This is a genomic window from Psychrobacillus faecigallinarum (assembly GCF_014836595.1).
In the GTDB taxonomy this organism is placed as follows: Bacteria; Bacillota; Bacilli; order Bacillales_A; family Planococcaceae; genus Psychrobacillus; species Psychrobacillus faecigallinarum.
The window spans coordinates 692,056-807,398 of record NZ_JACSQO010000001.1 but is presented as its reverse complement, the minus strand read 5'-3'; the positions used below and the strand labels follow the sequence as shown (position 1 = coordinate 807,398).

Sequence of the window (115,343 nt, the reverse complement as noted above, 5' to 3'; positions counted from 1 at the left end):
ATTAAAAGTCCAGCGATTTTATCATTAGTAATTGATGAGTTGGATTTAAATACTACACCTGCTGCCTTGACCAATAAAATTACAGTAAATAATGCAGAGGATTCGCAAGTAGTCAATATTACGGTTCAAGATCCTGATCCTCAAAGAGCGGTGGATATTGCTAACAAAACTGCTCAGGTTTTTCAAGCGCAAATAAAGACTCTGATGCAAGTAGATAATGTTAGTGTTCTAACTCCAGCTGTTCTTGGAGATAATCCTTCACCTGTTAAGCCAGATCCAATGTTAAACATGGCAATAGCAGCGGTAATTGGTCTGATGCTTGGAGTAGGACTTGCTTTTCTATTAGAATATTTAGATACGACTGTAAAAACAGAAGAAGATATAGAAGAATTATTAAACCTGCCTGTGTTAGGTTTAATCAGTAATATTTCAGAAAAAGATCTTCAAGACACCAAACTAGAAGTAATCGATAGACGAAAGAGGTTGTGAAATGCCAACTAACAAAAAGAAAAATAAACCATTATTGACTGCAGCTAGAAAGCTGATCACATCATCTAATCCTAAGGCAATTGTTTCAGAACAATTTAGAACGCTAAGAACAAATATCAACTTCTCAATGCCAGACAAGGAAATAAAATCTATGTTATTTACTTCTGCCTCCCCTAGTGAGGGCAAATCCACAGTGGCTGCAAATAGTGCTGTGGTATTTGCACAGGAAGGAAAGAGAGTGCTCCTGATTGACGGTGATATGCGAAAGCCAACAGTGCATTATACTTTTCATCTAACCAACACTTTAGGTCTTTCTAATTTGCTTACGCGCCAAGCTCTTTTAGAGGAAGTTATTAAGCATGATGATGTACAAAATTTAGATATAATTACATGTGGCCCAATTCCTCCGAACCCAGCTGAATTGCTTGGTTCTAAGACGATGGAAAAGGTATTGGAAGACTTGAAAGAAAAATACGATATGATTATTTTTGATGCTCCTCCTGTATTATCAGTGACCGATGCACAAATATTATCTAATTTATGTGATGGTACAGTTATCGTGTTAAGTGCAGGAAATACAGAAAAGGATGCACTATTGAAGGCTAAAGAAGCATTAATTTCTTCTAAGGCAAATATTTTGGGGGCGGTTTTAAATAACTATGTCCTTCAAAAAGATCATTACTACTATCAATATTATGGATCTGAAGAGTGATTGGGAACCATCCTAATCACTCGTTTTTCTATTTAAATTGAATGGAGGTTATATTATGGTAGATATCCACGCACATATTCTTCCGGGAGTTGATGATGGTCCTGAAACGTTGGTAGAATCGCTTGGCCTTGTATATCAAGCGGTAAAAGAAGGTATTACAGATATTATTGTGACCCCGCATGCATATCATCCACAATATAATGTGCTGAAGGAAGCTGTAGTAGAAAAATACAATAATATCAAAGAGGAAATAGCTAAAGAAAATTTGCAAATAAAATTGCACCTAGGGCAAGAAATAAGAATTGGGGATTCTATTGTAGAACAACTGAGAGACGGGAGTGCTTTAACATTAGCTGGTTCAAAATATGTTTTGTTAGAGCTACCATCATCGAATGTGCCCAATTATACGATAGCTATCATTCAAGAAATATTAAGCATGGGAAAAGTACCGGTCATTGCACATCCCGAAAGAAATAAAGCTATCGCAGAAAAACCGAGTAGATTACTTAAGCTTATAAATCATGGTGCTATCTCTCAAATTACAGCAGGTAGCTTAGCAGGACACTTCGGTAAAAGTATACAGAAAACCTCTATACAGCTAATAGATTGTAATTTAGTCCATACGTATGGTTCCGATGTGCATAGCAAAAAAACAAGACCATTCTTATTTGATGCAGGACTATGCTATCTAGAAAAGCAAAAAAAGCTAGATACTGTAGATATTTTTCTAGAAAACAATGCAAGAATTGTAGAAAATAAAGAAGTTATTCTTTTAGAACCAACGGAACCCACTCCTAAGAAATGGTGGAGCTTTATCGGATAACAATAACTATTCTTTTATCATTTTTTTAATAAGAATTAAAGACATACATGAGAGAGAAATAAGCCATCACCCTCGCACAACAAAAGCGAGGGTGATGGCTTATTACTTTGCCTAATGAATTTCTATATTTGTTTGTTCTCTTTAAGGAAATCTATTCTTAAAAACACTTATTAATATACCCTTTTTCAAGGGAAATAAACTATAAGGTAAGCTAAAACCATTAAAATAAATTTAGAATCAAATGAACTATTCTGTAAATATAATTGTAAAATAATTGATTTTTATCATAAATAACGGTAAATAATAACAGTTAAAAAGGAATAAAAAGGAAAGTAATGAGGATATGTAAGATAAAATTAAAAGGACAAAATACCCACATAACAGTTATATTTCAATTGCATTACAATAAAATTACAACAAATTTATATCCAAAGTGCTATAATTATGTGCAGTGAGAATAGAAATTATACATAGGTAAAAGAAATAGCTTACATAGGTAAAAGAATAGGAGAGTGACACGATGTCATTAAAGCGAAGAATGTCGATGCTGATATTAGTCGATTCATGTATAGTGTTATTTTCAATATACATCGGCTATTTTCTACTGCATCCAATCGATAATCCATTTACGGATGTATTATTATTGATTAGTTCGCTTACGATATTTGTAGCGCATCACAGCTTTGCAATGTATTACGGACTGTATCGGAAGGTATGGGAATATGCATCCGTGAAAGAATTATTGTCGATATTTAAGGCAGTAACTTTCTCCATACTAACAGTCGCTCTTATCCAAGTAATCGTAACGGGAGACGTACTTGTTAGAGCATTATTCGTTACATGGATGTTGCATATGCTACTAATTGGTGGGACAAGATTATCTTGGAGAGTGATAAGAGACACCTTCATAAGTGGGCAAAATTTAAAAGGCTCTAAAAAAAGGACGCTTATTATTGGCGCAGGTGCAGCTGGGACAATGATTGCTCGACAATTATTGAAGAATGCGAACTCGCCGCTTAAGCCAATTGCTTTTTTAGATGATGATATAACTAAAAAGGGATTGGATATCTTTAACATGAGAGTGTTAGGTGGAACCGACATAATTGAGGATGTAGTCTTGAATCAGAACATTGAGCACATTATTATTGCTATTCCTTCAATGGAAAAGACGCGTCGTGCAATGCTTTTACAGCTATGCTTAGATACTGGAGTTCGTACGCAAACAATGCCTCTTATAGAAGACTTACTAACAGGGAAAGTATCAATCAATGAAATAAGAGATGTGAGAATTGAGGACTTACTTGGTCGTGACGAAGTAGAACTTGACCTTGAAACAATTTCATCTAAACTAACTAACAAAACTATTCTCATTACTGGAGCGGGCGGCTCCATTGGTTCAGAGATTTGTAGACAAGTAGCCAGATTCAATCCAAAGGCAATTATTCTACTCGGTCACGGAGAAAATTCTATCTATACTATAGACATGGAATTGCGACAAAAGGTTTCCATGATTACAAAAATAATTCCGATAATCGCAGATGTTCAAGACCGTGGACGTATTTTCGACATTGTATCGGAGTATAAACCTGATGTAATTTATCACGCAGCTGCACATAAGCATGTTCCATTGATGGAACACAATCCAATGGAAGCCGTAAAAAACAATATTTTCGGCACAAAAAATATTGCTGAGGCAGCAGATGTGTTCGGAGTGGAATACTTCGTTATGATTTCTACTGATAAAGCAGTTAATCCACCGAATATTATGGGTGCTACCAAACGTTTCGCAGAGATGGTTGTGCAAAATCTTGCTAAAGAGAGTAAGACGAAATTTGCAGCGGTTCGCTTTGGTAATGTTCTTGGATCTCGTGGTAGTGTAGTGCCACTCTTTAAAAAACAAATTGCTGTAGGCGGACCAATAACTGTCACAGACCCAGAAATGACGAGGTATTTCATGACAATACCCGAAGCTTCTAGACTTGTTCTTCAGGCGGGGAGCTTAGCTAGCGGGGGAGAAGTATTTGTTCTAGATATGGGCGAGCCGGTTAAAATTGTTGACCTAGCTAAAAATTTAATTAAGCTCTCTGGCTATAGAGAAGATGAAATAGGTATAGAGTTTTCAGGTATTAGACCGGGAGAAAAATTGTATGAAGAGCTCTTAAGCGAAAATGAGATTCAAAGCAGATTTATCTTTCCAAAAATTCATATTGGAAAGGCAAATCCAATCAGTCAGTCTGAATTGAAATATGTGATGGAGAAGCTTCCTCATATGAACAATGCAACACTTAAAGAAACGTTAATAGGATTAGCGAATCATAAGTTTGTCGACTCCCCTATTAAGGAACACGTTTAAAAGATAAATCTTTATAAATTTGAGAAAACATTATGTTTGGAAATAAGGTTAGATGTATGAATGTTGAAAACCTATCCAGATGCTATTTAAATAGGAAGGAAGTCAAATAATGAATGAAAGAATTTTCCTTTCGTCTCCTCATATGAGTGAGGAAGGATATGAAATGCAATATGTGAAAGAAGCATTTGATACTAACTGGATTGCGCCATTAGGAGAAAATGTAAATAATTTTGAAAAAGAACTTGCTGCAAAGGTGGGCTCGAAATCAGCAGCAGCTCTATCATCTGGAACAGCCGCGATCCATCTGGCGCTAAAGGCTGCGGGAGTAGGGGAAGGGGACATTGTATTTTGTCCGACACTAACATTTTCTGCTACTGCTAATCCTATTATCTATCAAAATGCAATACCTGTTTTTATAGATAGTGATCATGAAACGTGGAATATGTGTCCAAAAGCTTTGGAAGAGGCTTTTGCTAAGTATCCTAATGTTAAAGCTGTTATAGTGGTTCATTTATATGGTTTATCTGCCGATATGGACAAAATAGTAGCGCTTTGCAATAAGCATAATGTTGCTTTAATAGAGGATGCAGCAGAATCGTTAGGGACATATTATAAAGGGCAGCATACAGGGACCTTTGGTGACTATGGTATTTTTTCTTTTAATGGAAATAAAATCATCACTACTTCAGGTGGTGGAATGCTCGTATCTAACAATGAAGAGAGAATTGAAAAAGCAAGATTCTGGGCTACCCAATCTAGAGATCAAGCTAGACATTATCAACATAGTGAGCTCGGTTACAATTATCGAATGAGCAACGTGGTTGCTGGAATTGGTAGAGGGCAGCTTAAGGTCTTGGATAAGAGAGTGGAAAAGAAAAATTACATATTTAATTTTTACAAACAAGAGCTCAGCGGTCTAGATGGTATAGAATTTATGCCTAGTAATGAATGGGACAAGCCTAACTACTGGTTAAGCGCCTTAACTTTAAATGGACATGTTAGACCGATTGATGTTATGCAAGCCCTAGAAAACGAAAATATTGAATCTAGACCAGTATGGAAGCCAATGCATTTGCAACCGTTCTTTGAAAAATATGACTATATCGGTAGTGATGTTTCGGAAAATCTATTTAATAATGGAGTTTGCTTGCCATCTGATTCGAAAATAACAGATTCAGAACTAGAGAGAGTTACTAAGACTATAAAGAGGATTTGGGAGGCATAACTCATGAGGCAAAAAGATGGGATTTACAAAAAGCTCATTAAAAGACCATTAGATTTTATCGTTTCCCTTACGATGCTTATCATCCTTAGTCCTCTACTGCTAGTCGTGGCGATTCTCGTTAGAAACAAATTAGGGAGTCCGATTTTATTTAAACAAAATAGACCTGGTTTACATGAAAAGGTTTTTACAATGTATAAATTTCGAACAATGACAGAGGAGAGAGATGAACATGGAGAGCTGTTACCCGACCATGTAAGGCTTACTCGCTTCGGGAAATTCCTCCGTTCTACTTCCATAGATGAACTACCAGAGCTTTTAAATATATTAAAAGGAGATATGTCCTTTATTGGTCCACGACCTTTATTGGTTGAGTATCTTAATTTATATAATGAAGAGCAAAGAAAAAGACATAATGTTCGTCCAGGTTTGTCTGGTCTTGCCCAAGTAAGTGGTCGAAATTCACTTAGCTGGGAAGACAAATTCAATTTAGATGTTAAATATGTAAAGAATATATCTTTTCTAGAGGATCTTAAGATTATATTTATGACAATTAAAAAAGTGTTTGTAAAAGAAGGCATCAACTTCGACAATACTAAAACAAATAATCGATTTCAAGGAACTGGAAGTAATCAAAAGTGAACCAAATTTGAATTCGAGGGTGACATATGAAAAAGCTTTTTATAATAGGTAGTGGTGGTTTTAGTAAGCAGGTTATAGAAATTGTAGAAAAGCTAAACGTAAACGAAGAAAGATATAAACTCTTAGGCTTAATAGATGATGATGAAAATCTCGTTGGAAGCAATATAATGGGCTATGAGATTCTTGGTACAACCGATTATTTGAAAGAATACTCAGAGCAAAATGAAGTATTTGGTGTGATAGCAATAGCTAATTGTAACGTCCGAAAGCTCCTAGTTAAAAAATTAACATCCGTTAACTGGCTAAACTTAATCCATCCAGACGCTATAGTAAGTAACTATATTCAACTGGGAAAGGGTAATATTGTTTGCGCTGGTGTGGTTATTAATCCTGATTGCTATATTGAAGATCATTGTCATATCAATATAGGAACAACCATGGGACATGATATACAAATGGAGAGTTTTGTCACAGTCATGCCTGGCAGTCGAATCTCCGGTAATGTTACTCTAAAGGATTGCTCAATGATTGGGACTGGTTCTACTATTTTGCAGGGCTTGACTATCGAGGAAAACGTAAGTATTGGTGCTGGTGCAGTAGTCACAAAAAATACAAGTGCTAATGGTCTGTATAAGGGTTTACCAGCTAAGAGATATTAGATAAATAGAAGGCGATTAAATGAAGGGTGATTATAATGGTAAGAAAGACTCTTAGAGGAACTGTGTTTTGGGGAATGGATGCATTAAAAGGTAAGACAATCAAACAGAACTATAATGATATTAAACAAATAATGGAAAGTAATACTTCGAATCTTAAACAGCTTCAGTCAATTTGCAATCATGCTTATGATACTGTCCCTTTTTACAATCCATTAAAGTCATCCAATTTCAGTGATTTACCTGTTGTAACAAAAAACCATTATAAAGAAATGTATACATCTTTTCAATCTCAAAAACATTTGAATAATGTATATCATCAAATGTCTACTAGTGGTTCCACTGGAACTCCTTTTACGGTAAATCAGGACAGAGCAAAGCGTGAGAGAACGATGGCAGAGGTAATCTATTTCAATGAAATAGAAGGACAGACACTTGGTCAAAAATATATGTACTTTAAAGCTTGGCCAGAAAAGAAAACTACAATTGAAAAGCTTAAACAAAATTTAGTTCCTATAGACATATTGCGATTAGATGAAGAGGCATTAGAAAGTATTCGAAGAACATTACAGAACGATAAGCATATTAATAGCTGCTTGGCCTATGCTTCTTCCTATGAAATTCTAAGTAATTATATATATGAAAAAGGCGATACACCGGATATGTATAATTTAAAGGTTATCTTTTCTAGTTCCTCGTTATTAAAAGAAGAAACGAGAGAAAAGCTAGAGAAGATTTTTGGTTGTCCTATTATCGACAGATATTCCAATCAAGAAAATGGGATTTTAGCCCAGACAAAATCTAATGATAGAGTGTTTAGGGTAAATAGAGCAAGCTACTTTATTGAATTATTAAAGTTAGATAGTGATGAACCGGTAAACCCTGGAGAACTAGGGCGGATAGTTGTCACAGATTTATATAACCATGCGATGCCTATTATTCGATATGATACAGGAGATTTAGCTATATCAGATGATTTAGATCGTCATAATATTTCTACCTTGAGAAGTATTCAAGGAAGACGAATCGATATGGTGTATGATGCACAAGGAAATGTTTTAACGCCACATACTATAAGCGTACATATGAAACGATATAAAAAATTAAAACAATGGCAATTTATTCAAGAAGATAAAACGTATTATATTTTAAAGGTCAATGGAGCAGAGGGCATTTATGCGGAAAATGATTTTATAGATTCGTTTAAAGGAATTTTAGGTGAGGATGCCCGTATTGATGTGAAGTTTGTAAATGAGATCCCTGTTTTAGCTTCAGGTAAGTTTAAGAATACTATATGTAATTATAAAGTGCCGGAGAAAGTAAAATAATTACATCAAACAGAAGAGGATATGACAATGCAGAAAAAAACAGTATGGATTTTCAATCATTATGCTCATGGTACATACTTCAATAAGGGTGGGCGACATTATTGGTTTGCCAAAAATCTTATTAAAAAAGGTTATGAGCCCACTATTTTTTGTGCAAGCACTAGGCATAATAGTGATTCTCAGATATCGATAACGAACGGAACTTACGAGTTAAAGTCTGTAGAGAAAATACCTTATGTTTTTGTGAAAACTACCAAATACAAAAATGGTATAGAACGACTACAAAATATGTGGAATTTCTACAAAAACCTTTTTCCCACTACAAAGGAATATAGTAAAAAGTATGGTAAACCGGATATAATCATTGCTTCTAGTGTACATCCACTAACTCTATTAGCAGGTATTAAGATAGCTAAAAAATTTAATGTTCCCTGCATTTGTGAGATTAGAGATTTATGGCCCGAGACAATTGTCCAATACGGAACTCTTAAAAAGAATAGTTTTGTGGCAAAGCTTTTGTACAAGGGTGAAAAATGGTTATATAAGAAGGCGGACAAGCTTATCTTTACTATTCCAGGAGGAAAGGATTATGTGGAAGAAATCGGACTCGACTCATCTAAAGTAAGATACATAAACAATGGTGTGGATTTAGAAGAGTATAATAAAAACAAAAACGAGTTCATTTACTCTGACGACAATCTTGATAATCCTTCTACTTTCAAAGTTCTTTATACGGGTAGCATGGGCGTAGCTAATGAATTAACCTATTTAGTAAAAGCAGCAGAGGAAATCCAAAATAAAGGAATAGACGATATTCAATTTATCTTATTTGGCCATGGCAGCCAAAGAGAAAAGCTTGAAGAATATGTAGCTAGTAAAGGGTTAACTAATATTGTTTTTAAAGGTAAGGTCGATAAAAAGCTAATTCCTAATATTTTAAGTAAATCTAATTTAAATATATTCACTGGTAAGCATATTCCTTTATATAAGTATGGCTTAAGCTTGAATAAGCTCTTTGATTATATGGCGTCTGGAAAGCCTACGTTGTCCAATATGGAAAATGGCTATGATATATTAACAAAGCAAAACTGTGGGAAAACTGTAAAAGGTGGCTCAGTGGACGCTTTAGTACAAGGTATTTTAGAGTTTTACCATATGGATAAGCAAGAATACAATCAATACTGTCAAAACTCTTTATCAACTATACAGAATTATGACTTTAAAACGCTAACGGATAAATTAGAGAGCATTATTATAGAAAGTTAATCGATTTTTACATACTAGTGAAAGTAACCAATGGGGTGGAGTAAATATGAAGGTTTTACATATAAATTCATATTACGGAGGCGGAATGCTATATAAAAATATATACGATCGCCAAGTAAGAAATGGCATCCCTATTGATGTTTATGTCCCAACCCCTTTTACTACGGACTTATCTCATTTACAGTTAGGGGAATATACAACCGTTAGAAAAAATCATTATAAATTTGATCGTTATTTGTTTTATGTGAAGCATAAAAAAATTTATAAGGATTTAGTAAAAAATTTCAATGTGCAGGATTATTCACTAGTGCATGCACATACTCTCTTTTCTAATGGTTATATTGCTTTGCAGACAAAGAAAAAATTTGGCATCCCTTATGTAGTAGCTGTAAGAAATACAGACGTTAATCAATTTTTTAAGCGAAGAGTTTTTTTACGTAGTTTGGGTATTGAAATATTAAAGGAAGCAGAGTCTATTATATTTCTTTCCGATTCTTATAAAAATATTGTTGTAGAAACTTATGTTGCTGAGAAAGACAAAAAAGAAATCCTAGAAAAGTCTATCATTATTCCTAACGGGATTGATGAATTTTGGTTCAATAATTTAGGAAATCCTAAAACACTATCTCAGCCTAAAAGTATTAATATAATTTTTATAGGAGCAGTAAACAATAACAAGAATATACTGACCTCTGCTAGAGCGCTTGAGATGTTACAGGGTAGGGGCTACAAAGTTAAGTTCACTGTTGTGGGGAAGATAAGCAATGAACAAGTTTATGAAGAGCTGATGAAGTTTTCTTTCGTAAATTATTTAAAGCCTCAGCCAAAAGAGAGTCTTTTAGAAATATATCGTTCTCATGATATTTTTGTTATGCCATCTTTAACAGAAACTTTTGGACTCGTATATCCAGAAGCCATGAGTCAAGGTTTGCCACTGATTTACTCAAAGGGACAAGGATTTGATGGTCAATTTGAAGAGGGGAAAGTTGGATATCACGTTGATTCTCTTGATCCTACTATGATAGCGGACCGAATAATAGACATTATGAAAAATTATGAGGATATATCAAAAAATTGCTTGGCGTTAGTAGACAATTTTAATTGGGATAGATTGCTGACTCAATATGATGACGTATACGCTAAAGCATTGCAGAATGAATCCAAAAGATAAGAGGAATGTGAATAATTTATGGTGAAAAATAAATCAGATGATCAAAAAATAAGCATAGCAATAATGGCATCCTTTATAGTTCTTACTATACAATATTTTCTTCTGATTTATTTTAATCTTATTGGTACTGCAGCGGGCTCAGGAGTACAACTGATATCGAAAGTACTAGTAGGTGTATTGTTTTTGTATGCCTTACCTGCAGTGCTAAAAAGAAGCTTAGGGAAATTTATAGGAGTATATTTTGTAGCTATTTTCATCTTTCTTTTAAATTATTTATTTTTCCCTCTAAATCATTTCTATTTAAAGCAGTTAATATTCCCGTTATTTGGAATGTGCTTGCCGGCGTTTATATATACGTTGAGCTTAAGAGATTTTGAGATATTTAAGAAAGTGATGATCAAGTCAAGCTATATAGTATTCTTTTTTGGAGCTTTATTGGGTCTCATAATAGTTTCAGGAAATGCAACTGCCGGTTCCTATAGTATGGCTCTTTCCTATTATATGCTGCTGCCAGCAATTCTTTTTTTAGATAGTCTGATAGATAAATATTCCAACAAGGCTCTTCTTTTTTCTTTAATATCTATTTTTGTTATTCTAGCCCTTGGTTCAAGGGGGGCGTTATTATGTATTGTTGTATTTATTGCGTTAAAAATGATTCGTTTGATCTTTCAGCTTTCCTATTCTAAAGTCTTTTATAACCTTTTAGTAGTGGTCAGTCTAGTTTTCTTAAGCCTCAATTTAGATAAATTATTTAATATGCTATATGAAATATTAAATAAATACGACATTAATAGTAGAAGCATAAAACTATTTTTGAGCGGTGAAGTACATCTAAGCGGAAGAGATTACATATATGAAAATCTGATAAAGGCTGTTATGAACAACCCCTTCCTAGGACTCGGACTAGGGGCGGATCGGCGGATTATTGGTAAAGAGGGAGGATATGCACATAATTTCTTTCTCGAGATGGTTGTTAACTTTGGTGTAATAGCTGGAGGTATAGCAATCCTTATCATCTTGTTTTTATTAGTAAGAAGTCTATTAACAAAAAATCTAAATAACTATTTTTTAATAATCATTTGGATTGGTTTAGGGTTTGTCCATTTAATGATAAGTAGTTCCTATATTACGGATATTAAGTTTTGGATTTTATTAGGTTTACTTATCAAACTAAATTTAGAAAACGGTGAGAGATTAACATGAAAAACAAGAAATTTCTCGTGGATTCCCTATTAAATATTATATCAGCTGCTCTACCATTACTTATCCTACAGCTTGTATCCTATCCTCTAATCGCAAAAGCTTTAGGAGGAGAAGAATACGGGCTAATAATAACACTAATCAGTGTGTTTACGGTTGTGAGTTTTCCATTAGGTAATGTATTGAACAATATACGTTTATTGAAGGATAATGAATACAAGGAAAAAAACGAAGAAGGAGATTTTAATCCTTTACTGGTAGGTTCTTCTTTTGTAAGTATTCTTCTAATTATTGCTATTTCCTTCTACATAGACTCCAGTTTAACCCTTCTGGATTATCTATTATTAAGTCTGATAACTGTTGCATCAATTTGGAAGGAGTATTTAGTAGTAACTTTCCGATTAGTTTTGAATTATAAAGGGATTCTTTTAAATAATATCTATATGAGTGTCGGTTACCTAATAGGTTCCATCATATTTTTATATTTTGAAAGCTGGCAGATTATCTATTTCACCGGACTGCTATTTAGCTTGATCTATATTTTTCGTCACACAAGCTTACATAAGGAAAAGTTTAAATTATCTGCTCTATATAAGGACACTGCTTCAAAAGGTGTATTATTGTATATAGCCAATCTATTGAAAAATGTTCTTTCATATGCTGACAAATTAATCTTACTTCCTTTGCTAGGACCTGTTAGTGTAGCTATTTATTATAGCTCCACTATTCTGGGGAAAATTATTTCGATGATGATTAACCCAGTTAACTCTGTCATTTTAAGCTATTTAGTTAAGGTAGATAATATTAGTTTGAAAAAAGTAATAAGAATGTTTAGCATCTCTTGTGTATTAGGTGCAGTCGGCTATCTTGCAACTGTTTGGATAAGCCCATACTTCTTAGGTTTTTTCTATAACGACTGGGCAAAAGAGTCGCTAGAGTTGGTTTATATTACTACAGCTACTGCTATTATAAGTGTGCTATCTACAGTAGTTCAGCCATTCAATCTTCGTTTTAACAAAATTAGCTGGCAAATTTACATGAGCGGACTTCATTTAGTCGTTTACGTTTCGGCAGCCTATTATTTTTACAAGATAGGTGGATTGAAAGGATTTACATTTGGTGTTCTTGTAGCAGCAGTGTTTAAGCTAATTATGCAGTTAAGTGTTTTTATGCTTAATTATCGAAGAAGCAAAACAGTTAAAAGTTCCAAAGGTGGTTAAGTCCAACCTAAAGGACTTCCAAAATTGGTACTAAATAAATTTACATAAACAAATAAAAAACGTTAGAAGAAAGTAGGACATAGAAGATGAAAAGAAAATTATTAGACAAGATTGAAAACAAACAAATTACAGTAGGTGTAATAGGGCTAGGATATGTTGGACTTCCATTAGCTGTTGAAAAAGCGAAGGCGGGCTTTAAAACAATAGGCTTTGATGTTCAACAAGAAAAAGTGGATATGGTCAATAAAGGACAAAATTATATTGGAGATGTAGTTGAGACAGAATTATCTAGTATAGTTGAATCTGGCTTGCTATCAGCTACCACCGATTTTAGTCATATAAAAGATGTCGATTTCATTGCTATTTGCGTTCCAACTCCTTTAGACGAATATCAACAACCAGACGTAAGCTATCTGGAAAGCTCTTCAAAAGAAATAGCTAAGTATCTTACAAAAGAAACGATGGTTGTCCTTGAGTCAACAACTTACCCTGGAACAACAGAGGAATTAATTAAACCAATTTTAGAAAATGGTTCTGGCTTAGTTTGTGGAACTGATTTTTACTTAGGATTCTCTCCAGAGCGTGTAGACCCAGGTAATTTAGTTTACAAAACAAACAATACACCGAAAGTAGTTGGTGCAATTGGAGAAGAAGCTACAGAGGTTATTGCAGAAATGTATCGTGCAGTTTTAAAAGGAGAAGTAATTACTGTTTCCTCTCCGGCAATTGCAGAAATGGAAAAAATTCTTGAAAATACATATAGAAATGTTAACATTGGGCTTATAAATGAGCTTGCGATGTTAAGTAATAAAATGGGGATTAATCTATGGGAAGTTATTGATGCAGCTAAATCTAAGCCTTATGGTTTCCAAGCGTTTTATCCAGGTCCAGGGTTAGGTGGTCATTGTATCCCTCTTGACCCATACTATTTGTCATGGAAAGCTCGTGAATTTGGTTTCCACACATCAATGATTGAATCTTCGATGATGGTTAATGATCGTATGCCTGAGTATTGTGCAGAAAGAGCAAGTAAAATCTTGAACAGAGATAGAAAGCCTATGAATGGATCTAGAATTTTAGTGCTAGGTGTTGCTTATAAGCAAGATATTGAAGATTTTAGAGAAAGTCCGGCTATTCGAGTAATTGAGGAGTTAGAGAAAGAAGGAGCAGACGTAGTTTACTTTGACCCATTTGTTCCTGAATATCGCGAAAATGGTGAAGTGAAAAAAGGTGAACCTGAGTTAACTGCTGAATTACTAGGTAATGCAGATCTAGTAATCATAACAACAGCTCACACAACTGTAGACTATGACTTTGTTCAAAAACATTCTAAAGTGATTTTTGATACGAAGAATGCTATGAAATCTATCACTAATAGAGAAAATGTAGAATTATTGTAGTTGAGTTAATTTCATAAATAGCAGTTTACCAATTAAACACGAACATCTCTTCTTTGTTGATTGGGCGGCGACTCTGGGGAGATGAGTGAGCCAGATAAGCCATCACAACGCGCGCGGTGATGGCTTATCGATCACTCCGCCGAAAGCGGCCGACAAGAATGTCAATTATATTATAAGAAGAAAAGCATGTATATATCATATTCCTTCTTGATTGTTCGTGTTTTTCATAAAAACAGGAATTATGAAAATGATTCAATTTTAAAAGATAACTGTATTTACGATATGGAGGCCAGAACATGAATTTCTATGTACATCCGAGTAGTTACGTAGACGAAGGTGTTATAATCGGTGAGGACACAAAAATTTGGCATTTTAGTCATATTCAAAAAGGCGCAAAAATTGGTGAAAAATGTTCTTTAGGTCAAAACGTCAATATTTCTAACAATGTCCAAATAGGTAATGGAGTGAAGATCCAAAATAATGTTTCCATTTACGAGGGTGTAGAGTTAGAGGATTACGTATTTTGCGGACCATCGATGGTTTTTACAAATGATTTGACTCCTAGAAGTAAGTATCCTAAGGGAGCAGAAGGATACAAAAGAACGTTAGTTAAATACGGTGCTTCGATTGGGGCAAATGCAACTATCGTGTGTGGTAATACGATTGGTCGTTGGGCAATGATTGCTTCAGGAGCGGTAGTAACCAAAGATGTACCTGATTATGCTTTAATGACAGGAATACCTGCCAAACAAAAAGGTTGGGTTTGTGAATGTGGGCATGTACTGAAAAATGAGTTAAAATGCATCGAATGTGAAAGAGAGTATAATCTTTCTAACGGGGTTCTAACAGAAGCTAAATAAAATATAGTTAAATATTTAGGCGACCAATTTTAAGTGTGTGGAGTGATAAGTTACCCTGCTGAATTTGTCGCCTGTAGTTTTAACTAGCCAGATGACGATGGATATTTTATGATGATAAAATAATCCCTACCAAATTCACTAAAGTAACGACTATTAAGTATAGAAAGCTGGGCTATCATGGAATTTAGAGATTTAAAAACTCAATATCAAACATATAAAGATGAAATTGATACAGCAATTCAGAAAGTGATTAGTAATGCAAACTTTATAGGTGGCAATGAAGTAAAAGAACTAGAACTACAATTATCAAAGTATACAGGAGCCAAACATACTATTACATGTGCTAATGGAACAGAGGCATTATCTCTTGTTTTAATGGCCTGGGGTATTAAAGAGGGAGATGCAGTATTTTTACCTGATTTTACTTTCTTTTCAACAGGTGAAGTAGTTTCATTTGTTGGGGCTACTCCCATTTTTGTTGATGTAGATAGAAACACCTTTAATATTGATACGAAAAAACTAGAACAGGCAATCATTAAAACAATGGAAGAAGGAAAACTATCTCCAAAGGTTATCATTCCTGTAGATCTATTTGGACTTCCAGCTAATTATCCAGAGATCTTAAAAATTGCTCAAAAGTATAATCTTTTAGTTTTGGAAGATGGTGCTCAGGGCTTTGGTGGAAGCATTGATGGAAAAAGAGCTTGCAGCTTTGGTGATGCGGCAACTACTTCCTTCTTTCCAGCTAAACCATTAGGAGGCTATGGAGATGGAGGAGCTATCTTTACTGATGACGACAATTTAGCAGAGTTGTTACAGTCTCTAAAAGTACATGGAAAAGGAAGTAATAAATACGACAATGTAAGAATTGGTGTGAACTCGAGATTAGATACTATCCAAGCTGCCATTCTTCAAGTCAAACTAAAAGCCTTTGATAAGCATGAGGTTACAGATGTCAATCGTGTAGCAAGTCATTACAATGAACGCTTAAAGGATGTCGTTGAAATTCCTTATATTCCTGAAGGCTATGTTTCTAGTTTTGCTCAATACACGATTAAGCTTAAGAATAAGACTGAACGAGATAATCTCCAAAACAAGCTAAAAGAAGAGAATATCCCAAGTATGGTCTATTACGTCAAACCAATGCACAAACAAGAAGCATTTGAAAACTTAGAGTATATAGAAGAAGATTTCATCGTAACAAATGAGCTATGTGATACAGTACTTTCCTTACCGATGCATCCGTATTTGAGTGAAGCGGAAGTCGATCAAGTTTGTAAAGTTATTAAAGAATTTATGAGTTAAAATCATGAGCAGTCGAAGTAATTCGACTGCTTTTCTATACTTGATAAAGATCTAATTCGAAATTATAATTTGCTGATTTAGTTTTATCAATTTAGATAAAGAAACAAAGAAGAATATTACTGGTCAAAGAAGTTAATGTGCATCTGTCACGCAATCAACCAAGTAATAAATATTAGTACTTCACTGAACAAGTGTACTATCTATGAAATTAACACAGCTATTTATTTAATTCAAAAAGGTGGATGTGCTTTTATGATAAAGAATAAAGCGATTAATCTATACCGTCAAACTAATATCTATCGTACTTTTATGAAGAAAAACTTAAAATCCTCTGTGAATAAAGGAATTAGTAAGAAAATCAATTTTTCTAGAAAAGGTTTCTTAAGTGAGTCTGCGATAATTTATAATTTTACTAAAAATGATCCGAAAGAGTACTTATCCGATATCCAACGATTAAATACTAGATACTTAAATAGCCCCTATAGTTTTATTTTAGATGAAAAGTTAGTGTTCGAATCCATGTACAAGCAACATATTACTATTCCTAAAAATATTAGTTTAATTGAAAAAGGAAAGTTTTTGTGCTTAGAAAATGAGGAAAAAATTGATTCGGCATTAAAAATTTTAAACTACTTAGATAAACATAATGCCTGTGTTATTAAGCCTATACGCAATGGCGGTGGATATGGGATTTTTGTTTTAAAGAAAATCAAAGAAGAATATTACTTAAATGAAAAACAAGTAGATGAAAAAGAATTAGAAAAAGTAATTTCTAAGTTGCACAATTATGTAGTGAATGAGTTCGTAGGACAAAGTAATTTCAGTAAGGAGTTTTATCCAAAGACTACTAATACTATTAGAATCTTAACTATGATAGACCCAGTCACTAACAAACCTTTTATACCTATAGCTGTTCAAAGAATGGGGAACTTAACATCCATTCCTGCTGATAATTGGACGCAGGGCGGTTTAAGTGCAGCGATTGATCTGAATAGTGGAGAGTTAGGCGAAGGTGTGACATATCCTAAAAACGGAAAACTAGAATGGTATAGTGAACACCCAGAAACTAAGTCTAAAATTAAGGGAAAGATAGTTCCCCATTGGCATGAAATTAAAGAAAGTATATTAAATGCAGCCTCTCTCTATCCATATATTAAATACGTTGGTTGGGATATTGTAATTACAGATGATGGATTTTCTGTACTTGAGGGAAATAATTTTAGTGACGTAAATTTATTACAGGTCCATCGACCATTACTAAGCGATGAAAGAGTATCAAAATTTTATAAATACTATGGAATCATATAGTAATGATTTCCGCTTTCATTTCTTTCCTCAGGATGAATAGTTTAAATTTATTAGAAAGAAAATAAAGACGAGGTCACAGAAATCATAAATTCTGTGGCTTTTTTATATTTAAATGGAAAGTAAGTTTATAAAAACTATTAATTGTATCTAGTACAAGAAAGATGAAAAAGCTTGGTGGGCCATATTGTATATGGTTGGGAACAGTAGATAGCTTAATGCGGTAAAGAGACATTGACAGTCTGGGGATAAAGTAAGGGCTACACGAAGCCGACCACAAAAATTGTGAAGCATTGTTAGTTGAATTGACGAAGATTCTAAGTGAACAATGACTAAGACAAAATTATATCATAGGAAAATCGTTTATAGAAAAAGAAACAGTTATTTTGGTAGTCTAATTAGCTGCTTCAATTAGATTAGTTTTTAGAGTTAAACTCAAACCGTTTTATATAATTACAACCCTCACAAGCCATGCCAAGTTGTTTATTAGTTTCTGGATCGATAAAATAATACTCATCATAGCCACAAATTTCACATTCTTTTATGTGTAGAATTTTTCGAGGCCCAATCTCCTTGTCTAACTTAGAACGAAAGTCTGATAACAATCTTTACACCCCTTCATATAATCTCTTTTATTTCCCTTATAATTCGACAAAAATCTTGTGCATTTAATAATATTTTGTGCATATATTCGACGAAATCATGTCTTTTAACTTTCAATTTTATCTTACAAGAAAATTAATCAGGAAAAATAGAAGTTTTAAAAATATAGATTTCATATTTTGTGATTCTTTTCATAAATAAATTCATGAAATTAACATTTAAATAGATTTTTGTGTTTATGAAGTGGTGAAAATAGGTATAAAAGAAATGGTTCAAAAATATAATGAACATTAAAATTATAATGGGGAGGTACACAGGTGGTCAACAAGAATTTCCCAGAGATAGAAGAGAGGTTGCTAGGGGCTTATGTTGGAGCTAAAAACAGAGAGTATTATTTTAATAAATGGGCGAAGAGTGCTCAAACTTGGAACTGGGCAGCTTTTTTCCTTTCTTTTTTATGGCTAGGCTATCGTAAGATGTATTCCTATATTTTCATGGTGATTGGTATTTTCCTTTTGTACGACCTAATCATTGTTTTTAGTGGATTTGAATTTGGTATGGATAGCACGATAGGCATAACAGTATCTGTTATTTGTGGGCTATTAGGCAATTATTTATATCTAATGCATGCAAACAAGGAAATAAAAAGAGTTACTGAACAGAATTCAGCGAGTATGGAAAATATTCATGCAGAGCTCGAAAAGCGTGGGGGAACTAGCTGGCTAGGGGTGCTAGTAGCTTTTGGAATGATAATTATGTATATCATACTAGCAGCATTTATATATGGAGTTTAATAAAATAATACTTTCGTAAAAACCGATGCAGTTACGTTACTGTACATCGGTTTTGTCGTTTTTAATACATAATGATTAATATTGAAATTTATAGTATCAACTATTAGTAGTAAGTGCTAATATAAATGTTAAAAGTATTATTAGGAGGAAAGAGTTTAATGATATTAGACATTCAAAAAATTAAAGAAGTAATTAGACATCGCTATCCATTTCTTTTAGTGGATAGAATTATGGAATTAGAAGAAGGAAAACGAGCAGTTGGTATAAAAAATATTACTGCTAACGAGAATTTTTTTAACGGACATTTTCCGGACTATCCAGTGATGCCAGGTGTATTAATAGTAGAGGCATTAGCTCAAGTAAGTGCAGTTGTAATGTTAACAAAAGAAGGGAACCAAGGACGATTAGGGCTTTTAGCAGGTATAGATAAATGCCGTTTCAAAAAGCAAGTTAAACCAGGAGACCAACTTAGGCTAGAGATCGAGATTACAAGATTAAAGGGACCTATAGGGAAGTGCAAAGGTATAGCAACAGTCGATGGAGAACTGGTTTGCGAAGCAGAAATAACATTTGCATTCGGTGATTAAAAAATACTAGGGAGAACTTATTCAACTAACGGATGTTTAAAATTTGACCATCGTTTCGATGGTCTATTTTTATGTACAGAACATTAAGTTGATCCCAGATATGCATTGTGAAATGTTACACTTAAACTAACGGTGCAGTTTAGTTGAAGAATTTAACTGTTTTTTTTTTACTTGTTTCAATAGTTTGGAGAGTAGCCTAAAATTGAGTTCTATAGTGGTAAGAAAGAGGTTTATATATGATTTTCAAGAGAACGTTTATTGTAATATTACAGGCAAGGAATCTTTAAGTAATGAATGAAGCAAGTTTAGTATCAGGAGTTTTATTTTTTGTGTGCTTTATTGGGTTAATACTAGTTATTGGTGTTAAAGAATCCAGTCTTCCAAAAGAACATTCCACCATAAGTAGTGCACCTTTTTGGTTGAATTTAATTATAGTAGCTATGTCATATTTGCCGTACCGAGTCTGGAAATTGATAAATGTGATTTTCTTATTATTACTAACTATTTTGTTTGGTTATCTATTTTTAACTACATTGGGAATAAATTAATAAAACTAAATCTTTTTCAACTAATGCGTGCTTTACTTGAAGAACATAGAGATGCTTAGACAACTCTTATTCTTATTGAACTAAAGGTGCAGTTTAGTTGAAGAAATTGTTATAAAGACGTTCAGCAACAGGAGAAAAAATGGAATATAAAGACTTAGCAATACACTTTACAGATGAATTTGAAGAGTACAAGCGTTACTTACAAGAACATATTGAATTTAATGGTGAAATCCTAAATCATGTCTTCTTTGGTGAATGCAGCAATTATTTTAATGAACTCATTGGAAAAGAGAAGGATATACCAAAGATAAAGGAATTATTTGATTATCTTGAACTGATGGCAACTTCAGGAGATGATGAAGTGAAAGAATTACTAAGCGTTACTATTCTTGCACAACTTGGCGACTCTAAAAAACTATTAAAAAATGCTTATAAGTATATGGGTTCAGAGACGAGGAAAGCCTCAAATGAAATTGAAAAATTTTGGGGTAGAAATTGAACTAACAAGTACTTTAGCAAAATATGGCCATTTTTTAGATGGTCTATTTTTATGTCCAAAACATTAAGTTGATCCCATATATGCAATGTGAAATGTTACACTTAAACTAAAGGTGCAGTTTAGTTGAATAAGGAACAGGAAATATTTTTATATAGCGTATTCGATATAATAATGATTAAAATGGGATGACGTATGTTTTATTACTAAGTTTTATTAAGAGTGGGAGATTGTATGAAAACCTATATGAAAATTTTTATGTATTTCTTTGTAATGATAGCTATAATCGGGATGACGAGTATTTATTCTAGTGAATTCAAAGGTCATTTAATACTTTAGATGTTATGGATATTTCAAGAATGATTTTGATATACATAATTAAATTAGTGAGTGGATTACTTCTTATTGATACTTACATGAGATTTAACGAAATATCCAATGTAAAAAAAACATTATTATTAGTAATTGCTATTCCAAGCTCAATGTTTGTTTGTGCATTTCTCACAACCATTGAGCTTTAAAAAAATTTAATGTTCATCAACTAACGAGGTGCTTAGTTAAACAAGTGGCTGCCTGTAAGGGAGCTTTTTCTTATTGAACTCACGGGGCAGGTTAGTTGAATAATGTTGTTTAACTTGTGAGAAAATCTTTTGTTTAAAAAAACAGTTTTAAGAAGGTGAAAGTTCTGGAAAGAAAAGTTGAATTAAAACACTTTTTATTAGGTGGTTATACAATCGGTTTTGTTGCTGGATGTCTAGGGGGCCTTCTATCCACGATCAGCACCACATTTACTCTTAGTTTTTCTTTTGAAAGTATTTTTTGTATTGTTGTGGTTTTACCAATATTTTATTGGGTGTATCGCTATTCAGGAATGGTTTTCAATGACGAAACAATGAAAATGAAGTTGTTATACTTTTTTATTTCAATGTTAGGTTTATTTTTTGGATTATTCTTTTCTGAATTACTTTTAAGTTAATAAATAATCTCTCAACGTAGAGGGTTATGAAAATTAAGTACGAGCCAGCTTCAATAACCTTTGATTTTTCAATCGGACGATTATTTTAAGAAACGTCTCTGTTCTTCTTCAACTAACGGGTGCTAGACTTGTAGAGCATTGATGCTTAGACAGCTCTTATTCTTATTGAACTAAAGGTGCAGGTTAATTCAATAAATTAAAGGAAGGTGAAGAAATGAAACGAGGAATCAGTTTTGAAATTCCCAATGAATACGGAAGGTTTCTTTGGGAGGTATTAACTCCCTTTGAAATTACTAAATTCATTTGGCTAAGTGGAGGCGAGGAATCATATTTAGTTGAGGATGATGAATTAGGAAAACCACTATTCGCAGACGAGGTAAACTGGATAGAGGGCTTATCCCTTAAAGAACTTTTAGAAGATAATAGATATTATCTCATTTTTGTGGACTTAAAAGCCTACTCAAAAGAGAAAAATCCATCAGTAATTGAGACGTATAGAGATTTTTTAAATAGTGATTGTGAACTCGTATTATTAGTTGTTGATTCTGTTTATGTCACGATTTATTGTAAGGACAATGAAAAACTTGAAAGATTTTATGATAATGCAAAGATAAAAAGGTTTGAAAACCTCCAATACATTACTGATAAAAATGACACAAGAATAAAGCTATCAAATTGGTAACAGTGATTTATAACTATGCCTTCTTATTCCACTAACGAGGTGCTTTAGCAAAATATGGTCATCTTTTCGATGGTCTATTTTTATGTCCAAAACATTAAGTTGATCTCAGATATACATTGTGAGATGGTACACTAAATTAACGTCGCAGGTTAGTTGAAGATCATAATGTTTTCAACTTATCAAAATTGGGGGGCTCTATAATGAGATATAATATTAAAGGAATATGTAAAATTTATCATAAGAAGAGGGGTGGGGCTGGATTTCAATCGAAGGGGAGGATGACGTATGGGTACATTTCAGTAGTATTCAATTGGATGGGTTTAAATCACTTACCAAAGGTGAGGCAGTATTGTTTGACCTTGAAGAAAACTCAAATTTAAAAGAACAATCACGTCGAGCTGTAAATGTTAAGAAACTAGTAAATAAGTTCAACTAATGGGTGCTTACTTCAAGAAAAGAGAAAAATCTTTTTCTCAAACCAAAGCGGAAGGGTAGAAATATTTACAACTTCCGAAACATCTATTTTGACTATATCTGAAATGTTTTTAATTTTAATCAATAATAATCGATTATGATTTTAAATTACTTGGTCCCTTATTAAGCTAACGGGTGCTTTAATTCAAGAAGGAGTAAAGCCTTTTCTCTTATTGAACTAACGCAGCAGTTTAGTTGAACAAAAAATTAGGGAAAAGTAAAACATATATTAGAACGGGTGTGGGTTAATTATGTCTGAATACATTATCCATTTAAATAACGATTTTGATAAAGAAGAAGCTTTTGAAATAACAGGAGACAACATTGGATTAGTAACCGTTATGGATAGTAGCGGAAATGATATAACAACGAATTGTAGAGTACAAATTACTCTAAGTAAGAATGCATTACTCGGATTAGGTACTGAGTTAATTCGTTTAGCACACGATTATGGTGATGGAAAGCACTTCCATATAGAACCGATAAATAAAGAATATGTAGTCCAGTCTAAAGGGATTATGCTTCACCCAGAGAGTTGTGAACTTATATTGGGTTGTGGAGATTTCGATTCATATACTGAATATACAAAAGAAGAGGTTTAGTTGAGATTGTGAAGCAATGTACTTAAACTAACGGGGGCTTTACTTCCAGAGGAGTAAAGCCTTTTTCTTGTTGTATTAAAGCATCAGTCTAGTTTAAGAAGGAGTTCTGAAAACGATTGGTGAAATAACCAATATGTATATTCAGGAGGAGATTATTTTGAATGGGGTGAGTCAAATAATTATCAGAAAACTTGTTTCAGCAGTAATGGCTTGTGTATTGGTTATGTTCATCTATTTCATAGAAGAACAGACTGGTTTTGTATTCATAATAGGTATTTATCTATTTCCTATTCTTTTGATTTATGGAGTACCAGTATCTATTCTCTCCGATTTTGTTACAAAAAAACTAAGAGGATTCTTTAGAGATAGTATTGCGTTATTCATCCACTTATTTCTAGCCGCATTGTTTGTTATGATTCCAATCTTATTTTCAGAATGGGAAAGGGAATTGTTGATTTCTGACACTAGTAATTTATTTGATAACTTTTTCTTCATTACTTCTCTGCTATCTTCATTTCTTTTCTACTGTTTAGATGAGTTTCTTAGGTCTCAATTAGCTAAATATTTGCATCAGAAGATACTATTGTCTAAAAGAGCTAAAGCTCTGTGTGAAAAAATTGGTGATATGAGAATTTAGGGAAATGTATTAGCTTATTTAACTAACGGGTGCTTTAGCAAACTATGGCCAACATTTCGATGGCCTATTTTATGTCCAAAACATTAAGTTGTTCTCAGATATGTATTGTGAAATGTTACACTTCAACTAAGCAGCAGATTAGTTGAAGTAGAATTTGGAAAGTAAAAGGGTTTTAAATGTGTTTATTGAACTAATATTGATGATTTATTAAAAAGGGGGAGAGTATTTTGGGTTCAAGAATAATGCACTCGATTATTGGGGAAAAAATTGCGGAGGGTTTATCGATGGAAGACAAAACATCATTTTTGCTTGGAAGCATTGCTCCAGATGCAGTTTTTTCACACGAAGAAAAGAACTTTTCACATTTCTTTATAGGTGAAGTGCAAGATTATTCAAGAAGCGTTGATTATAAAGGTTTTATCCATAAATACAATTCGCAATTAGAAAATCCTTATATATTGGGGTACTTTGCACATTTAATTGCTGATGATATTTGGTTAAGAGGTTTTAATCTTTCTTGGTTAAGAAACAGAATGAATGCTGATGAAGGATTATATAAGTTATACCATAATGATTTCCGATTGCTAAATGGAAAGTTACTAGAGCACTATGGTTTTACAAATAAATTGAGAAAAATATTTAGTCAGTATCCTGCAATTATAGATTTGGATGAGGTTTCTTCCAAAGATGTTGAGAAATTTGCTTCTTATGTGTTAGAGGATATGAATTACGACAAGGAAGTTCTAAATGAAAAACTTAATGTTTTTACTTTTAATCAAATAATTGGCTATATAGAGACATCAATTGAACTGGGTATAATGAATATAAAACCAATTATTACAAAATAAATCTTCAACAAATGGGTGCTTTAGCAAAATATGATCATCATTTTGGTGGTCTATTTTTATGTCCAATACATTAAGGTAATCTCAGATATGCATTGTGAAATGTTACACTTAAATTAACGCAGCAGGTTAGTTGAACAAGGAAATCTGATAAAATAAGGATTCATTTATAAAAAAATCTAAGCTATATGACTGATTAGCAACCAGTCGTGATTATTATGATTATTGAAATCGACAGTTTTTTTCAACAAGTTCTACTTACGGGTAAAAAGTGTTCAAAACAGCAACTAAAGCTAAAGTACCTCAAAGCTAAAGAATTAGCATTAGAGACAAGTAATAGTAATCTTACAAATGTCTTTTGCAGTCTTCACAATTTTGAACAAATACCTTATTCCAACCATATTAAAGTTGATTTTGTAATTGATACTGATACAGATAGGATATATTCACCCTCTTATTAAGCTAACGGGTAGCTTTACTTCAAGAAGGAGTAAAGCCTTGTTCTTATTCAACTAAAGTAGCAGTTTAGTTGAATAAGAACAAATAAAGGATTTTATTATTTAACGTTGAATTATCTAAATTAATCAAGTGCATTTTCATCGTTATAATGTTACTTTTTGAAATTAAATTAGGGGGTTATTAAATGCAGTTTCATATCAGAGTACGAGCAGGTGCAATTATCATAGAAAATAATAATATATTATTAACAGTATATAATGACCCGATAAGAGGTATCGTCTATGATTTACCTGCAGGTGGAACAGAACCAAATGAATCTATTACTGATGCAGTTAAAAGAGAAGCCAAAGAAGAAGCATGTATAGATGTAGAAGTAGGCCCTTTAGCATTTGTTTATGAATATACACCACATCTTAATCTTGAAAAGTTTGGAAAAACACATACATTAGTTATGATGTTTGAATGCAAAATAATAAACCACACGACTCCAAAATTCCCCAAAAATCCGGACTCGAATCAAATAGATGTTAAATGGCTACCTATAGCAGAGTTACAAAATGTTGAAATGTATGCTAATATCGGTTCTTATTTACAGAGTTACACCACTAACGGTAGAAACATTGAACTAATCGAAGAACATAAACTAAATCAAGCTGTTAGGTGAAATTTTGAGGAATTAAATATGACCATCTTTCGATGGTCTATTTTTATACCCAAAACATTAAGTTGATCCCAGATATGCGTTGTGGAATGTTTGATTTTGGGGATGCAATTACAGGACTTGTTGAACTACCAATACAAATCGAACTCGTTGGATGGACATCACTAGAAGGAACTTACCATTTGATGCAAATAGAATGTAAGAATGCCTAAGTGATTACAATGAAGAGGGTTATATTGTAAAATGTGATTTCTTATTCATCTAGCGGTGCAGTTTATTGTACCAAGGATTATAGTCAGATTTACAAAGCTAAGTAAAGAAATCTTATCAAACAATGCTTTGGGAAACTTTTAAAACAACTAAACTATTCTTCCATTTTTCGAAACTTTCAGTTCATTGTATTCGTAAAGATAAACGAATGGATTATTTTTGAATGCTGAGATTGGAGGATACATATGTCAAAATTAGACTTAAATAAATTTGGGGCACATTTTATCAATGAAGAGTTTGAATTACTTTATAAAACTACATCAAAAGATTTTCAAAATCTTCTTGGGTTAAATGAATTTCAAAATATATGCCATTCTTATAAACAAGGTATACAAAAATTAGAGAAGTTTTCCGAAAAGGAATGGTTTGGTACAACTCAAGTTATTTGGATAGACCAAAATAAAGAAAAAGCGATTCAGTTAGCATATGATCCTAGGCAAGTAATTACAGGATTTTATTTGAAACCTTTTATCACTTACGACTCTGACAAAAGACGGACAAAAAACCAATATCGAATGCCAATCCGTGATGAGTGGTTCGTATTTTGGGGCGGTACAAATGAGTTTGATAATTATCATTATGCGTATGAAAACCAACGCTATGCTTACGATTTAGTACGTGTAATAAACGGGGTAACATATGAGGGTACAAATTTAATCAATGAAAATTATTTTGCTTTCGGCAAAGATATTGTTGCACCGTTGAATGGGAAAGTTGTAGAAGTAGTAGATGGTATTAAAGATAATGTACCTGGTAAAATGAACGAGCAATATCCAACCGGCAACTATATAGTAATTGAACATTCAAATAAGGAAAATAGTATGATTGCACATTTTAAAAACGGCTCGATTTTAGTAAAGGAAGGCGAACATGTTAAAGAAGGCCAACTATTAGGGCTATGTGGGAATTCAGGCAATTCGTCAGAGGCACATATCCATTTTCAAGTAATGGATCGCCCACAATTTGAAAAAGCTAAATCAATTCGCATCCAGTTCCAAAATCATCTTGAACCAGTACAGGGAGATACAGTGACGTCATGGCCTTTGGATGACAATAAGATGGATACTTTTGATAAAATAGAAAATTCATTAACCTTTACAGATATAGTACTAACGATTCCAAAAATCATTGGACAGTATTTTAAGGGATAAAGAAAAAATTTATAAAGCATGCAAAACAAATTCAAAAAATGTTCCCAAATAAAGTTTGGAATTAAATATAACCTCTTAGAATTTTGACTTAACAGCGTTGTAGGAGATTTCTCTTTGTTTAACTTTAAACAGCTTTTTATTAAGTCGTTTAATGATGGATACCACAAGACTTTTTTATTGTTCACCCTCAGAGTTGTGAACTTATATTGGATTGTGAAGATTTCGACTCATATACAGAATGTACAAAAGAAGAGGTTTAGGTTAGATTGTGAAATATTGTACTTAAACTAACGGGTGCTTTAGCAAAATATGGCCATCATTCGATGGTCTATCTTTATGTCCAAAATATTAAGTTGATCTCAGATATACATTGTGAAATGTTACACTTAAACTAAAGCAGCAGTTTAGTTGAAGAAGAAATTCTGTTTTTAAGGAGGGTTCTCGTCGCTTATGAGTATCACTATTGAGCAAGTAGATTATGAGAGAAAATTTGTTTTAAGACATCTGATAGAATTGTACAATTATGATTTTAGTGAATTTACGAATGATGATGTAAATGAGATTGGTTTATATGACTATAAGTATTTAGATAATTATTGGAATGAGCCAAACAGATATCCATTCTTTATTAAAGTTAATAGTAAATATGCTGGATTTGCTTTAATAAGAAAGATTAAGAATGATAGCAGCAATGATGTTTATAATTCGATGGCTGAATTTTTTGTTATGAAAAAGTACAGAAAAATGGGTGTAGGGAGAATAGCTGCTATAAATTTATTTGAAAAATATAAAGAAAAGTGGGAAGTATCTGTTATTAAAGAAAACAAAGATGCTCAAATATTTTGGAAAAAAGTAATCTGTAAATATTCAAATGGTAATTATATAGAAAACAAAAATGAAGATGGAGACACTATATTTTCATTCAAAATTACTGATTAGTATCTTCACCTAACGGGTGCTTCGTATTATAAGGTTAACCAGTTTTTACTGGTTGACCTTATTTTTATAGGATTTAATATATCAGTAGCCAGGGTAGGACGTACGGGTGCGTGGGACAATGATCCCGTCGGCTAAACTGTCCACCCCCTACTTGTAGAAACATGTTTGAGGCTGGTTGGGACATAGATCTCGTATAACAAGCGAAGCTATGACACTATAAGGAGGAACAGGGGTACTGGTGAGTTAGTCAGAGGAGGAAGTTGAATGAACCCAGTAGTTGGTCTGGATGTGGCAAAAGGAGAGAGCCAAGTTCAGGCATTTTTAGATAAATCGAAGCCGTTTGGAAAGAGTTATTCTATGAAGCATACACGAGAGGATTTAGACCGTTTTATAGGCTTCTTACATGAGATCGAAGTGATGACCGGGCAAATGCCTAAAGTCATTCTAGAATCTACAGGCCATTACCACTCTCCTGTTATTCAATGCTTGGAGGAGAACGAGGTTTTATATATCTTGCTTAACCCTATTATTTCTTATCAAGCGAAGAGATCTAGTTTAAGAAAGGTAAAAACAGACGCAATTGATGCGTATCAGTTGTGTATGCTTTATTACAAAGAAGATTTTGAACCTCATAAAAAAAGAGGGATTCAACTCTTAAATCTTAGAAATCTATCGAGACAACAGGAGATTGTGACGAATATGTATGTGGAGGCTAAGCTACAGTTTCACACTATTCTAGATCAAGTGTTTCCTGAATACCGCAAGGTTTTTGGTGATCTTTATTCAAAGGTTTCTTTATTGATGTTAAAGAAATATCCCACTTCAGAAGATGTAATAACGGCTGGAGAAAGTAAGGTAGCAGAGTGTGTGATGGAGTTTTGTCCAAGACGTTCTAGTCAATGGGCATTGGAAAAGGCAAAAAAACTAATGGATTCTGCCTATCGAAATCCATTTCAAAAAGTGGTGTATCATAGTCACTTGATCAATCTTCAAATGTATATTGAAATGCTTTTTCAGTACCAAGGGCACCTTTCGGAGTTGGAAATTCGTATAGTGACCTTGGCAAATGAATTAGAAGATTACAAGATTGTCCAATCGATTCCAGGAATCGGAGAAAAGATCGCTGCCACGATAATCTCTGAGATCGGAGAAATCGAACGGTTTAATCATCCGAAAAAACTAGTTGCCTTTGCAGGAGTAGATCCCAGTGTTCACTCATCAGGAAAGTTTACTGCCACAACCAATCGTATTACAAAACGAGGTTCAAGTAGATTACGCCATGCTTTGTATCTTGCCGTATTGTGTGGTATCAGAAGTTCAAGAAACAACAAGCGGAAAGAATTCTATGATAAGAAGAAATCAGAGGGAAAGCCTGCAAAAGTGGCGATAGTAGCCTGTATTAACAAACTGCTTCATTGGATTTATGCTTTATTAAATAGCAAAGAAACTTTCCAAGATATAGCGTAATTACTGGTTACAAGTAATTAAGAGAAAACCTTCCAAAAGGTTTTTGGAGGGCTATTTGTCATGCATAAAATAGTATATCATAAGATTAATAATAATTTTAGAGAAAAATATTGACATCCTATTAGCTGGTTTAGTAAAATGTGGCCATCATTTCGATGGTCTATTTTTATGTGCAATATATTAAGTTGATCTCAGAATATGCATTGTGAAATGTTACACTTAAACTAACGCAGCAGGTTAGTTTAATAAGGTGAAAAACAGGTACAATAACACCATTGATGGAATTGAGGTAATAATTTTGTGGGAAGCAGTTATAGTTGGATTATTTGGGATTGGCTTCTTTGTTTTAGGTTTTAGACACAACAAGAAAATCCATAAAGAAGAGGGCACAGGCACTGGGATAAATGAATCATTAATACTTTCATTCATTGTTGAAGGGTTATTTTGGATATTTGATAAACTTCCATACTGGGTCGCTAAAACTTTATATTTTATATTATCTATTGTTTTATTTGTTTGGAGTTATATTTTATTTAGAGATTCATATTAAATTAACGGGTGCTTTACTTCAAGAAGGAGTAAAGCCTTTTTTCTTATTGAGAAGAGAATCCTTTAAAATGATTGTAGGTTTCAAAAGTTAGAATATACTGTAAATAAAGGAGAGATAAATATGATTTGGTTAATAGTTTTTATTATTCTTTTTATTATTATCACCTTTGCTGTATTAGTTGACAGGAGAAATAAGAAAATTAATAACAATAATCAAAATCCAATTAATTCAAATGCAAAACCAGGAGAAAGATCTAACTATATGATGGGAGATAATAAATATACAAATGGGGAATAATTCGCTTAATTTATAGAGTTTGTGAAGTGGTGTACTTAAACTAACAGGTGTTTTACTTCAAGAAGGAGTAAAGCCTTTTCTCCTATTAAACTAAAGGACAGTTAGTTTAAAAATCTATAAAGTAATTGTAGTTTCAAGTCATTAGAATATACAGTCAATAAAGAGGTGGTTAATAATTCTTATTATACTTTTTATTATTATCGCATTTGCTTTCCTAGTCGACAGGAGAAATAAGAAAATTAATAACAATAATCAGAATCCAATTAATTCAAATGCAAAACCAGGAGAAAGTTCTAACCATATGATGGGAGATAATAGATATACAAATGGTGAATGACTCCCTTAATTTACTGAGTATGTGAAGTGGTGTACTTAAACTAACGGGTGCTTTAGAAGAGTTATAAAGCATATCAAATGAGGAGGTTGGAAATGAAAAAAAATACTAGGTTTTTCGAAGAATATAACATTAGTAGCGTAATTATTTTTTATGGAATTGTTTTGCTTTACACCTTGTGGATTGGTATAGAGATAGATGTAAAAAAAATATTTACAATTCTAGTTTTCACAATTATTTTTTGGTTAGCAAATAGTTTGCAATCATCCAAATCACCCCAAAAGTAATTTATTTTTGCAATATTATATATATTTTTGAAATAAACAAGCGGCTGCCTGTAATGGTAGCTTTTTCTTATTGAACTAACGAAGCAGTTTAGTTGAATAAGGATTTATGTCGATTGTCATTAGAAAAGGAGAAAAATCATATGTTTGACATAATCTATGCATTAATTGGGCTAATCATTTGCACCTCTATAGTAATCTTTTTTGTGAAAAAAAAACGGGGGCATAAAGATTTTTATTTTAGTGTTATTACAGTAACCTTTTTTGGAATCCTATGTTTGTTTCTTATAATTTGGAATACAGTGGATTATATTGCCATTAAAAATAAGGACTTTCAAACAGTGAGTGGTCAATGTGTCGTAACAGAATTTGAATCAACGGGTAGAACAACTAACCATCAACTTCACGTAGAAATTAATGGTCTTGTTGTTTTTGGAGAGTTTGATGATTTTAGTGATGTTAGACGAGGGACCTATCCTTGCACTGTAAAATATATCGAGAAAACTCGTACACTGTTTAGTATCAAGCCAAATTCCACTAACAAGTAAATTTGGATAAAAATTGATGTGAATTGAATAATATAAAAAAAGTCTTAGTGAACATTTCGCCCATTACTTGAATTAGATGAAAAGGTGCTTGTTCAACTAACGGGTGCTTTAGAAAACAGGGCTATCAGGTAAGACAGCCTTTATCCACAAATGAAGGAAAAAAGTGTTGCAAGCAGCACTTTTTATCTTTAAAATTTTCTTCCTTTGTCGCCAAACCAGTAGATAGAACCCATGATAAAACAGAAAACAAAGAATATCAAGGCGAAAAATGCCATAACGACAAGACCCAAACTCATACCTCCTTTTCTCAGCAATCGTTATTAGTATTATATTTCATCTTTCGGAATTATATTTAAATTATGTTAACCGTGATTAAGAAGGGGAAAAGGAAGTTTGTGAAATAATGTACTTAAACTAACGAGTGCTTTACTTCAAGAAGGAGTAAAGCCCTTTTTTAGGAGTATAATGGTTTCTTGAATTACATATCAGAAAATAACTATGGCAAACGAGAAGATGTACTATCGACTTTAAAATATACACCCATAAAAAATGAGTTACCATCATATCTTGTAACATTTGATTGCGGAAAAACTGTTTGTGCTAGTGCGTATCTTACTTTAGATCAAAAGAGTACAATGGCTCCTTTAGGAGAAGGTATTCTTACAAGTGAACTAATCTATTCTCCAAATCAAGAAAATGTCATGTTTTTACTTTCAAATAGCGAAAAGACAAAACAACGAATTGTTGTCATTAATTTTGAATTTCGAGGCGAATCTAGAATTCCATCTTTACATCATGAATATTTTAGTAATTATAATTGGCCCATTACGAATGTTCATTGGCTTACTGACAATAAAATTAAAGTGACAGTTGCAGATTTAGAGGAATCGACAGACGTAATCATAAAAGAATGGGAACAAGACATAAATAGACCTACTAAGACTATTGAAGTGCCATTACCATAAATAAATTAATTATTAAAAAATCGTCTATATTTCGGTGTGTTGGACTAAACAATTGATTAATGGTGGCTTTGGAGATATTGTGAAGGTTTGTACTTAAAGTAACGGTGTGCTTTAGTAAAAAGGAAATCAAATTAAAATGAGCTTGGAGAAAATATCCCAGCTCATTTTTTGTGTCTTAAATCAACCTTTGCCTTTAACGTAGCTATATTAATTTAACTGAAGATGTCCTCTTTTATTTCTGAGATTATATACAGTTTTCACCTGAATAAAGAATTTTAGTTGTTTTGAGCGAAGGCGGCGAATCCTAGGGGACAAGCGCGTAGGAGATACTACAGGCTCGCTCCGTGTCCCCAGAAAAGCGTTCACTGTAGCGGAGAACACAGCCTCTTGAATTTCTAAGAAAGGTTTTGTCCTAGCCTTTCAACTTCATAAAATGTTCATACAAGGATTCTAAGCGTCTCTTAAAATAGCTAATCAGTGAGGTGCAAAGAACCCCGGGCACCTATATTCGTCCTTCTAACACCAAACAATAATTTTATACGGCGTGGTTTGGGCAGGAATGCTTCGGGTGGTGGGGCCATAGATTACAATTAGATTTCGGTTTGCTGGACTTTTTGTAAAAGCTTGCCCGTTTGTCAAAATTATGGGGGTATACGGTGAAATATTTAAGCTCAATTGACCATCGCTACTAACAAACTGGCTGTTAAAGAAGTCAACTTTTACAAATTGATTTGGATTATTTTTTACTATAACAAGTGCCTGATATTGTGGTGGAAAGATTAAAGGAACAGGTGCATTTCCATCATAGTATCCAGTAACCCAATCTCCAACCCCTACCATTTCTTGGTCTACAAAATAAGTAGAGGGTGATACTACAAAATTTACTAAAGCCCCGTTACCGTTGTCTACTGACATTAACGTATAACAACCATCTTCTCCATTTAACCCTGTTGCAAAATCACTTATCATAGTAACAATCCCATGAAAAGATTGGAAACTCACCATACTTTATCCCTCCAACGCTATTTAAGCATTTCCTTATACATGTTATGCATTTCTAAGACTTTGTGTTATCCGTCCTCAGTTATGGAAAGCGTTTTCTAAAAGTATTAAGAAAATTCTTGATTTTATATCAATCTAGTTTTATAATTCAAATTGAAAGCGGTTTCACCTTCTAATAATCGCTCTTTTTCATCAAGTTTAGAAACCGGTTTCCGAAGTATGGTAAATAAGTTTAGTTTTTATGAGGAAAACAATATGGGAGGTGAATGATACAAAAATAATAACTTTCATTATTTTTGTTGAAGAATTACAACCTGTAAGAAAACATTAGTCAAAAAAATAGGGGGAATCAAATTGAGAGGTTTGAAAAAATTAAGTGCAATAGGCTTGTCAACAGTTCTTGCATTTTCATTGGCAGCTTGTAGTGGAACCGAAAAGGAATCGTCTAATAGCGAAAAAGGCGGAGACAAACAAGAACAAATTACATTAAATTTTTGGACTTTTGGTGCTACTGGCTATGAAGACTTGGCGAAAGCATATGAAGAAGAAAACCCTAATGTGAAAATAAAAGTAAGAGCTGCTGAAACAGCAGAGCATCATGATGCATTATTTACGGCATTATCGGCTGGAAGCGGAGCTCCAGATATTACGATGTTAGAGATTGATCAATTAGATCGTTTTAAAGTAGCACAAGACCAATTTGAAAACCTCTATGATCTTGGTGCAAAAGATATTAAAGATCAATACCTGGATTGGAAATGGAACACAGGGGAGAATAATGCTGGGGATTTCTTAATCGGCTTACCAACAGATATTGGTCCTAAAGCTTTATACTATCGTACAGATGTATTTGAAGCAGCTGGTTTACCAACTGAACCTGAAGAAGTAACTAATTTAATCAGTACTCCAAAAGCATTTGAAGAAGCGGGTATAAAGGTGAAGGAAAAGACAGGAAAACCATTCGTAGATAGTATAGAAATGGCATTCAGAGCTTACTTAGATGCAGCTCAAGAAACCTTCCTTAATCCTGAGGGTGAATTACTACTAGAGCAAGATGAAAATGCTGTTAAAGCAGCATATGATTACGCTGTCCATTTAAATGAGCTTGGAATTGTTGGGAAATTTGAAATGTGGTCACCGGAGTGGGCAAATGCTGTGAATAAAGGTGAATTTGCAGCTGAATTAGGAGCTGGTTGGTTAAAAGGTTGGATGGAAGGTAATGCACCGGAAGCTGTTGGCAAATGGAGAGTAGCTACTTTACCAACTGAATTTGCTGCAAACTGGGGCGGTTCTTTTATCTCCATTCCAAAGGAAACTAAAAATGCTGATGAAGCTTATAAATTCGCAGAATGGTTAATCTCTCCAGACAATCAATTGAAATCATTCCAAACAAAAGGATTATTCCCATCTGCACCAGCTGTTTATGATATGGATGCCTTCAAAAACAATGAAGATGAATTCTTTGGAGGACAATCGACAGCACCAGTATTTGCAAAAGCTGCCCAAGACATTAATGGAGCAGTTTATAAAGGAGAGAAATACTTCCCACTTTATCAGGAAGTGTTGAATGCCTTGAAGAATGTTCAATCTAAAGGAGCAGATCCAGAAAAAGAATGGACATCGGCAGTTAAACGTGCAAAAGATTTATTAAATCGCTAGATAAAAAGATTACTAGATATGAAGGTGGATGAGGGGTTAATGAGCTCCAATTCCACCTTTGATAGGGATGAGGTGAGTACATGAATACTGTAAGTAATAAGGAAAAGGTAAGAAAAAAAAGGTACATGTCTGAACAGAAAAAAGATATGGCTTCAGGCTATTTATATATAGCCCCTTTCTTTATTATTTTTGCTATTATTGGGTTATATCCAGCATTATTTAGTATTTATTTAGGGTTTCAAAAATGGAACGGATTAAGTCCTATGACATTTGTTGGCTTAGCTAATTTTAAAATAGTCTTAACCGATCCTCTTTTTTGGAAATCAGTTTACAATACAATCGTCATGGGAATCATGGGTACCGCCCCACAATTACTGTTCGGAATCATTTTTGCCTATTTATTGAATCTTGCATTTCTTAAGTTTAAGAACTTCTTTAGAGTAACGATTTTTATGCCGTATATTACTTCCATGGTAGCTGTAGCTCTTATTTTCAGTGTGTTGTTTAGTGATCATGAATCTTCTTTAGCCAACTATGTGTTAAGTTTGGCGGGTCTAGATCCTGTGAACTGGAGCAGCTCTGAATGGGGAACGAAAATTGCCATATCGATTATGGTGTTTTGGAGATGGGTAGGGTATAACACCATTATTTATCTTGCTGGTATTCAAAGTATTCCAAATGATTTGTATGAAGCTGCAACGATTGACGGAGCAAATAAATTTCAGCAGCTTATGTACATTACCATACCGATGCTTAAGCCATTTATCATCTTAACTGTATTCACATCGACTGTAGGGGCTTTGCAGTTATTTTCTGAACCAACTATCTTTTTAGGAACTAGTGCTTTCACAAGAGACGAAGGCATGACTATTGTGATGTATTTATATCGGGATGCCTTTAAATTACAATCTTTTGGAACAGCGTCAGCTACAGCTATTATATTATTAGTATTGATAACTGTTTTTGCTGCCATAAATACTTTCTTAACCTCAGGTATTGGCAGGAAGAAAAGAGGTGGAAACTAGTGAATAAATCGGAGAAGGGAAAAAAACCGTCCATTAGCAGAATCCTTGCTTATGTACTATTATCCATTGCATCGCTACTTTCGTTGTTTCCGTTTTATTGGATGTTTGTAATGGCAACAAGCCCTAGTTCTGCTTACAATTCCATTCCACCAACGGTTACACCAGGGAGCTTGTTAATAGAAAATTTTAAAAAGGTCTTGGATAAAATCGATTTCTTTCAAGCAATGTGGAACTCATTCATTGTTTGTTCCATTGTCACCATTGTGGTTTTATTTATTAGTTCATTAGCTGGGTTTGCCTTTTCGAAGTTTAAGTTTCGAGGTAAAAATGTACTTTTTACAGCTATTCTCTTAACGATGATTATACCGCCGCAATTAGGGTTAATCCCACAGTATTTCTTGATTTCTAAGGCAGGATTACTTGATACATTACCAGGTGTGATGGTATTGTTCTTCCTTAATCCTCTGGGGATTTTCCTGATGAGACAATATATTAGTCAATCTGTACCGGATGAGTTAATTGAAGCAGCAAAATTAGATGGGTGCTCCAACTTTAAAATTTATCGTAGTATTGTGCTTCCAATTATACTTCCGGCATTTGCAACTTTAGGGATAATTGTCTTCTCAGCTGCATGGGGCGAGTTTTTATGGCAATTTACTGTTTTAAGAGATCCAGAGATGTATACGATTCAAGTTGCTTTAGCCCAGTTAAGTAATACACAATATGCAGATTTTGGCATGATCTTATCAGGTGTTTTTTGGGCAACTGTACCACTTTTGATTATTTTCCTATTGTTTAACCGTTTATTTATATCAAGTATTACTGAAGGCTCTGTGAAATAAAGTAACGTGAAATAGAAGGGATTAGAGATGAATTTAACAATTAAAGATATAGCGCAAATGGCAGGTGTTTCCCCAGGTACTGTTTCAAAAGTCATCAACAACTATGAAGGCATTAGTGAGAAAACAAAGAAACAAGTAATGGATGTCATTAACCAAAAGGGTTATGAACCCAACTTTTCTGCAAGATCACTGGCAACAAAAAAGTCAAACCTAATCGGACTGATCTATGCTGGGAAGATTAATGTTGAAATGACACATCCTTATTTTAATGAGGTTATATCAGCTTTCAAAAAGAATATTGGTCTACTAGGTTATGATATTATCATGTTTTCAAATGAACGCTTTCAAACGGGGCATGGCAGCTATTTAGCAAGATGTCGACATTTTCATGTCGATGGCTGTATAGTGATTGCGGGTGAGGAAGTGGAAGAGGCTATCTATGATGTGGCAAAGGAAGGAATTCCGTGTATTGGGATTGATATTGAGTTAAAAGGTCCAAAATCTAGTTACATCATGACAGATAACGTGGATTTATCGAGAAAAGTGATCGAATTTTTTTATTTACATTCTGTAAGAAAGATTGGTTATATAGGCGGCAAATGGGATTCAGCTATTTCTCGTTATCGGAAACAAGGTTTCTATGAAGCCATGCAACAATTTGGTCTTGAAATACGCGGAGAATGGATTCAGTATGGTGACTTTCATGAAGAAAGCGGATATGAAGCGATGAAGAAAATACTTCGATGCAAAGAGTATCCTGAAGCTGTTTTTGCCACATCTGACTTGATGGCGTTGGGTGCTCTAAGAGCGATAAAGGAAGAGGGACTTAGTGTTCCACAAGATATTCAAATTGTCGGGTGTGATGACATTGTAGCTTGCCGCTATAGCGAGCCGAAACTTACGACAGTAAAGCAGGATAAAGAAAAATTCGGGAAATTATCAGCTTATATGTTGAATGATTTGATAAATGGAGAAACACAATTAAAGCCAGTATTGATTGACTCAGAATTAATCATTAGGGAGTCGTGTGGAACGAAAAGGGTTGATAGGAGGTAATTGTGTGAATTACTACGCTGTTTTTGATGTTGGAGGTTCTTCTATTAAATATGCCCTTATGGATGAGGTAGGATTATTTATTGAAAAGTCCTCTGCTCCTACACCTGAGACTAGTCTTGAACTGTTTGTAGATACGGTAGAATCCATCGTGAAGAATTTTCAAAAAAGGTATGCATTAAAAGGTATCGCTATAAGTTTGCCTGGTGCAGTGAATGTAGAAACAGGACATATTGGTGGAGTCACAGCACTTCCGTATATCCATGGACCGAGTATAAAGGAACTTGTTCAGGAACGGACACATATACGTGTTGAAATTGAAAATGATGCTAATTGCGCTGGATTAGCAGAAGGATGGATTGGTGCTGCAAAGGATGTACAGGATTATATTTGTATTGTGATTGGCACCGGTATCGGAGGCGCGTTAGTTCTTGATAAAAAAATCCGGCATGGTAAGAATCGATTTGCTGGAGAATTTGGTTATATGATCATGGAGGATTATTTCGAAGAGCCAATAGGGAAAACATGGAGTACTTTAGCTGCAATCGGTGGATTGATCAACCAAGTGGCAAAACGAGAAGGAATGGATCCGAATTCCCTTACCGGCAAAACTGTGTTTGAATTGGCCGAAGATGGTAATAAAGAAATACGAGATGAAATAGAAAAATTTGTGAAGCGATTAGCAGTAGGGATTTATAATTTACAGTATGTAATTGATCCGGAGAAAATCTTGATAGGTGGAGCCATCAGTACTCGAGAAGGTTTCATTGATCAGATTAATGAAACCTTAAATCAAATGAAACACAATAAGGATAGCTTAACCATCCAAGTAGAAAGATGTCAGTTTGGTAACGATTCTAATTTAATCGGTGCTTTGTATCACTTCTTACAGAGACAATCGATGAATGTGAAAAGATAGGAGGATGAAAACAGTGATACATCAAACGCTTAAACCGTTTCCAAAGGATTTCTTATGGGGAGCAGCCTCTGCAGCCTATCAAGTGGAGGGTGCTTGGGATGAGGATGGAAAAGGTGCTTCAAACTGGGATAAGTTTGTTCGTATACCCGGTAAGACCTTTAAAGGGACAACCGGTGATGTTGCAGTAGACCACTACCATCGTTATAAGGAAGATGTTCGTTTGATGGCGGAAATGGGTATGAAAACCTATCGTTTCTCTGTTGCTTGGACACGTATTTTCCCCAATGGTAGAGGAGAAATCAATCAAAAAGGCTTGGAATTTTATGATCACTTAATCAATGAATTAAAGGTAAATAAGATTGAGCCGATTTTGACATTGTATCACTGGGATTTACCACAGGCACTTCAGGATGAATATGGAGGCTGGGAGTCTAGGAGAATTATAGAGGACTTCACGAATTATAGTGTTGAACTATTTAAACACTTTGGTGACCGTGTGAAATATTGGGTTAGCTTAAATGAACAAAATATTTTCACGAACCATGGCTACCATTTGGCGACACATCCACCAGGTATTAAAGATGAGAAGTTATTTTATCAAGTCAATCACCATGCGAATCTTGCGAATGCTAGTGTGATTAAGGAATTCCATAAATATATTCCCGATGGAAAAATTGGCCCAAGCTTTGCCTACTCACCTTCCTATGCCGCATCTTCTAGTCCAAAAGATATTATGGCAGCTGAAAATGCCGAAGAGCTCAATAGTCATTGGTGGATGGATACGTATGTATGGGGCAAGTATCCAGAAGTAGCATGGAATTACTTAGAGGAAAAAGGACTAGCTCCTTTAATTGAAAAAGGCGATTTTGATTTATTAAAAGAAGGTAAGCCAGACTTTATTGGTTTAAATTATTATCAGACAACAACTTTTGAAGAGAATCCCTTAGAAGGCGGTATTGGTTCATCGGAAATGAATACAACCGGTAAAAAAGGAACATCCAAGGATTCTGGAATACCAGGACTGTATAAAACAATTGCCAATCCAAACTTGGAAAGAACGAATTGGGATTGGAATATCGATCCTCAAGGGTTAAGAATTGCTCTACGTAGAATGACTAATCGTTACGGACTCCCTATTTTGATAAGTGAAAATGGGTTGGGGGAATATGACAAGTTAGATGCGGATGGAGTAGTTCAAGATGATTATCGGATTGAATATCTGCGTTCCCATATAATCGCCATTCAGGAGGCAATTTCCGACGGAGTAGATGTAATGGGTTATTGTGTCTGGTCCTTCACTGATTTGTTAAGTTGGCTAAACGGCTTCCAAAAACGCTATGGGTTAGTTTATGTAAATCAGCATGAAGAGGGTGTACATGATCTCCGTCGCATAAAGAAGAACAGCTATTATTGGTACAAAAAAGTCATCGAATCGAATGGCACCTCCTTGTAGTTGATGAAAATAGTAAGTAAAGTTACACAAATAATTTAACGACTTCTAAGATCTGAGTTCGGTATTCTACTGGATTTAGGTCTTTTAATTTTGCCTTCATTCGTTTGTGGTTTTAATACTCGATATATTCATCTAGTTTTCCTTGGGATTAATAAGATTACTTTCAAGAGAATCGCTTTAAAAAAAACAAAAAATGATGTCGAAAAATTGGGAAATTAGTCTTGACTAAAGAAATATTCTAAACTAGTATTAATACAATAATCAGAAAATACTTTTATTTCCGAATATTATATTAAATAAATTAAATAGGAGGATTAAATGAAACACAAAGTAGTAGAAGAAAACGTTTTGCTTAAAGAGGCACTTGACCTTAAGGATAATTTAATACAATGGCGTAGACATCTTCATGTGAATCCGGAACTATCATTTGAAGAATATGAAACTTCAAAGTTTGTTTTGGAAAATTTAAAAGAACTTGGTTTAGAAATTCAAGCACCAGTGGCGAAAACTGGAATAGTTGCTCTTCTACAAGGTACTCATCCAGGTCCGACTGTTGCTTTAAGAGCAGATATGGATGCACTTCCTATACAAGATGAAAAAAATGTTTTATACGCCTCGTCTGTTCCTGGGGTTGCACATTTATGTGGACATGACGCTCATACAGCCATTTTGTTGGGAGCAGCCAAATTACTAAGTAAACATAGACCCCAAAAAGGGAATATCAAATTTATATTTCAGCCAGCAGAGGAAGGTTTAGCAGGGGCCCTACATATGGTTCAGGAAGGGGTGCTTAACAATCCTGATGTAGATGTTATTGCCGGTTTGCATGTACATCCTACAGCAAACACAGGGTATATAACTGTTGCGAAAGATGTCGCAATGGCATGTGCGGATTCCTTTGACATAGAAGTGATTGGAGAGGGGGGGCATGCGGCTCATCCACATATGTCGATCGACTCGATAACGGTAGCAGCCGAAGTTATCTCTTCGTTACAGCAAATTGTGAGCCGATCAATCGACCCTCTAAAACCAGCTGTTTTGACAATAGGTAAAATAGAAGGTGGCTTTAAAAGAAATGTTATTGCACCGTCCGTCCGATTGGAAGGCACAGTTAGAGTCTTAGATCCTTCGTTAAGAGAGGTCATTTCTCAAAGAATGGAAAGATATATTAAAGGTGTCTGTGAAGGGATGGGGGCTAGTTATAAATTTGATTATCAATTTGGCTATCCTTCCGTTAAAAATGACAATACATTGATCCCATTATTAGATTCAGTTGCTGAGAAAATATTGGGCGCCAGTACGCTTTCAATTGTGAATCCGAGCATGGGGGGAGAGGATTTTGCTTACTATGCTGAGAAAGTGCCAGGTATTTTCTTTAGATTGGGTACTTACAATGAAACAAAAGATTGTATCTATCCAAATCACCATCCAAAATTTGATATTGATGAAGATGCACTGCCGTATGGCTCTGCTTTATTGGCCCAATTCGCTCTTGATTACATAGAGAATAATTCAACCGAACAATAAGTATTTGATTCATGAAAAATATATAGATAAAGGGGTATGAGTATGAGGAAATGGGTAGGGTTAGCTAGTTCTATACTTTTGACAGTGGGCTTGTTGGCAGCCTGTAATGGAGAGGAATCTTCCACTTCGACGCCAAAAAAAGAGGATGATAGAACATTAACGATTGCAATGGGAACGGACATGGTAACATTTGACGTTCATAATCATGTAAATACTTCCACAGAAGCAATTCACGTGAATATGTTTAACTATTTGTTTAAACGAGATAACGAAACTGGAGAGATTTTACCAGACTTAGCAGAAGGTTATGAAAAAATAGATGATAAGACTTGGGAAGTGAAACTAAAAGAAGGCGTTACTTTCCATAACGGCGAAACTTTAGATTCTGAGGATGTTAAATTCTCACTTGAACGTGTTGCACATGATTCAACACTTCTTGATCACATTAACTATAACTCTATTAAAGAGGTACAAGTTATTGATGAACTTACAATCCGTATTATTACAAATGAACCAGATCCAGCTTTGCTAAATAGAATTTCAAGAATTGCATCTAGTATCCTTCCTTCCGAATATATTGAAGAAAATGGAATGGATTATTTCTTGGAAAATCCAGTTGGGACAGGACCATTTAAGTTTTCCAAATGGGTACGCGACGATAGAATTGTCCTAGAAGTATATGATGATTATTTTGAAGGAAAAAATGAAGAATGGGACGAAGTGGTGTTCCGTGTAATCCCGGAAAACTCTACACGTGTCTCTGAGCTACTAACAGGTGGAGTTGATATTGCAACAAACATGCCTCCAAGTGAGTGGAAACGTATTGAGGATAACGATGGCACCCATTTATCACAAGGAACTTCTAACCGGACAATGATGATATTTTTGCGTTCAACTGAAGGATATCCAACTTCTGATCCTCGAGTTAGAGAAGCTTTGGACTTGGCAATTGATAACAAGGCAATAACGGATAATTTATTAAATGGCGCAGGAATACCTACCATTACACGAGTAGCGCCAGGAAACTTTGGTTTTGCTGAAGATCTTTATGACACCTATAACTATGATGTAGAAAAAGCAAAAAAATTATTGGCAGAAGCAGGCTATCCTGATGGCTTTGAAATGACCTTCCATTCTCCAAAAGGACGTTATTTACAGGATGCTGAAATAGCTGAGATGGTTGCCGGAATGTGGACTGCGATTGGGGTAAAAGCAAATGTAGAATTCATGGAGTGGAGTAGTTTCGTTGAACTTCGTAATTCAGGCAAAAATAAGGATGCTTATTTACTAGCTTTGGGTAACTCTATGTTTGATGCTGCGAATGCATTAGATTGGTATAACTACGAAAGATTTAAAGGACAAATTGATTATTACAATGAAGAAGTAGAGGGATTATTGGCAGCTGCTGCTCAAAATATGGACCCAGAAGAAAGAGCACAGCAATATATTAAAGCACAACATTTATTAGCTGAAGACACAGCTCACATTGTTTTACATCAAGAATCTATTAACGTAGGTGTGAGTGATGCAATTGATTATACTCCTACAATGGATGAAATAATTTACGTGGATTCCATTAATAAAAAGTAGGTACGGTTATCGGTAGGGAGAGCTTGCTCTTCCTTCCTTTACTATTTGGTTGTGTAAAAAAATAGTAGGTTACAATAAATCATTTCAAAATATGTGTGAGGTGACAATTGATGAACAATTACTTTGTAAGGCGAATACTACAAATAATACCTGTTTTATTAATCATTTCATTTATTGTCTTTTCACTAGTCTTTATCGCGGGAGACCCAGTTGCATTAATGCTCCCTGATGACGCATCCCAGGAAGATGTGGAGCTATTAAGAGAATCCTTAGGTTTAAACGAAGCCTTTATCGTTCAATACACTACATACCTTATGAACCTTGTACAAGGTGACTTTGGAGAATCCTACCGTTATGGTCAGGACGCTATGGAAATCGTCCTTGAGCGTCTCCCCGCAACACTTGAACTAGGTATCGCAGCGCTTATAATCGCAATTGTTGTATCGATTCCACTTGGTATTTGGTCTGCTACAAAACAAAACTCTAGTCTAGACTTAGTGGCGACGGGTGCGGCTGTCATAGGAAAAGCAATGCCGAACTTTTGGTTGGGTATCATGTTGATTTTATTGTTTTCTGTCACTTTAAGTTTCTTCCCGGTTTCAGGAAGAGGGACGCTGTTACATTTGGTTCTCCCTTCCATAACTCTTGCTACTGGGATAGCTGCGGAAATGACACGACTCATCCGGTCTAGCATGATTGAAACCTTGAATCAGGATTACGTACGGACAGCGAAGAGTAAAGGTTTAAAGGATAGAATCGTAGTTTATAAGCATGCTTTCCGAAATTCACTTATTCCTGTCATAACCATTACTGCATTACAAACCTCCACTTTGGTTGGGGGGACATTGATTACTGAAACTGTCTTTTCATGGCCGGGTTTAGGTCAATTATTAATACAGGCTGTAAATACGCGTGATATGGCAATTGTTCAAGCCAGTGTATTTGTCATTGCAACACTCGTAATTCTTATGAATCTAGTAGCAGATATTCTTTACCGACTATTAGATCCACGGATTAAATATAGCTAGGGGGAAGTTAAGTTGACCCAATCACAGACAATAAGCATGACACAAAACAAACCCTCTTCTTTTAAAAGGTGGAGTAGATTATTACTTAGAAGTAAGACAGGCACAGTAGGATTCTTTATCGTTTTCTTTGTTTTCTTAGTGGCCATTTTTGCACCACTACTAGCACCACATGATCCCGCTGCTATTAATGCGGCTAATATGCTAAAGCCTCCTTTCTGGATGGAAGGTGGTAGTACTGCAAATCTATTGGGAACGGATAACCTTGGTAGGGATATTCTTAGTCGGATTATCTATGGTTCTCAAATTTCCTTATTAGTAGGTATTACCTCTGTCGTTGTTGCGGGAATTATCGGTGTTACTATTGGTTTGATAGCAGGGTATTATGGTGGTTTTATCGACAATGTGTTAATGCGCCTTGTAGATTCCTTCCTAGCAATACCAACTATTCTTTTTGCGCTAGTAATACTTAGTGTTTTTGGACCAAGTGTTATTACTCTTATTTTCGTTCTGGGTGCTACGAATTGGGTAAACTATGCACGGCTTGTACGTGGCGAAGTGCTAACTATAAAGGAACGTGATTTTGTAAGAGCTGCCCGTTCAATTGGAGTAAAAAACAATAAGATAATTATTCGTCATTTACTACCGAATGTTATTTCCTCTTTTATCGTAATTTCTACGTTAAGTGTGGCAACAACGATCATTCTTGAAGCATCACTTAGCTTTTTGGGGCTTGGTGTTCAACCACCGACTGTTTCATGGGGGTCTATTTTGAGTGATGGAAGAGATTATTTAGCCACAAGTTGGTGGCTTGCGACTTTTCCGGGTCTAGCCATTACAGTAACAGTTCTAGGAATAATATTCTTGGGTGATTGGTTAAGAGATGTTCTAGATCCTCGCTCTATCAAAAAATAATCTTAAGGAGGAATCCCTAATGGCGGAAGAAGTACTGAATGTAAAAAACCTCAAAACTTATTTCCATACTGAAAATGGGATTGTTCCCTCAGTCGATGACGTTTCAATTAGGATAAAAAAAGGAGAGACATTAGCTATAGTAGGTGAATCGGGATCAGGGAAAAGCGTGACGTCCCTATCCATTATGCGTTTAATTGACTCTCCTGGAAAAATTCAGGATGGACAGATTTTGTTTAAAGGAAGAGACATTGTTCCTATCTCGATGAAAGAGATGCGTAACCTTCGTGGTAATGAGATTGCGATGATTTTCCAAGAGCCTCTTACTTCTTTGAATCCAGTTTTCACCATAGGAAATCAAATGGCAGAATCCATTATGTTACACCAAAAGAAGGGTAAGAAAGAAGCACGAAAGCTCAGTATTGAAATGCTGAAAAAAGTAGGAATACCAAGAGCGGAAAAAGTAATTGATTCATTTCCACATTCATTAAGTGGAGGTATGAGACAACGTGTAATGATTGCAATGGCACTCTCCTGTAATCCTGAATTATTGATTGCAGATGAGCCAACTACTGCTCTTGATGTAACAATCCAGGCTCAAATTCTTAAATTAATGAAGGGGTTAATTACGGAGTTTGATACTTCTATTTTGTTAATCACCCATGACCTAGGTGTAGTGGCTGAAATGGCAGACCGTGTAGTTGTTATGTATGCAGGTCAAGTAGTGGAGGAAACGGATGTATTTACATTATTTAGAGAACCTAAACACCCGTATACGAAAGGGCTGATGGACAGTACGCCTAAGATCCATGAATTAAAAGATGAATTAACCTCAATACCTGGAACTGTTCCAAATCCGTTAAATTATCCAAAAGGTTGTCGTTTTATGGATCGCTGTCCATATGCTATGCAAAAGTGTGCGGAAGCTCAACCAAAACTTGAAGAAATTTTGACAGATCACAAGGTCAGATGCTGGCTTCATGAAGAAAAGGTGGTTGATTTGTATGAAACAAAATCATTTGCTGGAAGTTAGAGGATTGAAAAAAGCATTTGATATATCTGAAGGTTTCTTAAAAAGAAAAAAACAGTTTCTTTATGCAGTCGATGGCTTGGACTTTTATGTGGACGAAGGAGAAACGCTTGGTATAGTAGGTGAATCAGGATGTGGAAAGTCAACTACAGGAAACTTGATTGGTCATTTACTTGATGCAACGGAAGGAGAAATTCTTTTTGAAGGAGAAGATTTGACTAAGCTAAAAGGAGAGGCTTTAAGAAAGAAACGAGCAGATATCCAAATGGTTTTTCAGGATCCTTTCTCTTCTTTAAATCCACGTATGCGAGTTTTTGATTTGATAGCCGAACCGTTGAGAACTCATAAATCTTTCAATAAAAAAGAACTCTCTGAACGAGTAATGGAACTGATGGACCTAGTTGGCTTGAACCGTTCTTATGTCAATCGATATCCACATGAATTTAGCGGGGGACAGAGACAAAGGATCGGAATTGCCCGTGCTATTTCCTTAAATCCAAAGTTGATCGTATGTGATGAACCAGTTTCTGCGCTGGATGTATCAATTCAATCCCAAATATTAAACTTACTATCTAAATTACAAAAGGAACTAAATCTAACTTTCATTTTTATCGGACATGGATTACCAGCTGTAAAGCATATCAGCGACAGAATTGCTGTGATGTATCTTGGTAAAATAGTGGAGCTGACGACAAAAGAAAAGTTGTTTCTACATCCGATGCATCCTTATACAGAAGGTCTATTGTCCGCTGTGCCAGTTCCGGATCCTCTTCAACGAAACATTGAGGGAAGACAACTTCTGGAAGGTGATATCCCGAGTCCAGTCAATCCACCACCTGGGTGCAATTTCCATACGAGATGCCCTTATGCTCAGCAAATATGCAGTAAAAACGAACCTGTATTTGAGGAGAAATCACCAGGTCAATTTGTAGCATGTCATTTTCCTCTTAAGGATGGAAAAGGAATTATCAATGAAGAGAAAGTGATGGTAGATACTCATGGACTATCTTAAAAAAAAACTTGAACCAATGCTTAACCTCATTGAAAAATTGGTGAACATCGATAGTGGTTCAACAAATAAAGTTGGAGTCGATAAGATTGGAAAAATACTTATAGAAGAATATAAACAAATGGATTTTACTATAGAAGTTAAAGAAAATAAAGAATTTGGGAATAATATCCTAATTAAGCATAAAGAAGCTATGAAGCCTGAAATTCTGCTTATTGCTCATATGGATACTGTATTTCCGATTGGAACAGCAGCAGAAAGGCCGTTTACTATTAAAAATGGCCTTGCCTTTGGTCCAGGAGTGGCTGATATGAAAGCAAGTCAGGTTACATTATTGTATGCTATGAAATATTTGTACGAGAAAAAAGATGCGGCAATGAAAAACGTCATCATTATATTAAATAGTGATGAGGAAATAGGTTCACCTACTTCAAGGGAGCTCATTGAGGAAATTTCAAAAAATGTTAAATATGCATTGGTTATGGAACCTGCCCGTAAAGATGGATCGATTGTGTCCTCGAGAAGAGGGGGAGGCAGGTATACGTTGCATGTACACGGAAGATCTGCACATTCAGGAGTAGCTCCAGAAGAAGGCAGAAGCGCTATTGAGGAACTTGCGTATAAAACGATAAAACTTAATCATTTAACTGACCACGAACAAGGAATATCAGTAAGTGTAGGCATAGTTGAAGGTGGAGACGCGGTAAATATGATACCAGATAGCGCCACTGGATATGTGGATGTACGCGTCGAGAGTGATGAGCAAAGTTTAGAAATCGCAAAGAAAATCGAAAGTATTTGTTCAGTACCAGATGTACCAGGGACAACTATTGACTTAGAAGGCGGAATTACTCGCCCACCAATGGAACCTGATGAAAAGAACCAGAAATTACTAGAGATAGTTAAGGAAGTCGGGAATTCCTTTGGCTTGATAGTAACGGATTCTCATACGGGTGGAGGATCAGATGCATCATTTCCCTCTCACCTTGGCGTAGCAACTATAGATGGTGTAGGACCGATTGGCGGAAAACTGCACAATGAAGGTGAATACCTTGAAATAGACTCACTGACTGAAAGGTGTTTTCTGTTAGCCGAAACAGTATCTAAACTATCAGAAAGCAATTAGCAAATAATCATGTTTAAATTTATGTACACAATGCAAAATCTCTATTAGTATACGATCTACAAAGATTAATCGGATTAGAACTATTTACTAAATTACATAGTGGTGCGTAAACCTAAAGAAAAATAAACCTTGCAACCTTAGAGCGAGTGTTACTTGTAGAACCTAACTTGCTTTATAATTACTACACAACATGTGATAGTAGAGAAAGATGATACTTAGCGAGATGAGCAAGACACTACAAGCACCGCGTGGAGGCAACATATTATCATCCCACGGAAATCAACCATCTATAGTTCGTTTTTATGTATATAATTCATTAAAAGCCGAGGAGGATTTATTCGCTCGGCTTTTTAGATTTTTAAGGCTATGTTTAAGGCTAGGGTTGTTTTTTCGTGAATCGATTTAGTTTGTGAAATGTTACACTTAAACTAACGGGGCAGGTTTAGTTGAAGAAGGAAAGATCTAAAGAACAATATAGAATCAAGAATAGTAGGAGGTAAAACATGGCTAATGAATTAAAGGGACCAATAGATTTTGTTAATATCAAAGGACAAAAACTGCATGTCAATATTATTGGTGACGGAGAAGCTATCGTCTTCCTTCATGGTGGTCCTGGAAGTGAGCATCGTTTTTTTCTTCCTCACGTTTTACCATTAGCCCAAAAGTTCAAACTTGTTTTATATGATCAAAGGGGTTGCGGTAAATCAGAACACGCTAAAAGTAATACATACTCCATGATGGATGAAGTAAAGACATTAGAATTATTGCGCAAAGAATTGAAGTTGGAAAAAATGAACCTTTTCGGAGAGTCTTGGGGTTCTATGCTTGCCTTGCTTTATGCAACTACCTACCCGGAAAGAGTTAATAAAATACTTCTAACAGCTGCTATAGGAGTTTCGGCAAAAGGATATAAAAGCTTTGAAAAAGAACTTTTGAAAAAAATCTCCTTGAAGGATAAAATAAATCTTTTTAAGGCAGATAGAAAAATGAAAAAAGGTTCTGGATCCTATGAAGATATTTTAAATATTTTAGACCCATACTACGTATTTTCAGTCGATACATTAAAAAGGAAAGAGAAGTCCAGTATGAATAGTTATGTCAATCAATTAATAGGAGAAGATATTGAAAAGAACTATGACTTAAAAAGCGAAATCTATAAATTATCTGAAATACCAATTCTAGTCGCACAGGGAAGTCATGATATTATTACACCTGCAAAAATTAAACAGTTATTAATAAAGTACGTACCACATGCAAAATTAATTGAAATTGAAAATTGCGGTCATTGGACTGTTGTAGAAAAGCCAGACAAAATGAATACGATAGCAGAAAATTTTTTCAGCCCCAGCTTGTTCAACTAACGGTTGCTTTAGCAGAACAATGATAAACAACTACAAAGGAGTGAGCATATGATTTATGCCTTTATATACATAGGATGGCTTTTAATGCCTATCTTGTGCATTATATTTTGTTTGAATTTGGTTTCTATATTGAAAAAGGTAAAACACGAAGAAAAAACTACGGTCAATACAGTTTGGCTTACAATATCGTTTACTCTTATTATGTGGAGCATTGCAATGACAGCAGCAGCAGGCATTAATTAAGCTAACGGGTGCTTTACTTCAAGATGGAGTAGAGCCTTTTTTCTTATCGAAACAATGACGGAGTTTAGTTGAAGAAGGAATTCGAATATAAAATAAAGAATAAGTAATAATTAAAAAATGGAGATTGTTAAGAGGGAGATGTAATGAAAAAATCATTATTCATTTTTATATTGATGTTACTTACTTTTACGACTGGGTGCAGTTCTACCACTCCGACTAATCCTTACACTGGGCGTGTTTTGAACATTGGTATCATTGGAAATTCACCTACTATAATAGAAAATAAGACAGTAAATTTTGTTCCGATTACTTTTGAAGATTTATCTAACGACAATTATAAAAACTATGATGCTGTCTTTATCATGAAAGAACAATTAGCAGAAGCCTCTAACGATAATTATTCAAAAATTTATGCTGAATTACAGAAACCAATAATATTCATTGGAACCGATTCATTGACCCCCTTCATCTCGGATGCTATTGACTATCGTCCAAAGGATTTTCAAGAAGGATTGTTGTATTCAGTTGGGTTAATTGAAGGAACTGAATATGGCTTTGGATTATATAACGATAAAGAAAATGAAGCAATGATAAAACTTTTTTATTCTGACCTTTTTAGATTGATAGAGTAAAACAGGTAAAGTTAAAGGGAATTTCCTTCTTCCACTAACGGGTGCTTAGTAAAATGAAGAGCTGGTAGTACAGCTCTCATTTCTTGTTCAACTAAAGACGCAGTTTAGTTGAACAAAGAAATCTATTGGGGATAGTAGAATGAATACTAAAGACAACAATATACGCTCCATAAAAATTAGAAATTTAAGAATAGATGACTATGAAGTTGTTTTAAATTGGAGTAAGGATGACATTTTTGTTCAGCGAATGGCTGGGAGAAAAATAGAAGTGAAGAAGAATTGTATAGATAGTGGCTTCATCGTATAAGTAATGAATCTGAAGACTTTGTTCGAATGGGAATAGAATTGAAAGAAAGGTTAGTTGGGTATGCAGATTTAGCCTGTATTAAAGATAATGCAGCTGAATTAGGTATTGCAATTGGTGAGAGTACATTATGGGGAAAAGGAATTGGGACTAATTCTATTCTATGTATGATGGATTACGCTTCTATAAACTTAGGAATTACAATTTTTAATGCAGAAACCCACGAAGAGAATATTCGCTCCAGAAAAATGCTTGAGAAAATAGGATTTATAGAGATAAGCAGGATTGGCAATGAAGAATACTTAGGAACGGAAAACCAACTAATACAATATAGATATAAATAAATATACTTCTATTTCTTATTGAACTAACGGGTGTTTTGCAAAATATGACCATCTTTTCGATGGTCCATTTTTATGTCCAAAATATTAGGTTGATCCTAAATATGCATTGTGAAATGTTACACTTAAACTACGGAGCAGGTTAGTTGAACAAGGAAAGAAGAAAATAAAAGGAGGAAGTGATGGAAACTAAAATGTTGTATTATAAAATATTCGAAAAGAAAGTAGAACCTGTCGATTATGTTAATTGGGTTACCCAAATGTCAGAAAATAGTGATACATCTACATCACTAAATATACTTTCTTCCCTAAGTGAAACTCTAAATATTTTTGAGGTAGAAGATTATTTTCATAGGGCAGTAAGAGAATTAAGTATGGAAGAACCCACACAGGATGAGTGTTCTAAGTATTACTTCTGGTATTTGCTAAAACAAATAATAGATAATGAATCTATTGCAATTAACTATGCATATGAAATTTACCAAGTAGTTCGTGAAGAATTTGTTAGCGAAGAATTAAATGTATGGTATGAGATCAGTGAAATGATAGACGACTATCGATATGGTGATAATGTAGAGGGAATTACAAGAGAATCTCTAATTACAACCATTGTAAAAGAAGCGGAAAAACAATTAAATTGTAACTTCTTATTGAACTAACGCGTGCTTTAGCAAAATATGATCATTATATAAAATTTTATTATGGTAAATGACAAGGAGTTTGGATAAGTATTATGGACAATAGTTCATTAAGATTTGCAATAGAAAATGAAAAGTTTGATGAAGCAGAAATCATTTTAGAAGAAATTAGCAGAAGTAAGGACATTCAAGCAATTCCTTTACTTATTGAATATTTACAAAGAACTGAAAATCCTTTATTAAGAAACTCTATTGCTTTAACGTTAAGTGATATTGGGAACGAAGAAGTGGTACAACCGTTAATAGATGTTATTAATGACCCAAAAACTTTAGGTTATAGAGGAACACTATTATACGCACTAGAACCATTCGATTGTTCAGCACATTTAGAAACACTAATTTACCATTTGATAAATGGAAACTTTGAAGTACAAGCACAAGCATATCAATTGATAGAATCAATTAAAGGTGAAATATCAGATGAAGTTTTATTGAACTGTATTATAGAGGTAAAAGAAGAGTTAAATGATAAAGAAAGACAAATTGAGATATTATCAGATACGATAGAAACTTTGTGTACTTTTAAGAAAAAATAATTAAGCCTTGTTTCACTATTGGTGCTTACATAAAGAAAGTAGAAATGCTTTGGTGTCTTCTATTTCTTATTCAACTAACGCGTGCTTTAATAAAAAGGAAATAAAATAAAATGAGCTTGGAGAAAATATCCCAGCTCATTTTTTGTGTCTTACATCTACCTTTAACATAGCCATTTTTAATAAAGCTTCCCTTGTCTATACAGCACAGTAGATAAGCGAATAACCGCATGGATATAGCAATTTTGGCGAAGTGGTAAAGGATCTCCAAAATATAATGGCAGTAATGTATCCATCGTATTTTTCATTTTCGCTAGAAGCTGGTTGTACACTTCTTCCTCTGAGTAAAACTGTGTTTCTCGTCCCTGAAGCCATTCTAAATAAGAAACAATTACCCCACCGGCATTTGCTAAAATGTCTGGGATGATGATGACGCCTTTTTTGCTCAAGTAGTCGTCTGCCTCCTTAGTAGTTGGGGCATTCGCTCCTTCTACGATAATTCGAGCCTTAATATCAGCTTTATTGGAGTCATTCAATTGATTTTCTAGCGCTGCAAGGAATAAAACGTCTACATCCATTGTAAGAATTTCTTCTCTGCTTAATATAGACGCGGTGACCCCTATTTCTTTTAGCTGCTCCTCTGAAGTGGGAAGGTCGCCTTTGTTCTCGGATGAAAATTGTGCAAGTGTCTGAATATCCAGCCCATCTGAGTTATATAGAGTGACATTACGATCACTTATTGCAACGACCTTGTTTTGAAGATGTGTACAGCGAGCAGCCTCAAGCGCTGTAACTGATCCAACATTACCGAATCCTTGCACCGCAATTGTTAAAGGGCGGTTGGAATATTCCAGTGCCGTTTTGGCAAAAGGGTTTTCAGAGCTTTCTAATGTTTGCGCATGTTCCTTTACATAATTACTTAACATGTAGCGGAAGGTGAAGTAAACTCCCTTGCCAGTAGCCTCTCTACGGCCTAAAGATCCACCATTTGCAATACTTTTTCCTGTAAAACTGCCCAAGTATGGTTGCCCTTGGTTAATCTTTTTGTACTCTGCCATCATCCAATCCATCTCTCGTTCACCGGATCCAACGTCTGGTGCTGGAATGTCACGATCAGGACCAAGGACATCGTTAAAATAGCGCACATATTTTATGCAAATACGATGTAATTCCTTGTCGGTAAAGTTTTTAGGATTGATGACGATTCCGCCTTTTCCTCCACCGAAGGGTACATTATGAAGTGCATTTTTTAGCGTCATTAGAAATGCCAAATTAATAACCTCTAACTCATTAACCGACTCATGAAAACGAATACCACCCTTATACGGACCAAGGGCATCATTATGATGCACACGATAAGAGGGAATCCGAACAATTTCTCCGCTTTCCAGCGGAACACGCAGGAAAGACTTATGTATCTGATTAGGTGTAGATAGAATTGCATTCAATGAATTAAATGCCTTTGTCCGCATCTCTCCTTGTAAATCAGGCAAAAAGGTCTCGTTCTCCAATAATGCATTTAGCGACTGCTTTACAATTGATATTGTTTGTTCTTCCACTTATTTCAGCACCTCCGTAAATATAGTTCATCGGAGTTAGTTATACCCTAAACTGCTGGGAAAAAACGTAGGGAAGTTCATTAAATTTTGATAAATTCATATCCGAATGGACAAGACAAAAGGGACTTAAACAACGCTTAGATGCAGTACAACAAATTATTGAATATTCAAGGACAATCAGACCTATTAGCGAAAGCAACGCAAGCAGTGTTAAAAGCGAAAGGAAGGTGAATACTACTTCATTATATCCACCAAGTTTATTAGAAAGGGTGATTCATTTGACTAAATCTTATATGTTAAATGAGTTTGAATACACGTTATCAAACTATCGAATGAAATATAATTCAAGTTTCCACGAAAACCGTAGTAAACCTTTTACAGAAGAATGGCTCGGTTACATATGTTCGATATGTGATGTCACTAAAAAGGATAGCATATCGAGAGTTCTGGGTAGAGCGCATGTAACAAGTTTGAAGAAAGTAAGTGATTTAAGAAGGAATGGCCAATTTGAAAATTATTAACGAAAGGGTTTAGACCTTTATCATATGCAATTATATGGGCAGACTGCAGACAAAGTCAAAAAATTTGAAATTGTCTATAGTATTTTTAATTTTAAAATCATTTATCCAGTAAAACACCTTTATTTCAATACTGGCGGTCCATGTATTAAATATGTTGATTTCTGATTAGAAAATTTGGAAACCCAAAAAGAGATTGGCTACCTTGCAGCAGCCAATCTCTTTTATTCGCTAATTCCCAAACGGTATTTCATTTTCATACTCTATTTTATATTCTTGGATTAGATTATTTTTTTCATCATTATTATTAATTAAAATGTCCCCATACACGGGTACTAAGGTATACCAATTTTCTTCTTGCAGATACTTTGTAACAAATAAATATAATTGTCCCTCTTTAAGTAGTGGATCATTTTCTACTAATATTAATTCTTCTTTTGTGTATCCACCTTGTTGATTCACTATTATGGTTTCTTCAAGATCACCTTTAATGTTATCTGTAACTTCTACTTCAAATTGAGTTTCGGGGATACCACCCAATGATTTAGTACCAGATTGTTTTATAACTTTTCCAATGAATACATTGTCTGCCCAACCAATAAGGCGAGGAGTGTCCGACAAATCAAAGCTACTGCTGTATTCCATTGTTTTTATTATAGGATTTTCCGGTACTGAGTCATTTGTAAAGTAACTTGAAGTAAAAATACCTATTGCTAATGAAGCTACTATCGCTGGTGCAATTATAAAAGAGCGCTTAAATTTAGGTTTACCTCTTTCTGATTTCACTTTTGAAATTCCTAATTTACTTCTTTCACTAATTTCTTTTGGTATTTCTATTTTACTCATTTCTTGTTTAATTTTATTGCTCATATATATGATCTCCTTCCAAATTTTTTCGAAGTTTATTTAAGGCTCTATACAAAATAGTCTTTGTTGTACCTAAAGGAATTTCCAAAGTTTTAGATACTTCTTTTATAGTTAAATCATTATAGAACCTTAAAATAATTACACTTTTTTCGTCTTCATTTAAACATTCGATTAACTCATTTAACGTTATTTCTTCAAATATATCTTCGTTAAAATCTCCTGCTATAAAGTTTTCAAATTCGGAATTTAGAGGAAGAATATTTTTCTGTTTTCTAAGTAAATCAAGTGCACAGTTTATCGCAATTCTTATCAACCAAGTTTTAAAATATTTAGGTTCTTTTAGATTTTTTATTGATTTAAAGGACTGATATGCTGTTTCTTGAACAACATCAAGGGCATCATTTTGATTTTTCACATATACAAAAGCTACTCTGTAAATGTCATTTTCATACTTTTGAAATAATGTCAAAAATGCGTTGTCATTACCTTTTTGAGCTTTATTCACTAAATTTAAAATTTAAAACACCTCCTTATTTTCTATCAACTATTAGACGGTCTAGAACTCCATTTGGCTTTAATTTCAAGCGGAAATATGGTTTCAAACGTTATTCAGCAGCTATACATATGAACACTTATTGAAGGGCAAACTAAGAGAAACTATATCAGTGTGCATTATATTTTATAATTCACTTGTTTAGAGTAGAAATTAATGAAAATGAGTTTACTTTAATTTTCAATAAATTCACAATATATTTAATTCATTTTTAGAAAGTTTACAATACCTTTACATTCAGTTAATAAAGGGTTAAAAAATTAACATTATGATGGAAAGTAGATAGAAGTCTATAACTCTTGGAGGTTTCCCATGTTATTTAAGAAAACGATCGTTTCTCTTGTTATTCCCTTGGCGATTCTTACTGGCTGTGGAAGTGATGATACAGAACACTCAAGTGGCGATAAGCAAACTATCTCTATATCAGGATCTACTTCGGTCGGACCTTTGGCAGAGAAGTTAGCGGTGAAATATGAAGAAACAGAATCGGTCAATATAGAGGTCAATCAGATCGGATCATCTGCGGGTATTACGAATGCAACAAACGGTGTTTCTGAAATAGGAATGAGTTCTCGTGATTTAAAGGAAGAGGAAGCTGCACAATTAGAGGAAATTATCATTGCCTATGATGGGATTGTAATTGTTACACATCCATCGAATAAGGTTCAGGATTTAACGATGGAGCAGGTGAAGCAAATCTTCACTGGTGAAGTGACGAACTGGAAGCAGCTTGGCGGAGAGGATTTAGAAATTGTGGTAGTATCGCGTGAGGATGGCTCAGGCTCCCGTGATGCCTTTCAGGAAATTGTCGGCTATTCCTCCGGTGAATTGATTCGAAATGCGATTGTCGCAAGTGGGAATGGAAATATAAAGACTACTGTGGCGACTAACAAGCACGCAGTTGGATTTATATCCTTCGAGTATATTGATGAAACGATTTACCCGATGAAGATAAACGGAGTAGAGCCGACTGCTCAAAACGTGTTAGACAACAAATACAGTCTTTCAAGACCATTTTTGTTCGTATACAAAGATGGTGATTTAACGCAAGGAGGACAGAAATTTATCGATTATATTTTAGGCTCTAATGGACAGGAAATAGTTTCCGAAGCGGGTGCTATCCCTATTCTGCAATAAACAACATATGTTGAATTTACAAAATGGGAGGAAACTTGCGTGACTACACCACCATTCGAAAAGCAAACTGAAATAGAAAAAGCAAATAAACGTAAGTATTTTTTAGAAGGTTTATCTGCAAAGGTTTTCCTTGCTTGTGCATTATTATCTGTAGTGAGTTTAGCCTTAATTGTAGGCTTTGTGTTTTATAAGGGCTCTTATCCGTTTATAGCAGAGGGCTACAGCTTTATAGATTTTATATTCGGCACAGACTGGGTTCCGAGCGAGGATAAATTCGGTATTTTTCCAATGATCGTAGCATCTCTATTCGCTACACTTGGTGCACTAATTATTGGAGTTCCGATTGGTTTATTTACAGCCATCTTCCTAGCGGAAATTGCACCTAAGAGATTAGCCAAGCTCATTTCTCCGGCTATTCAGCTTCTTGCTGGTATTCCATCTGTTTTATACGGTGTATTCGGACTCGCGATTATCGTTCCTTTATTACAGGACAATTTTGGTCTTGCGAGAGGGCAAAGCTTACTAGCTGTTATTCTAGTGCTCGCTATTATGATGCTTCCTACTATTGTTACTGTGGCAGAGACATCGATAAGAGCGGTTCCCAAATCTTACACAGAAGGCTCTTTAGCTCTAGGGGTTTCACATATTGGGACCATTTTTAAAGTAATCGTTCCTGCTGCAAAGTCCGGGATTATGGCGGCAATCGTCCTTGGTTTAGGACGAGCTATCGGGGAGACAATGGCAGTTATATTGGTTGCTGGAAACAGTCTGATTATCCCTACAAGTCTTACAGACAGTGTTCGTCCGCTAACTACGAATATTGCATTGGAGATGGGATATGCGTTTGGTACTCATCAGGAAATGCTATTCGCAACTGGGATAGTGTTATTCTCCTTTATTCTCATCTTAAATTTCGTACTAGCTAGAATCACAGCAAGGGGAGGCAACTAATATGAACAAGGTAAAGGACAATATTCTCCGAGGTCTCTTATGGTTTTCGGCCTTTATATCTGTTGCCATTCTAGTTGTAATTGTCGGCTACATATTCTACAAAGGCTTTCGATTGATCAATTTAGAGTTTATCTTCGGTGATTACTCGCCAACTGGTGGAGGAGGCATTTGGCCTATGATCGTCACCACTGTTTATTCAATTTTAATATCGTTGGCTATCGCTACACCAATAGGGATTTTGGCTGCAGTGTACTTACATGAGTATGCGAAACAAGGTCGACTAGTGAAAATAATTCGTTATGCGACTGAGAGCTTAACAGGGATTCCTTCTATTATATATGGACTGTTCGGAGCGGTGTTTTTTGTTGCAACCTTGAAGCTGGGTATGTCTATCATCGCGGCATCATTAACCTTAACCATTATCGTATTACCGGTTATTATTCGAACAACTGAAGAAGCGTTAAAGACAGTGCCTAATACTTATAGAGAGGGATCTTTGGCACTTGGGACAACCAAGCTACAGACTCTTTATAAAATTATTTTACCGAGTGCAATGCCGGGAATTCTTTCGGGAATTATACTATCCATTGGGCGGATAGTGGGCGAATCGGCAGCTATTTTCTTAACAGCTGGTACAGTGGCTGCCATGCCAGAAAGTATTTTTTCTTCTGCTCGTACACTAACGGTGCATTCTTATTTAGTTACTCAGGAGACAGGAAATATTGAACTGGCGGCGGCCATTGGTATTGTGTTAATCGTGATCATCTTAATACTTAACTTATCTGCTACGTATATATCCAAGAAATTCAATAAGGCAAATCATTAAACGAAGGAGACCAACATGAAGAAATTACTTTTTAAATCTACCTCTGAGAGCTTTGGGTCAACGACTACTACTGAGCATTCGAAAATCAATGTGTATGATCTCAATTTATTTTACGGGGAGAAGCAAGCATTGTACGGTGTTTCCCTAGGTATTCAGGAAAAAGAAGTAACAGCATTGATTGGCCCTTCTGGTTGTGGGAAATCAACCTTTCTACGTACGTTAAACCGTATGAATGATTTAATCGATGGAGTTAAAATCACTGGAAAAATTGTAATTGATGAAGAGGATATATATGCAAGTCAGGATGTTATAAAGCTTCGTACGAAAGTGGGAATGGTTTTTCAAAAGCCTAACCTGTTCCCAATGAGTATATATGACAATGTTGCTTACGGTCCACGTATGCAGGGCATTAAAAACAAGAAGGCTTTAAACGAAATTGTAGAAGAAAGTCTTCGTGGCGCTGCCATCTGGGATGAGGTGAAGGACCGCCTAAAAACCTCTGCCCTTGGTCTTTCTGGTGGTCAGCAACAGCGTGTTTGTATCGCTCGTGCTATTGCAATGAAGCCAGATGTTATATTAATGGACGAACCGACTTCTGCCCTTGACCCAATCTCAACATTGAAGGTAGAAGAGCTTATCACCCAAATGAAAAAAGACTACACGATTGTCATCGTAACACACAATATGCAGCAGGCTGCCAGAATCTCCGATAAAACAGCATTCTTCTTAAATGGAGAAGTAATTGAGTACGATAAAACAGACGTTATCTTTTCAACACCGAATGATTCAAGAACAGAAGATTATATAACTGGACGTTTCGGATAACAAGATGGGAGACGGAAAATGATACGCGAAAACTTCGAAAACAATATGCAGGAGCTGGAAAATAAGCTTGCGGAAATGGTTCGAATAACTGAAGAGCAATTGGAGCAATCATACAAAGCTCTAAAAACGCAGGACATTGAGCTTGCTTTGAGAACAATAGAAAAAGACAATACGATAGATGAAATGGAAAAGGAGATAAATCAAATGGCTATTTGGTTTATCTCCAAGGAACAGCCACTTGCACGTGACTTACGCAGAATCATTGGTGTTTTGAAAATTTCGAGCGATATCGAGCGTATTGCTGATTTCGCGGTTAACATTTCAAAGGCAACTATTAAAATAGGAGAGCGACCGTCCCTATTGTATTTGACAGAACTCGAGCCGATGAAGACAGTCTCCATAGTCATGCTACAAAAATCACTAGAATCCTTTGTGAAAGAAAATATTACGTTAGCAAAGGAAGTAGCAGACCTCGATGATCAGGTCGATGCTAACAGCAAGACTAATTACCAAAATATCACACATTATTTAAGTGAACACCCAGAAGACACGAGTCAGCTCGTGCAGCTCCTGTTCATCAATCGTTTCTTAGAACGTACAGCTGATCATATTACAAATATAGCAGAAAGCACTGCCTATCTGATCAAAGGGCAGATGTATGATTTTAACTGATAAATTGATCTATTGAGTAAACTCCATGTAACTTTACCTTTAAATATAAAGGAGCCTTCGAAATTAAATTTTCCGAGGCTCCTTAAAATTGAACTCATTTACATACATGATTTGAAATTCACAAATAGTACTTTGTCATTAAAATACAAATATATATCATTATGTTGAGGAAAGATGATATGTTTAACTCAGACCGGATGAGTATGGCGCATAAGCTATTAAAAACAACGTGTGAACTACGATGGTAGCCTATCACTTATCCCGTGGGAGGTGCCCAGTTGTAGCCAAAATAAACTATATTCCATGTAAAGGACATAATTCTTTAGTTTCCTTTATATTATTCGTATGAATCAATTATATAATTGATTCATATGTAGTTGATAAAACTATAGATTGAATTATGATATAATAGTGGAGGCTTTATGTGAAGATAATCACTTAGAGTATAACTTTGAGTGTTTGGGTAGCATAAGAGCATATAGACATTGGGTATTCCAAAGGAGGAACACGAAAGTGAGTTTAAAATATGCAATTATCGGGTGTGGACGAATCTCTCCTAATCATGTTGCTGCAGCTATAGAAAATAATTTAGATATCGTGGCATTATGTGATGTAGATGAGAGCAAAATGGATGCAACAATATCCATGTTCGAGCTTCCGGAAACAGTAAAAAAATATACTGATTACAAGGAAATGCTTCAGCAGGAATCTCCTGAGCTAATCGGGATTTGTACAGAAAGTGGAAAGCATGCTCAAATCGCTTTAGATTGTATTGAACATGGAAGCAACCTAATCATTGAGAAGCCAATCGCTTTATCTTTAGAAGAAGCAGATCAAATCATTGCTTTAGCTAAAGAGAAAAACGTTAAAGTAAGTGCTTGTCACCAAAACCGTTTCAATAAATCTGTTCAAAAAATGAGAGAAGCTGTAGAAGAAGGTCGCTTCGGAAGATTACTTCACGGAACTGCTCATATTCGTTGGAACCGCGGAGAAGATTATTATACACAAGCTCCATGGCGCGGAACTTGGGAGCAAGATGGCGGCGCGTTGATGAACCAATGTATACATAATATTGACTTGTTACGTTGGATGATGGGTGACGAAATCGTAGAAGTTGTTGGTATGACAGACAACCTAATGCACGGCTTCATCGAGGCAGAAGACCTTGGTATGGCTTTAGTTCGCTTTAAAAACGGAAGCTATGGAATCATTGAAGGTACTACTAATATCTTCCCTAAAAATCTTGAAGAAACGCTTTATGTTTTTGGTGAAGAAGGTACTGTTAAAATCGGTGGTAAATCCGTTAATATTATTGAAGAGTGGATGTTTGCAGATAACAAGGATAACTCCGAAGAAGTAAAAGCAAAATACTTCGAAAATCCACCATCCGTTTATGGCTTTGGTCATAACCCACTATATACTGATGTGATCGATGCGATTAAAAATGACAGAGATCCTTATGTAACAGCAGTGGACGGTAGAAACGCACTTGAGCTAGTGTTAGCAATTTATAAATCAGCTGCAGAAGGCAAAAGTGTTAAGCTTCCAATGGAAAAATGCAGCACAATGGACTTTAAAGGAAGATTTTCAAAATAATATAGAGTACTCTAGCAGCCGAATTTACATTCGGCTGCTTTTTTCATATTTCTTGCGGTGATAATATTATTCAAATAATGTAGAAAATATAGAATAAAATACCTTTTTCCTTCTGAAGGATTTATAATAGAGTTACTTACTATTAATTAGATAGAAAGAAGGGAAGCATTTGTCTTCTATTAACCAGCAACTTTATAGTTATTTAATTGAAAACTCTCAAAATATTACCAAACAGTGGTTTGAGGAAAAAAGAAAGTTTACAGATCCTTTTTACTCGAATAATCCGAACCCTCAGATAGATGTGATACTTCAAGAACAGCATGCGCTAACTATTAGAACGGTAGCTAGTGCTTTATGGGAGGGTGAAAATTCCTTTCCTGAACTTTTAGACATTTGGGCAGAAAATGTTGCGAAAAATAGAGTTGAAAATAGTATAGCCATTCATAATGTAATTGAAGCACTCAATAAAACTAGGGAGACCATTTGGAGTTTTGTAGAATCTTTTGTGAATGAAAAAACAGATAGCATTACTCATGGTGATATATTGAAATGGAGCTCTGTCTATAATATATCTTTCGATCGGTTAATTTTTGAGTTTTCTAAACGCTATTATCTTCTTTCTAATACTCGTTTTAATGCACAGCAAACGCTAATCCGAGAATTGAGCAGTCCAATTATCCCTATTTTAGAAAAGGTTGGTGTATTGCCGATCGTTGGGGATATTGATACATATCGTGCGAAGTCTCTAACTGATGAAATACCACAAAAGTGTATAGAGCTTGGTATAGATAAGCTATTTATCGATATTTCCGCAGTACCGATTATAGATACGATGGTCGCAAATGAGTTGTTCAAATTTATGGAGATTTTAAGCTTACTAGGCATTCAGCCATTTGTATCAGGTATTAGCCCAGAGGTTGCTCAAACTTCTGTCCAATTAGGATTGGACTTCGGGAATATTTCTACTTATAGTTCATTAAGACAAGCTTTGCTACGTACGGGTGTTTACAAAAATATGTAATATTTATAGTGGGGCAGCTGAAGTTCACTCTTTAGCTGCTTTTATTAGGTTTCTCGTGTTTAAGATAAGAAGTAGCTAGAAAGTGCAAGGTGAGTATAAATGTCTAAAGTTCTTTCTTTTGTTGCTGTGATTTTATGGATGGGTTTGATTTTCTTTTTCTCCAGTCAACCAGCTGTGGATTCAAAAGAGTTAAGCTTAGGAGTCACGGAAATGTTTTTATCGATAGTGGAGATGGCAGCTCCTGATTCGGATTTGTTTATGGAGAACTCTCATCATTTTGTACGAAAGAATGCACATTTTTTTATTTATTTCGTTTTAGGAATATTGGTAGTACGTGCATTAAGGTTGAGCAAATTTTGGAACAAGAAAGATATTGGGTTAGCGTTCTTGATTTGTGTCATTTATACGATTAGTGATGAGCTGCATCAACTGTTTGTACCTGGAAGAGGGGCACAAGTGAAGGATGTATTGATTGATAGCGCCGGTGCTTTAGTTGGTATCTTGCTATACAGATGGCTGATAGGATTAAGGAATAAACGTAAAGCATAGTATTGTGGAAGATGGGAGTGAAGGGTCATATTAAAGGGAAATAGTTCTACAGAAATTAAGAAATACATAGATTCTCCAGAAGAAATACAGCGACTTTATAAAAGAACTCTATGGATTGTCGTTTTGTCACAGATATTCGGAGGAGCAGGGCTTGCGGCTGGAATCACAGTGGGTGCTTTGATTGCTCAGGATATGCTAGGGACGGATAGTTATGCAGGAGTGCCTACAGCGTTATTTACATTAGGGTCAGCTGGAGCAGCGTTAATCGTTGGGAGAATGTCTCAGCGTTTTGGTAGGAGGTATGGCTTGTCTTCTGGGTTTATCGTTGGTGGTATAGGAGCTGTAGGGGTAGTTATTGCTTCTCTGAGTGAAAGTATTGTATTGCTGTTTGTATCACTTTTAATATATGGCGCTGGGTCTGCAACGAATTTACAGGCAAGGTATGCTGGTACGGATTTAGCTAGTGCAAAGCAACGAGGAACGGCAATTAGTGTGGCGATGGTATCTACCACTTTAGGGGCATTTGCAGGTCCCAATTTAGTTGGGGTGATGGGTGAATTTGCTACTTCTATAGGAGTTCCATCGCTTGCAGGTCCTTTTATATTGGCAGCGGCTGCTTATATTTTAGCTGGGGCTGTTCTTTTAATTTTATTGAGACCTGATCCTTTAGTTATTTCGACTGCTATTAACAAGCATAAGGCAGATGTGAGTGCTAGTAACGATTTTGAGGAGCAAGTAGAGGATAAAATGGGTATTTATACTGGAGCCGCGATTATGGTCATCACTCAAGTCGTGATGGTTTCCATAATGACGATGACACCTGTTCATATGAGGCATCATGGGCATGATTTAAATGCTGTCGGCTTAGTGATTGGATTTCATGTGGCGGCAATGTATTTGCCTTCACTGGTTACAGGAATGCTTGTAGACCGCTTTGGACGAATGGCAGTGGGTGTTGCTTCCGGTTTTACTTTGCTTGCAGCAGGGCTTGTGGCTGCGTTTGCTCCCGGAGACTCCTTAGGGATGCTCATTTTGGCATTAGCGTTGTTAGGTTTAGGATGGAACTTTGGTTTAATTAGTAGCACCGCTTTGATAGTAGATTCTACTGTGCCTGCGACGAGAGCTAAAAGACAGGGCTCGGTGGATGTATGGGTTGCACTGGCAGGTGTCTCTGGTGGGGGATTGTCCGGTGTAATCGCTGCGCAAACTAGCTACATGATGTTGTCTTTAGTTGCTGGAATTTTGTCGTTCGTGTTAATAGTTGGTTTGTGTAAAGTTCCTAATCGGGTTTGGAGATTTTCTTGGAAAAGTTAAAGATTTTAGTTGAATGGGCTGTCTTTTTTGTCTAATACTCAGTGATTTTAGGTGTTTTACTACAATTTTGGCTTGTTTTACGACAATCGAGACCTATTTTACTACAATCAACACGAATTTTACGACAATCTACAATTATTTTACGACAATCGAATATCAAGAATAAAAAGCTCCCGAATCTGGGAGCTTTTTCTATAGTCCTTCTATAAAAGGAATCATTTTAAAGGCTAGTTTCTTGTGACCAGCATCATTTAGATGAATACCATCGATCATATAACGCTCACGGTACCAAGTTAGCCATGGATATTGATTGGCTTGGTGATAAAGATTAAAGCAAGGGATTCCGTATTTTGCAGTTACTTCTAACTCAGCTCTCACCATTGCTTCCAGCTGAGGGTTAGTGGGCTGTCCCACATCGCGTCTAAACTGGGTGAATGTAGCGATGGTTGCGTTTGGGAACATATTGATAGCTGTGCTGATAGTGTGATCTAATGCACCATAAAAGGAAGAGACGGGATCAGTATCACCTAAAGTACCTAAAACAAAGGACTTCTCCGTTTCAGCATAATCATTACCTCCTCCTAAGAAGGTGATTAAATCTGCCTCTTTATCTACCTCATCTAATCTTAGGTAGAATGCCTCGTAACCAGCCTTCCAAGTATTGAACCACCCAGATCCACTTTTTCCTAAGTTTTGTACTTTTAACCCAAGATTTTCAGAGATGTAGCCGGAATATTTTATTTCACCGGCCCAATTGAGCTCCGTGTTACTGTCACCAACGACTGTCCAATTTTTATTGTTCCATCTGCTTGTGTACGAGTTTAGCTGCAACTACGTATACCTCCCATCACTATTTATTAAAAGCTGTTACACCTTATTATTTACCTTTAATTATACAATTGTTCTCGGTAATTTCTTTATTAAATTGAAAGTAGAAGTAGGGTTCTAAAATTCACATATAGGAGATATTCTTCACCTCGGTTATTAGTTAAATGCAGTGTAGAAATATAACAAGAGTATTGCAGGTGCCAGGCACCTGCAATACTCTTGTTATAAAATGGATTATATATTGTATGTGTGGTAATTCTGTTATAATAAAGTGAGTTTTTGTGTATTTAAAAGGCCTGCAAGGTTGCAGGCCATAAAAAGAGTTTCTTCCTATTAAATATAGAAGTATTATAGAGCTTCGGAGGTAGTTTTTGCTTGCACATGAAGCTGTAAGTAGTCGGGACCACCGGCTTTAGAGTCTGTTCCAGACATATTAAAGCCTCCGAAAGGTTGGTAGCCTACGATAGCACCTGTACAACCGCGATTGAAGTATAGGTTTCCTACATGGAAGCGTTGGCGTGCATATTCAATGTTCGTTCGATTAGTAGAGATAACTGCACCGGTTAGACCGTAGTCTGTAGCGTTAGCAATCTTTATTGCTTCTTCGAAGTTAGCTGCTTTCGTAATGGCAACAACTGGTCCGAAGATTTCTTCCTTCATGATTCGTGCATCAACCGAAACGTCTGCAAATACTGTTGGATGTACGAAGTACCCTTCTGATTGGTCAGCGGTACCACCAGCAATTAGGCGTCCTTCTTGCTTTCCGATTTCAATATAGTCTGTAATTTTGTTAAAGGCAGCCTGGTCAATAACTGGGCCTGTATAGTTTGTTGGATCCAGTGGACTTCCAACATGTAACGCCTTTGTTTTTTCTTCGACTCGTTTCACGATTTCGTCGTATACATCTTCGACTATAACTGCTCGAGAACAAGCGGAGCATTTTTGACCACTAAAACCAAAAGCTGATTTGACAATAGAGTCTGCTGCTAATTCTAGATCTGCTTCCTTGTCTACTACAATGGTATCTTTTCCGCCCATTTCAGCAATGACGCGCTTAATCCAAATTTGACCTTCATTTACAACAGATGCTCGTTGGTTGATACGAAGACCCACGTCACGTGATCCAGTGAAGCTAATAAAGCGAGTAAGTGGGTGATCGACTAGATAATCCCCGACCTCTGCACCAGATCCTGGAATGAAGTTCACTACACCTGCAGGAAGTCCTGCCTCTTCTAACACTTCTACAAATTTGTACGCAATAACAGGGGTAGTAGAGGCAGGTTTTAATAGAACTGTGTTACCAGTTACAACAGCTGCCACTGTAGTGCCAGCCATAATGGCAAATGGGAAATTCCAAGGGGAGATAATAACGCCCACACCTAACGGAATATAATCATAGCGATTTCTTTCACCGGGACGGCTTTCTACTGGTTGTCCGTCCTTGATAGTTAACATCTGACGTCCATAATATTCTAAAAAGTCGATTGCTTCAGCAGTATCAGCATCTGCTTCATTCCATGGTTTTCCGGCTTCATAGGTTAACCAAGCAGAAAATTCATGCTTGCGACGACGAATGATTGCTGCAGCTTTGAATAAAATATTTGCACGAACCTCTGCAGATATGTATTGCCACTCCTGAAAAGTTGAGTAAGCAGACGTCATTGCTTTTTCAGCTAATTCTTGAGTTGCCTTTGAAACAGATCCGATTAGCTCAGATTTCTTGGCTGGATTATATGAATTTATCTTTTGTTCGGTAGTTATTCTTTCACCATTTATAACTAAAGGATAATGATTTCCTAATTGATTTTTCACAAGCTCTAGAGCTGCTTTATATGCTTCAGTGTTTGTATTAACTGTAAAATCTGTGAATGGTTCATGTTTATAAGAAATCAATTTTTATCCTCCTAAGTGAAAAGGTGCAAACTCATTTTGCACTTTTGCGAAAAGTATATATATAATAATGCAATAACATTTGGCATAATTCAACTATTAAATTTAGAAAACTTTAATAAATTTCGAACAGTTGTAGTTTTTGGTCACTTAACTACTATACTTTGTTTATATACTGTCTAATTTTCATCCATATTTGCTTTATCCATATCTATGAGTAAAGGAGCTGTGAATCCAGTGGAGCATAAACACCTACTCCAAATATATGAATTTATCACAGAAATGAGTGATAACGGAATTCGTGCAATCGATATACAAGGCAGACCTGTTGTCTACAATCAAAAAATGAAAGAGCTGGAGGGACTAACTAACGAAGAAGCGGAGAAGCGTATCGCCAAAGAGATTATTCAGTTTGGAATGGAAGAGAGCATTCTACAACAAGTTCTTCAAAGTGGACAGTCCATCAAAAATCAGAAGAAGACCTTTTGGAATGAAAAGGGACAAGAAATCACTACCATTCGTAATATCTTACCGATAGAGAATGATGGTCATATTTTAGGAGTAGTAGAGTTTGCGAGGGATATTTCAGCACAAGAATTTATGATGTATCAGCCGCTTCGTAGATATGGACAGCCACTCATGTTTGAAACGATTACTGCAGTTTCGGATGTAATGAGAAATGTTATTTCAACAGCAAAGGTGGCGGCAGCTAATCGAATCCCTGTTATGCTAATCGGTGAATCGGGTACAGGGAAAGATATGATTGCTGAAGGAATCCATCATGCATTATCTGAACCAAACTCCCAGTTCATTACGCTGATTTGTAGAAGAGATGAGGCAACTGTCATAGCTCAGCTTGAAAAGTATGTAACTGAGCTATCTAATATTACTTTTTTTGCCGAGCGAATTGAATATTTATCAATGGATGCTCAAGAAAAAATCGTGAAGATGCTTAAACAACATGAGAAAAAGAATCATGTTTTTATTGCGAGTATTGGTGACGATCCAATTGAACTTATCAGTACTGGTAAGCTTTCTAAGAGGTTATATTATTTCTTTTCTACCATCACGATACAGATTCCATCACTTCGTGAACGAAAGGAGGATATTATGCCCTTTGTGGTCGATTACCTTTCTAGACTTCGGCAAAATGTTGGTTGTATTGTGAAGGGACTTGAAGCAGACGTTGAACAAATCTTTTTATCTTACGACTGGCCTGGAAATCTAAAGGAGCTGGAGGTGCTACTCGACGAGATTGCCTCCCTCATATCTACAGAAGAATATATAACGAAGGATATGTTACCGATTTATTTTCGTTGGAAGACACAGGAGATTAATCCGAAAGACCAGCATACAGATACCGATTTATTTATCGTTCAATCGGAAAAGGATCTCCGACCACTCGACCAATATATTCGAGAAGTTGAAGATTATTATATTTTAAATGCGTTGAGTTTCTTCAAGGGCAATGTCTCTCAGACTGCTAAAGCGCTAGGGATAAAGCGTCAAAGTTTGCAATATCGCATGAAGAGGATGAAAGCAGTGGAAGAAAAAGAATATAGTGAATAAAAAACTGGACCACCTGTAAAGAGGAGGTCCAGTTTTTTTAGGATAAGAGAATATAGCTATACCCATCTGATTGCAGATGCAGAAATAGATGCTTGTACTTCTCTTATTTGCGTTTTGTTAAACGTCCAGCTAGGAATGCAGCAGCAGCTAATCCAATAACTGTGTTTGTTTTTTTAGTGAAGACCTGCTTGGTCACAAGGGTTAAATTTTGTGGGCGTTCAGCTAGACGGCGCATGAAGTATCCATACCAATCACGACCAAAAGGAACATAAGTACAGAAATTATATCCTTCTTTTGCTAGCTGTAGCTGCATGTCCTTACGGAAGCCGTATAGCATCTGGAACTCAAATTTATCATTAGGAATGTTATTAACTTTTACAAATTGCTTTACATGATCAATAACGTTATGGTCATGTGTTGCGATAGATGTAAATTTGCCATTTAGTAAATGATACTCAATCAATTCAATAAACTTCTGGTCAATTTCCGCTTTGTCCTGATATGCGATGTTAGCAGGCTCTTTATAAGCGCCTTTAACAATTCTTAAACGATAGTTTTTATATTTTTCAATATTTTCATCGGACTCATGGAAGTATGCTTGAATTACAGTTCCCACGTTTTTATGCTCTTCGTTCAACTCCTCCATCAATTCAAAAGAAGGATGTAAACGGTCATAGTTTTCCATATCGAAGTTAACAAAAATATTGTATTCGTCAGCAAGAGCGACAATTTCTTTTAAATTTTGATAGCAGAAATCACGCTCAATATCTAAGCCCAGTTGAGAAGGCTTTAGAGAGATATGCGCATCCACTCCGTTTTCGTGAATTGCTTTAATCACTTCGAGAATTTGCTCCTTAGCCGCAGTAGCCTCAGACTTTTCATATACGAACTCGCCTAGGTTATCAACCGTGCAAGAGATTCCTTGTTTGTTTAACTCTTTAATACTTGCGATTGTTTCTTGAATGTTAGTTCCCGCAACAACGCTTTGGGCTCCCATTTTTAAACCATATTTTTGAGCTGCACTATTTAGTGTGCGGTTTTCTGATAAAGCGATAAAAAAGTCACGTAATGCCATCTAAAACCTCTCCCTTATTTTGGTGAAATAATTTCCAAAGCATTATATCACAGAAATTAAAAAAACAATAAATTTCTCTTATTTATTTTTAGAATATTTGTTGATTAAACCGCTAACCCACAGGCTTTGTTATATATAAATAATTATTTTATAAGAAATATATGAATTCATTATACTTTTCAAAAGATATAAAATAATATATGTTTTTAATTATGTAAAAAATTTTTGTGAAGGAGGAATAGTATGGAACAGTATGTTTTAAGCATTGAAACAATCGATACACATACTATGGGAGAAGCTACACGTATAGTTATCAACGGTTTTCCAAAGATTATTGGGAAAACGATGATGGAAAAAAAGGAATATGTTAAGAAAAACTATGACCATATTCGCAAGTTGTTGATGAATGAGCCAAGGGGACATAAGGATATGTTTGGTTCCATTTTGACAGATCCTACAAACAAGAAATGTGATATTGGAATAATTTTTATGGATAGTGGATCATACTTAAATATGTGCGGTCATGGGACTATTGGCACTGTAACGATGTGCTTGACTAAAGGTATTATTCCCAAAAAAGAACTTGTTTATGTGGATACTCCATCAGGAATAATAGAATGCAGAGTGAGCTTCAATGGAGAACGAGTGGAAAGCGTAGAATTTACGAATGTGCCTGCATTTATCCTACATAAAGGCTTGTCCATAGACTTAAAAGAAATTGGAAATGTTTCAGTGGACATAGCATTCGGAGGAAGTTTTTTTGGAATAATAAATTCCTCTGATTTAGGGGTCAAAATTGATTTGTCTGATAAACATAGAATAATAGAGCTGGCTACAGAGGCTAGAGATTATATTAATAAAAATATAAACATTGAGCACCCGACTATTCCCAATATCCGAACAGTGGATCTAATCGAAATTACTGACAAGATTAGTGACAACCACTATAAAAACGTAGTTGTTTTTGGAGATGGACAAATCGACCGTTCTCCTTGTGGAACGGGAACCTGTGCAAAAATGGCAGCATTGAATTTAGAGACTGGTGCATCTATTATTCAAGAAAGTATTATAGGTTCTACATTTGAAGGAAAAGTTTTAGGGAAAACAAAGGTTGCAGAAATGGAAGCTATTATTCCAGCAATTAAGGGGTCTGCTTGGATCACTGGCGAGCACAAATTTATCCTACAAGACGCAGATATTTATGCGGAAGGTTTCGCTATATAATTATATTAAAATATCTTTTGTTTAAAAGTTTTTAAAAAAAGGGAGAAAATAAATGGAAAAAAAATTATCGTTTTTTCAAATTGTAGCCATTGGGTTTATGTTATTCGCCATGTTCTTGGGAGCTGGTAATGTAATTTTTGCTCCAGTTCTAGGGCAACAAGCAGGTACAAATACGCCGATTGCTATGGCAGGTTTCTTGGTAACAGGGGTAGGGTTAGTTTTGTTGGCAATTATTGCACTTACAAAGGGTGGAGGCACTGTAGAAAAACTTGCAAGTCGTGTCTCTCCTAAATTTGCTATTGTTTTCTCGGTGTTATTATTCCTAACTTTAGGGCCAATATACGTTATTCCAAGAACTACGTCAGTTGTCTATGAGATTGCTATAAAACAGCTGATCGCCGACAGTAGTCAAATTGGTTTGTTTTTACTTATCTTTTCTATTATTTTTATCGCTTTAACGGTTTACCTATCATGGGAAACTACTAAATTTGTTGATAGATTAGGGAAGTTGATCACACCTGTTTTTGCAACTCTTTTAGTGATCATTGTTGCAAAATCTATTTTTACTCCAATGGGTTCTGTATACGGACCGATAGAAGGAAAGGGCTACGAAACTGCTAGCGATGCATTTCTGAAGGGTTTTACTCAAGGTTACTTTACTATGGATGTGCTAGCTGCATTTGTGTTTGGTGGAATTTTCATTAAATCGATTGATGCTTTGGGAATTCGTTCAAAAAAAGAAGTATCCAAAGTATTCATTAAGGCAGGCCTCATCACTGTGGTGGGACTAGTTCTTCTGCAGGTGTCTATGTCATGGATAGGTGCAACTAGTGTGGATGCTGTTGGTTATACAACAAATGGTGGAGAACTGATTGCGCTTGCTTCTAAGGCGTTATTTGGACAAATCGGTATTTATTTAATTGGAATAGTTATTTTCTTAACAGGTATTACAACAAATGTAGCATGTTTAGCTGCTGTTGCAGAATACTTCGAACGCATTATTCCGAAAGTTTCCTATAAAAAATGGTTAATAATCTTCTCACTTGGAAGCTTGATCATCACAAACTTTGGATTAACAAAAATATTAACAATGGCTTCTCCAATATTAATGTTACTCTATCCAATTGCCATTGCGTTAATAATACTTATTTTTACAGATAGCTGGTTCAAGGGATCACGTTCGGTTTATGTAGGTACTATTATCGGAGTTGGTATGGTAGCAATTACAGATGCGCTTAAAGAAGCAAACATTGCTGTGGAAGCGCTTAATAACGTATTTGGTTTTATTCCTTTATTTACAAGTGGAGCTGGCTGGATCGTGACAGGACTTATCGGTGCGGTGATCGGTTACTTCTTTAAAAAGGAAAAGCAAGAAGAGACAGGGGAATTGCAGGAAGTATAGAAATTTTGACATAACGTTTGATCTTGGTGGCTATGAGATTGGATTGCAAATCGACATAGAGCGAATAACGGAAAAAAGACTTTAACGATATATTAAATGATTTTAAAAATGTCCCTGTAAGATTTAATCTTCGCAGGGACATTTTTTTGTTAAAAACGATGCTAGTTAGTTATATTAAACTTTTTAAGCATTGCTTCGCGTGTACTTTTCCCATAAACGCGATAAATCATTGTATTAGTTTTTTGTGTTTGCTTTTGAAATGCTACATATGCTTGTTTTGTTTTCTCACCGTTTGAATCAAGTTTATTGAGTGATTGATAATCTTGAAATTGATTTAACAGTTTTTCTCCCGAGTTAATAGCATCGATATATGCCTGAGTTCTTAGGTAAATCTCTGTTACTTTCTTCAGTCTCTCTTCTAAATCATTATATAAAGTAACGTTTGAATTAGCTCTTGCAGCCGTGATAGCTTTTTTAGTATTGTTGTAAAGCTTCATATCAATTTGACTAATTGGGTTATTAGAATATTTTGTTGCTCTATAATCGTAAGAAGTTTCCCATTTAAGTGACCCAGCGTAGCTTTCTGCTTGTTTTATTAGTGCCTCAGCTTCTGTGTAAGGATCGATGGATACTATATTCTTTTGGCTATTCACAGTATTACTTGTGTTGCTTTTAGTAGTCTTGTTAGTCGCTGGCTTCTTGGACGTGCCGCCATTATGATAATGATACTCACCATAATTTAACCCCCATTTTCCACAATTTGTCCGACAAGTGTGTCCACCGTTTGAATCTGTACGCCCTGGGTGTGCCATAGCAGGTGTGGTCAGCCCTACTAATAATAAAGTGAAGGTTAATAATGATACAACTAGTTTTTTCATAGTTTCTCTCTCCTTTTTATGTAAAACAAGTGTTAATTTTACCATAAAAAATACAAAAAGAAATATAAAAAAGTAAATTAAAGGTAAAAATAGAGACAAAAGAGGTGAGTGATATTTGCTATAGAAAAATTTGCATTGCGTGACAAATATAAATAGTTACTTCAGTAATATCGCCTTTGCTCTTGAAGTGACACCAAGCTTACTGTAAATAGTTGTCAAGTATACACGAACGGTTCCTTCTGTTAGAAAAAGCTTTTTTGCAATTTCGCGATTGGTTGCACCATCTACAAGCAGATTAAAAACTTCCATTTCTCGTGGTGTGAGTGTATCTAATACATTGTCCGCTACCCTTGAATTTTCTATTAGAAGTTCTACGTAGCTCAACGGCACTGAATTCCAAGATATTTTTTTATTCTTTTGGCGTATTTTTAAATAAGCTTTTAACAGATTTAAACAGGCTTCTTCATCCACGAAAGTTCGGACATATCCATAATTTGAGCCATGGCTTAATGCTTCATGCAATGCTTTTACAGCACTGTCTTTATGCCCCATCTCCATTTCACATATTGCCTCTAACATAGTAGCTTCTATAATAGTAGATACTTGCTCTTCCTGTAATGCTTTCGTTTTTACCTGGATTATTGTCTTATATTGAATAAACTCTGGCCATTTATTAAAGGCAACTACGTTAATAAGTAACCGAAGCGTGTTAATGCAGGTAAGTAGAAAAAATGGTACGTATCAGGAGGGATTTTTTTAAAAAACAATGTATTTAAAACGACAACTGGGGTAGTGGCAAGTTCCATAATGGCATTTTCCCCGACTGCCTATGGAAAAACTATTTCTGTGGGTCAATCTATAACTAATGTGAAAAATGATATGAACAAGGCAGCGAGCCAATATGTTTTTCCGGCACTTGAAGGTAAATTATCTCCAAGCGATACATATCTTTCTGAACGAAAAAATAGTTTACATCCTAAGCTGTGACTATAACTAAAAAGAGGTTATGCAAATTTATATGTTTGCATAACCTCTTTATTTTTTTACCTACAGAGCGAAAAAAATTTTATTTATTTTAATAGCTGAGTAAAACTAAACAAATTATTATTCTGGATTGTTTATATCCATATAAATTAGACTGAGGGTTTAGGGAGAGATAAAACCTAAAGAAAGCTGCTCTTGAACAGTCAAAATCTCATATACACTTTTTTTATTATGGGAGTATAGAGTCATTTTCTCCATTAAATAAAGGATTTCAACTAGGTTTGTCGAATCTTGGGAGGGGGATTGAGGATGCTTATGGGTGTAAGAAATGAGGGATGCAAGATGATTGAACTACGTGATGTGCAAAAGAAATATCGATCAGGAACTAAGCAGTTGGAAATATTGCGTGGGATGAATCTCCGAGTAGAGCAAGGAGAATATGTAGCTATTATGGGGAAGTCGGGCTCAGGCAAGAGTACAATGCTCAATCTATTAGGGACATTGGATTTATTAGATAAAGGAATATATGAACTAGCTGGAAAATCTGTACATAAAATGGGAAAGGCTCGTCGTGCAAGACTTAGAAACGAGGAGATTGGATTTGTGTTTCAGCATTTTCAGCTCATCCCAAACTTGTCAGTTTATCAAAATGTGTTACTTCCCTTAACATATGGGAAGAAAAGATTTAAAAGGAAGAAAGCAAGAGTTCTTGCAATGCTAGAAGAAATGGGCATCCTGGATAAGAAAAACCAAAAGCCTGACCAATTATCTGGTGGTGAAAAGCAACGGGTTGCTATTGCAAGGGCTTTGGTCAATGAACCATCGCTTATACTTGCAGATGAGCCGACAGGGAGCTTAGATGAAGAAACCACCGAAAGCATTTTAAAGCTGTTTGACCGTGTGCATGAAAAAGGAGCGACTCTTATTGTTATTACACATGACATGGAAGTGGCTTCTCGTGCTCAACGTGTTTTACAGCTGCAGAACGGGGTGCTCGTATGAAACTACTTACTTCGTTTAAACTAGCCTGCTTTGGTTTATGGTCTAATCGCTTTCGAGTATTGTCGGCCATGATGGGCGTGGTCATTGGTATGTTTGCTGTTATTGTTTTAACTGCGATTGCCATCGGGGTCAAAGATACATTGATGAAGCAGATGGGTAGTCTTGGGGCAGAGCAGATTCTCGTAATGCCAGGACGGCTTCTAGACACCACAACTGGTGAGAAGGATTTACTTAGCGGATTGACTAGCGTGCCTAGCACACTTACATATGAGGATGCCGAAGCGGTGGCAGAGGCCGAAGAAGTTAAAACTGTTACTCCTATTTTAGAAACTATTAATGTGGTGAAGTATGGAGAAAAAAGTGCTCAGTCTTCAATGGTCGGGACAACTGATCAATTCTTGCGCGTTCAGCATGCAGAGCTGTCGGAAGGTCGTTTCTTTACACAAGAGGAGCAGGATGCAAAGGCAAGGGTAATCGTGCTGGGTAACAACATACATAAGACTCTTCTTGATAAGGAAGTGTCTACCACGGAAGGAGAGTCTCCGGAGGATACCAAAGTGGAGCCAGAGCCCTGGTGGAAGCGAATAATGAACAAGATTCTAGGAGAGAGCGCCTCTGCAGAGGAACTTTCTACGTTGGTTGGTCAAACCATCACGATAAATGAAGAAACGTATGAGGTCATAGGTGTATTGGCGCCAAACGCCACTCTTGGCTCTAGTACTGACAATAATGTCGTTATTCCTATTCAAACTGCTCTTGAAACTACCGATATGAAAAATTTAACCAAAATCATTGTAGAAGCATCTAGTGTGGGAGCGGTTGATCGAGTGGATAGTGCGGTGTTTGGTGCAATTAAGACCAATCATTCAGAAATAGACTTCAGCGTCGTAAAGCAGGAGCAAATGCTTGGAGCATTAGGGAAGGTAACTACTATTTTACAGGTTATGCTGTTTGGTATCACTGCAACTGCATTGGTAATTAGTGGGACTGGTATTATGAATGTAATGGTCATGTCTGTTAGAGAAAGAACAAAGGAAATCGGTATTAGAAAGGCGCTCGGTGCAACTACCTTTGAAATTTTGATGCAGTTCTTCTTTGAGACCTTGTTGCTTTGTATCTTAGGAGGAGCGGTAGGGATCGGCCTCGGCTATGTGTTCATAGAATTTTGGAACAATAACGTGGAGATTTTCGCATTGGTGTTACCGCTTTGGGCAGTAAAACTTGCACTGTATACTTCTTTTGGAATTGGAAGCTTGTTCGGAATTTATCCTGCCTTAAAAGCTGCACGTATGAATCCTAGTGAAGCTTTGAGATATGAATAATTTTAAGTAATATTTAAGCAGTCGAGTTTTTTCTCGGCTGCTTTTTATCATTTTTTAATTTTAAAGGATTTAAAAGCAAATATAGGGAAATAAATAAGGTATAGAGCTTTTAATATATATGTAGGGAAGATTGCTTTAGAGAGTTCTAATGAAGGGAGTTTTGGGAATGAAGCAAAAAATGATGGTTGTGATGGCTTTATTATTGTTGGTGTTTAGTATCAACGTGCCTGCTGCCTATGCGAACAATGCAAAGATAGATTACGTAGCTCTGGGAGATTCGATTGCAAGTGGTCATACTCCTTACGGGGAAAAGGTCGGTCGAGGCTTTACAGATATGATTGCAGAGAGGCTTGAGAAGGAAGGGAAGTTAGGTTCATTTACTAAAGAGTTTGCTACATCTGGCGAAACAACTAATGGACTTTTAGATAAATTGAAGCGAAAAGACGTTCAGCAGTCTCTAAAGGATGCTGAGCTTGTTACCATTGTCAGTGGAGCGAATGATTTTATAAAAGCCTTTTATGATCCAAAAGACGAGAGTGTGGATGTAGATTTAGCGGCTGCAACATTGTTATTGAACCAGGTTTCAGAAAATTTAACTTCTGCGGTAAAACAGGTAAAGGCAATAAACCCAAATGCGGAGATTTGCTTGTTTGGCTATTATTTTCCATTCCCGTATTTAAAGGATCTAGCAACGAAGCAGCAGATGCAAATGGCCTTCACTATTGTGAACAATCGAATAGCTGCTATTGCAGAACGTGAAGATGTCCATTTTGTCAATGTAGCCCCCGCCTTTGATATAAAGGGTACCGACTATTTGGAGAATCCAAAGGATATTCATCCAAATGAGGCAGGCTATCAAGTGATTGCAGATCAATTTTTCTTAAATACTTTACCAGAGCTACCAATTGGCTGGGGCAAAGTAATGGAAAAAAATATTCCGGTAGCTTCTGACAAGAAGTGGACAATTACGTTGAGCCAAGAAATCGACCCAACAAGCTTGGACCAATCGATTTTCGTCACGAAAGACGGAGCAAAGGTAATTTCAGTTGAAAAATCTGTTTCTAAAGTAAATGGAAAGCAAATAGAGGTATACGCCCCTAAAGAAGGATATTCCCCAGGTGCATACGAGCTAATGATCACCAATGACCTGAAGGGGAAAAACGGCACTACTTTAACTGAAAGTGTTTTAGTTAAGTTTGTAGTGAAATAAGCATATATATCAAAAAGCGTTTTCCATCCTTATTAATAGGTGGGAAACGCTTTTTCATTGCCCATTTGTACAACTTTTTATGTAACAAGTGGATTACAGGTGCCAGGCACCCGTAATCTATCTGTAATTATATTTTCTTAACTTTCTGCTAATATAGTATTTAAGTATATTAATAGTCGTGTGAATGGGGTGAGTGATTTGATGTCTATTGAGCGATTGGCTCTGAGGTTAGAAAAGTATGGCATTCGTTTAGTTAGTGGTTGGCAGGGGGAACAAAGAGAAATAGATTATATAAATATACAGGAGCTGCCGCTTAGAAGTGAGCGGGTTCATCCAGGTGGGTTCATTTTGACAACGTTTGCTGCTTTTAAAGATGAGTATGAAATTTTATCTCATGTAGAATGGTTAATCACTCGAAAGATTTCCGCACTAGGGATCCATGAAGCTGGCTGGGCGGTTATTCCAGATAGCTTGTTGCAGCTTTCTAATACGAACGGTCTGCCTATATTCACAATCCCAGTGGATTTATCCTATAAAGAGGTTTTTAAGGAGTTTAATGAATTGCTGTTAGGTGAAAATGATGCTCTTCGTGTACGAATTGAGGAGATGAACCTTCAATTACTAGAAGCAGTTGCCAGGGATAAGGGAGTCAGTTATATTATTGCTACATTAGGTAAATATCTTTCCTCTCCCATTGTATTTCTAGATCAAAGCTTAAGTATTGTTTCCATTTGGACTAACAATAATTTTAATCGTCAGGAATTTAGTCTACTTGTAAAATCTGTTTTAGAGAGAGAAAGAGACGCTCTATACAGAGAAAAATACTTGGAGGTCGGGAGCGCCTTGACGGAGTCCTTTTCTTTGCAGCATGATTTAGTGTTTTTCGTCCTTCCTATTATGGAAAAAATCGAAAAGCATGGATATTTGATCATAGGTAATAACGGGGTAGAAGAGTTAATAATCAATTCAGCTATTCAATATGGAAAGACGGCCTTGTTGCTTGATGCAGTAAAGAAAAAGTCTTTAGAGCGTTTTTTAAAGAATCAAGAGATACAGTTGTTAGAAGCGGTTTTTGAGAGCAGGAACAGTTTACCTAATCGTACCTCCAATCTATCCTCTTCTCTAAAAAAAATGTCCCAGATTTATGTGTTTCATTTTGAAAATGAAGACCTAATCAATTATGGATTTACTGTGATTTACGATAAATTGGATGGAAGAAATTCAGACAAGATTATTTGGATTTATCAACAAGAGGTAATTTGTATTGCCTCCACCCCTATAGAAATACATAACCTACAGGAAATATTGTCTTCTCTACAAGGCACCTATTGTGGTGTCAGTGAGTATATGACTAGTAAAGTAGAAAAAGATCTCCTTCTAAAATATAAGCAAGCGAAGCATTGTATAAAGCTAAGTGAACAAATGAACGTAAAGCTTATACTCTTTCAGGATATAGGAGTAGACAGGTTTTTGTTTATGATAAAAGAAGAAGATTCTATGCAGGAGGCAGCGAAAGAGTTGCTCCAGCCCTTGTTAGATTTTGATAAACGTAACCAGGCAGACTTAACCAAAACTTTGGAGGTTTATTTGAAGCATTTCTTTAGCCTTAAAAAAAGCGCAGAGGAATTATTTATTCATCGTAATACCGTAAGCTATCGAATGGAAAAAATCCAAGAGCTTTATCCGGGAATTATTTTTGAAAATCAAAATGAATATTTGCTTTTTTCTATTGCATTGCGCTTAATCAAATAGCTTATTGTCCAGAGACTATAAAACAGTCTCTTTTTTTTGTGCTCTAGATACAATGAAAAAGATTTTAGAAAAATCTAAAATTTCTATTAACAAACAGAAAGAGGGGATGAAGATGCAGACCATCTTATATAACTGTTCATTAATTAATGGACTGGATGAAGAAATTATAGAAAATGCTTATTTAATTATAGAAGATAAGAAAATTAAAGAAATTGGGACTGGAGAGATAGAAAAAGTCGAGTCAGCAAATTTAGTGGATATAAAAGGTCAATATGTTATGCCAGGACTGATTGATTGTCATGTACATCTAGTATGGGATGGAAGTGAGGACCCTCAAAAGAACATACAGCATTTAGATGAGTCCACTATTGCATTGGAGGCTTACTCCCATGCACTCCTAACTTTAAAGGAGGGTATTACTACCGTTCGCGATGTTGCCTCTCCAAAGAAAAGTGTATTAAATCTTCGAGATGTTATTAATAGTGGGGATTTGATTGGACCAACCATTATTGCTTCAGGACCAGCTATTTGTATGACTGGGGGCCATGTTCATTATTTAGGAAAAGAAGCAGATGGACCAGACGATGTTCGGAGGGCAACTCGTCAGGTGATGAAGGAAGGAGCAGATCTTATCAAGCTGATGGCGACGGGTGGAATTTATACATTTGGTGAAGAGCCAGGATCTCCTCAGCTAAATGTGGACGAGCTGAAAGCAGCTGTTGAGGAAGCACATAAGAAAAATAAGAAAGTGGCTGCCCATGCAGAGGGGCTAGAAGGTATCCATAACTGTATTGAAGCAGGCGTAGATACAATAGAGCATGCTATTTATGCAGATGAAAGTGCACTTCAGAAAATGAAGGAAAATGGAACTTATTTAGTGCCTACGATGATAGTGATGAAAAGATTGGCAACAGATGAAAACATACCAGAATGGGCTTTAGAAAAGGCAAGGCATGTAGTGCAGCCTCATGCGGAAATGCTCGAAAAAGCAGTAAAGCTTGGTGTGAAAATTGCTACGGGAACTGATTGTGGTTCACCGGTAACCCCGCCTAATTATTATTTTGATGAATTACAGATTATGGAGGACGCAGGTATGAGCCGAATGGAGGTTATACATGCATCTACTCAAATAGCTGCTGAGTGCTTAGGATTGGAGGACAGGGGAGTCTTAAAAGAGGGCATGTTTGCAGATTTATTAATTGTAGAGAGTAATCCATTAGATAGTATATTAGCTTTAAAAGATTCTAAAAGAGTTATGAAAAACGGTCTTTTTATTAATAGTTAGGTAGAAAAAAGAAAGGGGTTTATGAATGTGAATTTTGAAAAGAGGATATATCAATTGCGAGAGGTGATGGCTAAGAAAGAGGTAACTCTTTCGGTCATTATGAATTTTGAAAATCAATATTATTTTAGTGGGTTTAAAGCCATTACTTATTCTCGACCAATTGTTTTATTTGTAGGTGAACAGAACACAAAGCTAGTCGTGCCATCATTGGAAGAAAATCACGCAAAAGATAAATCAATAGCGGATCAACTACTAGTCTATTATGAAACGCCTTTGCACCAAACTCAGGCAAATTCTTATGTAGAGCTTTTTGAAGAAGTAATATCAACTTATCCTGAAAGTTCTAGAGTCGGGGTAGAGTTTAGTGCCTTACCTTTTGAATTAGCAAGAAGATTACGTGATAAGGGATATGAGTTAGTTAGCTTAGATGAAGAAATAATACAGATGCGGGCTATAAAAGAGGAGGAAGAAATAGAACAAATTATTGAATCCGGTAAATTGGTAAGCCTTTCATTGACTGCATCACTAGCGCATGCTGCTCCAAATATAACGGAAATGGAGTTAGATCAATTTGGAAATACAGCACTATTTTTAGAGGTCGCTAAGAATCATCCAAACTCTACATTAGATTATTTTGTTATGTCTCCATCCGGTATTGAGAGAACTAATATGCCACATGTGTTTTCTAATACTAGAGCTCTAGGTACTAACGATATTATTATTCACAGTCGACAGGTTGGAGTCAATGGCTACAGAGCCGAATGTGAACGTACTTTTTTTGTTGGGAAACCAACAATTGAGCAGGAGGAAGCGTTCAAGCTGGCACAAGAGGCGCAGCAGGCTGCGCTGGATTTTATACGAGTAGGGGTGACTGCAGCGGAGGTAAATGAAGTTGCATTGAATGTATTTAAAGATGCGAATGTGGAGCAGTATGTCAGACATCGCACAGGACATGGAATCGGGATAGGACTTCATGAAGAGCCATCGTTAAAATATTCAAATGATCTTGTCCTACAAGAGAACATGGTATTTTGCGTAGAGCCGGGGCTTTATATTCCAGGAATTGGAGGTTTCCGTCACTCCGATACTGTCATTTTGACCAAGCAGGGAACTCAGTTAGTCACTCATTATCCAAGTAAGCTGGAAGATTTAATTCTTTAACTAATTTAGGGGAGGGAATAAAATGAGTATTTATTTAATCGCAGTTGTAATTTATTTAGCTGTAATGGCCTTGATGGGGGTATATTTTAGTAGAAATTCGATTGATACAAGTCAGGACTTTATGGCAGCTGGACGATCACTCCCCTTATGGGTTATGACTGGAACTCTGCTAGCTACCTTTGTTGGCTCTGGGACAGTGGTCGGTGGGGCAAGCTTCATATATCAGTACGGTCCGTGGGCTGCAATTTTCAATTTATCAGGTGGAATATTCGGCATTATTGTACTTTATTTTATCGCAGGAAGGGTTCGCAAAGGGGAAGCATATACGGTTCCAGAAATTATTGAGAAACGGTTTGGAAGTCAAGCCCGACTTGTTGCGAGTATATTAATACTTCTTGCATATGTGGGAATTACCGCTTATCAGTTCACTGGTGGTGCGTATGTACTGCAAATTACGACTGGGTTACCGATTGAGACTGGTGCGATTATTATCGCGGTGCTTGTTATCTTCTTGACGGTGAGCGGTGGGTTATTCTCTGTTGCCTATACAGATGCTTTAAGTGCTCTGTTAATAGTTTTTGGATTTTTAATAGGTTTACCTTTCGTGTTGAACGGAGTAGGGGGACTGGAGGGATTATCTTTAAATCTTCCGGAACAGGCCAAGCAATGGAATGGAGGGCTTAGTCCACTACAATTGTTAGGGTATTTCCTGCCCCTGTTCCTGCTTATTTTAGGGGATCAAAATATGTATCAGCGTTTTGCTGCGGCAAAGGATGAGAAAACGGCGAAAAATTCAACAATTGGTTTTTTCTTAGGTAGTGTACTTGTCATTGGGTTAACTATTACATTTGCCACTGCGGCTATTGTAATGTTTCCGAATATCACACCAGATACAGCTGTGTTGAATATGGCTATTAATGGATTACCTTTAGCAATAGGATTAGTTGTGCTCTGTGCGTGCGTTGCCTTTATCATAACCACAGGAACATCTTACCTACTCTCTGCTTCAGGGAATATTGTGTATGACTTGTATAAGCGCTATAGCAAAAAAGAGATTTCCGATAAAAAACTATTAAAAATGAATCGTTATGTAGTTGTAGGATTAGGTGTTGTTGCGTATGTGCTTGCTATGTACTTCCCTTCTGTGTTAGCTATTCAAATGTACTCTTATACAATGTACGGCGCATCCGTTACACCTGCACTGCTTGCCACCATCCTATGGAAGCGAGCAACTACAACTGGAGTGTTAAGCTCGATGGTGGTTGGTGGTGTAAGTACAATCGTCTGGGAGGTTGTCTTAAACAAACCATTTGAGCTAAACAGCGTCTTATTTGCCTTACCAATGGCTGTAATCACATTAGTAGTCGTGAGTCTATTAACTCAACCAAAAGAAAACATGTCAGGAATCTTAGCTAAAAACTAACCTATATTGTTTCAAAAGTATTACGGGTGCCTGGCACCTGAAATATATTAGAATACTAATATATTTGGAAATTCTGTCCCTGTTTGGAGGGATGGAGGGTTTATCGAACAATATCAACTTTAAATATTATAGAAAAATTATTACAGGTGCCAGGCACCTGTAATATTTTATACATACTTTGGAAATAGATATTTTTTATGTATTTTTACCCATAATATAAATCTTTTGAGTGTAAATAGTTTGATTTTACGATATTTTTACATTTATTGCATTGTTTTGATTAGAGTATTTGATTATCTTTAGATAGTAGCCCAATTGTTCGTTATTTATGAATAGAATGATAGGCTGGGGGATTTTAAAAATCAGAAATAGGGGTGGAAATGTGAATAGGAAATCTTTAAAAAAATCGGTAGTCTCGGTTGTGCTTGCAACGTCTTTATTTGCTTCTGCAAATGTAACTTTTGCTAGCAGTTCGACTCAACAGATCGTCGATCAAGCTCGTATGGACATGAAAAATGCAGCGTATGCTTATGTGGTGCCTGCCCAAAAGGGGAAAATTGTTACTAGTAAAGAATTATACCCTGCTTTAAACAAGGCGAAGGCAAGTTATGCAAAAGCGAAGGCTGCAATTTCAAAATCCAATGCTAAAAACAAAGCTACTATGTTAAAAGATTTGGATGCTTTGTATTATGAAAAAGTAACAAAAGGAATTGTTCCTTATATTGATGCTTACAACTATGCGGACAAGTACTTAAATCCAATTATGAAAGACATTGAAAAGGCTGAAGCAGCTCGTGATTGGTCAAAGGCAGAGAAATCTTATCATCAATTATCTGCTCAACTGAAATCACGTACAGCTATTCTTTACCGTTTTACTGGTAAGTCAGCTCGTGATCTTTTGTTAGAACAATATAAAGATCCGGCAAATGCTAAGCGTGATGAGTTAAAAATACCTGTCACTATATATATGAAGGTTCTAGAAGCTGAGAAAGCTTTAGCAGCTGGTAAAACAGAAGAAGCTAAAAAAGCTATACTTTCTATTTATCCTTTAATTGATATGCTGCCTCAATCTAACTCTTTACCAATGATTAAAGATTTGATTGACCGAGCTTATGACAATAAATTTGGTGTTGATAAAGAAGCTGCGACAGGGACATTTTCCCTACGTATCCTAGGTACTTCTGATATTCATACAAATATTGTAAACTATGACTACTATAAAGACACAGCTTCAAATAGTTTAGGTCTTGCTAAAACTGCCACATTAATTAAAAAAGCACGCACAGAAAATAGTAATTCATTGTTATTCGACAATGGTGATTCTATTCAAGGAACTCCGCTAGGATCTTATAAATCTTCAGTTGACAAGCTAAAGGATGGAGAAGAGCATCCATCTATTACAGCTATGGAGCTTTTAGACTATGATGGAGCTACTTTCGGTAACCACGAATTTAACTACGGCCTTGATTTCTTAGATGAAGTTTTAGATGATGCAGACTTCCCTTATGTAAATGCAAATGTTCGTGACGCAGCTACTGGTAAATTAGCATACACACCTTACGTATTAATCGATAAAGAAGTGGTTGATGCGAAGGGGAATAAAGCAACAGTAAAGGTCGGGGTAACTGGTATTGTACCTCCACAAATCCTGAAATGGGATAAATCACATTTAACAGGAAAAGTAACAGTAGATGATTCTGTGCAAGCTGTGGAAAAAGTAGTTCCAGATATGAAAAAAGCTGGAGCAGATGTAGTAGTAGTTCTTTCTCACTCAGGTATGGGAGACGCTACTCATGAGGTTGGTGAGGAAGATGTAACCTACTTATTGACTAAAGTAGATGGCGTTGATGCGATTATCACTGGTCACGCTCATCAAGTATTCCCTGGAAAAGTAGATGCTTCTTTAACTAATGTGGATATTGCAAAAGGAACTATGAACGGTGTTCCAGTAGTAATGCCAGGTAAATTCGGAAGCCATTTAGGTGTAATTGATTTGACATTGGAAAAAGACGGACAAGGCTGGAAGGTTGCTTCATCTAAAGCTGAGGTTCGTACGATTGCAAAGGATGCATCTGATGTAGACCAAACAATCGTGAATGCAGTAAAGGAGGCTCATGAAGGGACTATTTCTTATGTGCGCCAAGCTGTTGGAACTACAACGGCAGATATTCATAGCTACTTCTCACAGGTGCAAGATGACCCATCCATACAAATCGTAACCAATGCACAAACCGAATATGTAAAAGCAAAGCTTAAAGGTACGGCAAATGAAAAACTTCCGGTTCTTTCTGCTGGAGCTCCGTTTAAAGCTGGAACAAGAAGCGACCCTGAATATTACACTTATGTACCTACAGGTGAGTTAGCAATTAAAAACGTTGCAGACCTATATTTGTATGACAATACAATCTCTACTGTAAAGGTTACAGGAGCTGATGTGAAAGAATGGTTAGAAATGTCTGCAGGACAATTCAATCAAATCGATGCAACTAAAAAAGATGAGCAACAGCTTATTAACACAGATTTCCGCTCATATAATTATGACGTGATTGATGGAGTAACATATGAAATTGATGTAACACAACCAGCTAAATATGATCCAGACGGTAACTTGGTGAATAAGGATGCTTCACGTATCGTTAACCTTCAATTCGATGGCAAGCCTATTGATTTGAAGCAGCAATTTATCGTAGCAACAAATAACTACCGTGCGAACGGAACATTCCCGGGTGTGCGTAATGCGACAGAAACAGAAGTATACCCAGATGAAAACCGTCAAGCAATTATAGACTTCATCCTAGAGAAGAAAACAATTGACCCTTCTGCAGATGGAAACTGGAAATTTGCAACACTTCCATCAACTGCAAAAATCATATTCGAATCTTCTAAAAACGCAGCGAAGGTACTTCCTGCTGACGGAAGCATTCAATATATTGGTGAAGGTACTGACGGATTTGGTAAGTACTCTATCAAATAAATAAAAATATAAAAGATCCTTTCTAGCGCTCTGGCTAGGAAGGATCTTTTATACTTTGAGCTATTCTACTTTAAATTCAAACTTCTTTACATAGTTACATTGTTCACATGCCATCCCATTTTGTTTGCTAGTATCGGGATCTTGATAGTAGATTAAATCAAATCCGCAAACATCGCATTCCATTTGATGAAAAATAATACGTGGACCTATAACTGAGTCAAGTAAATTAGTAAATTCTATATGTTGCATTCTCCATGCTCCTTATTGTTGGTATGTATAAATATAGCAAAAACGTTTTTCAAAATTCGTCGAAATTTGGAGGAAACTAAATTATTTCCGTAGACAATTTATTTTGTACTTGGATTACATGAAGCCATAATAGTTGAAAAATAGCCGACATTTTTTCTAGCAGGCTCTAAATTCCACTCGCCCTTAGTTTTTGCAAAATCGAAATGACAATCAAATTGATTTTGTAATCCACTTATATTGCTCCATTTTTCATCATACTTATGAAGATCGACAAGTTTGTTCCACGCATCCAATCTCTTTAATGTCGAAATTTCATAGTTAGCAGAAGTTAATAGATAAGGACTAGGTATCATGCTGACAGAATCTAGTTTGCCTCTTGTAATCCACTGATTTTTAGAAAAGTAGGTAGTAATATCTGGACTGGAAATTTCTATATCAATAGTTACTGGGTCTAAAAGTTTATTTGTTTCAATTTTTAATTCGAGTATGTTTTTATTTTTTACATTTGTAGTCACTTTTAATTTGTTTTGAGCTTTTTCTGTTGAAATGAAAAATAAACCGATAGATTCATTTTTCTTATTGAATATATGTCCTGCATTGTATTGCTTCCCTGAATCCTCTTTGTAGAGAACTAGATATTCATCATTATAGAAACTAAAAGGAATTTCTACTACGGTAGATGATGTTGAAGGAAGAACTGTAATAGATTGTCTTATACGAGCATCTTTTTTTTCTTTTATAGTTTCTTTAGACAAAATTATAAAAGGAGAAACCTTTTGAGTAGTCGGTGACCCAACGCCTATTTTGTTTCCTGAGGATGTAGTTATAAAGGCATTGTTGTTTGATGGATGTGCAGAAGCAGTACTACCAAATAACGTTAGTGAAGCGAAGAATACGATGAATATGTACCTATTAAATTTCATGATATAAATTACCCTTCTATGTTTTATAAATTACATTATAGCAGGACTTATTTCATAAAAAAAGACATTTTTAATTAAAAAAAGGAAAAAAATTGATTTAGATTTATTAAATAGTATTAATGGCTTATTCTTTGTGACTAAAAAAAGTCTAAACAAATAGTTCTAGTTTTTTAGGCCTATTATTTCAAATGTATTACAGGTGCCAGGCACCTGTAATACATTTGAAATAAGTTGGAGGGTATTTTGTTATTTTTTTCTTAAATATATGTTATTCTAGTAAGTAGAATTAATATTCAGATATTAAGGTGGAGGGCTTATGACGATGAAAATAAAAAGGTATCTCTCTTTGTTTGTAATTACCGTTTCTTTTATTCTTCTTACTAGTGTGTATGCTGAAGCCGCGGTAAAAGTCATGTGGGGAAAAACAGAATTAAAAGTAGGGCAAATTGGGAAAGTAACTGTACAATCTAATACAACTCTTTGGAAAATAGGTCCAGATCAGTCTTTAATAAAGGTGAGAGATTTGAAGAAGGGAGAGGAGTATCGAGTGTATCGTTATACAAATGATCACAATGGTCTTTATGGAGTAGGCGGAGGGAACTTTGTGAAAAAGGATATTTCTATTAAATATGAAACACCAAGCAAAGCTAAATTAAAGCAGTTAAACGGTGACAAGCCGGATGTAGTAGAAACTCCTGCTAAGCCAAAACCTGGTGATACTCTCCCAGTTGAGCCACCTATAACCGATAAGGTGGAGGTTATTTCTGTGGATTAATGAGGTGACTGTCCTATTTTAAGGGGCAGTTTTTTATAAAAATTATATACTGCTAGAAAATACCGTGAACTTAATGTTCGCGGTATTTTTATTATTTAGAGCGAAACCGCTCTAGTATATTTCCGGATTATTAGTTATAACAAGGCAAGTAATTATTCAATAATCTTAAAGTCCAATTAATTGTACATTTGAGCAGGAGGATAAATATACTTTTATCGTTCGTACTCAATGTAAAAAAGGTCTTAATCGGAACAATTGATAAAGTCAGCTTCCGGATTTTTTTGTAGGTACACTGTTTCGGTAGTTTAAGGATAATAAAGGAAATTATATAAAATTAATTGGTAAAAAATTCTTCCTTAATTTAGTAAAAATTTTACCTTAATTTACATGTTATGATTAAACAAAAAGAAGGAGCATAATACTATCTATGATTAAAGCTACTAAAATTGCAGTTATTGCCACGGTCTTTATTGCTACGGCCCCCGTCCCTTCAGTTAATGCTGCTGGGAATGTAAATCAGTTAGTCACCAATGCGATAAACGCAGGCACTATATTAAAATGGGCAATATCTGTTGAAGGCTTTGCGAACTTTAAAACAAGGCCGTATGCGGAATATAATACAACGAAAAATTACATAGAAGCTGCCGAAAAAGCTTCGTCACAACTTTCCCAATCGGAAAAGTTAAATGTGCACGCTAGATTGGTCGATGCTAAAATACAAGTAAAACGAGCACAGGCATACATAGACGCAATCACCTCCAGTGAAAAAATTAAAGAACTCACCAACAATATGAATTCATCTATAGCATCGGGGGAACTTGATAGGATTGAGGCAACTTACCATTTGGCAACTGCCGAATATCGAAAACAAACTAAGCTGCTAGATCGAGTCTATGGGCAGTCCACACGTGATGGAATTCGGAACTCAGTGAAGCCTACTTTTGAAGCACTAATGAATTCTGTTCAATATGATGTAACTATACATATGCATTTAGAAAAGGCGAAGAAATTACTAAAGGAAGAAAAATACATAGAAACCGATCTTGAATTAATGAAGGCTTATGAATACTTAAATGGCTATAAGGATAGCTTAAGTTTTTACTCAAAGTTACAAAATAACTATGAATCCACACTAAATTCAGTTCCGTTGCTTCCACTTTTTGCAACTACAGATGGAAAAAATACTGTGACTGTGAAACTATCTAAAGCTCTGTTAACCAACTCTTCTAATTTAGAGGCTGGCCAGTTTAAAATTTCCGGGGAAATTGTTCAGCATGCCAGATTATCGGAGGATAAGAAGTCCATTACATTAACAACCACCGATTTAAACGGAGACACTGATTATTTACTTACCTGGAAAGGAAGTGAAATAATCTTTACTACACCAGAGGTTCCGGATAATTCTGGTATATTGTTAAATGATTTAGAGGAGCGATATCTCGAAACTACAGATACGCATGTATACATCGCTAAACTTACGAACAGTGATAATTCTCCTTATAATGGCCGGGTAAGAATAAGTCTAGCAAATAATAATGGAGAACCAACGACTGGAGTAATAACTTCAGTAAATGGCCACGTAGAAGAAGCGAGTCAGGAGTGGAGATCCTATGCGGATCAGAATGGACATGTTGTTTTCACTGTTACGGCAGGTGCTGGTACATATACTAATGTGCAGCCAACCATTCAAAAGCTAGATGGCAATGAAACGAGTAAACAAGCAGCGGTCACTCATTTTTATCAGCTGCAAACTAACTCAGGTGTATATGATTTTCAGATAGAAAATGAAACCATACATAAGGAAGCTGGTTATATAGTAGTTAATGGGATGAAATATAAATGGGATGCGAATGATTTATTCTTTATTCATGGTCAGCTTATCTCTAAGGAAGAATTTGAAAGAGCTTTGACTAAGGGAGATATGCTAACCTTGGGCTATGATGTGAGATTAGAGAATGCATCCACTTGGAATATAGTATCTGATATCACTCAACACGCAGCTGTAAAAATTACAAACCCGGCTCAAAGCCCACTTACCTTTGATGGTTCTTTCTATGAAATAAGTGGCACAGCACACCCAGGTAACAAGGTGAAGGTTTATCGGAACAGTGTTTATGTAGGAATGGTAACAGTAGATGAAGATGGATATTGGAGCCTAGGAACAGTAAGCCTTCTTCAAAATATGGAAAATACATTTGTTGCCTATCAGTATACACCTGGACAGGACGGAATTGATGGTGAAGGGGCAATCAATACTGCAACTAATACTATTTTTGAAGGAGCTTTTGCCTCTACAGCAATTACTTACCATGATGAAGGATCTAATGGTATCTCTATAACAGACACGTTTGATTTTTCCTTTTTGAATCCTTCCTACGGTCATTCTTTTAAACGGTCATTATCTGGAACGTTAACTATTAATGACGGGTTAGGGAAATCTGTTGTGGTTAAAGTAGATTACATAGACGGGAACACATTAAAGGTAATCGACTTTATCTCCAGAGAAGAAGGCTTTAACTTTAAATCCTCTTTGTTTGTTATTACGTCCACTACAGGAATAATTAATCAAGACCAGTTAAAGTATAGTGTGGAGGCTTCAAAATTAGAGGGAACACTTCTAAAAAAGACATCCTATTAAGCTATTCCTCGACATATTTCCCGGGGAATTTTATTAAAGCAGAGGATAGTTTTGTCTAGGAAAAATTATTAAAAAATATTTATTGGGTTTCTGACCGGTTTCGACATTTTTTTTAGTATCCTTTCTATAGAATATAAAGTAGCAATATCTAATATTGAAAAAGGGTGATAAAGTGCTAAAGGTAAATGTTATTCTAGGTAAAACATCCTTTACGGAGTACATGATTAAAAAATTACAGGAGGATTACGAGAATATCCTAATTGTCATGGACTATAATCATTTGGATGAAACGGAGCCCATTATTGAAAACGGAGCTCTCTATTGTTCGCCGAATCAAGCAAAAACTTACATAGAAATTGCAGGAGAAGTTTCATTTCATCGATATGGTTACGTTAAACCACGGCTTAATAACTAAGAACAAGCAAATAGTCGTTCATGGACAAACCATGAACGACTATTTTAGCGAAGGACAGCCTCATCTTAATTGGATTTTATTGCTTTTTCCGGAAGTCTATAGATTAGTAACATAAAGTGTTGGAAAAAGGGTAAACTATTAGAAAATATTCCGTAAGTAGCAACAAAATGTGAGGAGGAGCTAGAGATGAAAATTCGTATAGAATGGACCTATACTACGCCTAGAGGAGCAGAAACATTTTTTCGCTCAGATGAAATGCCTGTTGCTCAGGCGCTTCTCATGGCGGAGGATATACAGAAAACTGGCAGGGTAAAACATCTAGATTTCATCGATCAGTATGATAGTTCATGGATGATGAAGGAGTTAAAAAGCTATCTTAAAAGTATCGAAACCGAGCCACACAATGTACGTGTATTTTTTGATGGGGGTTTTGACATACAAACAAAGATGTCAGGCATGGGATGTGTTATCTATTATGAACAAAACGGAAAATTCTATAGACTTCGAAGCAATGCGCCATCCGAGCATTTAATATCAAATAATGAAGCAGAGTATGCAGCACTCAATATGTGCTTACAAGAGCTAGATATACTAGGTGTTCACCATATACCTGTGACATTTATTGGGGATTCCCAAGTGGTCATTAACCAATTGAGTGGAGAGTGGTCCGTGATTGAGCCAAGTCTTTCAGGATGGGCAGATCGTATCGAGGCGAAAATGAAGAAACTAGGAATTGATCCCACATACGAGCTAATTCCCCGTAAAGAAAATACCGAGGCAGATCGATTAGCAACTCAGGCGTTAAATGGGATAGAGATCCTGGCAAATAGTGAATTATTATAAAGCTACTTAGAGCAAATTCAAGGCTTAAATTACATTAGAAAAACCCACATCCAATAAGTCAAGGATGTGGGGTTTTTTATGGCATGTATTAACGAAGATTCATCTCGTTTGGATGAGAGCCTTTTCGTCGGTCCTTATTTAAGTTGTTAATAAGTTCTATTTCATTATTGGTCAGCTCAAAATCAAAAACCTGGAAATTCTCTTCTATTCTAGAAGGAGTCACCGATTTAGGAATAACGATTGTATTGTTTTGTAAATGCCAACGCAGCACAATTTGTGCAGGTGATTTGCCATGTGATTTTGCAATTTGTTGAATAGTCTCATCCTGCAAAACTTCTCCACCTTGGTCAAGTGGGCTCCAAGCTTCCACAAAAATATCATGTTGGGCGCAGAAATTCTTAATTTCATTTTGCGCTAAGTATGGATGGCATTCAATTTGGTTCAATACAGGCTTAATTTCACACTCTTTTAATAGACGCTCTAAATGTTCGACTTCAAAATTACATACACCAATTGCTTTTACGCGCCCTTCTTTATAAAGCTTTTCCATAGCTTTATAAGTCTCAACATATTCATCAAACTGGGGAGTCGGCCAGTGAATTAAATACAAGTCCACATAGTCAAGCCCTAAACGTTCAAGACTCTCATCAAATGCACGTAATGTATTATCATAGCCTTGGTCGCTGTTCCAGACCTTTGTAGTGATAAATAACTTCTCGCGAGGAACATCTGAATCCTTTAAAGCTTTTCCTACACCATGTTCATTTTTGTAAATCATTGCAGTATCAATTGAACGATAGCCCACTTCAAGGGCTGTGGAGACAGCTGCAGTTGCTTCATCATTAGGTACTTGCCAAACTCCGAACCCTAGCTGAGGCATTGTTAATCCATTGTTCAAAGTAATAAAGTTCATTCTACATTTCTCCCATCCTGCTTAGATTAGTTTACTTTTGTTATTACCCTTTAAGTTTAATAGATAATCTTACAAGACGCATCTATTTGGTATTAAGATGAAAAGCCTGTACTTTGCAAATAACAAAGTACAGGCTTTTCATCATTATTTAGGTGGCATTCTTTTAGTGTTTTCTTGTTTAGCGGGGGAATCATTGTTATCTTCCTGCAGAGATTCCTCCGTAATTGGTGCTTGTTTCTTTTTCTGTGATTTAGGGAAATCTTTTTTGCCATTCCCGTCTTGTACTTTTTCATTGTAATATTGCACGCTTGTCATTGCACCTTCTTCAATCATACGGTTATCATCTGGATCTCCAGGATCCGAGAAACCTGCTTTTGTCATTTGAGTAGGTGCGTGTCTTCGTGAGTCTCTATAAGATTCCACTTTAGCTTTAGTGTTTTTCATTGCAACCTTTGCTTTTTCACGATTTTCTAATTTATATAAATACATAATGGCGAAGGCAGCGATGCCTCCAATGAGTACTGCTTGCTTGTCGATTTTTGACATTCCTATCACTCCCTCTTGGTCTTGTTCTAATAATACCCATTTAAAAAGTTAACCAAACACAGAAAAATTTATATGTGCTGGAGCTATTTACTAATGTAACGTTCTTAAAGCAGTAAATTCTTAGGTTATTCTAAATTTATAAAAATAAAAACAAACGGTGGCACAAGCGCTAAGAGGATTTCATTTACCAGTAATGATGCAGTTAATTACTCATCTCCTTCCTCAATTTTTTTAGCAACCGTTCTTTGCGTTTTTTTATACCGGAAAGAGATATTCCGGCTTTTATTGCAGCTTGCTGTAGGGAAAATTCTTCAACAAATATCCATAGTAATAATTCTATTTCATGGGAAGGAAGTCTTTTTAACACGGTTGCCAATTGCTCATTTTCTATATGCAAAAGCTGGTCATGATCTATCAGATTGCTCAACCGGTCATGTTCTAGTAATTGAAATCGTTCTTCTATGAGGTTTTCTTTTTTTAATTCATCTAGCATTGCTCCATATATGGTTCTATAAGCAAATGGAGTAAAATCTCCTTTCGAAGAGTCATATTTTATCCAAGCCCTCCATAGAGCGATAAATGCTGCTTGTTTGAATGCATCATGATTTTTATAAATGTTTAATCTTCTTAAGCAGGCAGAAATCATTGGTTTATATTTCTCTAGAACCTGTTCAAAATTATTCACTATATATCCCTGTTCCATCATGCATGATTGTTTTTTCCTAGGTAGCAACAATATAACCTGTCAAAATAAAAGGAGCGAACACCCAAATTTAAAGTATGCCTGGGAAAACGTGAAGAACATACTAAGAAAACTTAATATTAGATAATAAAATATATAAAATTACATAATATATTAATAATTACAATTATTCAGTATAATTTAACTATACAAGAGATAAATGTTTTAGTATTATTTAACTAAGGAGAAACTTGGGGAGGGAGTTTGCTGATTTATTGTGATTCTTTGTTCATAACGATGAATACTCTTATGCTTGAGTCAGGTTTTACTAATGGATATAATTCCAAAATAACTACTAAGCATGGAATCTTTCAATCCAATTTATCAGTGGTTCAATTGCTAGAAAATGCTTGTCTTCGTCATGCTTCTACATTAGAAGGTCGAATACAGGCAACTAAAAGGTTAATGAGTTATTTTCAAAAAACTCCAATTATAATAGAACCGGGGAAGATTGCTGCTTTTCCAACGATGTCCTATAATAATTTGGAGTGTATATGGATATTTAATCACTTGTTTCATATAGAGGAGCTAGGACAAGGAGAATGCCTTCTTACGTTTTATAACAGAATGACTGTTAAGGTTGCCGCTTCCAAATACGTCCTTATTAAACAACAGGAAAGAATGCACGCGATGATTAATACTTTTGGCTTATTAGGCAGATACTCTGACTTACAAGGGTGACTTATTGATTGCTGACTGCTTGACGAAAAAATATATAGGGTTTCTCCTTGAGGAAACGACTGTTGGCTCCATACGCAGTCGCTTTTTTTATGAGACAATAAAATTTGAAGTTCATATTATTGTCAAAAATAACTATACTTTTAAGTCTAAATATCTATTATGATAAATAAAGATAGAAAATAAGAACTATTCACAATACTAAGGGGAGAAAATGATGGATATAGCTAATGTGTACATAGATTATCAGCTTAATATGGAGGAAGGTACTTCTCTCATTAATGTTCTTGCGCAGGGAATTGTATATGAGGATGGAACAGAAGAACCAATTCAAGTCGGAGAGGCTTGCTTACATTTATTTAATACGCAAAAGAGTTCTTATATAGAAGTTTGTGGTGAAGCAGATTGTTTATCTAAAAGTTTATCCTATTCTCTCCGAAACTTAGACAGGTTATGCGATATTAATAAACTCTCTGGACTTATTGCGATTTTTCATTCTTTAAAAATTGATGCTAGCTGGAGTGGCAAGGGGGTTGGTCAAGTTTTTTATAAGAAGATTGAGGAGCAGCTTGTTTTATTAAATGTTGAAATGATCTTACTTACCACCTGTGAAGATGAAATAGGTAAGGATAATACTAGCGATTTACCTGTTTATTTTAAAAATCTTGGCTTTTATCCATTTCAACAAAGCGGAGAACCTATTATGTACAAAAAGCTTTTAAATCCATATATTAAAATATAGAAAACAGCTGAGTTTTTCAGCTGTTTTTCTTAAGTATAGAGGATAGTTTTAAAGTCTTGCTGCGATGCCTTGTCCCTTTAGGTAAAATAGGAAAGTTGTATTAGCATGTTGAAGCATTCTCAGCTAATATTAATAACTTATTTTCTTTATTAAGCGATAAAATAAGCACTTAGAAAGCTGTATGAGCTTCAAATTAAAAAGCAGAAATAATTAATCACGCTTTAAAAATTGCATAGACGGAACACGCATCTTAAGATCAAACAGTCTTTAAATATCTTCCAACTGGATCTGATAAACTTTTTTAGGTCTCCCTCTCAGCTTCTTTTGCTGTTGAGTTGTAACAATTGCAGCCCCACTCTCCTCTAATTTTTTTAAAACTCTGTTGGCAGCTCTTTCGGTAATACCTAAATGAATGCTTAAATCCTCTGCCGCAAGGATGTTAGTTTGCAATTTGTCCATCACGGCTATTATTTTTTTTATTTGTAGCGACGAGGTGTGTAATTTTGCGCTTAATAGTTCTATTTTGGAATCGTATTTTGTGTCTACAAGAATCTGCTCCTCGTTACCTAAAGGTCCTATCAAATGAGCTTCCTTTGTTAATATGTAAGATTGTGTTTCGGTTGCTGTACAAAGATGAGATGCCTTTTCTGCGTTTAACTGAGCAACCTGTATGGAATGACCAATTCCCCAACCAATTTTAACTGCAAAGGGTAGTTCGGTTGTTAGAAAAGTAACTAGCTGACATTGTTTCATTTCCCCGGTAATAATTTTGAAATCGCTAAAGTTTGTAATAATTTCATAATATAGAGCGCTTTGATGAATGATAAACTTCATATTATTCTTTCTGCTGAAATCTAATATCGCCTTATAAAGTGACATTTGGCGGTATTCTAAATCTCGGATATTATCGCGGCTGATGGTAAACTCCAAATGGGCAATGACTACTTGATTTTCGATTAGTTGTAGAAGTTGAATTTCTTTTAGTAATGCCTCAATCTGGATAATCATACTTCTTTCTGATGGAACAACTAGTATAAGGTTAACTCCGTAAGGCTTTAACATGTCAGGTAGTCGGCTTAGTCTAGTCATACATACATCTACTTTATTTTCCTGCCATAGCTTTATGTGATATTCTGACATTTTTTCGTACACTTGCTGATCAGCATAAGATTGCATAGTAGCTCCAAAGATATATGGAAAGTCCTCCTCGGTTGTCCATTCCTTTACCCCTAAATAATCGTTCTCATCATATAAAAAATCAATCAAACATCTTTTCATTTGAAAGTCTTTGTTAGTATACATATACTCCGTCAATGTGCGATAGAAATCATTTGGAGTGACATCAAAATGCAACATAGGGATGTCAACTTGAGGGAAGTGCTCTTTCACAAAAAAATGTGGGATTTGACCACTAAATAAAATACCGTCGACTAAGGTAATTTGCTTTAAAAATATCTCTTTTAAATGTTCAAGAGATTCATATACCCTAAAAATATATTCACAAGGATCAGTCGGAAGAAATTCTACTTTCTTGACCCATCCCAGTGAGTTTTCAGTCGTAAAAATTAATATACGAGCCATTGTTTTAATGTTCTCCTTTTTCTAAAAATTTGTTGAATTTTGTTTTATTATAGTTTACCCTATTGTTTAAAGACAGGTGCAAAAAGTGTCTTTTAATAACAGAAGGGGTGATTATTATTACAACTAACAGTGTAGAGGTGAATGAGAACGGCAAGTTTTCCAAGTTTCTATCTTTGATTGAAAGGATAGGTAACAAGTTACCAGACCCATTTATTCTTTTTTTCTATCTAACTCTTGCATTAACGATAGTTTCTTGGATTTTAAATTTCTTCCAAGCAGAGGTCATCCATCCGAATACTCAGGAAACGGTTGTAGTTAAGAGTATTTTGTCAGGGGAAGGTCTGCAGTTTATTCTAGCTAATACTCTTACAAATTTTACTAGTTTTGCTCCACTTGGTCTAGTACTGACGATCATGTTGGGAATTGGATTAGCTGAAAAAGTAGGCTTGTTAGAAATGCTTATGAAGCGTGCAATTGTTAACACACCTAAAAAAATTATTACCTTTGCTGTATTCTTCATTGGTATTTTAGGAAATATTGCTTCAGATGCTGCTTTCGTAGTAATTCCGCCATTGGCTGCCTTAGTTTTCTTATCGGTCGGAAGACATCCTCTTGCTGGTTTAGCTGTAGGGGTAGCGAGTACCGGCATTGGTTTTACAGCAAATGTACTTATTGCTGGTACGGATGCATTACTTTCCGGCATTTCCACAGAAATTGCTAAGGGAATAAATCCCGACGTAATAGTAACACCTTTAGATAATTGGTTTTTTATGAGTGCCTCTACGTTTTTACTCGCAGCTGTAGGTACTATTATTACTGAAAAATATGTTGAACCGCGCCTTGGTACTTATACAGGGGAGCAACAAGCGTTTACAAAAGAAATTAGTCCTCTGGAAAAGAAGGGCTTACGTAATACGTTAATTGCTGCCATTATTTTTATTTCCATTGTAGTTATTGGTATGCTGATTCCAAATTCACCACTTTTAAATGAGGACGGCACTCTTTTGCGCTCTCCATTTTTGTCAGGAATTGTTCCTATATTGTTCTTGTTCTTTGTAACTGTTGGTATTGTATACGGCGTTTCTATTAAAAAAATACAATCCACAGCTGATGTACCTAAAATTATGACAGAGGCTATTGGTAGTTTGTCTGGTTACATAGTGTTAATCTTTATGATTGCTCAATTTGTTGCCTATTTTAACTGGTCTAATATAGCCATTTGGTTAGCCGTCAATTGTGCGGATATTTTGAGTGCACTCAATATGACGAATATTTTTGTCATTGTATTATTTGTTATTTTGGTTGCATTTCTAAGTTTATTTATCATCAGTGGTTCGGCATTATGGGCACTAGTTGGTCCAGTGTTTATCCCAATTTTTATGCTATTAGGGTATCATCCAGCGTTTATCCAGCTTGCTTACCGTATCGGGGAATCCTCGACGAATATGGTGACTCCCCTAAATCCTTATTTTGCGATTATCTTATCGTTTATGCATATTTATGATAAGAAAGCAGGTATTGGTACGCTTATGTCGTTAATGATTCCATATACGATCATCTTCTTAATCGTATGGATAGCTCTAATGTTAGTTTTTGCATTTTTCGGAATTCCGATTGGACCAGGAGTGTCCTTATATTTATAAATAAATGAATGAGGAGTGAACGTATTGAATTTATTTACAATCCCTTCTAATTCATTGAAGCAAATTATTGCATGGAGAAGAGATTTTCATAAGTATCCGGAGGTAGGCTGGACGGAGTTTCGTACAGCCTCAATTATCGCCAATGAACTGCAGAGTTTAGGCTTTCAAGTGCAGGTTGGAAAAGAAGTGGTTTCGGAGGAGCGCATGGGTGTCCCTTCAGAGGAAATTTTGACGAAGGTTTATGAAAGTGCTAGAACGAATGGCGGACATATTGGATTTATAGACAAAATGGTCGGTGGCTATACTGGAGTAGTAGGTACGATAGAAGGAACTAAAACAGGGCCAACGATTGCCTTCCGTTTTGATATGGATGCTTTAGACATTTTGGAATCAAAAGAAGCAGGTCATGCTCCTGAGTTAAACGGGTTTAGCTCTACTCATGCAGGAAGGATGCATGCTTGTGGTCATGATGCCCACAGCTCGCTAGGCTTAGGACTGGCAACCGTACTATCGCAAAATAAAGAAAAGATAGAAGGTACCATTAAAATTATATTCCAGCCAGCAGAAGAAGGGGTTCGTGGAGCAAAATCGATGGTAGACGCAGGTGTTGTGGATGATGTCGATTATCTCCTAAGTATGCATGTTGGCACCGGTGCCCCTTTAGGAACAGTTATTGGGGGATCAAATGGTTTTTTAGCTACTTCCAAAATAGATGCAAAATTTACTGGGAAGGCTGCACACGCTGGAGCAGAACCTGAAAAGGGAACAAATGCATTATTGGCAGCAGCGTCTGCGATTCTTGGTCTTCATTCTATTTCACGACATAGCGGAGGAGCCTCTCGGATTAATGTAGGAACTTGTGTGGCAGGGGATGGCCGAAATATTATTCCCTCTCATGCCACATTGAAGCTAGAAACTCGTGGTGAGAATAGCGAGGTGCATACATATGTTCATGACCAGGCTATTTCTGTATTAGAAGGAGCAGCCCAAATGCACGGTGCAAACCTTTCCTATGAAATTGTTGGAGCCGCAAGAACCTGTTCGTCTTCAAGAGAATTGGCAGAACTTGTGATAAATGCAGCCAAAGATGTGTCAGATGTAAATCAAACAATTCCAATTGCTGATTTTGCAGCTGGCTCCGAGGATGCGACATTCATGATGGAGCGTGTCCAACAAAATGGCGGTCTGTCCACTTATTCCATTTTTGGTACTACACTAGCAGCTGGCCATCATCATGAGAGATTTGATATCGATGAAGCGGTGCTACCTATTGCATTGCATACTTGGTTAGCTACAATCGAACAAATTTATCAACATGAAAGAAGGGGCGCTAATGATTAACATAGAAGATCAAATAGCTAGTTTAATAGAGACATATCAAGAAGAAGTTATTCAATTGAGTGATCGCATTTGGGATATTCCTGAAACACGCTTTCAAGAATATGAATCGTTTAAGATATTGAGTAATTTTCTAGAGAGAAAGGGCTTTAAGGTAGAGCGTGGAGTAGGTGACATTGAGACAGCATTTACTGCTACCTATGGTGACGGTGGACCGGTCATCGGCATATTAGGTGAATTTGATGCGTTGTCTGGTCTTAGCCAAAGAGCAGGTTCGCCAGTAAGAGAGCCACTCATTGAAAACGGCAATGGCCATGGCTGTGGGCATAATTTATTGGGAACTGCAGGCATTGCAGCAGCCCTTGCTTTAAAGGATTTAATAAAAGAAGGCATAGTGAAGGGAACGATTAAATACTTCGGCTGCCCTGGAGAAGAAGGCGGATCAGGTAAGACATATATGGTTCGTGATGGAGTGTTTGAAGGAATTGATGCCGCTCTTACATGGCATCCAAATTCATATTCAGGAATATTTTCTTTTTCATCTCTTGCAAACTATCAGGTATATTTCTCGTTTGAAGGGAAGGCAGCCCACGCAGCAAACTCACCTCACCTTGGCAGAAGTGCTTTAGATGCGGTGGAGCTTATGAATGTCGGGGTTAACTATTTAAGAGAGCATATTATCTCAGAGGCAAAGGTTCATTATGCGATAACCAATTCAGGGGGAGCATCACCAAATGTTGTGCAATCAGATGCGGAGGTATTGTATTTAATCCGTGCCCCCCATTTAAAAGATGTGGAATCCATCTACCAGCGTGTTGTTAAAATTGCCGAGGGAGCTGCATTAATGACAGGCACCAAGATGACCGTGAAATTTGATAAAGCTTGCTCTAACTATATCCCTAACCATGCGTTGAATGTTGTAGTGAATGAAAAGCTACAGTACTTTGGCTTGCCTACTTATAATGAAGAAGAGATGGCATATGCTAAGGCGATGGCTGCAACGATTACTGCCGAGGAAGTGGAGGCTGCAGTGATTGATGCAGAAAAGCTTTCGGCATACACAGTATCGGAAGGATTTTATTCTGAGGAATCACCATTTTTCACTGAAATCATTCCTTATGTGAAAAATCGTGAGGTTATGCAAGGTTCAACGGATGTTGGCGACGTCAGTTGGATCGTTCCAACCGCTCAATTTTTCACGACTTGCTTTGTAGCAGGAACACCGTTGCATACATGGCAGCTTGTTTCACAAGGGAAAACTACTTTGGCACATAAAGGTCTCCTCAATGCAGGTAAAGTAATAGCAGCAAGTGCAGTGGAACTATTTGATAATCCACACCTCATTGATGAAGCGAAGAAAGAATTGTTGAAGCAGGTAGGAGATGGGTACAAAAATCCTTTACCGGCAGATTTACGCCCAAGCGCCATATAAAATAGAAAAGCCCTATGACAATTAAGTTTGTCATAGGGCTTTACATGTGATGATTTGTTGTTCGTTTTTATTTTATTCAAAAGTTCCGGGCTGCTTTACGACAATGCCTTCTAATTGGGACAACTCCTGGCTGCTTTACTACAATCAGAGCCTAGTTTACGACAATTGGTGGCTGATTTACTACAATCCCACGGTTCTTTACTACAATGCCTTCTAATTAGGATAACTTAAAGGCGATTTACTACAATTAGAGCCTATTTTACGACAATCGGTGGCTGATTTACTACAATCCCACGGTACTTTACGACAATGCCTTCTAATTAGAATAACTTAAAGGCGATTTACTACAATCAGAGCCTAGTTTACGACAATCCGTTCCAATTGGGACAAATCAGGGGGATTTACGAGAATCATAGCTTAGTTTACGGTGGAAAAGCGATACAAGTAAATGACTATGAGAATAGCTTTTATATTAGCCCCACAATCATTGTCATGATAATAATTACGTACAGGAAGAAATCTGTTTTAAGCGTTGTCCGCTTTCATTCAATAGAAGAAGCGATTGGGCTTGCCAATGATACGGAATATGGTCTCGTTGCGGGCGTATGGTCAAAGGATATTGACGTTGCTCATTATGTGGCTGCCCGTGTGGAGGCAGGTCAGGTGTTTGTAAATACATATGGAGCAGCTGGTGGTGTGCAGATGCCTTTTGGTGGCTATAAAAAGAGTGGGATTGGAAGAGAAAAAAGTCATTTAGCCGTTCAAAACTATGTGCAAATTAAAAATCTAGCAATTCATATAAAATTATAAAATGAAATAACCAATCTTCTGAGCAGAGATTGGTTGTTTTTTATAGGGGAGAAAGATTATTTTAAAAAAATCGGAACGATATGCCTAAACAGATTGCTAGGATGCGAGATTTCACCTATTTAGAAATAAAAACAAATAGTGTAGAATGATTCATGCTTTGTCATACATAAGAAAAAGGAGAATAATTTAGCATGACAGGAAACACTCACATCATTGGCGGTCTTGCAGCAAGTCTTGCTATTTCACAGGTAACAGATTATGACCCAGTGCTTTTAGTAGTAGGGGGTGTAATAGGAGCTATTTTACCGGACATTTGTCACGGTGGAAGTAAGATAGGAAGAACTTTCCCTTTCTTGTCCAAAATTATTAACAAGATTTTCGGACACCGCTCCTTCACACACAGTCTGTTATTTATATTACTATTAGCTGCTATGATGAATTATTTTAGTTGGAATAAGGCAATTATGATGGGGATATCCGTTGGAGTAGCTAGCCATCTTATATTGGACATGGCGACAAAGAACGGAGTAAAACTATTTTTTCCATTAAAGGTAACAGTACGATTACCAATTACGACTAGAACAGGTAGTATAGTTGAAAGTATTGTATTTGCCGTATTATCGTTATTGACAGTTTACTTTGGATATGGAGCTTTTACTAATTACTTTTAATGGATTGTTATCTTTTAATAAACGAGTAAAAATCTAATAGTAATTAAGCTTAATATACTGGAAAAAAGATAGGCAACAAAAGTTAATAATATATCTTTCTCGTGAAGCCTAACAAATTTCTTTAAATATCTTACACAGGTTTGATTAAGTCAGAAACTATTACCTAAAAAAGCAGAAGAATTATATTTACCTAAAACTCAATGTAAAAGACTCCACTTATAGCTTATGAGCTTTGGTGGAGTTTTTTGATAGTGAAAAATAATTCTTTTATTTTAAATCTATTTGTCTAGGTGACTTCCTTTCATAGTAAGGCTTTATCGTTCGGTTAACTTTATGGGCTAATAGTATGGAATATCTATTATTTTCATAAGTTTATTTGGGAGTAACATATATTAACTTGAGCGACAAACGAAAGGAAGGGAGAAATATTCAATGAGGGAAAAAATGAAAAGGATGACCGCTTCAGCAATGGTTGCTGCTTCTGCCATTGTCGTTGTGTCACCCACTTTGCAAGTGGAGGCTGCTATTAATATTAAACAGCTAGTGGTTGATGCCCAAAACGCAGGAAATGTGTTGAAATGGGCTATTTCTGTAGAAGGCTCTGCAGATGGAATAACTCAGCCATGGGAACAATTTAATAATGTTAAGCAAGCAATAGGAAATGCGGAGGCAGCAATTGCAAAGGAAAGCTTTTCAGAGAGATTGAAGTATGAATCTATGTTAATAGAGCCAAAAATTCAACTTCAGCGAGCTCAAGGTTATTTGGATGCTATTACGGCAAGCACTAAAATTCATGCCAAAACAAATGCACTTTCCTTAGCTGTACAGGCAAATAATTTAGAACAGGTGGAAAAAGCCTATCATGAAATGACTGCAGAATTCCGAAAGCAGACGATACTGTTAGATCGGGTTTATGGTCAGTCGACTCGTGATCGTATAAGAGGTGCAGTTAAAGGACCGGCTGAAAAGCTAATTGCAGAGTTAAAAAATGATGTGACGGTTCACATGCTAGCTAAGGGTGCAGAAGAGGATATGAGGAAGAACAGACATACAGAGGCCGCGAAAAAAATAAATGAGGCACAGGCCATTTTAAATGCTGAAACATTAAGATGGGAAAACAGCCTCCAGGCTAGAATAAATAATATCCAAACTATTTTACCGATTCAAGTTGTTTCTGTCTCTAGAGTGGATAACACAACTGTTCTTATTAAATTGAACCGGTCTATATCTTCGGTAAAGGCAGCTGAATTTACAGCTAATAATGGTATGACCGTTAGCAGTGCTACGTTAAGTGGCGATGGTTTTAGCGTTACATTAAAAACTTCCGTTCAACTTCCAGGCACGGTTTACACGATTAAATACAAAACTAGTTCAGTCAGTTTTACTGTTCCTGGTAATATTTCACCGATTTTTATTGGAGACCAAACTGTCCAACACAAAGAGACAACTGATGTTTTAGCGCTTACTGCTGCTTTTAATAACGCAAGTAACCAATCTATTCGGATTGATGTGCCAGCCGGTCTCAAATTGATTTCTGTTAATGGAGTGGCAAATAACACCGCAGGATCTAAGTCAGTAAATGCAACTACTGATAATAATGGGGTAGTCAGCATTGTATTCACCGCTAAGGATACTAGCACTCCAGCTTTGGATAAGACCGTTTCCTTTCATAAAATCAGTAAAAATAAAGTAGTAGAATCTCAAACTTCAGGAGTATTTAATCTTTATTCTCCTGCAAAGGAAGCTGCAATTACCAAGAAAAAAATAAGGTATATTGACATTAAAAATAATTATTTTGTGTCTACGGAAGGGGTCAAATATAGCTGGAAGCTTTATAATGATATATTCCAAAATGAAGGAGTGAATATTTCCTTAGATTCATTTAAAGCAGAGCTTGATATTGGTGATGTGATTAACGGGACCTATCATTTGACTTCCAGTTCATTATTTAATATTTCCGCTAATGTCTCTGTAGCCCCAGTCAAGCTGGATACTAAGTTTAACGTTAAAGCAGGAACATCTGGTTATCGTATTAACGCCAGCAAAATAGAGTTAAAAGGCACAGCACAGCCAAACTACGAATTATTCTTTTTCCAAAATAATGGGCTTTCTATTGGGAAAGTAAAGGCTGATAGTAAGGGGAATTGGACATTTACTGCAAATGTAGAAACAAATTCGATAACTGATTTCTCCATTCTTCAGCAGCCAGCCGGAAAAGCAATTCCAGCATTTGTTGGATGGGGGGAAGTAGCTTTAAGAGTGATAGAAGGACCATTCTCAATTGGAGAAGTAAGTGAAGGGAAAACTAAGGATAACGACCTGGATAACGAAAAGATTACGTTTACGTTAGCACCAATAAAGTATTTAAATGGGGCAGTTCTAGCCCAAGATCAAGCTACTATTTCCAAGCAGGCATCCATTATAGTGGTTGATACAGATGGTACAAAGGTGAAATATACAAACAGCCAAAACAAAACTGTCTTTGCCACAGAAAAAAATGCTTTCTCTATTGACTTTGGTCCGATCAATCCAAAAAGAAACGGAGAGCAACTAATAGACAAAGGCAAGGATGGCAAACTATCTGGTCCATTATCTATTGTATCAATTGAAGGTGTTACAAACGAATACGGTCTAATGCTCAAAACCAAAAACGGAGACCAAATCATCAACTACTAAACAACAATATTACAGGCTTGTATCAGGTGCCTGGCACCTGATACAAGCCTGTAATAGTTCTATTTAGTTATTATTGTACGCGAGCAAAACCAAAGCCAGAAGCGTAGTCGTCTCCAGTTGCTGCTCCGTATCCGCCTTTAATGTCTACTGCTTTTGCTCTATTTTGTAAGTTTGAGCGTAGTTGAGTATGAGACCATGAAGGATTTTGTGCCCAAATTTTTGCAGCTAATCCTGCGACATGTGGTGTTGCCATTGAGGTTCCGCTAATTGTGTTGTACCCACCGTTATACCAAGTAGAGTATACAGCGGAGCCTGGAGCTGAGATTTCGATGTCACCTTGTTGGATGACATAGTCACCGTCTGTGGAAGTATATCCGCGAGAAGAATAGTTAGCTACGCGATAAGTTCCATTTTCTTGTGTATTTTCAAGAGCTGCTACCGCTACTGCATTGACTAAAGCACCTGGGTAACCGATTGTTCCTTGTGCGTACCCAGAGTTACCAGCTGCAGCGATGATTAAAACACCTTTACCATAAGCGTAGTTAACGGCATTTGATATTAAACTATTATTTCCAGAAGATCCTAAAGACATATTAATAACTGTTTTTGTTCCTGTAGAAGAAGCTTGATCTGCAGCGTGTCTGATTGCTGCAGCAATATCGTCCGAATAACCAGAACCGCTATCGCTCAGTACTTTGTATGCCCATAGGTCAGCAGCAGGTGCTACCCCATATACTCCACCTTTGTCACTTCCTCCATCTGCAAGAGCTGTTCCCGCAACGTGGGTACCATGTCCATTACCATCTGCACAGCTATTATTGATGACTGTAGTTGCCCCAGTAAAGTTTTTACATTGTTCTACTCTATTAGCTAAATCAGGGTGGGCTATATTTGCTCCAGTGTCCAGTACGGCAATATTGATACCACTTCCTCCAGAAGTAGTAGTTAAACTACTATTATTATAAATAGCTTTAATACCCCAAGGAACTTGCTGGGATGCTCTAGCAGCAATCTCGTTATCTGCTATTTCATTAATAGATTGTTCTGCTGGTAAATCTAGCGTTACAACAGGTACCTTTGTAACAGTAATATTTTTATTGTTTTGTAGAGCCTGGAACTGCTTTTCGTTCATTTCGGTAGAAAATCCATTATCCGAAAGCTCCCATCTAACTTCATATTGGCTTGCTAGAGATGCTTTGGATGACTTGTCGTTCGTTTCTACATAAACTCGAAACTTTTCTTGGCCGATTCCAGAATTTCTGTCCTCGCTAGAAGATGGTGTTTCTGCCACAGAGCTAGCTTGTACTGGTGCTGCTAGTGACCCTGCGATTAAGAGACTTGCGATTGCCATTTTTACTTTGCTCATCTGTGAAAACTCCTTTTCGTTTTAGTTTTGTAGTACAATAATAAAACTACCATGTTTTGAATATTTTGTTTATTGGGAAATAATATTTTGCAATAATTAGGAGGGATACCATGAGGATTGGCTCTTTGATCAAATTTTATCGTACAAAAAGAGGGTTAACACAAAATAGTCTTGCCATGGGAATATGTTCCGTGCCTCATCTCAGTAAAATAGAAAACAATAGCAAGGAAGCAAATGTGGAGACAATCCGCTTGTTGCTTGAACGGTTAAGCATCGACTTACAGGACGTTCAAGCTAACGAATGGAATATTCTAGAATTATTAAAAGAGTTTTTGAGTCATATCCACTATTTAGAAGAGGAAAAGGCAAAGAATGCTTATAAGCAACTAGAAGGGTATAGAGAATTAATCGTTTTTACGGACTTTATCTATTTATATGAGCTTTACAAATTACGCTATTATTTATTAATAAATAACAGAGAAGCAGCAGATTATCAGTTAAAATGGCTCCATGCACAAAGGCAAAATTTTTCCCAATATGAGAAGTATTTACTTTTATACTTTGGTGCTTTAATTTTAATGTTAAGGGGGAGATATGAAGAGGCAGACAGGCAGCTAACGCGAATCATTCAAGATAAAGCAGAAATGGGAACATTTGAAGGCGAAATTTATTACCATCTTGCAGTAGTGAAGGGGCATGTGGATGAAGCTAGCCTAGCCATTATTTATGGCAAAAAAGCTTTGCAATTTTATAGCAATCAATACAATTTTAAGAGAATCCTTCATACACTAATGTCACTGGCTTTAAACTATTCACGTGCCAAAATTTTTAATGAGGCTTTGGAAACATATAATCATTTATTAAGAAGCATAGAGATGCTAAATCAAAAGCATTTGCTTCCAAAAATTTATCATAATATAGGTGATCTCCATCAACGTATGGGAGATTACAAGCAAGCTGTGGAATACTTTCAAAAAAGTGCCGCGAATATCCCCAAAGATACGGAAAATTATCTCCTCTGTTTATATAATTTGGCACAAACCCAGTTTCGTTTGGAACAATGGGATGAGTGCCGGGAGAGTTTTACATTATTGAAAATGGAGACGAAAAAACAGAAAGTCTTACATTATCGTTTGTTCACAAACTTTTACTTGTTATTGTTAGATAACGAAAAGGAAAAGGCTATGCTTTTTTTAGAGGAAAAATTAGTACCTTATACAGCAAGGGTAGAGGATTTTAAAGAGGCCCACCATCAATTTTTAGTTATTTTGACAGATTACTATAGACAAGAAGGAAAGTTTGAAAAGGTAGTTCAGCTTACTAATCGATAGAGGAGAGTGTAAACCATGAAAAAATCAGTAAAGGCTTTGTTTTTGGCTACACTAGCAGGTGTAGTGATTACACTGATACCGATTCATCCACCAATTGGATCTAGCGCAGCAAGTGATGTATCATCCATTCCAATTCATCCGCCAATTGGTCACAGTTTTAGTCCAGATGATTCTAATTCCATTCCCATTCATCCACCTATTGGGTGAATTAAAAAAAGAGAAATCCGTTTGGGTTTCTCTTTTTTATATTAGTCTAGCTCCAGTTACGCAAAACCTTTCGCTAGTTTGATATTGCATACTTAAAATTTAACAACCGTTTAAAAGAATAAACAATGCAGCTACTTCAACAAATAAGTTAAATTTTGTACATAGCTATTAATGGTCAGATTGCCAATCATCATAGTAATCATTAGCATAAGCATAAAGAAAAGAACAATATATAAAAGGAATCCATACAATGGTTCAAAGCTTTCTTGTTTGCTCGTCAATATAGCGCTAATGATATAAAGGGGTATAAATAATATAGCCAAAATTAAACAAATAGTAAGAATCCCATTTCCAAAGGAAAATGATTTTAAAAACATAAGGATAAGGGATAGCGTTGCACCTATTAATAAAATTGGTAACTGCCCACCATAAAAGCTGATAATACTCTTAAAAGAATGCTGCGGTCCAAAAATAGTATTAATAAAAAATATCGAAAGGACCGCTATCACTACTAAAATAATGGTGACGAAATACATTTCTGTAAATGACGATAGGAAGCTCGGTGGATTACTCCAATGTTGATTGATTGTAAATAAATAAATAGATATACAAAAAAGAGCTACAAATAATAGAATACTGACAACTGCATTTGAGTAGTCACCTTCCCCTTTGCTGAATGCATGCGAAGGGCTTTTTAACTGGCGAATAAAGTAGCTACTATATTGCCTTGCATAATTCTTTAAAGAGGCTAAGTGGTCTTTTGCTGCGACTGAGGGAATGCTTGTAGCGATTACCGATTCCTTGACAGCCTCTCTTTGATGTCTTAACAAATAATTACCACAACCTGAGCAATAATTCCCTACCACTTGATCATGACTACAATTTGGACATATCATCTTTTTCCTCCTATTTGATTTTAGTCTATAAACTTTGCAATTTCTTCGTTAAATTTCTCTTTTTCCTCGTAAAACAATCCATGACCGCTATATTCAAATGACACTAATGTAGAGTCTTTAATATAGACATGCATGAGTTCACCTAGCACATAGGGACAAATTTTATCCCATTTACCATGAAGGATGAGTGTTGGTACTTGAATCCCAGGGAGATCTCTCCTTAAGTCTTCGTCTCGTAACGTTTCAAGACACTTCGCTGTTGCGTGTCCGGAAGCGGTTAGGCATAGACTTTGAAACCAATGTTGGAAACTTTCGCTTAAGTAACTTTGAAAGAAGATGTCACTAAAATCCTGTACCATCCTAGGTCTATCACTATTAGTCTTGTTTAATAATTCATTTACTACTTCCACTGAGGTGCCATAAGGGAAGTCGGGCTGCATTGTGAAAACCGGGGCTGCTGCACCAGCAAGAGTAAGTTTATTTACTTGGTGTCCTTTATAACGGGACATATAACGGATAGCTACCGCTCCCCCCATCGAATGACCGATTAGAGTAATACTTTCTAGCTGAAGGGTGTCTATAATAACTCGAATGTCGTCTGCCATCCGATCGTACGAGTAGCTACTCCATGGATTGGAGGATTTTCCAAAGCCGCGCAAGTCAACGCCGATGCAACGATATCCTAGTACAGGGAGTTGGTTGAATTGATATTCAAACATTTGATGATTAGCTGGCCATCCATGAATGAATAAGATGGTTTTATTAGCGGAAGGATTGACATCCTCTATGTAAATATTCACACCTTTTTCAACCTTTATATAATATCCCATATAAGCCTCCCTTTTTAACCGATATATAAATATATGAAAGAATAGATATGGTTATTCTTTTGTGTGAGGTTCATGAAATACATAAAAGATAGATGGGGAGGGCTGCAATCATGTTCCACATAAATAAATTTCTTGAGAAGACGATGGCGTATTTTATTCCAATAAGTGTTGTTATCGGCGTACTGATCTCTGACTATATTGTAGATTTTGCTTGGTTAATACCTTGGATTTTCGCGTTCATGACCTTTGCCGGAAGTTTAAATTCAAACTTTGCTTCGTTTAAAGATGCTGTTTTACACCCGTTACCAATATTTGTTACATTAACTATTTTGCATATTATCATGCCACTAGTCTCACTTGGAATCGGTCATCTTATGTTCCCGGGAGAAACCCTAACTATAACAGGGATGGTCTTAGCCATGGCGATTCCTACTGGAATTACGAGCTTTGTATGGGTTGCAATTTCAAAGGGAAACAATGTGCTAGCACTGACTATAATTTTAATAGGTGCACTTCTTTCTCCAGTTATTGTTCCTCTAACGCTAGACCTCCTTGTAGGAGGAACTGTGGAAATTAATGCAGTGGGTATGATGCTTGGTTTACTTTGGACTATAGTTATCCCATCTATTGCAGGGATGATTTTAAACCAGGTGACCAAGGGGAAGGTAGTAGACATTTTAAGTGCCAGGCTATCACCATTTTCGAAATTAGGGATGAGTATTGTAGTCATGCTAAATGGTGCAGTTGTTGCTCCGTATTTATTGGAGGAGAACTATAGGTTAATAGGACTTGGAATAGTAGTAATTATTATTTCCATATTAGGCTATGTCTTTTCCTTTCTAGCTGGAAAGCTATTAAAACAAGAAAAAGTTACCGTTATCGCGATGACCTTTACGGGAGGAATGCGCAATATTAGTGCCGGTGTAGTGCTAGCAACTACGTATTTCCAACCAGCCGTAGCCATACCAGTAGTTCTTGGGATGTTGTTTCAACAAGTGCTGGCTTCTATTTTTAAAGGGTTTCTACAACGGTATTACGATAAGCTAGATCAACAAGAGGATTGAGTTCTAGCTTATCCTTGTACTTCATATATATTTTTGGACGATTGCCTTATTTGAGATGAAGAGTCCTATGTTTTCAAACGGATATAGCAAAATATTATTTTTATTTTCTAAAAATTTAGTCTTTTGAAGATAGTATTATGCTAAAATATTTCCAAGAGAATGGACAAGCTTAAATGTGCTAGCTAATAAAGGGGGACTTCAGAATGGTAAACAAAATTGAAAAGATGGATCTTTTCGAGCAATATGCGAATGATTTAATAGAAGAGCATTTGATCCCTGGAGTGGGAATTGCTTTTAACCAAACCAACAAACGAATATATGAAAAAGCATTTGGATACAGAAATGTCGAGAATCTTCTCCCAATCAATGCTGATACTGTATTTGGGATAGCCTCTATGACAAAATCCTTTACCTGTGTTGCGATTATGCAGCTTCAGGAGGCTGGAAAACTATCTGTTCATGATGAAATTGTAAAGTATCTCCCTGAATTTAAGACCAAGGATGAAAAGAAAACAAAGAAAATCACGATTCACCATCTAATGACCCATACCTCAGGGCTACCCCCTATTGCAACTCATGTTTATGCTAGGAAGCGAAGCATTGACCAAGATCCGTCGGCCAAGGATTATGGGCTGGATTTAGTAAATAATCCGGAGGCGGCTATTGATACGTACGAAGAGCTAATCTCTTACATCTCTAATCAAGATTTTCAATTGCTTGGAGAACCAGGCATGGAGTTTAGCTACTCTAATGATTGCTATGGGCTGCTTGGGATTATCATTAATCGTGTCAGTGGACAAACCTATGAGGACTATATTATAGAACATATTTTACAGCCGATTCAAATGGATAATAGCTTTTTTGACCTATCAAAAATAAAAGAAAAAGATAATGTAACGAGCTTATATATGTCTAGGCATACCTCTAAGGGACTAGAAGTTTATGAGGCTCCCCTATGGTGGGATGCGCCTTCTATGAGAGCAGCAGGTTATTTGAAATCCACTCAAAATGACATACTTAAGTATTTGAATATTTTTCTAAACAAAGGCATGGCTGGGGATAAGAGAATCCTTCAAGAGCAAAGTGTAGAGCAGATGATCTACCCTCATGTGGAGTTTGAAAAAGGACGCTTTTATGGTTATGGACTACGTGTGGTTCCTGACTATTTTGGAACAGCCTTTATTAATCATGGTGGTGGATTGAAGGGAGTATCTTCTTTTATGGGTATCTTACCCGACAAAGGAATTTCTGGTGTGCTATTAAGTAGTTTAGCGGATGTCCCATCTGACAAGCTTTTCCTAGGAGCATTAAATGTGCTGGAGAGTAGGGCGCCAACTGCAAAGCATATTCAGTTTACAACCAAAGATTTGCCTTTAGAAAAGCTTCAAAAATACAGAGGAAAGTTCGTATCTGGTGAAGGTATGAAGGTTAATGTAGACATTGTGGATGGCAGTTTGGCTATTATATCTAATGCAGGCAATAATCCTCTCCGATTTATAGAGGGTAATTTATTTATCGGTACGTTGGAGGACCAAGAAAATCTAATCGAGTTTTTAAAAGACGATAACGGGGAAATAAATCGTATTTTTTATAGCTCTCGTCAAATATTTAAAAGTTACGCTTAAAATTTGTCCTATTAAGATTGTAGTGTCTGCTTATGATAGCGAGCGGTCCGATTATAGAGGCAACTCTCTCCATTATGAGAATAAATAAGAAGCAACTCGCTCGGGAAAGGAAATGAAAAAATGAAGATAATTGATACGCATTGTGATGCACTGTTGAAGCTACAGTTAGCCAAACGAGGAAGAGTTTATCAAGTAAATCCCCTTACCTTTACGGATGCTCCTGAAATAGAAACAAACGTTGAGCGATTGTCAGAGGGAAATGTCCTTGCGCAATTTTTTGCCGTTTTTATTTACCCGAATATACCAGATGATCAGAAATGGGCACATGCTTTAGAGCAAATCGATTTGTTCTATACGGAAGTGTTGGGAAAAAATCCAAGGATGAAGCATATAAAAAAGTGGGAGGACTTAGGAAAGTTAAAGGATGGAGAGATTGGTGCCATTTTAGCATTAGAGGGAGCAGATGCGTTTGGGAACGATCTGATGAAGCTGCGTCATTTATATAGGCTCGGTGTGCTTTCCATTGGATTAACGTGGAATAATGCCAATTTATGCGCAGATGGAGCAGGAGAGCCAAGAGGAGGAGGACTAACGCTACTTGGTAAGGAGGTTGTGCTCTTAAACAATGAGCATAAAG

Annotated in this window: 111 protein-coding genes and 1 pseudogene (2 of these 112 only partly in view); 93 read left to right on the top strand and 19 right to left on the bottom strand. The window is 35.9% G+C overall.

Going from position 1 to position 115,343, the window contains the following annotated elements; translation table 11 throughout:
- The 35 genes from H9650_RS03935 to H9650_RS03770 all read left to right on the top strand — a co-directional run.
- Positions 1–489, top strand: partial view of a YveK family protein gene (locus tag H9650_RS03935; protein WP_144540371.1) — the 3' portion only. The gene continues 240 nt to the left of window position 1, outside the view; 489 of the gene's 729 nt are visible here — the last part of the coding sequence; its start codon lies beyond the left edge, outside the window; the stop codon is at positions 487–489.
- A 1-nt stretch (position 490) separates the two neighbouring features.
- Positions 491–1,201: a CpsD/CapB family tyrosine-protein kinase gene (locus H9650_RS03930; RefSeq protein WP_144540369.1), complete on the top strand. Its 711-nt coding sequence runs from the start codon at positions 491–493 to the stop codon at positions 1,199–1,201.
- Positions 1,202–1,256: 55 nt separating this feature from the next.
- Positions 1,257–2,024: a tyrosine-protein phosphatase gene (locus H9650_RS03925; RefSeq protein ID WP_191696613.1), complete on the top strand. Its 768-nt coding sequence runs from the start codon at positions 1,257–1,259 to the stop codon at positions 2,022–2,024.
- 520 nt (positions 2,025–2,544) lie between these two features.
- The gene (locus H9650_RS03920) at positions 2,545–4,377 is read left to right on the top strand and encodes a polysaccharide biosynthesis protein (protein ID WP_144540365.1); all 1,833 of its coding nucleotides are present in this window, start codon (positions 2,545–2,547) and stop codon (positions 4,375–4,377) included.
- Between the two features lie 109 nt (positions 4,378–4,486).
- Positions 4,487–5,602: a DegT/DnrJ/EryC1/StrS family aminotransferase gene (locus H9650_RS03915; protein WP_186318241.1), complete on the top strand. Its 1,116-nt coding sequence runs from the start codon at positions 4,487–4,489 to the stop codon at positions 5,600–5,602.
- A gap of 3 nt (positions 5,603–5,605) precedes the next feature.
- Positions 5,606–6,241, top strand: coding sequence for a sugar transferase (locus tag H9650_RS03910; protein WP_225215886.1), 636 nt, complete (start codon positions 5,606–5,608; stop codon positions 6,239–6,241).
- Between the two features lie 26 nt (positions 6,242–6,267).
- The gene (locus H9650_RS03905; RefSeq protein WP_144540363.1) at positions 6,268–6,900 is read left to right on the top strand and encodes an acetyltransferase; all 633 of its coding nucleotides are present in this window, start codon (positions 6,268–6,270) and stop codon (positions 6,898–6,900) included.
- Between the two features lie 35 nt (positions 6,901–6,935).
- A complete protein-coding gene (locus H9650_RS03900) occupies positions 6,936–8,225 on the top strand; it encodes a phenylacetate--CoA ligase family protein (protein ID WP_151111186.1) in 1,290 nt (429 codons plus the stop codon).
- Positions 8,226–8,252: 27 nt separating this feature from the next.
- On the top strand, positions 8,253–9,491 hold the full coding sequence (locus H9650_RS03895) for a glycosyltransferase family 4 protein (RefSeq protein ID WP_144540359.1): 1,239 nt from the start codon (positions 8,253–8,255) through the stop codon (positions 9,489–9,491).
- 46 nt (positions 9,492–9,537) lie between these two features.
- The gene (locus H9650_RS03890; protein WP_144540357.1) at positions 9,538–10,662 is read left to right on the top strand and encodes a glycosyltransferase family 4 protein; all 1,125 of its coding nucleotides are present in this window, start codon (positions 9,538–9,540) and stop codon (positions 10,660–10,662) included.
- A gap of 18 nt (positions 10,663–10,680) precedes the next feature.
- Positions 10,681–11,865: an O-antigen ligase family protein gene (locus tag H9650_RS03885; RefSeq protein ID WP_191696612.1), complete on the top strand. Its 1,185-nt coding sequence runs from the start codon at positions 10,681–10,683 to the stop codon at positions 11,863–11,865.
- Positions 11,862–13,082: a lipopolysaccharide biosynthesis protein gene (locus H9650_RS03880; RefSeq protein WP_191696611.1), complete on the top strand. Its 1,221-nt coding sequence runs from the start codon at positions 11,862–11,864 to the stop codon at positions 13,080–13,082. The genes H9650_RS03885 and H9650_RS03880 overlap by 4 nt, the downstream gene beginning before the upstream one ends.
- An 86-nt stretch (positions 13,083–13,168) precedes the next feature.
- Complete coding sequence (locus tag H9650_RS03875) at positions 13,169–14,482, top strand: nucleotide sugar dehydrogenase (protein WP_144540351.1); 1,314 nt, start codon at positions 13,169–13,171, stop codon at positions 14,480–14,482.
- 296 nt (positions 14,483–14,778) lie between these two features.
- Positions 14,779–15,342, top strand: a complete 564-nt coding sequence (locus tag H9650_RS03870; RefSeq protein WP_144540349.1) for an acyltransferase — start codon at positions 14,779–14,781, stop codon at positions 15,340–15,342.
- 177 nt (positions 15,343–15,519) lie between these two features.
- Complete coding sequence (locus H9650_RS03865; RefSeq protein WP_144540347.1) at positions 15,520–16,647, top strand: DegT/DnrJ/EryC1/StrS family aminotransferase; 1,128 nt, start codon at positions 15,520–15,522, stop codon at positions 16,645–16,647.
- 252 nt (positions 16,648–16,899) lie between these two features.
- Positions 16,900–17,955 (top strand): sugar-transfer associated ATP-grasp domain-containing protein, encoded by a 1,056-nt coding sequence (locus H9650_RS03860; protein ID WP_191696610.1) that lies wholly within the window; start codon positions 16,900–16,902, stop codon positions 17,953–17,955.
- A 917-nt stretch (positions 17,956–18,872) separates the two neighbouring features.
- Positions 18,873–19,349 (top strand): DUF2628 domain-containing protein, encoded by a 477-nt coding sequence (locus H9650_RS03855; protein WP_191696609.1) that lies wholly within the window; start codon positions 18,873–18,875, stop codon positions 19,347–19,349.
- A 161-nt stretch (positions 19,350–19,510) separates the two neighbouring features.
- Positions 19,511–19,936 carry a 3-hydroxyacyl-ACP dehydratase FabZ gene (fabZ, locus tag H9650_RS03850; RefSeq protein WP_144540566.1) on the top strand — a complete coding sequence of 142 codons (426 nt, stop codon included), beginning with the start codon at positions 19,511–19,513 and terminating at the stop codon, positions 19,934–19,936.
- A 290-nt stretch (positions 19,937–20,226) separates the two neighbouring features.
- On the top strand, positions 20,227–20,484 hold the full coding sequence (locus H9650_RS03845; protein WP_191696608.1) for a hypothetical protein: 258 nt from the start codon (positions 20,227–20,229) through the stop codon (positions 20,482–20,484).
- Between the two features lie 139 nt (positions 20,485–20,623).
- On the top strand, positions 20,624–20,983 hold the full coding sequence (locus H9650_RS03840; protein ID WP_144540339.1) for a DUF7674 family protein: 360 nt from the start codon (positions 20,624–20,626) through the stop codon (positions 20,981–20,983).
- A gap of 1,187 nt (positions 20,984–22,170) precedes the next feature.
- Positions 22,171–22,638, top strand: coding sequence for a DUF2691 family protein (locus tag H9650_RS03835; protein WP_144542059.1), 468 nt, complete (start codon positions 22,171–22,173; stop codon positions 22,636–22,638).
- A 259-nt stretch (positions 22,639–22,897) separates the two neighbouring features.
- The gene (locus H9650_RS03830; RefSeq protein ID WP_191696705.1) at positions 22,898–23,074 is read left to right on the top strand and encodes a cold shock domain-containing protein; all 177 of its coding nucleotides are present in this window, start codon (positions 22,898–22,900) and stop codon (positions 23,072–23,074) included.
- A 289-nt stretch (positions 23,075–23,363) separates the two neighbouring features.
- On the top strand, positions 23,364–23,714 hold the full coding sequence (locus H9650_RS03825) for an Imm32 family immunity protein (RefSeq protein WP_191696607.1): 351 nt from the start codon (positions 23,364–23,366) through the stop codon (positions 23,712–23,714).
- A gap of 157 nt (positions 23,715–23,871) precedes the next feature.
- Positions 23,872–24,351, top strand: a complete 480-nt coding sequence (locus H9650_RS03820) for a hypothetical protein (RefSeq protein WP_191696606.1) — start codon at positions 23,872–23,874, stop codon at positions 24,349–24,351.
- Positions 24,352–24,578: 227 nt separating this feature from the next.
- Positions 24,579–25,199 carry a zinc dependent phospholipase C family protein gene (locus H9650_RS03815; RefSeq protein WP_191696605.1) on the top strand — a complete coding sequence of 207 codons (621 nt, stop codon included), beginning with the start codon at positions 24,579–24,581 and terminating at the stop codon, positions 25,197–25,199.
- A 640-nt stretch (positions 25,200–25,839) separates the two neighbouring features.
- Positions 25,840–26,319: an NUDIX domain-containing protein gene (locus H9650_RS03810; protein ID WP_144542056.1), complete on the top strand. Its 480-nt coding sequence runs from the start codon at positions 25,840–25,842 to the stop codon at positions 26,317–26,319.
- Positions 26,320–26,393: 74 nt separating this feature from the next.
- Entirely contained in the window at positions 26,394–26,528 is a 135-nt protein-coding gene (locus H9650_RS20620) for a hypothetical protein (protein ID WP_263619324.1), read from the top strand.
- Between the two features lie 243 nt (positions 26,529–26,771).
- Entirely contained in the window at positions 26,772–27,737 is a 966-nt protein-coding gene (locus tag H9650_RS03805; RefSeq protein WP_191696604.1) for a M23 family metallopeptidase, read from the top strand.
- Between the two features lie 450 nt (positions 27,738–28,187).
- Positions 28,188–28,676: a GNAT family N-acetyltransferase gene (locus tag H9650_RS03800; protein WP_191696603.1), complete on the top strand. Its 489-nt coding sequence runs from the start codon at positions 28,188–28,190 to the stop codon at positions 28,674–28,676.
- Positions 28,677–28,940: 264 nt separating this feature from the next.
- Positions 28,941–30,143 carry an IS110 family RNA-guided transposase gene (locus H9650_RS03795; protein ID WP_191696602.1) on the top strand — a complete coding sequence of 401 codons (1,203 nt, stop codon included), beginning with the start codon at positions 28,941–28,943 and terminating at the stop codon, positions 30,141–30,143.
- Positions 30,144–30,393: 250 nt separating this feature from the next.
- On the top strand, positions 30,394–30,693 hold the full coding sequence (locus H9650_RS03790; RefSeq protein ID WP_191696601.1) for a hypothetical protein: 300 nt from the start codon (positions 30,394–30,396) through the stop codon (positions 30,691–30,693).
- A 120-nt stretch (positions 30,694–30,813) separates the two neighbouring features.
- On the top strand, positions 30,814–30,990 hold the full coding sequence (locus H9650_RS03785) for a hypothetical protein (RefSeq protein WP_191696600.1): 177 nt from the start codon (positions 30,814–30,816) through the stop codon (positions 30,988–30,990).
- Between the two features lie 429 nt (positions 30,991–31,419).
- Complete coding sequence (locus H9650_RS03780) at positions 31,420–31,611, top strand: hypothetical protein (RefSeq protein ID WP_144541839.1); 192 nt, start codon at positions 31,420–31,422, stop codon at positions 31,609–31,611.
- Between the two features lie 140 nt (positions 31,612–31,751).
- Positions 31,752–32,156 (top strand): hypothetical protein, encoded by a 405-nt coding sequence (locus tag H9650_RS03775; RefSeq protein WP_191696599.1) that lies wholly within the window; start codon positions 31,752–31,754, stop codon positions 32,154–32,156.
- Between the two features lie 473 nt (positions 32,157–32,629).
- On the top strand, positions 32,630–33,121 hold the full coding sequence (locus H9650_RS03770) for a hypothetical protein (protein WP_191696598.1): 492 nt from the start codon (positions 32,630–32,632) through the stop codon (positions 33,119–33,121).
- A 516-nt stretch (positions 33,122–33,637) separates the two neighbouring features.
- On the opposite strand, the gene H9650_RS03765 is transcribed toward H9650_RS03770, so the two are convergent.
- Positions 33,638–34,126: a hypothetical protein gene (locus H9650_RS03765; protein WP_144537252.1), complete on the bottom strand. Its 489-nt coding sequence runs from the start codon at positions 34,124–34,126 to the stop codon at positions 33,638–33,640.
- A gap of 351 nt (positions 34,127–34,477) precedes the next feature.
- Here H9650_RS03765 and H9650_RS03760 point away from each other — a divergent pair, with 351 nt between their 5' ends.
- From H9650_RS03760 to H9650_RS03735, 6 genes are all read left to right on the top strand, one after another.
- Entirely contained in the window at positions 34,478–35,782 is a 1,305-nt protein-coding gene (locus H9650_RS03760; protein ID WP_191696597.1) for an ABC transporter substrate-binding protein, read from the top strand.
- Positions 35,783–35,862: 80 nt separating this feature from the next.
- Positions 35,863–36,807 carry a carbohydrate ABC transporter permease gene (locus tag H9650_RS03755; protein ID WP_154311389.1) on the top strand — a complete coding sequence of 315 codons (945 nt, stop codon included), beginning with the start codon at positions 35,863–35,865 and terminating at the stop codon, positions 36,805–36,807.
- Positions 36,807–37,649: a carbohydrate ABC transporter permease gene (locus tag H9650_RS03750; protein WP_191696596.1), complete on the top strand. Its 843-nt coding sequence runs from the start codon at positions 36,807–36,809 to the stop codon at positions 37,647–37,649. The genes H9650_RS03755 and H9650_RS03750 overlap by 1 nt, the downstream gene beginning before the upstream one ends.
- A 27-nt stretch (positions 37,650–37,676) precedes the next feature.
- Positions 37,677–38,705: a LacI family DNA-binding transcriptional regulator gene (locus tag H9650_RS03745; RefSeq protein ID WP_144537260.1), complete on the top strand. Its 1,029-nt coding sequence runs from the start codon at positions 37,677–37,679 to the stop codon at positions 38,703–38,705.
- Positions 38,706–38,709: 4 nt separating this feature from the next.
- Complete coding sequence (locus H9650_RS03740) at positions 38,710–39,621, top strand: ROK family protein (RefSeq protein WP_151111153.1); 912 nt, start codon at positions 38,710–38,712, stop codon at positions 39,619–39,621.
- Between the two features lie 13 nt (positions 39,622–39,634).
- Entirely contained in the window at positions 39,635–41,074 is a 1,440-nt protein-coding gene (locus H9650_RS03735) for a glycoside hydrolase family 1 protein (protein ID WP_144537264.1), read from the top strand.
- Positions 41,075–41,096: 22 nt separating this feature from the next.
- Here the strand turns inward: H9650_RS03735 and H9650_RS20750 are convergent.
- Positions 41,097–41,180 (bottom strand): annotated as a pseudogene (locus H9650_RS20750) (hypothetical protein); the annotation flags it as partial.
- Positions 41,181–41,392: 212 nt separating this feature from the next.
- Here H9650_RS20750 and H9650_RS03730 point away from each other — a divergent pair.
- The 14 genes from H9650_RS03730 (at position 41,393) to H9650_RS03670 (ending at position 53,408) form a co-directional block, all read left to right on the top strand.
- Complete coding sequence (locus H9650_RS03730) at positions 41,393–42,601, top strand: M20 metallopeptidase family protein (protein ID WP_191696595.1); 1,209 nt, start codon at positions 41,393–41,395, stop codon at positions 42,599–42,601.
- A gap of 42 nt (positions 42,602–42,643) precedes the next feature.
- Complete coding sequence (locus H9650_RS03725; protein ID WP_144537268.1) at positions 42,644–44,191, top strand: ABC transporter substrate-binding protein; 1,548 nt, start codon at positions 42,644–42,646, stop codon at positions 44,189–44,191.
- 110 nt (positions 44,192–44,301) lie between these two features.
- Positions 44,302–45,219 (top strand): ABC transporter permease, encoded by a 918-nt coding sequence (locus H9650_RS03720; RefSeq protein ID WP_191696594.1) that lies wholly within the window; start codon positions 44,302–44,304, stop codon positions 45,217–45,219.
- A 36-nt stretch (positions 45,220–45,255) separates the two neighbouring features.
- Positions 45,256–46,131: an ABC transporter permease gene (locus H9650_RS03715; protein WP_144538221.1), complete on the top strand. Its 876-nt coding sequence runs from the start codon at positions 45,256–45,258 to the stop codon at positions 46,129–46,131.
- Between the two features lie 19 nt (positions 46,132–46,150).
- Positions 46,151–47,161 carry an ABC transporter ATP-binding protein gene (locus H9650_RS03710; RefSeq protein ID WP_154311385.1) on the top strand — a complete coding sequence of 337 codons (1,011 nt, stop codon included), beginning with the start codon at positions 46,151–46,153 and terminating at the stop codon, positions 47,159–47,161.
- The gene (locus tag H9650_RS03705) at positions 47,133–48,170 is read left to right on the top strand and encodes an ABC transporter ATP-binding protein (RefSeq protein ID WP_191696593.1); all 1,038 of its coding nucleotides are present in this window, start codon (positions 47,133–47,135) and stop codon (positions 48,168–48,170) included. Before H9650_RS03710 ends, H9650_RS03705 begins: the two co-directional genes overlap by 29 nt.
- Positions 48,157–49,293 carry a M20 family metallopeptidase gene (locus H9650_RS03700; protein ID WP_191696592.1) on the top strand — a complete coding sequence of 379 codons (1,137 nt, stop codon included), beginning with the start codon at positions 48,157–48,159 and terminating at the stop codon, positions 49,291–49,293. The genes H9650_RS03705 and H9650_RS03700 overlap by 14 nt, the downstream gene beginning before the upstream one ends.
- A gap of 503 nt (positions 49,294–49,796) precedes the next feature.
- On the top strand, positions 49,797–50,654 hold the full coding sequence (locus tag H9650_RS03695; RefSeq protein WP_191696591.1) for an alpha/beta fold hydrolase: 858 nt from the start codon (positions 49,797–49,799) through the stop codon (positions 50,652–50,654).
- A gap of 48 nt (positions 50,655–50,702) precedes the next feature.
- A complete protein-coding gene (locus H9650_RS03690) occupies positions 50,703–50,897 on the top strand; it encodes a hypothetical protein (RefSeq protein ID WP_191696590.1) in 195 nt (64 codons plus the stop codon).
- 143 nt (positions 50,898–51,040) lie between these two features.
- Positions 51,041–51,529 (top strand): hypothetical protein, encoded by a 489-nt coding sequence (locus H9650_RS03685; protein ID WP_191696589.1) that lies wholly within the window; start codon positions 51,041–51,043, stop codon positions 51,527–51,529.
- A gap of 139 nt (positions 51,530–51,668) precedes the next feature.
- Entirely contained in the window at positions 51,669–51,836 is a 168-nt protein-coding gene (locus H9650_RS20385; RefSeq protein ID WP_225215883.1) for a hypothetical protein, read from the top strand.
- Positions 51,837–51,862: 26 nt separating this feature from the next.
- Entirely contained in the window at positions 51,863–52,177 is a 315-nt protein-coding gene (locus H9650_RS20380; protein ID WP_225215882.1) for a GNAT family N-acetyltransferase, read from the top strand.
- A 179-nt stretch (positions 52,178–52,356) separates the two neighbouring features.
- The gene (locus H9650_RS03675; RefSeq protein WP_191696588.1) at positions 52,357–52,833 is read left to right on the top strand and encodes a hypothetical protein; all 477 of its coding nucleotides are present in this window, start codon (positions 52,357–52,359) and stop codon (positions 52,831–52,833) included.
- A gap of 74 nt (positions 52,834–52,907) precedes the next feature.
- Entirely contained in the window at positions 52,908–53,408 is a 501-nt protein-coding gene (locus tag H9650_RS03670) for a HEAT repeat domain-containing protein (RefSeq protein WP_191696587.1), read from the top strand.
- A 176-nt stretch (positions 53,409–53,584) separates the two neighbouring features.
- On the opposite strand, the gene H9650_RS03665 is transcribed toward H9650_RS03670, so the two are convergent.
- The 3 genes from H9650_RS03665 to H9650_RS03655 form a co-directional block, all read right to left on the bottom strand.
- Complete coding sequence (locus tag H9650_RS03665) at positions 53,585–54,964, bottom strand: Glu/Leu/Phe/Val family dehydrogenase (RefSeq protein ID WP_191696586.1); 1,380 nt, start codon at positions 54,962–54,964, stop codon at positions 53,585–53,587.
- A gap of 749 nt (positions 54,965–55,713) precedes the next feature.
- Positions 55,714–56,352 carry a hypothetical protein gene (locus tag H9650_RS03660; RefSeq protein WP_144537285.1) on the bottom strand — a complete coding sequence of 213 codons (639 nt, stop codon included), beginning with the start codon at positions 56,350–56,352 and terminating at the stop codon, positions 55,714–55,716.
- Positions 56,342–56,866, bottom strand: coding sequence for a sigma-70 family RNA polymerase sigma factor (locus H9650_RS03655; RefSeq protein WP_191696704.1), 525 nt, complete (start codon positions 56,864–56,866; stop codon positions 56,342–56,344). Before H9650_RS03655 ends, H9650_RS03660 begins: the two co-directional genes overlap by 11 nt.
- A 348-nt stretch (positions 56,867–57,214) precedes the next feature.
- Here H9650_RS03655 and H9650_RS03650 point away from each other — a divergent pair, with 348 nt between their 5' ends.
- From H9650_RS03650 to H9650_RS03610, 9 genes are all read left to right on the top strand, one after another.
- The gene (locus H9650_RS03650) at positions 57,215–58,039 is read left to right on the top strand and encodes a phosphate ABC transporter substrate-binding protein (RefSeq protein ID WP_144537289.1); all 825 of its coding nucleotides are present in this window, start codon (positions 57,215–57,217) and stop codon (positions 58,037–58,039) included.
- Between the two features lie 39 nt (positions 58,040–58,078).
- The gene (gene pstC / locus H9650_RS03645) at positions 58,079–58,990 is read left to right on the top strand and encodes a phosphate ABC transporter permease subunit PstC (RefSeq protein ID WP_144537291.1); all 912 of its coding nucleotides are present in this window, start codon (positions 58,079–58,081) and stop codon (positions 58,988–58,990) included.
- A 1-nt stretch (position 58,991) separates the two neighbouring features.
- A complete protein-coding gene (gene pstA / locus H9650_RS03640) occupies positions 58,992–59,816 on the top strand; it encodes a phosphate ABC transporter permease PstA (protein WP_144537293.1) in 825 nt (274 codons plus the stop codon).
- A 15-nt stretch (positions 59,817–59,831) separates the two neighbouring features.
- Positions 59,832–60,641 carry a phosphate ABC transporter ATP-binding protein PstB gene (pstB, locus tag H9650_RS03635; RefSeq protein WP_151111126.1) on the top strand — a complete coding sequence of 270 codons (810 nt, stop codon included), beginning with the start codon at positions 59,832–59,834 and terminating at the stop codon, positions 60,639–60,641.
- Between the two features lie 18 nt (positions 60,642–60,659).
- Positions 60,660–61,313, top strand: a complete 654-nt coding sequence (phoU, locus tag H9650_RS03630) for a phosphate signaling complex protein PhoU (protein WP_144537296.1) — start codon at positions 60,660–60,662, stop codon at positions 61,311–61,313.
- 513 nt (positions 61,314–61,826) lie between these two features.
- On the top strand, positions 61,827–62,909 hold the full coding sequence (locus H9650_RS03625) for a Gfo/Idh/MocA family protein (protein WP_144537298.1): 1,083 nt from the start codon (positions 61,827–61,829) through the stop codon (positions 62,907–62,909).
- Between the two features lie 169 nt (positions 62,910–63,078).
- Positions 63,079–63,930, top strand: coding sequence for an STAS domain-containing protein (locus H9650_RS03620; protein WP_154311380.1), 852 nt, complete (start codon positions 63,079–63,081; stop codon positions 63,928–63,930).
- A gap of 99 nt (positions 63,931–64,029) precedes the next feature.
- On the top strand, positions 64,030–64,479 hold the full coding sequence (locus H9650_RS03615) for a VanZ family protein (RefSeq protein WP_191696585.1): 450 nt from the start codon (positions 64,030–64,032) through the stop codon (positions 64,477–64,479).
- A gap of 27 nt (positions 64,480–64,506) precedes the next feature.
- A complete protein-coding gene (locus tag H9650_RS03610; RefSeq protein ID WP_191696703.1) occupies positions 64,507–65,793 on the top strand; it encodes an MFS transporter in 1,287 nt (428 codons plus the stop codon).
- Positions 65,794–65,985: 192 nt separating this feature from the next.
- On the opposite strand, the gene H9650_RS03605 is transcribed toward H9650_RS03610, so the two are convergent.
- Together H9650_RS03605 and pruA are read right to left on the bottom strand one after the other, a co-directional pair.
- A complete protein-coding gene (locus tag H9650_RS03605; protein ID WP_191696584.1) occupies positions 65,986–66,624 on the bottom strand; it encodes an SGNH/GDSL hydrolase family protein in 639 nt (212 codons plus the stop codon).
- 345 nt (positions 66,625–66,969) lie between these two features.
- Positions 66,970–68,514: an L-glutamate gamma-semialdehyde dehydrogenase gene (gene pruA / locus H9650_RS03600; protein WP_191696583.1), complete on the bottom strand. Its 1,545-nt coding sequence runs from the start codon at positions 68,512–68,514 to the stop codon at positions 66,970–66,972.
- Positions 68,515–68,748: 234 nt separating this feature from the next.
- On the opposite strand from pruA, the gene H9650_RS03595 reads away from it, so the two are divergent.
- Positions 68,749–70,080 carry a sigma 54-interacting transcriptional regulator gene (locus tag H9650_RS03595; protein ID WP_318245382.1) on the top strand — a complete coding sequence of 444 codons (1,332 nt, stop codon included), beginning with the start codon at positions 68,749–68,751 and terminating at the stop codon, positions 70,078–70,080.
- A 103-nt stretch (positions 70,081–70,183) separates the two neighbouring features.
- Here H9650_RS03595 and H9650_RS03590 read toward each other — a convergent pair whose 3' ends face one another.
- A complete protein-coding gene (locus H9650_RS03590) occupies positions 70,184–71,155 on the bottom strand; it encodes a proline dehydrogenase family protein (protein WP_191696581.1) in 972 nt (323 codons plus the stop codon).
- 243 nt (positions 71,156–71,398) lie between these two features.
- Between H9650_RS03590 and H9650_RS03585 the strand changes: the two genes are divergently transcribed.
- Both H9650_RS03585 and brnQ read left to right on the top strand, forming a co-directional pair.
- The gene (locus H9650_RS03585; RefSeq protein ID WP_191696580.1) at positions 71,399–72,379 is read left to right on the top strand and encodes a proline racemase family protein; all 981 of its coding nucleotides are present in this window, start codon (positions 71,399–71,401) and stop codon (positions 72,377–72,379) included.
- Positions 72,380–72,431: 52 nt separating this feature from the next.
- Complete coding sequence (gene brnQ / locus H9650_RS03580) at positions 72,432–73,781, top strand: branched-chain amino acid transport system II carrier protein (RefSeq protein WP_191696579.1); 1,350 nt, start codon at positions 72,432–72,434, stop codon at positions 73,779–73,781.
- Between the two features lie 161 nt (positions 73,782–73,942).
- Here brnQ and H9650_RS20375 read toward each other — a convergent pair whose 3' ends face one another.
- Both H9650_RS20375 and H9650_RS20745 read right to left on the bottom strand, forming a co-directional pair.
- The gene (locus H9650_RS20375) at positions 73,943–74,659 is read right to left on the bottom strand and encodes a YHYH domain-containing protein (RefSeq protein WP_191696578.1); all 717 of its coding nucleotides are present in this window, start codon (positions 74,657–74,659) and stop codon (positions 73,943–73,945) included.
- Positions 74,660–74,815: 156 nt separating this feature from the next.
- Positions 74,816–75,238: a response regulator transcription factor gene (locus H9650_RS20745; RefSeq protein WP_191696577.1), complete on the bottom strand. Its 423-nt coding sequence runs from the start codon at positions 75,236–75,238 to the stop codon at positions 74,816–74,818.
- Between the two features lie 213 nt (positions 75,239–75,451).
- Here H9650_RS20745 and H9650_RS03565 point away from each other — a divergent pair, with 213 nt between their 5' ends.
- The 9 genes from H9650_RS03565 to H9650_RS03525 all read left to right on the top strand — a co-directional run bounded on the left by H9650_RS03565 (position 75,452) and on the right by H9650_RS03525 (position 87,772).
- Positions 75,452–75,646 (top strand): hypothetical protein, encoded by a 195-nt coding sequence (locus H9650_RS03565; protein WP_191696576.1) that lies wholly within the window; start codon positions 75,452–75,454, stop codon positions 75,644–75,646.
- 306 nt (positions 75,647–75,952) lie between these two features.
- Positions 75,953–76,645 carry an ABC transporter ATP-binding protein gene (locus tag H9650_RS03560; RefSeq protein WP_225215878.1) on the top strand — a complete coding sequence of 231 codons (693 nt, stop codon included), beginning with the start codon at positions 75,953–75,955 and terminating at the stop codon, positions 76,643–76,645.
- Positions 76,642–77,967 carry an ABC transporter permease gene (locus H9650_RS03555; protein WP_144537323.1) on the top strand — a complete coding sequence of 442 codons (1,326 nt, stop codon included), beginning with the start codon at positions 76,642–76,644 and terminating at the stop codon, positions 77,965–77,967. The genes H9650_RS03560 and H9650_RS03555 overlap by 4 nt, the downstream gene beginning before the upstream one ends.
- Before the next feature lie 166 nt (positions 77,968–78,133).
- Positions 78,134–79,177 (top strand): GDSL-type esterase/lipase family protein, encoded by a 1,044-nt coding sequence (locus tag H9650_RS03550; protein ID WP_191696575.1) that lies wholly within the window; start codon positions 78,134–78,136, stop codon positions 79,175–79,177.
- A 201-nt stretch (positions 79,178–79,378) separates the two neighbouring features.
- Positions 79,379–80,929 carry a PucR family transcriptional regulator gene (locus tag H9650_RS03545; protein WP_191696574.1) on the top strand — a complete coding sequence of 517 codons (1,551 nt, stop codon included), beginning with the start codon at positions 79,379–79,381 and terminating at the stop codon, positions 80,927–80,929.
- 112 nt (positions 80,930–81,041) lie between these two features.
- On the top strand, positions 81,042–82,214 hold the full coding sequence (locus H9650_RS03540; protein ID WP_225215877.1) for a metal-dependent hydrolase family protein: 1,173 nt from the start codon (positions 81,042–81,044) through the stop codon (positions 82,212–82,214).
- Positions 82,215–82,241: 27 nt separating this feature from the next.
- The gene (locus tag H9650_RS03535; RefSeq protein WP_144537329.1) at positions 82,242–83,375 is read left to right on the top strand and encodes a M24 family metallopeptidase; all 1,134 of its coding nucleotides are present in this window, start codon (positions 82,242–82,244) and stop codon (positions 83,373–83,375) included.
- Between the two features lie 22 nt (positions 83,376–83,397).
- A complete protein-coding gene (locus H9650_RS03530; RefSeq protein WP_144537331.1) occupies positions 83,398–84,798 on the top strand; it encodes a sodium:solute symporter family protein in 1,401 nt (466 codons plus the stop codon).
- 382 nt (positions 84,799–85,180) lie between these two features.
- On the top strand, positions 85,181–87,772 hold the full coding sequence (locus H9650_RS03525; protein WP_191696573.1) for a bifunctional 2',3'-cyclic-nucleotide 2'-phosphodiesterase/3'-nucleotidase: 2,592 nt from the start codon (positions 85,181–85,183) through the stop codon (positions 87,770–87,772).
- Between the two features lie 60 nt (positions 87,773–87,832).
- On the opposite strand, the gene H9650_RS03520 is transcribed toward H9650_RS03525, so the two are convergent.
- Together H9650_RS03520 and H9650_RS03515 are read right to left on the bottom strand one after the other, a co-directional pair.
- Positions 87,833–88,021, bottom strand: coding sequence for an acyltransferase (locus H9650_RS03520; RefSeq protein WP_144537333.1), 189 nt, complete (start codon positions 88,019–88,021; stop codon positions 87,833–87,835).
- 98 nt (positions 88,022–88,119) lie between these two features.
- Positions 88,120–88,944 (bottom strand): DUF2599 domain-containing protein, encoded by an 825-nt coding sequence (locus H9650_RS03515; RefSeq protein WP_191696572.1) that lies wholly within the window; start codon positions 88,942–88,944, stop codon positions 88,120–88,122.
- A 316-nt stretch (positions 88,945–89,260) separates the two neighbouring features.
- Here H9650_RS03515 and H9650_RS03510 point away from each other — a divergent pair, with 316 nt between their 5' ends.
- The 4 genes from H9650_RS03510 to H9650_RS03495 all read left to right on the top strand — a co-directional run bounded on the left by H9650_RS03510 (position 89,261) and on the right by H9650_RS03495 (position 93,615).
- Positions 89,261–89,719 carry a hypothetical protein gene (locus H9650_RS03510; protein ID WP_151111093.1) on the top strand — a complete coding sequence of 153 codons (459 nt, stop codon included), beginning with the start codon at positions 89,261–89,263 and terminating at the stop codon, positions 89,717–89,719.
- A gap of 427 nt (positions 89,720–90,146) precedes the next feature.
- On the top strand, positions 90,147–92,357 hold the full coding sequence (locus H9650_RS03505; protein ID WP_191696571.1) for a hypothetical protein: 2,211 nt from the start codon (positions 90,147–90,149) through the stop codon (positions 92,355–92,357).
- A gap of 172 nt (positions 92,358–92,529) precedes the next feature.
- Entirely contained in the window at positions 92,530–92,772 is a 243-nt protein-coding gene (locus H9650_RS03500; protein WP_144537341.1) for a hypothetical protein, read from the top strand.
- 186 nt (positions 92,773–92,958) lie between these two features.
- Positions 92,959–93,615: a ribonuclease H family protein gene (locus tag H9650_RS03495; RefSeq protein ID WP_144537343.1), complete on the top strand. Its 657-nt coding sequence runs from the start codon at positions 92,959–92,961 to the stop codon at positions 93,613–93,615.
- Between the two features lie 88 nt (positions 93,616–93,703).
- Here the strand turns inward: H9650_RS03495 and H9650_RS03490 are convergent, their stop codons facing one another.
- The 3 genes from H9650_RS03490 to H9650_RS03480 all read right to left on the bottom strand — a co-directional run bounded on the left by H9650_RS03490 (position 93,704) and on the right by H9650_RS03480 (position 95,759).
- Positions 93,704–94,528: an aldo/keto reductase gene (locus H9650_RS03490; protein WP_144537345.1), complete on the bottom strand. Its 825-nt coding sequence runs from the start codon at positions 94,526–94,528 to the stop codon at positions 93,704–93,706.
- A 144-nt stretch (positions 94,529–94,672) separates the two neighbouring features.
- The gene (locus H9650_RS03485; RefSeq protein WP_144537347.1) at positions 94,673–95,074 is read right to left on the bottom strand and encodes a hypothetical protein; all 402 of its coding nucleotides are present in this window, start codon (positions 95,072–95,074) and stop codon (positions 94,673–94,675) included.
- 202 nt (positions 95,075–95,276) lie between these two features.
- A complete protein-coding gene (locus H9650_RS03480) occupies positions 95,277–95,759 on the bottom strand; it encodes a sigma-70 family RNA polymerase sigma factor (RefSeq protein WP_191696570.1) in 483 nt (160 codons plus the stop codon).
- Positions 95,760–96,020: 261 nt separating this feature from the next.
- On the opposite strand from H9650_RS03480, the gene H9650_RS03475 reads away from it, so the two are divergent.
- Positions 96,021–96,497: a competence protein ComK gene (locus H9650_RS03475; RefSeq protein ID WP_191696569.1), complete on the top strand. Its 477-nt coding sequence runs from the start codon at positions 96,021–96,023 to the stop codon at positions 96,495–96,497.
- Positions 96,498–96,711: 214 nt separating this feature from the next.
- Positions 96,712–97,236, top strand: coding sequence for a hypothetical protein (locus H9650_RS03470; RefSeq protein WP_151111083.1), 525 nt, complete (start codon positions 96,712–96,714; stop codon positions 97,234–97,236).
- Positions 97,237–97,503: 267 nt separating this feature from the next.
- On the opposite strand, the gene H9650_RS03465 is transcribed toward H9650_RS03470, so the two are convergent.
- Complete coding sequence (locus H9650_RS03465) at positions 97,504–98,817, bottom strand: helix-turn-helix domain-containing protein (RefSeq protein WP_151111081.1); 1,314 nt, start codon at positions 98,815–98,817, stop codon at positions 97,504–97,506.
- Positions 98,818–98,924: 107 nt separating this feature from the next.
- Between H9650_RS03465 and H9650_RS03460 the strand changes: the two genes are divergently transcribed.
- From H9650_RS03460 to H9650_RS03435, 6 genes are all read left to right on the top strand, one after another.
- Positions 98,925–100,460 carry an AbgT family transporter gene (locus tag H9650_RS03460; protein WP_318245381.1) on the top strand — a complete coding sequence of 512 codons (1,536 nt, stop codon included), beginning with the start codon at positions 98,925–98,927 and terminating at the stop codon, positions 100,458–100,460.
- 24 nt (positions 100,461–100,484) lie between these two features.
- Positions 100,485–101,801: an amidohydrolase gene (locus H9650_RS03455; RefSeq protein WP_191696568.1), complete on the top strand. Its 1,317-nt coding sequence runs from the start codon at positions 100,485–100,487 to the stop codon at positions 101,799–101,801.
- Positions 101,794–103,230, top strand: a complete 1,437-nt coding sequence (locus tag H9650_RS03450; protein WP_191696567.1) for a M20 family metallopeptidase — start codon at positions 101,794–101,796, stop codon at positions 103,228–103,230. Before H9650_RS03455 ends, H9650_RS03450 begins: the two co-directional genes overlap by 8 nt.
- A 381-nt stretch (positions 103,231–103,611) precedes the next feature.
- Complete coding sequence (locus H9650_RS03445) at positions 103,612–104,040, top strand: aldehyde dehydrogenase family protein (RefSeq protein WP_318245380.1); 429 nt, start codon at positions 103,612–103,614, stop codon at positions 104,038–104,040.
- A gap of 191 nt (positions 104,041–104,231) precedes the next feature.
- Positions 104,232–104,711 (top strand): metal-dependent hydrolase, encoded by a 480-nt coding sequence (locus H9650_RS03440; RefSeq protein WP_151111069.1) that lies wholly within the window; start codon positions 104,232–104,234, stop codon positions 104,709–104,711.
- Between the two features lie 432 nt (positions 104,712–105,143).
- Positions 105,144–107,387 (top strand): hypothetical protein, encoded by a 2,244-nt coding sequence (locus tag H9650_RS03435; RefSeq protein WP_191696566.1) that lies wholly within the window; start codon positions 105,144–105,146, stop codon positions 107,385–107,387.
- Positions 107,388–107,457: 70 nt separating this feature from the next.
- Here the strand turns inward: H9650_RS03435 and H9650_RS03430 are convergent, their stop codons facing one another.
- The gene (locus H9650_RS03430; protein WP_151111065.1) at positions 107,458–108,753 is read right to left on the bottom strand and encodes a S8 family serine peptidase; all 1,296 of its coding nucleotides are present in this window, start codon (positions 108,751–108,753) and stop codon (positions 107,458–107,460) included.
- Positions 108,754–108,863: 110 nt separating this feature from the next.
- Between H9650_RS03430 and H9650_RS03425 the strand changes: the two genes are divergently transcribed.
- On the top strand, positions 108,864–110,084 hold the full coding sequence (locus H9650_RS03425; RefSeq protein WP_191696565.1) for a helix-turn-helix domain-containing protein: 1,221 nt from the start codon (positions 108,864–108,866) through the stop codon (positions 110,082–110,084).
- A 15-nt stretch (positions 110,085–110,099) separates the two neighbouring features.
- A complete protein-coding gene (locus H9650_RS03420) occupies positions 110,100–110,291 on the top strand; it encodes a hypothetical protein (RefSeq protein ID WP_151111061.1) in 192 nt (63 codons plus the stop codon).
- A gap of 131 nt (positions 110,292–110,422) precedes the next feature.
- On the opposite strand, the gene H9650_RS03415 is transcribed toward H9650_RS03420, so the two are convergent.
- On the bottom strand, positions 110,423–111,187 hold the full coding sequence (locus tag H9650_RS03415; protein ID WP_151111059.1) for a Yip1 family protein: 765 nt from the start codon (positions 111,185–111,187) through the stop codon (positions 110,423–110,425).
- A gap of 20 nt (positions 111,188–111,207) precedes the next feature.
- On the bottom strand, positions 111,208–112,017 hold the full coding sequence (locus H9650_RS03410; protein WP_191696564.1) for an alpha/beta fold hydrolase: 810 nt from the start codon (positions 112,015–112,017) through the stop codon (positions 111,208–111,210).
- Positions 112,018–112,124: 107 nt separating this feature from the next.
- Between H9650_RS03410 and H9650_RS03405 the strand changes: the two genes are divergently transcribed.
- The 3 genes from H9650_RS03405 to H9650_RS03395 form a co-directional block, all read left to right on the top strand.
- Positions 112,125–113,081, top strand: coding sequence for a bile acid:sodium symporter family protein (locus H9650_RS03405; protein WP_144538228.1), 957 nt, complete (start codon positions 112,125–112,127; stop codon positions 113,079–113,081).
- Positions 113,082–113,284: 203 nt separating this feature from the next.
- Positions 113,285–114,706 (top strand): serine hydrolase domain-containing protein, encoded by a 1,422-nt coding sequence (locus tag H9650_RS03400; protein ID WP_151111055.1) that lies wholly within the window; start codon positions 113,285–113,287, stop codon positions 114,704–114,706.
- 120 nt (positions 114,707–114,826) lie between these two features.
- A protein-coding gene (locus tag H9650_RS03395; protein ID WP_151111053.1) for a dipeptidase crosses the window boundary here: on the top strand, positions 114,827–115,343 show its 5' portion. It continues 440 nt past the right edge of the window; only the first 517 of its 957 coding nucleotides appear in the window; it begins with the start codon at positions 114,827–114,829; its stop codon lies off the right edge, out of view.

Bases quoted from the DNA above. Each gene is read 5' to 3' on its own strand.
- H9650_RS03725 (WP_144537268.1), top strand. From the start codon at position 42,644: ATGAGGAAATGGGTAGGGTTAGCTAGTTCTATACTTTTGACAGTGGGC.
- H9650_RS03775 (WP_191696599.1), top strand. From the start codon at position 31,752: ATGTTTGACATAATCTATGCATTAATTGGGCTAATCATTTGCACCTCT.
- H9650_RS03685 (WP_191696589.1), top strand. From the start codon at position 51,041: ATGAAAAAATCATTATTCATTTTTATATTGATGTTACTTACTTTTACG.
- H9650_RS03505 (WP_191696571.1), top strand. From the start codon at position 90,147: ATGATTAAAGCTACTAAAATTGCAGTTATTGCCACGGTCTTTATTGCT.
- H9650_RS03900 (WP_151111186.1), top strand. From the start codon at position 6,936: ATGGTAAGAAAGACTCTTAGAGGAACTGTGTTTTGGGGAATGGATGCA.
- H9650_RS03885 (WP_191696612.1), top strand. From the start codon at position 10,681: ATGGTGAAAAATAAATCAGATGATCAAAAAATAAGCATAGCAATAATG.
- H9650_RS03590 (WP_191696581.1), bottom strand. From the start codon at position 71,155: ATGGCATTACGTGACTTTTTTATCGCTTTATCAGAAAACCGCACACTA.
- H9650_RS03420 (WP_151111061.1), top strand. From the start codon at position 110,100: ATGAAAAAATCAGTAAAGGCTTTGTTTTTGGCTACACTAGCAGGTGTA.
- H9650_RS03875 (WP_144540351.1), top strand. From the start codon at position 13,169: ATGAAAAGAAAATTATTAGACAAGATTGAAAACAAACAAATTACAGTA.
- H9650_RS03540 (WP_225215877.1), top strand. From the start codon at position 81,042: ATGCAGACCATCTTATATAACTGTTCATTAATTAATGGACTGGATGAA.
- H9650_RS03695 (WP_191696591.1), top strand. From the start codon at position 49,797: ATGGCTAATGAATTAAAGGGACCAATAGATTTTGTTAATATCAAAGGA.
- H9650_RS03520 (WP_144537333.1), bottom strand. From the start codon at position 88,021: ATGCAACATATAGAATTTACTAATTTACTTGACTCAGTTATAGGTCCA.
- H9650_RS03715 (WP_144538221.1), top strand. From the start codon at position 45,256: ATGACACAAAACAAACCCTCTTCTTTTAAAAGGTGGAGTAGATTATTA.
- H9650_RS03880 (WP_191696611.1), top strand. From the start codon at position 11,862: ATGAAAAACAAGAAATTTCTCGTGGATTCCCTATTAAATATTATATCA.
- H9650_RS03710 (WP_154311385.1), top strand. From the start codon at position 46,151: ATGGCGGAAGAAGTACTGAATGTAAAAAACCTCAAAACTTATTTCCAT.
- H9650_RS03720 (WP_191696594.1), top strand. From the start codon at position 44,302: ATGAACAATTACTTTGTAAGGCGAATACTACAAATAATACCTGTTTTA.
- H9650_RS03825 (WP_191696607.1), top strand. From the start codon at position 23,364: ATGTCTGAATACATTATCCATTTAAATAACGATTTTGATAAAGAAGAA.
- H9650_RS03895 (WP_144540359.1), top strand. From the start codon at position 8,253: ATGCAGAAAAAAACAGTATGGATTTTCAATCATTATGCTCATGGTACA.
- H9650_RS03425 (WP_191696565.1), top strand. From the start codon at position 108,864: ATGAGGATTGGCTCTTTGATCAAATTTTATCGTACAAAAAGAGGGTTA.
- H9650_RS03510 (WP_151111093.1), top strand. From the start codon at position 89,261: ATGACGATGAAAATAAAAAGGTATCTCTCTTTGTTTGTAATTACCGTT.
- pstB (WP_151111126.1), top strand. From the start codon at position 59,832: ATGAAGAAATTACTTTTTAAATCTACCTCTGAGAGCTTTGGGTCAACG.
- H9650_RS03450 (WP_191696567.1), top strand. From the start codon at position 101,794: ATGATTAACATAGAAGATCAAATAGCTAGTTTAATAGAGACATATCAA.
- H9650_RS03835 (WP_144542059.1), top strand. From the start codon at position 22,171: ATGAAACGAGGAATCAGTTTTGAAATTCCCAATGAATACGGAAGGTTT.
- H9650_RS03430 (WP_151111065.1), bottom strand. From the start codon at position 108,753: ATGAGCAAAGTAAAAATGGCAATCGCAAGTCTCTTAATCGCAGGGTCA.
- H9650_RS03870 (WP_144540349.1), top strand. From the start codon at position 14,779: ATGAATTTCTATGTACATCCGAGTAGTTACGTAGACGAAGGTGTTATA.
- H9650_RS03465 (WP_151111081.1), bottom strand. From the start codon at position 98,817: ATGGCTCGTATATTAATTTTTACGACTGAAAACTCACTGGGATGGGTC.
- H9650_RS03860 (WP_191696610.1), top strand. From the start codon at position 16,900: ATGATAAAGAATAAAGCGATTAATCTATACCGTCAAACTAATATCTAT.
- H9650_RS03780 (WP_144541839.1), top strand. From the start codon at position 31,420: ATGAAAAAAAATACTAGGTTTTTCGAAGAATATAACATTAGTAGCGTA.
- H9650_RS03705 (WP_191696593.1), top strand. From the start codon at position 47,133: ATGAAACAAAATCATTTGCTGGAAGTTAGAGGATTGAAAAAAGCATTT.
- H9650_RS03690 (WP_191696590.1), top strand. From the start codon at position 50,703: ATGATTTATGCCTTTATATACATAGGATGGCTTTTAATGCCTATCTTG.
- H9650_RS20385 (WP_225215883.1), top strand. From the start codon at position 51,669: ATGAATACTAAAGACAACAATATACGCTCCATAAAAATTAGAAATTTA.
- H9650_RS20375 (WP_191696578.1), bottom strand. From the start codon at position 74,659: ATGAAAAAACTAGTTGTATCATTATTAACCTTCACTTTATTATTAGTA.
- H9650_RS03545 (WP_191696574.1), top strand. From the start codon at position 79,379: ATGTCTATTGAGCGATTGGCTCTGAGGTTAGAAAAGTATGGCATTCGT.
- brnQ (WP_191696579.1), top strand. From the start codon at position 72,432: ATGGAAAAAAAATTATCGTTTTTTCAAATTGTAGCCATTGGGTTTATG.
- H9650_RS03805 (WP_191696604.1), top strand. From the start codon at position 26,772: ATGTCAAAATTAGACTTAAATAAATTTGGGGCACATTTTATCAATGAA.
- H9650_RS03865 (WP_144540347.1), top strand. From the start codon at position 15,520: ATGGAATTTAGAGATTTAAAAACTCAATATCAAACATATAAAGATGAA.
- H9650_RS03840 (WP_144540339.1), top strand. From the start codon at position 20,624: ATGGAATATAAAGACTTAGCAATACACTTTACAGATGAATTTGAAGAG.
- H9650_RS03915 (WP_186318241.1), top strand. From the start codon at position 4,487: ATGAATGAAAGAATTTTCCTTTCGTCTCCTCATATGAGTGAGGAAGGA.
- H9650_RS03550 (WP_191696575.1), top strand. From the start codon at position 78,134: ATGAAGCAAAAAATGATGGTTGTGATGGCTTTATTATTGTTGGTGTTT.
- H9650_RS03530 (WP_144537331.1), top strand. From the start codon at position 83,398: ATGAGTATTTATTTAATCGCAGTTGTAATTTATTTAGCTGTAATGGCC.
- H9650_RS03650 (WP_144537289.1), top strand. From the start codon at position 57,215: ATGTTATTTAAGAAAACGATCGTTTCTCTTGTTATTCCCTTGGCGATT.
- H9650_RS03890 (WP_144540357.1), top strand. From the start codon at position 9,538: ATGAAGGTTTTACATATAAATTCATATTACGGAGGCGGAATGCTATAT.
- H9650_RS20745 (WP_191696577.1), bottom strand. From the start codon at position 75,238: ATGTTAGAGGCAATATGTGAAATGGAGATGGGGCATAAAGACAGTGCT.
- H9650_RS03670 (WP_191696587.1), top strand. From the start codon at position 52,908: ATGGACAATAGTTCATTAAGATTTGCAATAGAAAATGAAAAGTTTGAT.
- H9650_RS03920 (WP_144540365.1), top strand. From the start codon at position 2,545: ATGTCATTAAAGCGAAGAATGTCGATGCTGATATTAGTCGATTCATGT.
- H9650_RS03400 (WP_151111055.1), top strand. From the start codon at position 113,285: ATGGTAAACAAAATTGAAAAGATGGATCTTTTCGAGCAATATGCGAAT.
- H9650_RS03415 (WP_151111059.1), bottom strand. From the start codon at position 111,187: ATGATATGTCCAAATTGTAGTCATGATCAAGTGGTAGGGAATTATTGC.
- H9650_RS03470 (WP_151111083.1), top strand. From the start codon at position 96,712: ATGGATATAGCTAATGTGTACATAGATTATCAGCTTAATATGGAGGAA.
- H9650_RS03845 (WP_191696608.1), top strand. From the start codon at position 20,227: ATGAATGAAGCAAGTTTAGTATCAGGAGTTTTATTTTTTGTGTGCTTT.
- H9650_RS03730 (WP_191696595.1), top strand. From the start codon at position 41,393: ATGAAACACAAAGTAGTAGAAGAAAACGTTTTGCTTAAAGAGGCACTT.
- H9650_RS03660 (WP_144537285.1), bottom strand. From the start codon at position 56,352: ATGAGCAATAAAATTAAACAAGAAATGAGTAAAATAGAAATACCAAAA.
- H9650_RS03905 (WP_144540363.1), top strand. From the start codon at position 6,268: ATGAAAAAGCTTTTTATAATAGGTAGTGGTGGTTTTAGTAAGCAGGTT.
- H9650_RS03910 (WP_225215886.1), top strand. From the start codon at position 5,606: ATGAGGCAAAAAGATGGGATTTACAAAAAGCTCATTAAAAGACCATTA.
- H9650_RS03795 (WP_191696602.1), top strand. From the start codon at position 28,941: ATGAACCCAGTAGTTGGTCTGGATGTGGCAAAAGGAGAGAGCCAAGTT.
- H9650_RS03585 (WP_191696580.1), top strand. From the start codon at position 71,399: ATGGAACAGTATGTTTTAAGCATTGAAACAATCGATACACATACTATG.
- pstA (WP_144537293.1), top strand. From the start codon at position 58,992: ATGAACAAGGTAAAGGACAATATTCTCCGAGGTCTCTTATGGTTTTCG.
- H9650_RS03555 (WP_144537323.1), top strand. From the start codon at position 76,642: ATGAAACTACTTACTTCGTTTAAACTAGCCTGCTTTGGTTTATGGTCT.
- H9650_RS03490 (WP_144537345.1), bottom strand. From the start codon at position 94,528: ATGAACTTTATTACTTTGAACAATGGATTAACAATGCCTCAGCTAGGG.
- H9650_RS20620 (WP_263619324.1), top strand. From the start codon at position 26,394: ATGCGTTGTGGAATGTTTGATTTTGGGGATGCAATTACAGGACTTGTT.
- H9650_RS03810 (WP_144542056.1), top strand. From the start codon at position 25,840: ATGCAGTTTCATATCAGAGTACGAGCAGGTGCAATTATCATAGAAAAT.
- H9650_RS03410 (WP_191696564.1), bottom strand. From the start codon at position 112,017: ATGGGATATTATATAAAGGTTGAAAAAGGTGTGAATATTTACATAGAG.
- H9650_RS03615 (WP_191696585.1), top strand. From the start codon at position 64,030: ATGTCTAAAGTTCTTTCTTTTGTTGCTGTGATTTTATGGATGGGTTTG.
- H9650_RS03515 (WP_191696572.1), bottom strand. From the start codon at position 88,944: ATGAAATTTAATAGGTACATATTCATCGTATTCTTCGCTTCACTAACG.
- H9650_RS20380 (WP_225215882.1), top strand. From the start codon at position 51,863: ATGGGAATAGAATTGAAAGAAAGGTTAGTTGGGTATGCAGATTTAGCC.
- H9650_RS03560 (WP_225215878.1), top strand. From the start codon at position 75,953: ATGCTTATGGGTGTAAGAAATGAGGGATGCAAGATGATTGAACTACGT.
- H9650_RS03785 (WP_191696600.1), top strand. From the start codon at position 30,814: ATGATTTGGTTAATAGTTTTTATTATTCTTTTTATTATTATCACCTTT.
- H9650_RS03485 (WP_144537347.1), bottom strand. From the start codon at position 95,074: ATGTCAAAAATCGACAAGCAAGCAGTACTCATTGGAGGCATCGCTGCC.
- H9650_RS03755 (WP_154311389.1), top strand. From the start codon at position 35,863: ATGAATACTGTAAGTAATAAGGAAAAGGTAAGAAAAAAAAGGTACATG.
- H9650_RS03435 (WP_191696566.1), top strand. From the start codon at position 105,144: ATGAGGGAAAAAATGAAAAGGATGACCGCTTCAGCAATGGTTGCTGCT.
- H9650_RS03765 (WP_144537252.1), bottom strand. From the start codon at position 34,126: ATGGTGAGTTTCCAATCTTTTCATGGGATTGTTACTATGATAAGTGAT.
- H9650_RS03745 (WP_144537260.1), top strand. From the start codon at position 37,677: ATGAATTTAACAATTAAAGATATAGCGCAAATGGCAGGTGTTTCCCCA.
- H9650_RS03440 (WP_151111069.1), top strand. From the start codon at position 104,232: ATGACAGGAAACACTCACATCATTGGCGGTCTTGCAGCAAGTCTTGCT.
- H9650_RS03925 (WP_191696613.1), top strand. From the start codon at position 1,257: ATGGTAGATATCCACGCACATATTCTTCCGGGAGTTGATGATGGTCCT.
- H9650_RS03800 (WP_191696603.1), top strand. From the start codon at position 28,188: ATGAGTATCACTATTGAGCAAGTAGATTATGAGAGAAAATTTGTTTTA.
- H9650_RS03700 (WP_191696592.1), top strand. From the start codon at position 48,157: ATGGACTATCTTAAAAAAAAACTTGAACCAATGCTTAACCTCATTGAA.
- H9650_RS03495 (WP_144537343.1), top strand. From the start codon at position 92,959: ATGAAAATTCGTATAGAATGGACCTATACTACGCCTAGAGGAGCAGAA.
- H9650_RS03930 (WP_144540369.1), top strand. From the start codon at position 491: ATGCCAACTAACAAAAAGAAAAATAAACCATTATTGACTGCAGCTAGA.
- H9650_RS03675 (WP_191696588.1), top strand. From the start codon at position 52,357: ATGGAAACTAAAATGTTGTATTATAAAATATTCGAAAAGAAAGTAGAA.
- phoU (WP_144537296.1), top strand. From the start codon at position 60,660: ATGATACGCGAAAACTTCGAAAACAATATGCAGGAGCTGGAAAATAAG.